The sequence below is a fragment of the Halomonas sp. YLB-10 genome (assembly GCF_003856855.1).
Classification (GTDB): Bacteria; Pseudomonadota; Gammaproteobacteria; order Pseudomonadales; family Halomonadaceae; genus Halomonas; species Halomonas litopenaei.
This window is the reverse complement of sequence record NZ_RRCU01000001.1, coordinates 858,023-965,731: the sequence shown is the minus strand read 5'-3', so window position 1 is coordinate 965,731 and position 107,709 is coordinate 858,023. Positions and strand designations below refer to the sequence as shown.

The 107,709-nt window shown below is 64.6% G+C and carries 96 protein-coding genes, 1 tRNA gene and 1 pseudogene (1 of these 98 running past the window's edge); 46 read left to right on the top strand and 52 right to left on the bottom strand.

Annotated features, from left to right (window positions below):
* Positions 1–124 precede the first annotated feature (124 nt).
* On the top strand, positions 125–1,729 hold the full coding sequence (locus tag EBB56_RS04055; RefSeq protein WP_124802909.1) for a TRAP transporter fused permease subunit: 1,605 nt from the start codon (positions 125–127) through the stop codon (positions 1,727–1,729).
* A 72-nt stretch (positions 1,730–1,801) separates the two neighbouring features.
* Positions 1,802–1,918, top strand: coding sequence for a DUF4113 domain-containing protein (locus EBB56_RS22300; RefSeq protein WP_185696372.1), 117 nt, complete (start codon positions 1,802–1,804; stop codon positions 1,916–1,918).
* Between the two features lie 110 nt (positions 1,919–2,028).
* Here the strand turns inward: EBB56_RS22300 and EBB56_RS04045 are convergent, their stop codons facing one another.
* From EBB56_RS04045 to EBB56_RS04025, 5 genes and pseudogenes are all read right to left on the bottom strand, one after another.
* Positions 2,029–2,472 (bottom strand): hypothetical protein, encoded by a 444-nt coding sequence (locus EBB56_RS04045; protein WP_124802907.1) that lies wholly within the window; start codon positions 2,470–2,472, stop codon positions 2,029–2,031.
* A gap of 365 nt (positions 2,473–2,837) precedes the next feature.
* Positions 2,838–4,000, bottom strand: a protein-coding gene (locus EBB56_RS04040) for an IS3 family transposase (protein ID WP_124802905.1) whose coding sequence is annotated in 2 segments (ribosomal slippage) — positions 2,838–3,742 and positions 3,742–4,000 — 1,164 coding nt in all. Because the reading frame shifts where the segments join, the coding sequence is not laid out codon by codon here.
* 58 nt (positions 4,001–4,058) lie between these two features.
* Positions 4,059–4,340 (bottom strand): annotated as a pseudogene (locus tag EBB56_RS04035) ((2Fe-2S)-binding protein); the annotation flags it as partial.
* Positions 4,341–4,431: 91 nt separating this feature from the next.
* The gene (locus EBB56_RS04030) at positions 4,432–5,217 is read right to left on the bottom strand and encodes a carboxymuconolactone decarboxylase family protein (protein WP_124802903.1); all 786 of its coding nucleotides are present in this window, start codon (positions 5,215–5,217) and stop codon (positions 4,432–4,434) included.
* 138 nt (positions 5,218–5,355) lie between these two features.
* Positions 5,356–6,249: a LysR family transcriptional regulator gene (locus EBB56_RS04025; protein ID WP_124802901.1), complete on the bottom strand. Its 894-nt coding sequence runs from the start codon at positions 6,247–6,249 to the stop codon at positions 5,356–5,358.
* A 97-nt stretch (positions 6,250–6,346) separates the two neighbouring features.
* On the opposite strand from EBB56_RS04025, the gene EBB56_RS04020 reads away from it, so the two are divergent.
* The 8 genes from EBB56_RS04020 (at position 6,347) to EBB56_RS03985 (ending at position 12,308) form a co-directional block, all read left to right on the top strand.
* Entirely contained in the window at positions 6,347–7,000 is a 654-nt protein-coding gene (locus tag EBB56_RS04020) for an NADPH-dependent F420 reductase (RefSeq protein ID WP_124802899.1), read from the top strand.
* Positions 7,001–7,202: 202 nt separating this feature from the next.
* Positions 7,203–7,598, top strand: a complete 396-nt coding sequence (locus EBB56_RS04015; protein ID WP_124802897.1) for a cupin domain-containing protein — start codon at positions 7,203–7,205, stop codon at positions 7,596–7,598.
* A 15-nt stretch (positions 7,599–7,613) separates the two neighbouring features.
* Positions 7,614–8,336 carry a dihydrofolate reductase family protein gene (locus EBB56_RS04010; RefSeq protein WP_124802895.1) on the top strand — a complete coding sequence of 241 codons (723 nt, stop codon included), beginning with the start codon at positions 7,614–7,616 and terminating at the stop codon, positions 8,334–8,336.
* A 92-nt stretch (positions 8,337–8,428) separates the two neighbouring features.
* A complete protein-coding gene (locus EBB56_RS04005) occupies positions 8,429–8,899 on the top strand; it encodes a cupin domain-containing protein (RefSeq protein WP_185696371.1) in 471 nt (156 codons plus the stop codon).
* Between the two features lie 129 nt (positions 8,900–9,028).
* Positions 9,029–9,790 carry an SDR family NAD(P)-dependent oxidoreductase gene (locus EBB56_RS04000; protein ID WP_124802893.1) on the top strand — a complete coding sequence of 254 codons (762 nt, stop codon included), beginning with the start codon at positions 9,029–9,031 and terminating at the stop codon, positions 9,788–9,790.
* 100 nt (positions 9,791–9,890) lie between these two features.
* Complete coding sequence (locus tag EBB56_RS03995; protein WP_124802891.1) at positions 9,891–10,250, top strand: cyclophilin-like fold protein; 360 nt, start codon at positions 9,891–9,893, stop codon at positions 10,248–10,250.
* 72 nt (positions 10,251–10,322) lie between these two features.
* The gene (locus tag EBB56_RS03990; RefSeq protein ID WP_124802889.1) at positions 10,323–11,069 is read left to right on the top strand and encodes an SDR family oxidoreductase; all 747 of its coding nucleotides are present in this window, start codon (positions 10,323–10,325) and stop codon (positions 11,067–11,069) included.
* A 123-nt stretch (positions 11,070–11,192) separates the two neighbouring features.
* Entirely contained in the window at positions 11,193–12,308 is a 1,116-nt protein-coding gene (locus EBB56_RS03985; protein ID WP_124802887.1) for an MBL fold metallo-hydrolase, read from the top strand.
* Between the two features lie 149 nt (positions 12,309–12,457).
* On the opposite strand, the gene EBB56_RS03980 is transcribed toward EBB56_RS03985, so the two are convergent.
* The 3 genes from EBB56_RS03980 to EBB56_RS03970 form a co-directional block, all read right to left on the bottom strand.
* On the bottom strand, positions 12,458–13,408 hold the full coding sequence (locus tag EBB56_RS03980; protein WP_124802885.1) for an IS481 family transposase: 951 nt from the start codon (positions 13,406–13,408) through the stop codon (positions 12,458–12,460).
* Positions 13,409–13,492: 84 nt separating this feature from the next.
* Positions 13,493–13,996: a hypothetical protein gene (locus EBB56_RS03975; protein WP_124802883.1), complete on the bottom strand. Its 504-nt coding sequence runs from the start codon at positions 13,994–13,996 to the stop codon at positions 13,493–13,495.
* A gap of 36 nt (positions 13,997–14,032) precedes the next feature.
* Positions 14,033–14,635 carry a hypothetical protein gene (locus EBB56_RS03970; protein ID WP_124802881.1) on the bottom strand — a complete coding sequence of 201 codons (603 nt, stop codon included), beginning with the start codon at positions 14,633–14,635 and terminating at the stop codon, positions 14,033–14,035.
* 651 nt (positions 14,636–15,286) lie between these two features.
* Between EBB56_RS03970 and EBB56_RS03965 the strand changes: the two genes are divergently transcribed.
* Positions 15,287–15,380 (top strand) — tRNA-OTHER (locus EBB56_RS03965).
* Positions 15,381–15,921: 541 nt separating this feature from the next.
* Complete coding sequence (locus tag EBB56_RS03960) at positions 15,922–17,583, top strand: amidohydrolase (protein ID WP_124802879.1); 1,662 nt, start codon at positions 15,922–15,924, stop codon at positions 17,581–17,583.
* 78 nt (positions 17,584–17,661) lie between these two features.
* On the opposite strand, the gene EBB56_RS03955 is transcribed toward EBB56_RS03960, so the two are convergent.
* Positions 17,662–18,267 carry a hypothetical protein gene (locus EBB56_RS03955; RefSeq protein ID WP_124802877.1) on the bottom strand — a complete coding sequence of 202 codons (606 nt, stop codon included), beginning with the start codon at positions 18,265–18,267 and terminating at the stop codon, positions 17,662–17,664.
* Positions 18,268–18,636: 369 nt separating this feature from the next.
* On the opposite strand from EBB56_RS03955, the gene EBB56_RS03950 reads away from it, so the two are divergent.
* A complete protein-coding gene (locus EBB56_RS03950) occupies positions 18,637–20,340 on the top strand; it encodes a dihydroxyacetone kinase family protein (protein ID WP_124802875.1) in 1,704 nt (567 codons plus the stop codon).
* A 293-nt stretch (positions 20,341–20,633) separates the two neighbouring features.
* On the opposite strand, the gene EBB56_RS03945 is transcribed toward EBB56_RS03950, so the two are convergent.
* Positions 20,634–21,239 carry an exopolysaccharide biosynthesis protein gene (locus tag EBB56_RS03945; protein ID WP_124802873.1) on the bottom strand — a complete coding sequence of 202 codons (606 nt, stop codon included), beginning with the start codon at positions 21,237–21,239 and terminating at the stop codon, positions 20,634–20,636.
* Positions 21,240–21,605: 366 nt separating this feature from the next.
* On the opposite strand from EBB56_RS03945, the gene EBB56_RS03940 reads away from it, so the two are divergent.
* Entirely contained in the window at positions 21,606–22,010 is a 405-nt protein-coding gene (locus EBB56_RS03940) for a GreA/GreB family elongation factor (RefSeq protein WP_045992777.1), read from the top strand.
* Between the two features lie 303 nt (positions 22,011–22,313).
* A complete protein-coding gene (locus EBB56_RS03935; protein WP_124802871.1) occupies positions 22,314–22,583 on the top strand; it encodes a hypothetical protein in 270 nt (89 codons plus the stop codon).
* 30 nt (positions 22,584–22,613) lie between these two features.
* Here EBB56_RS03935 and EBB56_RS03930 read toward each other — a convergent pair whose 3' ends face one another.
* Positions 22,614–23,336, bottom strand: coding sequence for a response regulator transcription factor (locus EBB56_RS03930; protein ID WP_108131263.1), 723 nt, complete (start codon positions 23,334–23,336; stop codon positions 22,614–22,616).
* Between the two features lie 248 nt (positions 23,337–23,584).
* On the opposite strand from EBB56_RS03930, the gene EBB56_RS03925 reads away from it, so the two are divergent.
* Positions 23,585–24,193: a LysE family translocator gene (locus EBB56_RS03925; RefSeq protein ID WP_124802869.1), complete on the top strand. Its 609-nt coding sequence runs from the start codon at positions 23,585–23,587 to the stop codon at positions 24,191–24,193.
* Between the two features lie 52 nt (positions 24,194–24,245).
* On the opposite strand, the gene EBB56_RS03920 is transcribed toward EBB56_RS03925, so the two are convergent.
* Positions 24,246–25,892, bottom strand: coding sequence for an acyl-CoA dehydrogenase family protein (locus tag EBB56_RS03920; protein ID WP_124802867.1), 1,647 nt, complete (start codon positions 25,890–25,892; stop codon positions 24,246–24,248).
* 171 nt (positions 25,893–26,063) lie between these two features.
* Here EBB56_RS03920 and EBB56_RS03915 point away from each other — a divergent pair, with 171 nt between their 5' ends.
* Both EBB56_RS03915 and EBB56_RS03910 read left to right on the top strand, forming a co-directional pair.
* Positions 26,064–26,615, top strand: coding sequence for an NUDIX hydrolase (locus EBB56_RS03915; protein WP_260425279.1), 552 nt, complete (start codon positions 26,064–26,066; stop codon positions 26,613–26,615).
* Between the two features lie 84 nt (positions 26,616–26,699).
* Positions 26,700–27,185: a glutathione peroxidase gene (locus EBB56_RS03910; RefSeq protein WP_045990894.1), complete on the top strand. Its 486-nt coding sequence runs from the start codon at positions 26,700–26,702 to the stop codon at positions 27,183–27,185.
* 12 nt (positions 27,186–27,197) lie between these two features.
* Here EBB56_RS03910 and EBB56_RS03905 read toward each other — a convergent pair whose 3' ends face one another.
* Positions 27,198–27,587: a hypothetical protein gene (locus EBB56_RS03905; protein ID WP_108131267.1), complete on the bottom strand. Its 390-nt coding sequence runs from the start codon at positions 27,585–27,587 to the stop codon at positions 27,198–27,200.
* A gap of 256 nt (positions 27,588–27,843) precedes the next feature.
* Here EBB56_RS03905 and fabV point away from each other — a divergent pair, with 256 nt between their 5' ends.
* The 6 genes from fabV (at position 27,844) to EBB56_RS03875 (ending at position 34,090) form a co-directional block, all read left to right on the top strand.
* Positions 27,844–29,040: an enoyl-ACP reductase FabV gene (gene fabV, locus EBB56_RS03900; protein ID WP_045990896.1), complete on the top strand. Its 1,197-nt coding sequence runs from the start codon at positions 27,844–27,846 to the stop codon at positions 29,038–29,040.
* Between the two features lie 181 nt (positions 29,041–29,221).
* Complete coding sequence (locus tag EBB56_RS03895) at positions 29,222–30,199, top strand: GlxA family transcriptional regulator (RefSeq protein ID WP_181248576.1); 978 nt, start codon at positions 29,222–29,224, stop codon at positions 30,197–30,199.
* Positions 30,200–30,975: 776 nt separating this feature from the next.
* Positions 30,976–31,488, top strand: coding sequence for a DUF417 family protein (locus tag EBB56_RS03890; RefSeq protein ID WP_045990897.1), 513 nt, complete (start codon positions 30,976–30,978; stop codon positions 31,486–31,488).
* A gap of 442 nt (positions 31,489–31,930) precedes the next feature.
* Positions 31,931–32,152: a hypothetical protein gene (locus tag EBB56_RS03885; RefSeq protein WP_124802863.1), complete on the top strand. Its 222-nt coding sequence runs from the start codon at positions 31,931–31,933 to the stop codon at positions 32,150–32,152.
* 722 nt (positions 32,153–32,874) lie between these two features.
* Complete coding sequence (locus EBB56_RS03880) at positions 32,875–33,099, top strand: hypothetical protein (protein ID WP_124802861.1); 225 nt, start codon at positions 32,875–32,877, stop codon at positions 33,097–33,099.
* A 496-nt stretch (positions 33,100–33,595) separates the two neighbouring features.
* Complete coding sequence (locus tag EBB56_RS03875; protein WP_124802859.1) at positions 33,596–34,090, top strand: cysteine hydrolase family protein; 495 nt, start codon at positions 33,596–33,598, stop codon at positions 34,088–34,090.
* Between the two features lie 91 nt (positions 34,091–34,181).
* Here the strand turns inward: EBB56_RS03875 and EBB56_RS03870 are convergent, their stop codons facing one another.
* Positions 34,182–34,868 carry a class I SAM-dependent methyltransferase gene (locus EBB56_RS03870; RefSeq protein ID WP_124802857.1) on the bottom strand — a complete coding sequence of 229 codons (687 nt, stop codon included), beginning with the start codon at positions 34,866–34,868 and terminating at the stop codon, positions 34,182–34,184.
* A 266-nt stretch (positions 34,869–35,134) separates the two neighbouring features.
* Here EBB56_RS03870 and EBB56_RS03865 point away from each other — a divergent pair, with 266 nt between their 5' ends.
* Genes EBB56_RS03865 through astB form a run of 5 tightly spaced genes read left to right on the top strand, consistent with a single transcriptional unit; the run spans position 35,135 to position 41,331 of the window.
* Positions 35,135–36,349 (top strand): aspartate aminotransferase family protein, encoded by a 1,215-nt coding sequence (locus EBB56_RS03865; protein ID WP_108448006.1) that lies wholly within the window; start codon positions 35,135–35,137, stop codon positions 36,347–36,349.
* Between the two features lie 38 nt (positions 36,350–36,387).
* Positions 36,388–37,458: an arginine N-succinyltransferase gene (locus EBB56_RS03860; protein ID WP_108131271.1), complete on the top strand. Its 1,071-nt coding sequence runs from the start codon at positions 36,388–36,390 to the stop codon at positions 37,456–37,458.
* Positions 37,458–38,501, top strand: a complete 1,044-nt coding sequence (gene astA, locus EBB56_RS03855) for an arginine N-succinyltransferase (RefSeq protein WP_045990904.1) — start codon at positions 37,458–37,460, stop codon at positions 38,499–38,501. Before EBB56_RS03860 ends, astA begins: the two co-directional genes overlap by 1 nt.
* Positions 38,501–39,970, top strand: coding sequence for a succinylglutamate-semialdehyde dehydrogenase (gene astD / locus EBB56_RS03850; RefSeq protein WP_124802855.1), 1,470 nt, complete (start codon positions 38,501–38,503; stop codon positions 39,968–39,970). Before astA ends, astD begins: the two co-directional genes overlap by 1 nt.
* Before the next feature lie 5 nt (positions 39,971–39,975).
* The gene (gene astB / locus EBB56_RS03845) at positions 39,976–41,331 is read left to right on the top strand and encodes an N-succinylarginine dihydrolase (protein ID WP_108131607.1); all 1,356 of its coding nucleotides are present in this window, start codon (positions 39,976–39,978) and stop codon (positions 41,329–41,331) included.
* 77 nt (positions 41,332–41,408) lie between these two features.
* Here the strand turns inward: astB and EBB56_RS03840 are convergent, their stop codons facing one another.
* The 5 genes from EBB56_RS03840 to EBB56_RS03820 form a co-directional block, all read right to left on the bottom strand.
* A complete protein-coding gene (locus tag EBB56_RS03840) occupies positions 41,409–42,332 on the bottom strand; it encodes a DUF4434 domain-containing protein (protein WP_221621133.1) in 924 nt (307 codons plus the stop codon).
* Positions 42,333–42,376: 44 nt separating this feature from the next.
* Positions 42,377–45,526, bottom strand: coding sequence for an NfrA family protein (locus EBB56_RS03835; protein ID WP_124802853.1), 3,150 nt, complete (start codon positions 45,524–45,526; stop codon positions 42,377–42,379).
* On the bottom strand, positions 45,523–47,715 hold the full coding sequence (locus EBB56_RS03830; RefSeq protein WP_221621132.1) for a glycosyl transferase family protein: 2,193 nt from the start codon (positions 47,713–47,715) through the stop codon (positions 45,523–45,525). Before EBB56_RS03830 ends, EBB56_RS03835 begins: the two co-directional genes overlap by 4 nt.
* Positions 47,708–48,853, bottom strand: coding sequence for a non-hydrolyzing UDP-N-acetylglucosamine 2-epimerase (wecB, locus tag EBB56_RS03825; RefSeq protein WP_311767523.1), 1,146 nt, complete (start codon positions 48,851–48,853; stop codon positions 47,708–47,710). The genes EBB56_RS03830 and wecB overlap by 8 nt, the downstream gene beginning before the upstream one ends.
* Before the next feature lie 247 nt (positions 48,854–49,100).
* Positions 49,101–49,475, bottom strand: coding sequence for a hypothetical protein (locus tag EBB56_RS03820; RefSeq protein ID WP_260425278.1), 375 nt, complete (start codon positions 49,473–49,475; stop codon positions 49,101–49,103).
* Between the two features lie 95 nt (positions 49,476–49,570).
* Between EBB56_RS03820 and EBB56_RS03815 the strand changes: the two genes are divergently transcribed.
* On the top strand, positions 49,571–50,500 hold the full coding sequence (locus EBB56_RS03815; protein WP_108131280.1) for a DUF808 domain-containing protein: 930 nt from the start codon (positions 49,571–49,573) through the stop codon (positions 50,498–50,500).
* Between the two features lie 139 nt (positions 50,501–50,639).
* Here EBB56_RS03815 and EBB56_RS03810 read toward each other — a convergent pair whose 3' ends face one another.
* Complete coding sequence (locus EBB56_RS03810; protein ID WP_124802849.1) at positions 50,640–52,013, bottom strand: PepSY domain-containing protein; 1,374 nt, start codon at positions 52,011–52,013, stop codon at positions 50,640–50,642.
* Positions 52,014–52,086: 73 nt separating this feature from the next.
* The gene (locus EBB56_RS03805) at positions 52,087–52,626 is read right to left on the bottom strand and encodes a DUF2946 family protein (protein WP_124802847.1); all 540 of its coding nucleotides are present in this window, start codon (positions 52,624–52,626) and stop codon (positions 52,087–52,089) included.
* A gap of 153 nt (positions 52,627–52,779) precedes the next feature.
* Between EBB56_RS03805 and zapE the strand changes: the two genes are divergently transcribed.
* From zapE to EBB56_RS03790, 3 genes are all read left to right on the top strand, one after another.
* Positions 52,780–54,114: a cell division protein ZapE gene (gene zapE / locus EBB56_RS03800; protein ID WP_124802845.1), complete on the top strand. Its 1,335-nt coding sequence runs from the start codon at positions 52,780–52,782 to the stop codon at positions 54,112–54,114.
* A 110-nt stretch (positions 54,115–54,224) separates the two neighbouring features.
* Positions 54,225–54,719 (top strand): GNAT family N-acetyltransferase, encoded by a 495-nt coding sequence (locus EBB56_RS03795; RefSeq protein WP_253028913.1) that lies wholly within the window; start codon positions 54,225–54,227, stop codon positions 54,717–54,719.
* A gap of 187 nt (positions 54,720–54,906) precedes the next feature.
* On the top strand, positions 54,907–55,110 hold the full coding sequence (locus EBB56_RS03790) for a CsbD family protein (protein WP_045990910.1): 204 nt from the start codon (positions 54,907–54,909) through the stop codon (positions 55,108–55,110).
* Between the two features lie 106 nt (positions 55,111–55,216).
* On the opposite strand, the gene EBB56_RS03785 is transcribed toward EBB56_RS03790, so the two are convergent.
* Complete coding sequence (locus EBB56_RS03785) at positions 55,217–56,248, bottom strand: LacI family DNA-binding transcriptional regulator (RefSeq protein WP_045990911.1); 1,032 nt, start codon at positions 56,246–56,248, stop codon at positions 55,217–55,219.
* Positions 56,249–56,741: 493 nt separating this feature from the next.
* Between EBB56_RS03785 and ltnD the strand changes: the two genes are divergently transcribed.
* The 5 genes from ltnD to denD all read left to right on the top strand — a co-directional run bounded on the left by ltnD (position 56,742) and on the right by denD (position 61,675).
* Entirely contained in the window at positions 56,742–57,683 is a 942-nt protein-coding gene (gene ltnD, locus EBB56_RS03780) for an L-threonate dehydrogenase (RefSeq protein WP_124802843.1), read from the top strand.
* A 57-nt stretch (positions 57,684–57,740) separates the two neighbouring features.
* Positions 57,741–59,033, top strand: coding sequence for a 3-oxo-tetronate kinase (otnK, locus tag EBB56_RS03775; RefSeq protein ID WP_124802841.1), 1,293 nt, complete (start codon positions 57,741–57,743; stop codon positions 59,031–59,033).
* Positions 59,030–59,677, top strand: a complete 648-nt coding sequence (otnC, locus tag EBB56_RS03770) for a 3-oxo-tetronate 4-phosphate decarboxylase (RefSeq protein ID WP_045990915.1) — start codon at positions 59,030–59,032, stop codon at positions 59,675–59,677. Before otnK ends, otnC begins: the two co-directional genes overlap by 4 nt.
* 92 nt (positions 59,678–59,769) lie before the next feature.
* Entirely contained in the window at positions 59,770–60,567 is a 798-nt protein-coding gene (gene otnI / locus EBB56_RS03765; protein WP_124802839.1) for a 2-oxo-tetronate isomerase, read from the top strand.
* A 136-nt stretch (positions 60,568–60,703) separates the two neighbouring features.
* Complete coding sequence (gene denD, locus EBB56_RS03760; RefSeq protein WP_124802837.1) at positions 60,704–61,675, top strand: D-erythronate dehydrogenase; 972 nt, start codon at positions 60,704–60,706, stop codon at positions 61,673–61,675.
* A 102-nt stretch (positions 61,676–61,777) separates the two neighbouring features.
* Here denD and EBB56_RS03755 read toward each other — a convergent pair whose 3' ends face one another.
* The 13 genes from EBB56_RS03755 to EBB56_RS03695 all read right to left on the bottom strand — a co-directional run bounded on the left by EBB56_RS03755 (position 61,778) and on the right by EBB56_RS03695 (position 77,220).
* Entirely contained in the window at positions 61,778–62,443 is a 666-nt protein-coding gene (locus EBB56_RS03755; RefSeq protein ID WP_124802835.1) for an NTP transferase domain-containing protein, read from the bottom strand.
* Positions 62,433–63,437: an XdhC family protein gene (locus EBB56_RS03750; RefSeq protein ID WP_124802833.1), complete on the bottom strand. Its 1,005-nt coding sequence runs from the start codon at positions 63,435–63,437 to the stop codon at positions 62,433–62,435. Before EBB56_RS03750 ends, EBB56_RS03755 begins: the two co-directional genes overlap by 11 nt.
* Positions 63,438–63,497: 60 nt before the next feature.
* Positions 63,498–65,873 (bottom strand): molybdopterin cofactor-binding domain-containing protein, encoded by a 2,376-nt coding sequence (locus EBB56_RS03745; protein ID WP_124802831.1) that lies wholly within the window; start codon positions 65,871–65,873, stop codon positions 63,498–63,500.
* Positions 65,860–66,405, bottom strand: coding sequence for a (2Fe-2S)-binding protein (locus EBB56_RS03740; protein ID WP_124802829.1), 546 nt, complete (start codon positions 66,403–66,405; stop codon positions 65,860–65,862). The genes EBB56_RS03745 and EBB56_RS03740 overlap by 14 nt, the downstream gene beginning before the upstream one ends.
* A 316-nt stretch (positions 66,406–66,721) precedes the next feature.
* Positions 66,722–67,933 (bottom strand): mandelate racemase/muconate lactonizing enzyme family protein, encoded by a 1,212-nt coding sequence (locus EBB56_RS03735; RefSeq protein ID WP_124802827.1) that lies wholly within the window; start codon positions 67,931–67,933, stop codon positions 66,722–66,724.
* Positions 67,934–68,109: 176 nt separating this feature from the next.
* Entirely contained in the window at positions 68,110–69,006 is an 897-nt protein-coding gene (locus tag EBB56_RS03730; RefSeq protein ID WP_045991769.1) for an NAD(P)-dependent oxidoreductase, read from the bottom strand.
* 120 nt (positions 69,007–69,126) lie between these two features.
* Entirely contained in the window at positions 69,127–70,587 is a 1,461-nt protein-coding gene (locus tag EBB56_RS03725; protein WP_124802825.1) for an aldehyde dehydrogenase family protein, read from the bottom strand.
* 67 nt (positions 70,588–70,654) lie between these two features.
* Positions 70,655–71,929 (bottom strand): TRAP transporter large permease, encoded by a 1,275-nt coding sequence (locus EBB56_RS03720; RefSeq protein ID WP_124802823.1) that lies wholly within the window; start codon positions 71,927–71,929, stop codon positions 70,655–70,657.
* Positions 71,926–72,513: a TRAP transporter small permease gene (locus EBB56_RS03715; protein ID WP_124802821.1), complete on the bottom strand. Its 588-nt coding sequence runs from the start codon at positions 72,511–72,513 to the stop codon at positions 71,926–71,928. The genes EBB56_RS03720 and EBB56_RS03715 overlap by 4 nt, the downstream gene beginning before the upstream one ends.
* A gap of 118 nt (positions 72,514–72,631) precedes the next feature.
* Positions 72,632–73,648, bottom strand: coding sequence for a TRAP transporter substrate-binding protein (locus EBB56_RS03710; protein ID WP_045991765.1), 1,017 nt, complete (start codon positions 73,646–73,648; stop codon positions 72,632–72,634).
* A 60-nt stretch (positions 73,649–73,708) separates the two neighbouring features.
* Positions 73,709–75,067 carry a four-carbon acid sugar kinase family protein gene (locus tag EBB56_RS03705; RefSeq protein WP_124802819.1) on the bottom strand — a complete coding sequence of 453 codons (1,359 nt, stop codon included), beginning with the start codon at positions 75,065–75,067 and terminating at the stop codon, positions 73,709–73,711.
* Positions 75,064–76,329, bottom strand: coding sequence for a ribulose-bisphosphate carboxylase large subunit family protein (locus EBB56_RS03700; RefSeq protein WP_124802817.1), 1,266 nt, complete (start codon positions 76,327–76,329; stop codon positions 75,064–75,066). Before EBB56_RS03700 ends, EBB56_RS03705 begins: the two co-directional genes overlap by 4 nt.
* Positions 76,330–76,389: 60 nt before the next feature.
* A complete protein-coding gene (locus EBB56_RS03695) occupies positions 76,390–77,220 on the bottom strand; it encodes a phosphogluconate dehydrogenase C-terminal domain-containing protein (protein WP_124802815.1) in 831 nt (276 codons plus the stop codon).
* 165 nt (positions 77,221–77,385) lie between these two features.
* On the opposite strand from EBB56_RS03695, the gene nanR reads away from it, so the two are divergent.
* The 5 genes from nanR (at position 77,386) to EBB56_RS03670 (ending at position 80,919) form a co-directional block, all read left to right on the top strand.
* Complete coding sequence (gene nanR / locus EBB56_RS03690) at positions 77,386–78,093, top strand: transcriptional regulator NanR (RefSeq protein ID WP_045991761.1); 708 nt, start codon at positions 77,386–77,388, stop codon at positions 78,091–78,093.
* Between the two features lie 68 nt (positions 78,094–78,161).
* On the top strand, positions 78,162–79,004 hold the full coding sequence (locus EBB56_RS03685; RefSeq protein WP_409360199.1) for a trimeric intracellular cation channel family protein: 843 nt from the start codon (positions 78,162–78,164) through the stop codon (positions 79,002–79,004).
* Positions 79,005–79,135: 131 nt separating this feature from the next.
* Positions 79,136–79,378, top strand: a complete 243-nt coding sequence (locus tag EBB56_RS03680; RefSeq protein ID WP_124802813.1) for a DUF4160 domain-containing protein — start codon at positions 79,136–79,138, stop codon at positions 79,376–79,378.
* Complete coding sequence (locus tag EBB56_RS03675; RefSeq protein WP_124802811.1) at positions 79,359–79,634, top strand: DUF2442 domain-containing protein; 276 nt, start codon at positions 79,359–79,361, stop codon at positions 79,632–79,634. The genes EBB56_RS03680 and EBB56_RS03675 overlap by 20 nt, the downstream gene beginning before the upstream one ends.
* A gap of 55 nt (positions 79,635–79,689) precedes the next feature.
* Positions 79,690–80,919 carry a DUF3541 domain-containing protein gene (locus EBB56_RS03670; RefSeq protein ID WP_185696369.1) on the top strand — a complete coding sequence of 410 codons (1,230 nt, stop codon included), beginning with the start codon at positions 79,690–79,692 and terminating at the stop codon, positions 80,917–80,919.
* 68 nt (positions 80,920–80,987) lie between these two features.
* On the opposite strand, the gene EBB56_RS03665 is transcribed toward EBB56_RS03670, so the two are convergent.
* The 5 genes from EBB56_RS03665 to nhaD all read right to left on the bottom strand — a co-directional run bounded on the left by EBB56_RS03665 (position 80,988) and on the right by nhaD (position 88,203).
* Entirely contained in the window at positions 80,988–81,797 is an 810-nt protein-coding gene (locus EBB56_RS03665) for a PEP-CTERM/exosortase system-associated acyltransferase (protein WP_052704270.1), read from the bottom strand.
* Between the two features lie 105 nt (positions 81,798–81,902).
* On the bottom strand, positions 81,903–84,764 hold the full coding sequence (locus EBB56_RS03660) for an EAL domain-containing protein (protein WP_124802807.1): 2,862 nt from the start codon (positions 84,762–84,764) through the stop codon (positions 81,903–81,905).
* Complete coding sequence (locus EBB56_RS03655; RefSeq protein WP_231498440.1) at positions 84,764–85,984, bottom strand: hypothetical protein; 1,221 nt, start codon at positions 85,982–85,984, stop codon at positions 84,764–84,766. The genes EBB56_RS03660 and EBB56_RS03655 overlap by 1 nt, the downstream gene beginning before the upstream one ends.
* Positions 85,953–86,465, bottom strand: a complete 513-nt coding sequence (locus EBB56_RS03650) for a substrate-binding domain-containing protein (RefSeq protein ID WP_231498441.1) — start codon at positions 86,463–86,465, stop codon at positions 85,953–85,955. The genes EBB56_RS03655 and EBB56_RS03650 overlap by 32 nt, the downstream gene beginning before the upstream one ends.
* Positions 86,466–86,724: 259 nt before the next feature.
* Entirely contained in the window at positions 86,725–88,203 is a 1,479-nt protein-coding gene (gene nhaD / locus EBB56_RS03645; RefSeq protein ID WP_045991758.1) for a sodium:proton antiporter NhaD, read from the bottom strand.
* Positions 88,204–88,461: 258 nt separating this feature from the next.
* Here nhaD and EBB56_RS03640 point away from each other — a divergent pair, with 258 nt between their 5' ends.
* A complete protein-coding gene (locus EBB56_RS03640) occupies positions 88,462–89,178 on the top strand; it encodes a DUF3581 family protein (RefSeq protein WP_045991757.1) in 717 nt (238 codons plus the stop codon).
* A gap of 256 nt (positions 89,179–89,434) precedes the next feature.
* Here the strand turns inward: EBB56_RS03640 and chrA are convergent, their stop codons facing one another.
* Positions 89,435–90,655 carry a chromate efflux transporter gene (gene chrA, locus EBB56_RS03635; protein ID WP_124802805.1) on the bottom strand — a complete coding sequence of 407 codons (1,221 nt, stop codon included), beginning with the start codon at positions 90,653–90,655 and terminating at the stop codon, positions 89,435–89,437.
* Positions 90,656–90,940: 285 nt separating this feature from the next.
* The gene (locus tag EBB56_RS21825; RefSeq protein ID WP_052704305.1) at positions 90,941–91,666 is read right to left on the bottom strand and encodes a hypothetical protein; all 726 of its coding nucleotides are present in this window, start codon (positions 91,664–91,666) and stop codon (positions 90,941–90,943) included.
* A gap of 408 nt (positions 91,667–92,074) precedes the next feature.
* Between EBB56_RS21825 and EBB56_RS03625 the strand changes: the two genes are divergently transcribed.
* Positions 92,075–92,431 (top strand): DUF427 domain-containing protein, encoded by a 357-nt coding sequence (locus EBB56_RS03625; RefSeq protein WP_045992174.1) that lies wholly within the window; start codon positions 92,075–92,077, stop codon positions 92,429–92,431.
* 195 nt (positions 92,432–92,626) lie between these two features.
* On the opposite strand, the gene EBB56_RS03620 is transcribed toward EBB56_RS03625, so the two are convergent.
* Both EBB56_RS03620 and EBB56_RS03615 read right to left on the bottom strand, forming a co-directional pair.
* On the bottom strand, positions 92,627–93,160 hold the full coding sequence (locus EBB56_RS03620) for a methylated-DNA--[protein]-cysteine S-methyltransferase (RefSeq protein ID WP_124802803.1): 534 nt from the start codon (positions 93,158–93,160) through the stop codon (positions 92,627–92,629).
* Positions 93,144–94,655, bottom strand: coding sequence for a DNA-3-methyladenine glycosylase 2 family protein (locus tag EBB56_RS03615; protein ID WP_260425277.1), 1,512 nt, complete (start codon positions 94,653–94,655; stop codon positions 93,144–93,146). The genes EBB56_RS03620 and EBB56_RS03615 overlap by 17 nt, the downstream gene beginning before the upstream one ends.
* A gap of 113 nt (positions 94,656–94,768) precedes the next feature.
* Here EBB56_RS03615 and EBB56_RS03610 point away from each other — a divergent pair, with 113 nt between their 5' ends.
* Positions 94,769–96,079 carry a DUF2252 domain-containing protein gene (locus EBB56_RS03610; protein ID WP_045992173.1) on the top strand — a complete coding sequence of 437 codons (1,311 nt, stop codon included), beginning with the start codon at positions 94,769–94,771 and terminating at the stop codon, positions 96,077–96,079.
* Positions 96,080–96,092: 13 nt separating this feature from the next.
* Here the strand turns inward: EBB56_RS03610 and EBB56_RS03605 are convergent, their stop codons facing one another.
* From EBB56_RS03605 to EBB56_RS03570, 8 genes are all read right to left on the bottom strand, one after another.
* A complete protein-coding gene (locus EBB56_RS03605) occupies positions 96,093–96,968 on the bottom strand; it encodes an SDR family oxidoreductase (RefSeq protein ID WP_124802801.1) in 876 nt (291 codons plus the stop codon).
* A 95-nt stretch (positions 96,969–97,063) separates the two neighbouring features.
* Complete coding sequence (locus EBB56_RS03600; protein WP_124802799.1) at positions 97,064–99,028, bottom strand: acyl-CoA synthetase; 1,965 nt, start codon at positions 99,026–99,028, stop codon at positions 97,064–97,066.
* A 74-nt stretch (positions 99,029–99,102) separates the two neighbouring features.
* Positions 99,103–100,542, bottom strand: a complete 1,440-nt coding sequence (locus tag EBB56_RS03595) for a coniferyl aldehyde dehydrogenase (protein ID WP_124802797.1) — start codon at positions 100,540–100,542, stop codon at positions 99,103–99,105.
* Entirely contained in the window at positions 100,539–102,353 is a 1,815-nt protein-coding gene (locus EBB56_RS03590) for an FAD-dependent oxidoreductase (RefSeq protein ID WP_108448039.1), read from the bottom strand. Before EBB56_RS03590 ends, EBB56_RS03595 begins: the two co-directional genes overlap by 4 nt.
* Before the next feature lie 81 nt (positions 102,354–102,434).
* Positions 102,435–103,460 carry an AraC family transcriptional regulator gene (locus EBB56_RS03585; protein ID WP_045992169.1) on the bottom strand — a complete coding sequence of 342 codons (1,026 nt, stop codon included), beginning with the start codon at positions 103,458–103,460 and terminating at the stop codon, positions 102,435–102,437.
* A 189-nt stretch (positions 103,461–103,649) separates the two neighbouring features.
* Entirely contained in the window at positions 103,650–105,173 is a 1,524-nt protein-coding gene (locus EBB56_RS03580; RefSeq protein WP_124802795.1) for a malonyl-CoA synthase, read from the bottom strand.
* Entirely contained in the window at positions 105,170–106,525 is a 1,356-nt protein-coding gene (locus EBB56_RS03575) for a malonyl-CoA decarboxylase (RefSeq protein ID WP_124802793.1), read from the bottom strand. Before EBB56_RS03575 ends, EBB56_RS03580 begins: the two co-directional genes overlap by 4 nt.
* 76 nt (positions 106,526–106,601) lie before the next feature.
* Positions 106,602–107,709 carry the 3' portion of a TRAP transporter large permease gene (locus tag EBB56_RS03570; RefSeq protein WP_124802791.1) on the bottom strand. It continues 242 nt past the right edge of the window, so the window shows 1,108 of its 1,350 coding nt (coding positions 243–1,350); its start codon lies beyond the right edge, outside the window; the stop codon is at positions 106,602–106,604.

The window sequence follows — 107,709 nt, the reverse complement described above, 5'->3', positions numbered from 1 at the left end:
AAAAACCTGATCGGGTTATAGATCACCCGGCTATCCGGCGACCACATAACGGTGAAGTGGGTCGGTGCTGGCAATCGATGGACTCAAGACCCTCATTCGGCACTCTGATGAATGAGGCGGGTTTATGCCTGGCTGGCTCATCGTGTTGAGTGGTGTTGTGTTCGCAGCGATGATGCTTAACCTCCCCAAATCTGCAGGGGTGGGGATTATGGCAGTAGTATTGCTATTTATGGGCTATGGATTGTTCGGTCATCTCGTCCCTGGAGAATTGCAAAGCCGTCCGACATCACTGTCAGAGCTTTTAGTGTATCTTGCTATTGATGCCAACGGCATGCTCGGTACCGCCCTCAAAGTGGCAGTAGTTGTGGTCGTTCCCTATATGTTGTTTGGAAAACTCTTGGCTCGCTGCGGGGCTGCCGATTTCTTCAATGATGTTGCTCTTGCCGGTATGGGCCGCTTTCGTGGTGGTCCCGCAAAGGTGGCTATCACCGCATCTGGACTTTTTGGTTCCATATCAGGGAGTGCGGTCGGTAACGTTGTGGGAACCGGAGTCGTGACCATCCCTATGATGAAGCGAGCCGGTTTTCCGTCTACCTATGCCGGTGCCGTCGAGGCGGTTGCCTCGACGGGTGGGCAATTGGTTCCACCCGTAATGGGCGCCGCAGCCTTTATAATGGCGGATCTCATCGGAATCGACTACTCCGATGTCATGCTTGCGGCATTGCCTTCAGCTTTTCTCTACTATCTTGCCATCTTCATCAACGTCGACTTGCAGGCTGCCAAGCACGGCATTCGTTCCATTGAACGAGCGGAGATTCCATCTGGATGGCAATCTCTACGTCAAGGTTGGCACTTTCTTCTCCCTTTTGTAGTGCTATTCTATACGTTATTTACGCTCAACATGCGTCCCGAGAGGGCTGCCGTCCTTTCCATCCTGACATTGCTGGTCGTGAGCCTGGTTTTTGGCTATCGAGGCAAACGCATCAGCTTACGTGACATCATTTTTGTAGTTTCGTCAGCCGGAAGTGCAGCGGCTAACCTTGTTATTGTCTGTGCGGCCGCGGGTATGATCATTGGCGTGCTGAATCTCTCAGGACTGGCCTTCAACCTTACACTACACATCATTAATGCCAGCGGTGGAAATGTCGTAATCTTGGCTTTTATCACGGCCTTGATAAGTGTAATTCTCGGTATGGGGATGCCTACAGTCGGGGTTTACATCTTGCTCGCCACACTAGTCGCTCCTGCGCTTGTTGAATTCGGCATTCCGATTATAGCAGCCCATCTCTTCGTCTTCTATTTCGGCTTGCTATCAATGGTAACGCCGCCAGTGGCGCTGGCCGCATTCGCGGCAGCCAATATCGCAAATACAAAGGCGTGGTCAACTAGCGCGTCTGCCATGCGCCTCGCTTGGCCAGCATATGTGGTGCCATTTCTCTTTCTGTTTGCGCCTTCACTGATTCTTGAAGGAAGTCCAATAGGTGTACTTTGGGCATTGGCTTCGGCAACCCTCGGTATTTATATGGTGACTTCGGGTATCGTTGGTTACATGAGAGGTAGCCGAGGTACTGCATTCCGAGGTGCATTGATCTTGGGTGGTATCTTGGCACTGATTCCTGCCGGCCTCTTCTCGTTTGGGTTTTACTCCGATATCGCCGGGCTAATGATATTTCTCGCTTGCTGGTTCTCGGCAAGAATGTCAAAGTTACATGAGGGCGTGCTGCCATAAGATGCTATTTAGTCGGGGCCGGGCAGAGCAACTGCCCGGTCTATCCGACTGATAACTTTTGGGGGATTTCGATTGGCCCAATCATTCCTATGTGTAAATAGGCCAGGTAATGCCTGGGGGCTACGGTGTGAAAGGATGACACCTAGGTACATGACGCGATGGAACGAGTTGGTCAGTGTGAAATCGTGAAATTCAATGTTCCGTCTGTATACCGTATGGGCGGTCTCAATGACCAAGTGCAAAACGTGAGCCATCAGGTACGATGTTGCACTTGGGAACGTAAACTGGCATATATGGTATTATAAACTGGTCTTACCCTTGATTTGAAAAGCTTCTGCACTGGGGCAGAAAGTTCGCGCTTCTGGGGCCGAGGCTCCTGCTCGCATAGACTTCCAACAGGTACCTACTACCGAACAGTTATTGCATATTTCTTCCAAGGTTTCAAACTCAGGAGAATCTCCGGTTGAAAAGTCACTCTTCGAAACCCCAAACCGGCTCATCATTGCTGGCATCAGAGTATTGGCCGGTATCAACCCCCCGTAGTTTCCATTATTCATACGCCTAGCTACTTCACTCTCGAATTTATCTTCAAGTGAGAAATTTACATCCTGGATTATCTTCTGGTAAGCTTCGGGAGATTCATCCTGTATGTCGAGAAGCAGTTTCGAAAGGTGGTTCTTGTAGAAAAATTCCGAAACCTTGTGCATGCTTCTCACCAAATTCTTTTCAATACGGATATTCATTATCTCATCCTCGAAGTAGGTCAATCCACGTTAAGGTTAGGTGCATACTGAAATATGATTCTATATCTAAGTATCTTAGGGGGGTATGGGATATTTTCATTGACCCAGATCATTTTTATCCTACAAAATTCGTCTGCTAGATGCTGAGTGTGTTACCAGATCAGTGCCCTCAAGCTTGAGAACTGGCCGCGTAATCTGCTGATTCTATTGTTTTTTCTTTCAGTGCTTGTGCTCCCCTTATGGCATCTTTGTAGTTACACCTGCCAGAGCTGTAATGACCCCCTGGTTTCTGCACACCCTACGCCGCTAATGCTGGGTTGATCTTGCCCAGCAACTGATCTTACCCAGCATTGGTGGACACCAGTCTAAGCGATCTTTCGGGCCTCAAAGGCCTCTGGGCTGATCATCCCGATTGCACTGTGCCGCCGCTGCCGGTTGTAGTCCAATTCAATGTACTCGAACACCTGTCGTCGCATCGCCTCACGGGTCTCGAATCGCTCGCCGTGGATGGCTTCGACCTTGAGACTGTGGAAGAAGCTCTCAGCGCAGGCATTGTCGTAACAGTTGCCTTTGGCGCTCATGCTGCACTGGAGGTCGTGACGCGTCAGCAGCGACTGGTACAGCGTCGAGCAATACTGGCTCCCACGATCCGAGTTGACGATCACGCCCTTGGGCATCTTCCGGCTCCACAGGGCCATTTTCAGTGCATCGCCGACCAGGTCAGCGGTCATGCGCTCGCTCATCGCCCAGCCGATCACCTTGCGTGAGTACAGGTCGACCAGCACGGCCAGGTAGAGCCAGCCTTCACCGGTCGCCAGGTAGGTGATGTCGCCGACCCATTTCTGATTCGGTGCCGTAGCGGTGAAGTCCTGCTCCAGCAGGTTTGGTGCGACTGGCAGGCCATGCCGTGAATTCGTGGTGGCTTTGAACTTGCGAGCGGCTTTTGCGCGCAGGTTCTGCCGACGGAGGCTGGCGGCCACGGTATTGCGGCAGATTGCTACGCCAGCATTGTTCAGGTCATGGGTCAGCCTGGGGGCGCCTGAGCGCCCCTTCCCCTTCTCGAAGGCCTGAGCCACACGCTGATCGGTGATCGCTTGTCGGCAGCGGCGGGGAGACGGCCCACCACCACGTTGTCGCCAAGCGTAGTAGCCGCTGCGGGCAACGCCGAGAAACGCGCACATCCGTTGAACGCTGAATGCCTGACGATGCTGCTGGATGAAGGCGTACTTCACTTCAGGCTCTTCGCGAAGTACACCGCGGCTTTTTTTGCGATTTCAAGCTCTTCCGACTGCTCAGCCAGCTGACGCTTGAGGCGCGCGTTCTCTTCAGCCAAGGCCTGCTCGCGGGCCGAAGCACTTTGCTGCTGCTGGGCCTTGGCTCGCCACTGGTAGAACTGGCTGGGCTGAAGCCCCAGCTCACGAGCGGCGGCACTGGTACCAACACGATCAGCAAGTGCCAGGGCCTCATCCTTGTAGGCCTGGGTGTAACGGGTACGGGTCTTCTTCATCGATGCTGCTTGCCTTGCCATAGGGTCACCTCGTTCAGTGTACTGCCTTAACGGGGTGTCCACTGTTCGTGGGCAAGATCATGATCTGACCACCCTGGCAGTAGCCGCACTGCGCCACGTCCAGGTCCAGCCAGGCCTGCTGGACCCGCCGGCCGGTGGCGTCCTCGGCCAGCGCCTCGATGGTGGTGATCTCGCGCCCCTGGGCGGCGGAGATCGGGGTGATGCAGGAACGCGTGGCCTGGCCGTCCAGGTGCACCGTGCAGGCGCCGCACAGGCCCTGGCCGCAGCCGAACTTGGTGCCGGGCAGGTTGACCACGTCGCGCAGCGCCCAGAGCAGCGGCATCCGCTCCGGTACGTCCACGTCATGCTGTTAGCCGTTGATCGTCAGGGTGGGCATCACTCTCTCCTGGAGCTTTTTTTCGGTTCGGGGGGCACGACCGGCGGATCGGGCGTCACTCGGCGCGTGACTCGAAGATCTCCTTGGCGACCGGCAGGGTCGAGAATACGTTGGGCCAGCCGGCATAGAACGCCAGCTGGGTCAGCAGCTCCGAGGCCTCGCCGCGGGTCAGGCCATTGTCCATGGCGCGATTGAGATGGAAGCCGACCTGCTCGATCTTGCCGGCGGCGATCAGGGCGCTGACCGTGACCAGGCTGCGGTCGCGCGGGCTCAAGGCCGGGCGCAGCCAGAGGTCGCGGAAGAGCACGTCGGTGGTGTACTGGAGCACGCCGTCGGAGGAGCCGCCGTAGGTGGCCTCGACGCTCGCCTCGCGGGCCTGCTCGGCCTCCTCGTCGAGCGGCAGCAGCTCGGGGTCGGCGTCGGGTAGCTGATCTTCGCCGATCCCGCGCTCGGCGAAGACGTCCTGGACGATGGCGACCGCCGACATGGCATTGCCCCAGCCGGTGTAGAAGGCCAAATGGGTGATGGTCTCGGAGATCACCGCCGGGTCGACGCCGTTGTCGAGGGCCCGCTCGACCTGGGCCCGCATCTCGACGCGGTGGTTGCGCGCGATCACGGCCGCCAGGGTGGCGACGCTGCGGTCCCGGGGCGAGAGTCCCTCGCGAGCCCAGACCTCACCCAGCACCAGGTCCTCCTGGTAGGCGGCAAGCGCCGGAGAGACGGCGGCAATCTCCTCGGTGCCGGGCACGTCCGAGGAGGGGGCGGGGTCGTCAGCCAGGGCAGGCAGGGCCGCTGCCGTCGACATGGCGAGTGTCAGCAATGAAGCGGATGCGAGTTTCATCGTCGTCTCCTGGTCATGAGGGGGCTCGGTCCTCGAGGCAATACGTGCCGAACCGCCGTTCACGGTGGCAACGGGTGAGCTAGGGAACAAGCCTGCCGAACAGGATGCTGTTATGAAGGAGGTTCATGAATGACGGCGTCAGGAGCGATGTTTCAAGGCGTCCACGATGACCCCGAAGGCCAGGGACGACTGCCGGCGATGGGGGTAGTAGAGGAAGTAGCCGGGAAACGGCGGGCTCCAGTCCTCCAGTACCGCCACCAGCTCGCCGCTATCGAGGTGGGGGCGCACCAGGTCCTCCGGCACGTAACCGAGACCGTACCCGGCGAGGGCGGCCCGCACCACCGGATAGATGGTGTTGAAGGTGAACTGGCCGTCCACCCGCACCTTCAGCTCGCGCTCCGCCTTCTCGAACTCCCAGGCGTAGAGGCCGCCATGGGTGGAGAGGCGCAGGTTGATGCAGTCGTGGTCGGTCAGGTCCTGGGGGACCCGCGGCCTCTCCCGCCCCTCGAAGTAGGCGGGCGAGCCGACCACCAGCATGCGAAAGTCCGGGCCGACCCGCACGGCGATCATGCCCTCGGAGACCTGCTCGCCCAGCCGCACGCCGGCATCGAACTTCTCGGCCACGATATCGGTGAGGCTGTAGTCGGTGACGACCTCCACCTTGAGCTCGGGGTAAGCCTTCAATACCGGCGCCAGCTTCGGCCAGATCACGGCGTCGGCGGCATGATCGGTGGCGGTGATGCGGATCGTCCCGGCCGGCCGGTCGCGCATCTCGACCAGCGCCTCTAGCTCCTCCTCGATCTGCGAGAAGTGGGGCGCGATCCGCTCGAGGACGCGCTCCCCTTCCGCCGTCGGCGTTACCTTGCGCGTGGTGCGCGTCAGCAGGCGAACGCCGAGTCGGCTCTCGAGCCCGCGCACGGCGTGACTCAACGCCGACTGCGAGACGCCGATCTGCGCCGCGGCGCGGGTAAAGCTGCCGACCCGGGCGACGACGACGAAGGACATCAGGTCGGTGACGTTCTCCCTCAGCATTGATGAGCCTCTCTCATAATTGTTTTTCGATTGTAGCAACTTATCAGCCGCGAGCAGGGTGCTACCGTCTGATGAAGCATCTTGATGGGAGACCTTCATGAAGATCGGGATACTCGGCGCCGGCCTGATGGGCGCCAAGCTCGGCACCCTCTGGGCCTGGGCCGGCCACGACGTGACGTTCAGCTACTCGCGCCGCCCGGAGAGGCTGGAACGCCTCGCTCGGGACGCGGGGGCACGAGCGGGCACGCCCGCCGAGGCCATCGACGGGGCCGACGCCGTGCTGCTGGCCGTGCACTGGTCGAGGATCGACGATGTGCTGGGGCAGGCCGGCGACCTGGCCGACCGGGTGGTCGTCAACTGCTGCGTGCCCCTCGATCTCGACAACCGGGACCTGGTGCTGGGCACCACCACCTCGGGAGCGGAGGCGCTGGCGCGGCGGCTGCCCCGGGCGCGATTCGTCTCGGCCTTCAATACCTGTCCCAGCGAAGCCCTGTTTGAGGTCTTCGCCGCGCGGGAAGCCGTCTCGCTGCGCCCCCAGCTGCTCTATTACGGCGACGATGCCGGGGCCAAGTCGGTGGCCCGCCGGCTGATCCGTGACGTCGGCTATGAGCCCCTTGACGCCGGTCCGTTGCACACGGCTCGTTTCGTCGAGCCCTTCGCCATGGTGACCGCCGAACTCGCCTACGCGCAGCCCGGTGGACCGGCCCTCGTCTATCGCTTCGAACGGCTCGGAGGAGAGGCAGACTCATGAACCAATTTCATAACTTCTAGTCGCCCACCCCCGTTTATCGATAAGCGGGTGCCCACTATCTTGATAGGCACACCATCTTTTCTGGTATCCGCTCTGTTCCGCTGCTCTTTCCACCACCCCGGCCTCCCCGGTCCCCTGGCAGGTTGCGCGTCGCGAGAGCAGGTATCACGGAGCCGGTATCGCATTGCGAGAGGAGTTCACCATGAAGATCACCCGCGCAGGCAGCCAAGCGTCCCAACCAGGGCCGGAGGCGTACTTCACCGGCACCGTGCGAATCGATCCGCTGTTTTCGGCCGAGGCGCCCGGGACCGCCTCCGGCGCCGCCGTGACCTTCGAGCCGGGGGCGCGCACCGCCTGGCACACGCATCCCGCCGGTCAGACCCTGATCGTGACCCAGGGGGTGGGGCGCGTGCAGCGCGAAGGCGGCCTGGTCGAGGAGATTCGCCCCGGGGACGTTATTTGGTTCGCGGCCAACGAGAGGCACTGGCACGGGGCGGCACCGGAGGTCGCCATGACGCACATCGCCATCCAGGAAGCCGTCGACGGCTCGGTGGTGACCTGGCAGGAGAAGGTCAGCGACCGGGACTATGCCGGCTGACCCGGGAGAGACGCCATGCGCCCCAGCATCACCTGCCACATGATCACCTCCCTCGACGGCCGTCTGCATCCACAGCGCTGGGGCGACCCGGCGGACGGCCGGATCGATGAGCTCGTGGCGCGCCACTACGAGGCGGCGGCGAGCCGGCTGAAGGCCGAAGGCTGGATCGTCGGGCGCCGGACCATGGCGGAATTCGTCACCGAGCACGCCGAGGCGGAACGGCTCGAGGCGCCGCGCTCGCGCCCCCCGCACCTGGCGGCGCGCGCCGGCCGTGATCTCTGCGTGGCGATCGATCCCGCTGGCCGACTGCGCTTTGAGGCCGATCACGTCGAGGGCGACCACGTGGTGGTGATCCTCTCGGAGCGGGTCGCGGAGCGACGGCTCACCCGGCTGCGCGAGGCCGGCGTGACCTATCTCTTCGCCGGGCCGGACGGCGACGACCTCGCCCCGGCGCTGGCCACGCTCGGCGAGGCCTTCGGCGTCGAGCACCTGCTGCTCGAAGGCGGCGGGGTCACAAACGGCGCCTTCCTGGCGGCGGGGCTCATCGATGCGCTGAGCATCCTGGTCTGCCCGGCCCTGGATGGCCTCGCCGGCGAGCCCTCCATCTTCGACCACACGGGTCCGCCGGGCAGCCGCCCCGCGGCGGGACAGCGCCTTCACCTGCGCGCCTGCGAGACCCTGCCCGGCGGCGTGGTCTGGCTGCGCCATGACATCGAACGAGAGGCCCCCTCGGCGTAGCCCCTACCGGGCTTTTGCCGCGCCTCGGCTATCCCCCCACCGATTCCGGCAGCCCCGAGGCTTGCCGCTTACCCCACTCGAGGAGAGTTCGCATGATCCGATTCAGCGCTATCGCCTTGACCGCTGCCTTGGTGTCGACCGGCGCCGTCGCCCAGAGCATGGAGGTCATCAAGAATGGCACCCGTGAGGGCTTCATGGGCCCCGACGACAAGTTCACCGGCACCGCCTATATCGAGCCAGTCTTTTCCAACGAGGCGCCGTTCGTCGTCAACGGCGGCAAGGTGACCTTCCTGCCGGGGGCGCGCTCCAACTGGCACACCCATCCCGCCGGGCAGGTGCTGGTGGTGACCGACGGCGCCGGTTGGGTGCAAGAAGAGGGCGAGGAGAAGCGGCTCATGGAGCCGGGCGACGTGGTGTGGTGCCCGCCGGAGGTCAAGCACTGGCACGGCGCCACCGCGACCACCGCGGTCACCCACATGGCGATCCAGCAGTTCAAGGACGGCGAAAACGTCGTCTGGATGGAACCGGTCACCGACGAGCAGTACGCCGGCGACGCGCCGTGATCGCGCTGGCCGTGGCCATCGCTCGTGATTGATGAGCCGTAATCATGAGTGCTTGCAAATTGTCCGGGCTAATCGTGCTGGCGAGCCCGGCGTACCATCCTCTCCATCACTTACTTCGGGAGAGCACGCATGAGTCATGATTTCACGAGCAAGGTCGCACTGGTCACCGGCGCCGCGTCCGGCATGGGGCTGGCCACGGCCAGGGCCTTCGCCGAGGCCGGCGCGATGGTGGCGCTCGCCGACGTGAATGGCGATGCCGTTCGGGCCGCCGCCGACGAGCTGGCCACCAACGGCGCCCAGACCCTGGCCATCACCTGCGACGTGACCGATGAGGCCTCGGTGAAGGCCATGGTCGAGCAGACGGTCGAGGCCTTCGGCGCGCTGGATGCCGCCTTCAACAACGCCGGCGTGCAGTCGATCGCCACCGAGACCGCGGACCTCGAGAGCGAGGAGTTCGATCGCGTCAACGGCATCAACCTGCGCGGCGTGTGGCTGTGCATGAAGTACGAGCTGCGCCAGATGCGCGAGCAGTGCAGCGGCGCCATCGTCAACTGCTCCTCGCTCGGCGGCTTCGTCGGCGTGCCGGGCCGCGGCGCCTACCATGCCGCCAAGCATGGCGTGCACGGCCTGACCAAGACCGCGGCGCTCGAGTATGCCGCCCAGGGCATCCGCATCAACGCCGTCTGCCCCGGCATCATCGATACGCCGATGGTCGCCGGCATGAAGGAGCAGGAGACCGAGGCCATGGATATCCTGATGGAGCAGGTCCCGGCCCGTCGCCTGGGGACCGCCGAGGAGATCGCCGACCCGGTGCTGTGGCTGTGCGGCCCCGGCTCGACCTTTGTGATGGGCCACGCCCTGGCCGTCGACGGCGGCTACACGGTGCGCTGATCCCATGCGGCGCCAGGCCCTCAAGGCCGCCATGGCCGTCGTCACCCTCGCCTGCGTGGCGAAAGCCTTAGCCGACGGCGCCCCGTCAACGGAGATTCTCATGAAGATACAGATCGTCCTGGAAGGCCAGACGCTCGCGGCGACCCTCGAGGACACCCCGGCCGCCCGGGCCTTTGCGGACATGCTGCCGCTGGAACTGAGCCTCGAGGACTTTCACGCCATTGAGAAGGTTGCGGACCTTCCCGGCCCGCTACCGACGGAGAGTGAGCCCGAGGGCATCGACCCCGAGGTCGGCGATATCACCCTCTACGCCCCTTGGGGAAACCTGGCGATCTTCTATCGCGACTTCGGCTACGCGCGGGGCCTGGTTCGCCTGGGGAGGATCGACGGCAGCACGGCGGCGCTGGAAGCCAAGGGCCCGCTGCCGGCCCGGATCGAACGCATGGACGCCGCGCAGTGACCCCGACGAGCGTCGGGTGACCCTTCAACACTGAACAAGCAACATTCAACAGAACACACAGAGGCAAATGACATGATCGACAACGTCAAAGGCAAGGTAATCGTCATCACGGGCGCCAGCAGCGGCAACGGCGAGGCGGCGGCGCGCCACCTCGCCGAGCGGGGCGCCGTCGTCGTCCTAGGCGCGCGCCGCCAGGAGCGCATCGATGCGCTGGCTAAGGAACTCACCGAGGCAGGCCACCAGGCCCTGGCGGTGGCCACCGACGTCACCGACAAGGCGCAGGTCACCCGGCTGATCGATGCCGCAGTCGAGAACTTCGGCAAGGTGGATGTGCTGCTGAACAATGCCGGCCTGATGCCGCTCGCTCCCCTCGAACAGCTCAAGATCGACGAGTGGGAGCAGATGATCGATGTCAACTTGAAGGGCACGCTGTATGGCATCGCGGCGGCGCTTCCCCACATGAAGCAGCAGCAGTCCGGGCACATCATCAACGTGTCGTCTGTCTACGGTCACAAGATGGGGCCCGACGCGACCGTCTACTGCGCGACCAAGTTCGGTGTTCGCGCCCTCTCCGAAGGGCTTCGCCAGGAAGTGAAGCCCTACAACATCCGCACCACCGTCATCTCGCCCGGCGCGGTGGCAACGGAGCTTCTGGATCATATCAGCGATCAGGAGATCCAGACGCAGACCAAGGACTTCGTCAGCCAAATCGCGATTCCGGCGGACAGCTTCGCGCGCATGGTCGCCTTCGCGATCAACGAGCCCGAGGATGTCGACGTCAACGAGATCCTGTTTCGCCCCACCGCTCAGCCGATCTGATCCCGCCTCGAGCCGTTCGAACGGTGAACGCCTGTTAACCGACCGTCAGGGCTGCGGGACATCCCCGCAGCCCTGATTGCATCCGCTGTTTCGTCGGAGCGTTGCCCATCAGGAAATGTCGAAATGAAAAAGAAGTTTAGGAAGATGGTAACGGTGATCGGCACTCTCGCCGGTGTACTGCTGCTGGGAGGGTGGGCTTATCTTCAGCACCCCAAGTTCGGCGAGCTGCCCGAGGGTAACGCTCTCGCCACGATCAAGCGCTCTCCCAACTACGTGGACGGTGCCTTCCGCAACCTGGTGGATACCCCGATGTTCACCCAGAACCGCAGCTTCCTGTCAGTACTCGTCGAGAACCTCCGTGCGAGCAATGAGGGGCTGACGCCGGAGGACGCCATTCCTTCAGTAAAGACGGACTTGCAGGCGCTGAATGTTGACCAGGATCTGGTGATCTGGCTGGGGCATTCCTCCTATTACGTGCAGCTGGGTGGCAAGCGGATCCTGATCGACCCGGTTTTCAGCGAGGATGCCGCGCCCGTCCCCTTCGCCAATCGTGCCTTTGCCGGCACCAACCCCTACAGCGCCGAGGATATACCGTCCATCGACTACCTGTTGATCACCCATGATCACTGGGATCACCTGGACTATCCCAGCATCACGGCGTTGAAATCCAAGGTCGGTAACGTGGTGACGGGTCTGGGAGTAGGCGCCTATTTCGAGCAGTGGGGGTATGACCCCGAGAACGTCCACCAGCACGACTGGAACGACACCCTGGAACTGGACGACGAGCTGACGTTGCATGTCTTGGCCGCGCGGCATTACTCAGGGCGCATGCTGCAGCGCAATCAGACCCTGTGGGTCGGTTTCGCTCTGGAAACCCCCGAGCGACGGCTCCTATTTAGTGGTGATAGCGGCTATGGGCCCCACTTTGCCGAGATCGGGCAACGCTTCGACGGCTTCGATCTGGTGGCATTGGACCATGGCCAGTACGATTCGCGCTGGGCCTATATCCACATGACGCCCGAGGAGGCCGCGCAAGCGGCGGAAGAGCTCAGGGCCGCGGCACTGCTGCCCGCCCATGTTGGCAAGTTCGCGCTCGCCCGGCACACCTGGCAGGAACCCTTCGAGCGCATTGCGGCGGCCAGCCAAGGACGTGAGTATCGACTGGTCACTCCGCTCATCGGCGAGCCGCTGCAGCTGGCGGGCGATGCCTTGCCGGTTGTTTCCCATTGGTGGGAATAGCCACTGAGGCGGCTGTGTGTAACCGCGCGCCGAACTTGGCACAGCCTAGCGCTCGCTTTAGCATCAGCCGGCAATGGCTATCAATCACACACCACCGCCTAGCGGAAACTTTGGCATAAGCTCGCGCTGGATAAATGCACCACGGAGAGCTAGGTGTGTAAACCCACCAGGTTGTTCACGGAAAGGCCCAGCCGGCTAACCGGAGGGTGGTAATCCAGACTGGCATGCGGCCGATGCCAGTTGTACTGATGGAGCCAGGCGGGCAGGTGCCTGCCACGCTCTGCCGAACTGGCGTATGACCGGGCGTAGGCCCACTCACGTAGCGCCGTCTGGATGAATCGTTCCGCCTTGCCGTTGGTGCGCGGGCTATATGGCTTGGTCCGGCGGTGTTTCAGCCTCAGCCGCCGGCACAGGCGCTGGAAGCGCCGGGACCGGTAGCAGGCGCCATTGTCGGTGAGCACCCGGATGAAGCGGATGCCCAGGCTGGCGTAGTAGCGCATGGCCTGAAGCAGGGCCAGGCAGGCGCTCCAACTCGTCTCGTCCGGGTGAACGCTGCTGAAGGCCAATCGCGTGTGGTCGTCGATGGCGACATGAACGTACTCCCACCCCGCGCCACGCGTGTTCTGCTGGCGATCGCCGGTCACGCGATGTCCCGGTCGCTCGAAGCGTCCCAGCTTTTTGATGTCCAGATGCAGGAGATCCCCGGGGGCGTCGTGTTCGTAGCGGTTGTCGGGCCTGGCCGGTGACAGGACAGCCAACCGGTTCAGCCCCTTGCGCTTGAGAATGCGCGCCACCGTGCTGTGGCCGATGCCCAGTGTCTCGGCGATCTGACGATAGGTCTGGCGCTGCTGACGACGTTCGATGATCTGCTCCACAGTAGCCGCGCCTGTCGCGAAGGGGCTTCGGGCAGGGCGTGACGTACGGTCCTTGAGACCGGCGCGACCCTCCTCGCGGAAACGACGCACCCACTTGTAAACCGTTCTCACACTGACGCCCTGGGCTTGCGCTACTTCTCTGGGCCGAAGCCCTTCATCGATCACGCGAGCGGCCAGCAGGGCTCGACCATGCGGAGTGAGACGGGCATTCTTATGGGTGTTCATCCGGGCCTCCTGGAGCGATTGGTTGGTTCGCATCTCCAGTCTTCCGGGTAGGCTCCGGATGAACAACCTACCGAGAGATCACAGCTAGGTCTGAGACTTTGCAGAATCCGTTTCACGGGCCTTCCTCTCCAGAGATACCCGTACAACCTTGGGGCGATCGCTGAAGACGTGGTAAACCCCCACATACAAATGGTCAGCGTGCTCGAGCGATTCTCGAAGGTGTTCTTCCTTCACCATCCCGGTCCAGAGCTCGCCTGGCGCTAGCTTGCTAGGCAAGCGACCTGGGTCGGGATGAGGGAAGAGCGTGGTGGTGACGGACTTTCTTCTAAGCAGTCTATCTAACCGCCCTTGATAGCTGTGGCTAAACAGGTGGGTGATCGTGGTGGGCAGAGAGCCAGCATTCGCAATGCTGACCAGCGCCCAAGGTTCCTCCTCCAATTCAGCATCTGGACCAACTACTTGCATGCCCGGAGAGACCTTGATGCGTAGGATCGGCCCTTCCTTGAGGTACTTGAAAACCTGCCAGCCGAACGACGCCACGCCCGTAATGGCGCCAACTATCGCTATTGCGCTTGTCCCTGCTGCCATATCGCTCTCCTGAATGCTCCGCAGTGCCTGCCCATCCTACCGAACGGACCACCCGTTAACGGCTGATAACGCCCCCATGCGGCGTCGCTGCTGGTCGGCTGCATGGTCAGCGATCAGCCGGTCGGCGAGGTCCAGGGCGCGCTTCAGGAAGGCGAGGTCCTGTTGGAAGGTCTCCTTTCCGCCTTCACCGGTATAGAGGATCCCGCCGGGGATCACATCTTGGATGACACTTTCAACGAGCTGGTAGAGCTGGACAATGCGAGATGCCTCCTCGGGCTCCAGCAGGCCGAGCTTGTCGACGTTGGCGTTGAAGACCTTGAAGTAGTCGCTGGGCACTTTCACTGACAGGTCCGGAAGCCCTCCTTCCGCGCCCGCTTGAAGGTCCTCCAGGTATCCGCGTGATCGCATGAGTTCGCTCATGGCGGATATCTCGGCGATCAGAGAGGCACGAAGGGTCCTGTATTGGCGGATCTCCCTGCGGCGCTCCAGCAGCGCGGCGGGGATGAACGCTGCGAGAAAGCCTACAGTGCCGGTGATGATCGCAGGCAGTGCCACTACCCACAGCGAGCCGCTGTCCTCCACGGTGGCCTTCAGCTCGGTCATCTTGGTGAGTAGTTGAGTCGCAAGATCCTGTTCCACCTGGTGCCCCCCTTGCTCATTGCATGACGGCCCCATCCTAACGAAAACGGCCGGGGGTTAACCGGCCGGAATGGGCAGGTTGAGAGACGCCACCCCCTCCGACCACTCCACAGCTTCGAGCTCCGTTCGGTCCTCGGCGGCCAGAGCAGTCTGGGCGTTGAGCTCGCCTTCGCAGGCGATCAGCTCGCTGCGGCGGTTGGCGATGTCGAGCAGCGCCTGGCGGACGTCGGCGACGGGGTGGTCGGCGTGGAACTGGCTATCGCTGTCCTTCCAGCGTGCGAATGCGGTCTGGCCGGTGGTGGCGGCGAGGTTCAGGGCTCCATCAGCGCTTGCCGGTTGCTGGGATCGCCGGCGTAGGTGATGCCCGCCTACCCCGACGCCTTGCGCCCGGACTCGAGGGCATCGCGCTTGCGGGCGGCGAGTTGCTCCAGAAGCTCCAGCGGTTTGCTGAAGGCCTGGCCGTTCTGATGATCCCTTGGTTGTAGATCCACTGTGAAAATGGCCGGCGACACCGCCGTCACTTTTGCAGCGGACGCTCGTCCGCTGCAGTGGTATTGCGCAATGTGGTCGCAGTTTGGTCGCAGATTGAGGCGAATCAACGTGTTGTGTGTAACTAATGTAAGAGTGCAAGTGGTTGATTTATCGACAAGTGCCTGTTGCAAGCGCGGCCTGGAGTTGTCGAAAAACGGATTCAAAATCCGCCGCTGGAAACAGTGTGTCGGTTCGAGTCCGACCACCGGCACCATTCCCAATGCAGTTCGTGTATTCCCTCCTTACGCTCGTTTTCCCCTATCTGCAGTTCCCTAGGCGCTAGCGACTCGAGATAGGCCAGAGCAGTACCTTCGATGGGCAACCAGAGAGACCGTTCAAGCTCGGGTCAGCAGATCATGAGGGTCGGTGTTGTCACGACCCGACCATCGTCCACGCAAAAGGTAGCGAGCCTGGAAACAAGCTCAGTACCCATTCTGGCGCTTGTCTCGCCTGATCCATGTTTTGTCAGCCGGTTCGATAAATCGACCGCCTAATCCGCTCAAGACCTTCAGGACGCTCAAGCCTGACTCTAAGGCATGCACCGAACGCATCTCGGTAGGCAGCGGTGACAATGCGTGCCGATGTTGTATGCCAGATTAATGGTCCTGTCTTAGTCTATTTGCCTTCTTTTTCCTCGGTGTTTGTAAGTAATAGTCCTTCCTTGTATCTCCCATGCTCGTAGGGTGCCGCCGAACAATACGGCTAGGCTGAAAGTTGATTCAGGCCTTATGACAACAAGATGAAAGGGTGGGCCCATGCTCAATAAAACGTTGCTTGCGTTGTCGGTTGCCGGCGCCAGTCTTGGTGTTTGTGCCAATACCACCGTGATTCATGATGCCAACGGCTACGGTTTCGATGCCTATCGCCAGTTGGTGAGCTTTGCCACCCTTGTCGTAGAGGATGGCAAGGTGGTGGCACGAGGCGATGAGCAACTGCTATCGCAGTACCCTGAACCACAGGCAACGATCGATGCGGGAGGCCGCACGCTGTTGCCTGGCCTGATCGACGCCCACGGGCATCTGATGGGGCTCGGCTATGGCCTGCTCGAGGTCGAGTTGCGTGGCCTGGCGTCGGCCGAGCAGAGCGCCCGGGAAGTCGCCGACTTCGCCGCGGCAAATCCCGATCTGGAATGGATACGTGGCAGGGGATGGAATCAGGTGCTGTGGGACGGCAAGGCATTTCCTACCGCGCAAGTGCTCGATGAAGTGATTGCCGATCGTCCCGTGGTGCTGAGTCGAGTGGATGGGCATGCGATCTGGGTCAACAGCAAGGCCATGGAAATGGCAGGCGTGGATGGCGAGACGCAGGCACCTGAAGGGGGCGAGATCATTCGTGATGATGCCGGCACACCGACCGGCGTTTTCATCGACAATGCAGAGCTGCTCATCACCGACAAGATTCCCCCGCGCAGTGCACAGGAAATGGCCAAGGCCTTCGATACCGCCGTGGCACATCTGCAGGAGCTTGGCATCACCGGAATGCACGATGCCGGCGCCAGCGCCGCTGAGCTTGAGATGTACCACTCCAGGGCCGATGCAGGTGAGTTGGGGGTGCGTATCTACCCGATGGTGTCTTCAAGCGACCCGAAGCTTGACGAGATACTCGCGCAGGGCATCCACGACGACCCCGACGACTGGCTGGATATTCGCAGCGTCAAGATCTATGCAGATGGCGCCCTCGGCAGCAGAGGAGCGGCGCTGCTGGCACCCTACAGTGATAGACCCGATTCCAGCGGACTGATGATCCAGAATCAGGATGCCCTGCAGGCGCTGGTCGATCAGGTCAGCAGCCAGGGATTCCAGGCCAATATGCACGCGATAGGCGACCGGGCCAATCGTGTCGCTCTGGACGTCTATGCGCGTAGCCTGGAGCAGGATCCCCAGCGGCGTGAGCTTCGCCATCGCATCGAGCATGCGCAGGTGGTGAGCGTTGATGATATACCGCGATTTACGGAACTTGGCGTCATTCCCTCGATGCAGCCCACCCATGCGACCAGTGACAAGAACATGGCCGGCGACCGGCTAGGCCAGGAGCGTCTTGCCGGTGCCTACGCCTGGCGCTTTTTCATGGACAGTGGTAGCCGTATCGCCGCGGGTTCCGACTTTCCGGTCGAGCCAGCCAACCCCTTTTACGGCCTGCACGCCGCCGTGACTCGGGAAGACCGCGACGACCAGCCCGAAGGAGGCTGGCTACCCGGGCAGAAGCTCACCGTGGCCGAAGCCCTGCGCGGCTTTACCGTCGATGCGGCCTACGCGGCGCACCAGGAGGGTAGCCTGGGTGGCTTGATGCCGGGGCAGTGGGCGGATTTCGTACTGGTGGATACCGATATCCTGCGTGCCGATCCGGCTGAGCTCTGGCAAACCCGGGTGAGTGAAACCTGGATTGCCGGAGAGCGAGTATTTGTGCGGGACCAATAGGCCGAAAGGCGCCCCGCAAGGCATGGAGCAAGGCCGATATGCTTTGTTTGCGGCGAAGGGGGGCGCCGGTTTACTCGTTCACGATGGCTCGATTTCAGCCTGACTCAGGGCGGTGATGGCGGTCTCGGCCAGGCCTGCCAGCGATGAAATGTCCAACAGCGAAGAGTGGTGATACTCGGCTAGGCCAGGCTGGGTCCGCCAGTAGCGGGAGTCCTGTCCATCGATCTCCCACCCTGGCGGAATGTCGTGAATATCCCGCGGTTCGATGCTGAACGCGGCCACCAGCCCTTCGCCCTGATGCCAGCTCAGCAAGGTGGTCAGTGGCAGGCCGTTGTCGCGGTTGATGAAGCACCGAAACAACCCTTGGGTCCAGACGTTCTGGGGGCTCGGTTGCTGTTCTGGGGGGAGTTCTCCGATGGAGAGCTCGCGCCAGATGGTGCCCTTGATCAATGGCTTCCAGATGCGCTTCGACGCCTTCAGCAGGACTTCTAGATAATCGTTGCGGATCTGATGCGCCAGAATCAGCGTATTGCAGTGGTTGATGAGTTCGTCCCACTGCATGCCGACCGCCAGGTGCTCCAGCTCATGGGCGAGCAGGGCGTCCACGGCGTGTCGTGTGGAAGGGTGCTGCAGGTAGTCGTGAAGCGGGTCGGACAGTTTCAGGTCATGGCGAGAGGTTTTCATATCGGTCCCTGCTGGGAAGAGGGACGGAATGCCGCCTCTTGCCCCCGAAAGGCGAGGCGACGGCGTCCATGCCGTCGGTGACTTGTCACTCGACCAATCCTTGGTCGGCAGGATCAGAATAGCCCCCTTGGACGGCTGTGCCTTTGACCAGGATCAGGTGGCCATGAGCATGGTTGTGCGATAGCGCTACTTTGCTGTTTTTTGGGCACAACTGGCCCAGTGTGGCGGAAAAACCTGTGGCCAGCTCTTCGCTTCAGCGCACCCTGGCCGTGCGTGAAGCGCGGGGCGAGTCTTGTGCGCCGGCTTTACAAGGGGTCGAGGCTCATCCATGTTGCCATTCTGAATCCACCGTCGGGCAGGAGGCTCATCATGAAGAAGCTGATCAATGATCCCAGAGGCAGCGTTCGCGAGATGCTGGAAGGCATGGTGGCCCTTCATCCCGGGCTTGCGCTGATGGATGAAGAAAACGTGGTCATCGACGCTAGCTTGCCTGAAGACCCTGAGCGTCGGCCGGTGGCGGTGATATCCGGCGGCGGCAGCGGACACGAGCCGGCCCACGCTGGCTACGTCGGGCGCGGCATGTTGACGGCCGCCGTGGCGGGAGACGTTTTTACCTCACCGAGCGTCGATGCCGTGCTGGCGGCGATCCTTGCCTGCGCCGGCCCACGTGGGGCCCTGCTGGTGGTAAAGAACTATACCGGGGATCGTCTCAACTTCCGCCTTGCCGCTGAACTGGCAAGGGTCCGGGGGCTTCCAGTAGAGGTGGTGATGGTCGCCGATGACGTGGCGCTGCGCGATTCACTACCCCGGGAGCAGAGTCGTGGTGTGGCCGGGACGGTACTGGTGCACAAGATCGCCGGTGCCGCTGTGGCCCGTGGTCTACCCCTCGAGGAGGTCGCCGCGCTGGCTCGGGGAGCGGCCGAATCGGTGGCGACCATGGGTATTTCCTTGGGTGCCTGCACGGTGCCGGCGGTCGGCCGGCCGGGGTTCGAACTCGGTGATGACGAGATCGAATTCGGATTGGGCATCCATGGCGAGAAAGGGGTTCGCAAGTCGGCTATGCTGCCGGCGGATACCATCGTCGATAGCATGCTGGAATCTCTGAGCCAGGCGTTGTCGGTGAAGGGGTGTCGTCTGGGTGTGCTGGTCAATGGTCTCGGCGGCACACCGCCGATGGAGCTTGCCATCGTGGCGCGACGGGCCTTGACCAGGCTGCGTGAGCTGGGGGCCGAGCCGGTGCTGGGGTGGTGCGGCAACTTCATGACGGCGTTGGAAATGCCGGGGTGCTCGCTGTCGTTGATGGTGCTCGACGAAGCCCGCGAGGACTTGCTCACGTCGCCGACCGAGGTACGCATCTGGCCAGGCAGTGCCGAAGTGGCAGCGGAGGTGAAGAGTGTGACTGCCAGCGTGCTTGATGAGCCGCTGCCGGGCGCCGACGAGGCTGGACCACCCTGCGAGCGACTTCAGCGAGCGGTGGCGGCGGTGGCGAGCGCCATGGTGGCCAGCGAGGAGCGCTTGACCGAGCTCGACAGTGCCGCCGGCGACGGCGACCTGGGGGCCAGCATGGTGCGCGCGGCCCAGGCGCTGCGCAAGCTGCCGGACAGCGCTTTTGGTGCGCCTGCCGACTGCCTGGCCAGAGCCGGGGAGGCCCTGAGGCGAGCGATCGGAGGAAGCTCAGGTCCCTTCTACGCCTTTGCCCTGCTGCGTGCGTCGCAGGCATTGCCGAGCGAAGGGGAGGTCGCGGCGCAGGATTGGGCAAGAGCGCTCAAGGCCGCCGGCGACGCTATCGCCGAGATCGGAGGTGCTGCTCCTGGGGATCGCACCATGCTGGATGCTCTGGTGCCGGCCAGCCAGGCCTTCGAGGCCGCGCTGGCAGAGGGATTGGACGGATCTCAGGCCTTTGCTCGGGCGGTCGAGGCGGCCTGGCGCGGCGTCGAGGCTTCGGCCTGCATGCATCCACGCTTTGGTCGCGCGGCCTACCTCGGCGATCGGGTGATGGGCGTGCCCGACGGTGGCGCCGAGGCGGTGGCAAAATGGCTCGAGGCCATCGACCGCTCCTGCGGCCAGCGCTAGAGCGCCACCAGCACCACCCAGGCGGTGGATAGGGTGAAGAGGTAGCCCAGCAGCGCCATCAGGCCGTCTCGTGCCAGCAGGGCCAGGCCGAACAGTGATCAGAGAGAGTGGGCTGCGCCGGCTTTGCTCTAAAGAAGGGGGGGCTTCGTGCTAGGCGCTGTCCGAAAAGTCGACGAGCGAAGGTTAGACAAGGCAAAAATCGGTGAGAAAGCGCAGTTTACGGGGTGTAAATGAGCATTTTGATCCGATTTTTAACGCCGTATTACCGAGCGCAGGCACTTTTCAGACAAGCCCTAGAGCGCCACCAGCACCACCCAGGCGGTCGATAGGGTGAAGAGATAGCCCAGCAGCGCCATCAGGCCGTCTCGTGCCAGCAGGGCCAGGCCGAACATGGACTGTGCCGCGCCGGCGAGCGTGGCGCTGAATGGAATCAGCTCCATCGGTGGCGTGGCGAGCGCAATGGCCAGACAGGCCAGGCCGATGGGGTAACGGGCGATCTGACCGGTGAATACAGTCAGCCTCGGTTTCAACAACCGATCGATCCAGGCGGCCGGCTTGCGCAGCCAGCCGATGGTTCGCTCGACCTTGTCGGTCTCCACCTCTCGCCTGGCCAGCCAGGCCGGCAGCCAGACGCTCTTTTTTCCGGCCAGCAATTGTGCTGCAGCAAGCACGACTAGCAGCGCCATCATGGTGGGCACACCGGGGATATCACCGATCAGCGGAGTGAGCGTGACCAGGCCTGCGACCAGCAGGATGGGGGCAAAGCTGCGCCTGCCGACGGCGTTGATGACCTCAGCCAGACTCAGGCAGCGCTTGTCCTGGCTGGCAGCCTGTAGCTGGTCGAGCAGTTCGGTCAAGGATTCTGGAGAGGACTCTGAAGCGGTGGAACTCGTCGGCATGGGGCCTCGGGCGTGGGTAAAGCGACGTAGTATGGGGGCTGGAAAAGCAGCCTGTCCATGCCGTGAACCCAGCGCGCTTGACGCCTCCGGAGGCAGGCGGCGGTGTAGAGGCAGGCTTGCCAGGCCTGTCACATCGATCGTCAACTGCGTCCGCGCTTGTCGATGCGACGGCGACAGAACGGTGTCCAGGCAAGGGGCGAGGCGGGTGCGAGTTTAATATAAGTAGTTTCTTATTTTTAGAAGTTGTCGTATGCTGAAACTGATACGAGTCCTTCCCTATATCGGGGAGGGCTTTTTTTGTTGCCAGGCCTGATTCTCGATCCCTGTCTTCGACGCAGGCCGACGTATAGCAGTGAGGTGCCAAGGATGTCGTTGAGACTTGCCAACCGTCTTGATGCGGAGCGTTTACAGCGCCTGATCGATGAAGCCTGCGGAACCGAACGGGCTGCCGCCGACCTGCTGGAAGAGCGACTGGAGCGTGCCGAGATTCGCGACCCGGACGAGATGCCCGATGACGTGGTCAGCATGAACAGCAAGGTTGTGCTCAGGGACGTCGACACGGACCGACTTCTGACGCGCACGCTGGTCTATCCTCATGCGCTGGCGACGACCGAAGATGGTCTATCGGTGATGGCGCCGCTGGGCGCCGAGCTGTTGACCCGTCGGGTCGGGGAAGAGTGGACGACCCAGGTGGCATTGGGCAAGCCAGGGCGCTGGCGGGTGGAAGAGATACTGTGGCAGCCGGAGCGAGAGCGTCAGTTTCATCGCTAGGTTTGTCTGAAAAGTGCCTGCGCTCGGTAATACGGCGTTAAAAATCGTCTGGTACGCCAGCCCGGTCAAAATACTCATTTACACCCCGTAAACTGCGCTTTCTCACCGATTTTTGCCTTGTCTAACCTTCGCTCGTCGACTTTTCGCTCATCGACTTCTCGCTCAAGGCCCAGTGAGCAGCGCAGCCGAAGCCTTTGGCATCGCCTGGATGAGCAAAGGAGGAGGGAGATGGGCCGATTCACTCACCGGTTCTCAGGGTGTGTCCTCGGGCTGGGGCTTTTCCTCGCGGGTACAGGCGTTGCCGTGGCCGATATTGTCGTGCGGTTCTCCGGGACTCAGGGCATTCCCTTCACCGCTCAGTGGGAGTGGACGGGCCCGGGGCAGGAGCACAGGAGCGGGACCTGGGCGGGACGGGCGCCTCGGGTAGAGCGCCTGCCCGACGGAAGGTTCAGCATGACCGTCATCCAGCAGGCGTCCGGGGGCCGGCTGGAGGTGCTGGTCACCGGGCGCGGCAATCGTTCTTCCTCGTCCAGCAGTGGTGCCGGGGCGATGATGTTGTTCTCGTTGCAGTGAGCCTGGCCGCAAGGCCATGTCGTGATCGGTTCAGCGAGGCTCGAGCTCCCGGGGCAGACGGCTGCGATGTGAATTCTTGGTCATGGGGGGCGGGATGCCCAGGTGCTTGCGCGCCCAGTGTGCGGCCTCGGCGCGGTGATGCACCTTGATCTTCTTGAAGATGTTGTACAGGTGAGACTTGACCGTATGCTCACTCAGGAACAGTTGGGTGGCGATATCCTGGTTGGACGCGCCGTTGCCGATGAAGCCGAGAATTTCCAGCTCCCGCTGGGTCAGACCGGCGACGGGACGGTAGGTGTTGAACTGCTGTCGTCGGAAATATTCGAACATCTGCTGTAGCAGCGGACGCGACATCCACAGGGCGCCATCGAGGAGTTGGATGATTCCCTTGCAGATATTGTCCAGTTCGTCGCGGCGATAGAAGATGCCCTGAAGGTGCAATGACGCCAACAATTCAGCGGCTTGTTCCTGGTTGGCCAGGTTGAACGCCGCCAGCAGAATGTCGGGAAACTGTGCCTTGAGCTCGTGGCAGCGATGCATGTCGCTGTGCGATAGCTGATCGGCGTCCAGTAGCCACAGTTGCACACCAGGAGGTGAGTTCGACAGTTCCGCTTCCAGGCCGGACACCGCCTCCGGGGCAAGAGGACTGACCTGGCAGTCGAGTACCTGGCTCAGGTGATGGGTGAACAACTGCGACTGCACGTTGGGGTGCGTGATCAGCCGGACGATCGGACCTTCCTGAAGGGCAGACATCGTCCCCTCCCTGTTCCCATGCGATGATTGATCGTTATCGTTTTTTGGTGATGCCGATTTAGTATCGTTATCGATACTAATATGCTTGTAAATGACCATTGGGCGTGAACTTTGTCATTTCCGAAGAATGGTTTTTTTGATTCAGGCCGCAAAGGATGGCCGCTGAGCGCCGTGGGTCGTAGGTGTCAGCACGCTGAACTGTGCGCCATTCGTCGTCTAGTCCATCGGAATTCTCACGAGGGAGTGTGATGCCGCTGTCATTGTGGATGTCTCTGGCCGCCATCTGTGCCATGGGGGCCATGTCTCCTGGTCCAAGTCTGGCCCTGGTGCTTCGTCATACGCTGGGAGGGGGGCGCAGCTCCGGGGTGGTGGCGGCGATCGCCCATGCGCTGGGCGTCGGCCTCTACGCCTTGCTGACCGTCTGGGGACTGGGGGAGGTGATCGAACGCCATCCATCCGCCTTTCGCGTGATCACGATCGGTGGGGCACTGTATCTGGCCTGGCTTGGCATAAAGGCGCTGAGGGCCGGGCGTGGCGGAGCGCTGGGCGCCCGACCCACCGCCGCCAGTCACCGCATCGCTGCGAGAGAAGGGCTGTTGGTTGCCCTGGGTAATCCCAAGCTGATCCTGTTCTTCGTCGCCCTGCTCAGTCAGTTTGTCAGTCCCGAAATGTCCTCGATCGAGCGTGCCATCATTGTGCTGACGGCGATGCTGATCGACGGTGGCTGGTACGTCATCGTGGCGTTGGGGCTGTCGCACTCCCGCGTGCTGCCCTGGCTCCAGGCTCGCGCCCACTGGATCAATCGCATCAGCGGGGTGCTGCTGCTGGGGCTGGCGCTGAGGGTACTGGCGGGATAAGGCCGCCGTCGGCTGCGAGCATTTCGTGGCCGAGGCTGCTGGCGATGTCGGTTCATGCTGGCGCCGAGCGATGGAGGATGGCGTCCAGCGGACTTGCCGTCGGCAACACGCCATAGGCCGGGCTCGGGTGCTGGCCCAGGCGGGTGCGGCAGAAGGTATCCGCCACCTCGTGGGGCGCGTGCTGGACCAGCAGCGCTGCCTGGGTGCACTGGGCCAGCCACTGGGTCAGCCAGCGGGCCCTGGGCACCAGGTCTTCGCTGGTCTGTGGCTGAGGCAGCAGGGCCAAGGCGCGATCCAGATCCGGATGTCCACCTCGGGCATGCTCGAACAGCTGATACAGGGCCGCCATGGCCTCGGGGTGTCGCGCCATGACCCGCAGCACGTCGAGGCAGATCACGTTGCCGGACCCTTCCCAGATGGAATTGACCGGCGCTTCGCGGTAGAGCCGCGCCAGCGGTGCTTCCTCGACGTAGCCGATGCCACCGAGGCACTCCATGGCCTCTGCCATGAAGCTGGGGGCGCGCTTGTTGTGCCAGTACTTGGCCAGGCTCGGCAGCAGTCGGGCCAGGGCGCGCTCCTGCTCCTCCCCGCGGCTGGCGCCGTCGAAGGCCTGAGCGGTGCGCAGCATCAGCGCTACGCCGGCCTCCACCTCCAGCGCCAGATCCGCCAGTACCGCCCGCATCACCGGCTGCTCGGCCAAGGGCGCCCCGAAGGCATGACGCTGACAGGTATGCTGCCAGGCCTCGCGCCAGGCCTGGCGCATCATGCCCACCGGGGCGCTGGCGGCGTCGAGACGGGTCTGCTGAACCATTTCCAGGATGGTGGCGATGCCGCGTCCAGGGTCGCCGAGCGGGTGGGCCCAGGCCCCCCGATATTCGATCTCGGCGGAGCCATTGGCGCGATTGCCGCACTTGTCCTTCAGTCGCTGAATCTCGATGGCGTTGCGCTCGCCATCAGGGGCGAAGCGAGGCACCAGGAAGCAGCTGAGGCCTTCGTCTCGCTGAGCCAGGGTCAGGAAGGCGTCGGACATGGGGACGCTCATGAACCACTTGTGTCCGTACAGGCGCCAGCCGTCCTCGCCAAGTTCGGCTCGGGTGGTGTTGGTGCGCACATCGCTGCCACCCTGCTTCTCGGTCATCGCCATGCCGAAGGTCAGGGCGTGCTTGTCGCTCGCCGGTAGGGCCCTGGAATCGTAGTCCTCGACGAGCAGCCCAGAGGCCCACCAATCCGGCAGCGAGCGTTCTCGACGCAGCACCGGGTAGGCGGCGTGGGTCATGGTCACCGGGCAGCAGATGCCAGTTTCGGCCTGGGTCAGCAGATAGAGTCCCGCCACGTGCGCCTGATGACCGCCGCGCCCCTCCTCCGTCCAGGCCATGGCGTGGACGCCACGGGTGGTAGCCAGGCGCATCAGAGCGTGGTAGGCCGGGTGGTAATCGACGGCGTCGAGTCGGCGACCGTGACGATCGAAAAGTCGCAATGAGGGTGGGTGGCGGTTGGCCTCGTCACCCAGTCGCTGGGTCTCCGCACGACCGACATCCTGGCCCAGCAGGGACAGTCGGCAACTCACCCAGGCCGGCGCCAGATGGGCCAGCCAGAACTGAAGCACGGCGTCGTCGGCGAAGGCGTCGAAGGGAAGAGAATACGGCTGATTGTCGACCCGGTGGCTCGCCAGGCACTCTCGCGGAGCTTGGTCATGCATGGCCCTGTCCTGATGACGAAAGACCTGATATTCAGCATGGTGTGCTGTGCCCCTCGGGTCAAACGAGAGGGATGACGCAACGGGACGGGATGGGTAGTCTTGGGGCTTTCTCGGTGGAGCCCTTCGATGTGCCCTGTTTCCTCTTTCGACTCGGCTCCCACGGCCTCTGGCGTGACGAATGCTGGCGAGGCGTCCCCTGACAGCCAGCGTGAGGCGCCCGCAGCGGTGATCGCCCGGGAGCGTGTGCAGGTGGTGGATGCCCGCAATCGTCCCTGTGGCAGCGCCTGGCGCGCAGAAATGCGCCGCTATCGGTTCTGGCACCGCGCCACCTACATCGTGGTACGCAATCGCCGTGGTGAACTATGTGTGCAGCATCGAACGCTGACCAAGGAAGCCTTTCCCGGCGGACTGGACCTGGCGGCGGGAGGCGTGGTCGGCGCCGGGGAGGCGGTCCACGTCTCGGCACGTCGTGAGCTGGCCGAGGAGCTCGGTATCCGCGCAGTAGCGCTGCGCCATTGCCTGGAGTTTCGCTACGATGAGGACGGGTATCGCATCTTTGGCAGCGTCTACTGCGTAGAGTGGGACGGCCCCTTGTCGCTGCAGGCCGAGGAGGTCACCAGTGTGGCCTGGATGTCACCGCGTCGAGCCCTCGAGCTCGCCGGCGTGACGCCGGATACGCGGCTGGCCCTCGAGTTGCTGCTCGAGCGCGAGGGGGACAATTGAATGCCGCTTTGCCGCCAGGGCGTTGCGACTGGCGCAATGACGTCTGGCATGTCATCGTGAAGACAGTAAGCGCGAGTTCATCCCATGACCCTGCATGATGTCGAGTGCCGCACCCATAGCGGCGAGCCCTTCAACCTCCGCGCCCTGCGTGGCCAGGTGCTGCTCGTGGTGAACGTGGCGAGCAAGTGCGGCTTCACCCCTCAGCTGGCGGAGCTGGAGGCGCTCTATCGTGAACACCGCGAGCGCGGCTTCACCGTGCTCGGGTTCCCCTGCAACCAGTTCGCACGGCAGTCGCCGGAGTCCGCCGAGCAGTTCTGCGCTTTCGGTGAGCGTGAGTTCGGTGTCACCTTTCCCTTGATGGAAAAGGTCGAGGTCAATGGCGCCAAGGCCCATCCGCTGTTCAAACGCCTGAAGGCCGAAGCCCCAGGATGGATGGGGACGCGCGCCATCAAGTGGAACTTCACCAAGTTTCTGGTCGCCCGAGATGGCCGTGTGCTCAAGCGCTATGGGCCTCGCGATGGGGGCGACGCCATGATGCTGGACCTCGAGCGGGCACTGGACGAATCCTGACCTCTCTCCCGCTCAGCGTATGTCTCCTCCGCGCGCCACCACCAGCCGTTCCACCAGTTCGTTGTAGCGATGGCGCACCATCATGGTGGTCAGGCCCGAGAACAGCGCCCAGAACTTGCGTCGCCAGCCCTTGAGGCGAAGGTTGTGGGCGACTAGACGGCGCATCAATTGGTGGTCATCGAACTTGCGCCACTCACCGGCGACCGACATCTGCTGACGCGACAATACCGGCGCCAGCTCGATCCGAAAGACCCATTCCAGGTCCTTGAGGGCGATGCCGTCGCGCTCGATCACCTCGACCATCCGCGCATAGTCGGACTCTCTGGGCTCGCGTTCGAGCCACATGGGCGCCAGGGCAAGCCACAGCTCGCCGCGTTCATCGACCAGGGTCTGTGCATCCATCGGGCGGTCTCCTCAAGCGGTGGGCAGCATCCTGCCCGACCCCGTGCCGGTGGGCAAGAGAGCGACGCGATCGCCAGCAGAGCCGGACAGGGCCCTGGTGTGTTCAGGCGCAATGCGCGGCAAGGAAAAGCGCGGGAAGTCAGGGGCATGTGCACAAAGGCGGACAGGGCGGCGCTGTGCCGCTAGAATATCGCGACCACGCTCTACACATTGGATGGCTCTCCCTCGGGAGCCGCGAGTAACGAAGAGGTCTGTCGTGATCATCAAGCCCAAGGTACGCGGATTCATCTGCACCACCACCCATCCCGTCGGTTGCGAGAAGAACGTCCTCGAGCAGATCGAGGCGACCCGTGCGCGCGGCCTCGATGCATCCAAAGGGCCCAAGAAGGTGCTGGTCATCGGCGCCTCCAGTGGCTACGGTCTGGCCGCGCGCGTCACCGCGGCCTTCGGCTACGGCGCCGATACCCTGGGGGTGTTCTTCGAGAAGCCGGGCAGCGAGAAGAAGCCGGGCACGGCGGGCTGGTACAACTCTGCCGCCTTCGACAAGTTCGCCAAGCAAGAAGGGCTCTACAGCAAGTCCATCAATGGCGATGCCTTCTCCCACGAGGCGCGTGACAAGGCGATCGAGCTGATCAAGGCCGACATGGGCCAGATCGATCTGGTGGTCTACTCGCTGGCTTCCCCGGTGCGCAAGCTGCCCGATTCCGGCGAGCTCAAGCGCTCTTGCCTGAAGCCCATCGGCGAGACCTATCGTGCTACCGCCATCGATACCAACAAGGACACCATCATCGAAGCCCAGGTGGAGCCGGCGACCGAGCAGGAGATCGCCGACACCATCGACGTCATGGGTGGTCAGGATTGGGAACTGTGGATGGAGGCGCTGTCCGAGGCCGGCGTGCTGGCACCCGGCGCTCGCAGTGTGGCGTTCAGCTACATCGGTACCGAGATCACCTGGCCGATCTACTGGCACGGCGCCCTTGGCAAGGCCAAGGAAGACCTGGACCGGGCAGCCTCCGCCATCGATGACTCGCTCAAGCAGAGCGGTGGCGGCGCCAACGTGGCGGTGCTGAAGTCCGTGGTGACCCAGGCCAGTGCGGCGATTCCGGTCATGCCGCTGTACATCGCCATGGTGTACCGCGTGATGAAGGAGCAGGGTCTGCACGAAGGCACCATCGATCAGCTCAATCGTCTGTTCGGCGAGCGCCTCTACGGCGGCGAGGCGACCACCGATGACGTCGGGCGCCTGCGCCTGGACGACTGGGAGTTGCGTGACGATGTCCAGCAGGCGTGCAAGGACCTGTGGCCCCAGGTGACCAGCGACAACCTGTTCGACATCACCGACTACGCCGGCTACAAGCACGAATTCCTGAAGCTGTTTGGCTTTGAGCGCGATGACGTCGACTACGACGCCGACGTCGATCCTGTCGCCGAGTTCGACGTGGTGCAGCTGTAAACCAGAGGACTGCCGTTCGGCGATGAAGGAGGCCGCGACCGAGAGGTCGCGGCCTCCTTCGATGTGAAGCCAGCTGCCGTGGGTGTCGACCTGGTGTAGCCCATGCGCAACGGACATGGGCGCTGAATCTCGCAGATCAGTGGCGTAATATATGCCTCGCGCACACTCCTCGAGACCCCCCATGCCACACACCGTCAGCACAACACGTTCGCCGGATTTGCTTCGACAGGTCGGGGTCGTGGTCATGCCGGGGTTTTCGCTGCTGGCGCACGCCTGTGCCACCGAACCGCTGCACGTGGCCAACTTGCTGCACGGGCGAACCCTGTATCGATTGACCAGCTACGCCAGTGGCGGCGACGCGGTTACCAGCGCCTCCCAGCAGACGGTGTTGCCACGCGCCGCGCTGGGGGAGGCGGAGTCGCAACCCGACATGGTGCTGGTGTGTGGTCCGGCCAAGCTGCCGGGGGGCATTCCTGATGACCTGGCCGCCTGGCTCAGGCGTTTGGCGGCGTCCGGGGTGGTGCTTGGCGGTATCGGCGGTGGCACCGAAGCCCTGGCCCGGCTGGGCCTGCTGGATGGCTACCAGGCAACGCTACCCTGGCAGCGTTTCGAGGCCTTCGCGGCGGCCCATCCCAGGGTGCGCCTGTCACAGCAGCTGTTCGAGATCGACCGCGACCGGATCACCTGCGGTGGGGGGACCGCCGCCATGGACATGATGATCACCCTGGTGGAAAGCCACCACGGCTCAGGCCTTGCCACTCGTATCTCCGAGTATTTCGTGATGGAGCGCATCCGCATGGGGGACGAGCCCCAGCAGATCCCCCTGCGTTCTCGCCTGGCCCATGCGCCGGACAGCCTGGTCGAGGCGGTCCAGCTGATGGAAGCCAACATCGAGGAGCCGCTGTCCACCCATGAACTCGCCGAGCATCTGGGAATCTCTCGCCGTCAGCTGGAGCGGCTGTTCAAGAAGTACCTGAAGTCGGTGCCGAGCCGCTATTATCTGGACCTGCGCCTGCAGAAGGCCCGTCGAATGTTGCGCGACACCGACCAGCCCGCGGGCGAGATCGCCCTGCAGACCGGCTTTTCTTCTGCCGCCCACTTTTCCACGGCCTATCGCAACCACTTCGGCATGACCCCGAGAGAAGAGCGACTGGGCTGACGCTCGAGGCTTTCTGTATCCGGTACGTCTTCAGGCCTTGATGAGCGACGCTTGTCGGAATGGTCTGGTCCTGAGGGTAACGGCTGCTGTCTTCACCGTGCTTCTCCCCTCCGTCGCGTTTCAGCTTCTCGCTCCGACCCTCTCGCTTCGCCCCTGCTCACTCCCGCATTTCTAGCCTCGCCTCCACTCGTTCCGTCTGCACGCGCTCCACTCGCCTCTGCGCTCTACATCATCTCCAGCACGACTCCTCTCGCTCATCTTTCGCTCCTTTCTCGCTCCTTTCTCCCCGGCTTCTGTCGTCCTATCGTTTCGCCTCTTGCTATCTCTACCGTTCACTGCCCGATGTGCCTACCCGCTAACAATTGGCGTATTTCCTTCTTTTGCGTCGCCGAGTGCATAGACCGGCACAGCATTGGCACGTAAGGAATCTCCAATAAATGCTACATAGATACCGTAACTCCTGGAGCCGTTACGGCTTGTCCGCTGGCTGAGGTCAGGCAACGGCCAAGCAAATGGCTCTGCTTTCGTCCCGGGAATGTCGATGGGCGTGTCGATAGCGGCCCGGGACGAAAAAAAATGAAGAAGGCGTGTAAGAAAGTCGCAGGTAACACCTACCAACCACCATGAACAACAGACGAGTTGCTCGGAAGCCTGCCGCTATTGAGGTCGGAATTCTGTGCATATTCGAACGAAGCGTGAATGAAACGGTAGCAGAAAAGTGGAAGCGTCAAGATGCCATCCACGCAAACTAAAAAAGTGAAGACGGAGAGTTAGACATGAACCACACCACCATTTCTCGACTGGGTTTCTATGTGGCCCTGTATGGCGTCGTCGCCATTCTTTTCTGGATCGGCTTTTTCAAGTATCACCCCGATGAAGCTGCAGCGATCCAGGGCATTGTGGCCAGTTCGCCACTGATGGCCTGGCTCTATGATGTCGCCAGTGTCAATCAGGTATCGGCCGCGATCGGAACCGCCGAGATTATCGTCGGCCTGCTGGTAGCCGCCTATCCCATCTCGAAAAAAGCCGGCCTGGTGGGTGGCGCCTTGGCAAGCGTGATTTTTCTGACAACGACCAGCTTCCTGTTGACCACGCCGGGTGTGCTGCACGTCAGCAGCCTGTCCGGTGACACGCTGGCGTTCCCGTCCCTGTTCGGAGGCTTCCTGGCCAAGGATCTGGTACTGCTCGGCGCATCGCTGGTGATCACCGGCTCAGCCTGGCAGGCGGTGAGTGCAGAGCGCAGTGCACAGCATGCTCAGGACGACGCTCTGGTTGCTGATGCTGCATAGAAATGAAAGGGCTTTTCGGTCTCGGGAATGTGGCTTTCCCGGGCTGGAAAGCCCGCTCCGCGCCTGGTCCCTTTGTGAAGGGGCGCTGGTGGAGGACATGGCTACCAAGGTGTGTGGGCGCAAGAGTCCGTGTCGGCGCACCTTTCCAATCAAGAAGTTTGGGTGAATTAAATCAGCAGCTTAAACGAATATTGTGCCTGAATGATTAGATGGACATATTTGCAATTGCCAATATGAGGGATGCCGATTAGATTTGATGTTGCCGGGTAACAAAACGTTACGACGAGAGTCGGAAAGACGGAAAGTGGTTAGACCGAAGGTAGAAGTAGAGGGCAGAGTGTCGGCGCGTCCAGGAAGATGATCCCAAGGGATGCTCGATAACGCACAAAATATCAGAACGATTCAACGTCGAAACACTATCGACGACTCCAAGGAGAGTGACATGAAAACCAAAATGATCTTTGCCGCAGTAATGGCCTCCATGTTTGCCGCTGGCAGTGTCTATGCCATGGACTCCGACACCCTGCAAAAGCGCATGCAGGAAATCGAAGAGCGCAGCACCGAAGTCTCTGAAGAGCAGAAGGTCGAGGCCCTGGAGCAGGAAGTGGCTGAGCTCAAGGACCTGCTGCAAATGACCGTAGAGAGCCTGGAAGAGTCCCAGTAACACAAGCTGGAGAAAGACACGCTAGAACGCTGACGTAAAGGGTGCTCGCGCTGCAACTCGAGAGGATCGCCCTGGCAGCGCATGAACCAGCCAAAAGGACATGCAAGCGTGAAGGGAAACGTCGGTAAGGCGATAGAAAAGGTGTGCTCATCTTGATGACTCCCTTATCTATAGCGGCAGGGACGCCGTCTTGCCTTGCGGGTTTGAAGCACTCTTTGGGTTGGTTGTGACAAGACGGTGGGCATCAATACGCTGGCGGTTTCCGCTGGGTAGATGCCGCCAGCCAAAAGCGCTAGTGGTCAAACCAATGTTCGGACTGTGCAAGTCTGGTCATGCAGAGCAAGCGTCGGTTGCGTGCTGAAATGGTGCCCTTTAGATTGATCTTGTCGATTTGTGAACAGTGTTTTTCGAACGGATATCGATGCCTGTTCGCCGACAGGTGGACGTTCATGGACCGAGCGCCTCAAGGACTTGAGTCGAAGGATTGGCTCACTGGCCGCAGGGACGCGGTCTTGCAGAGCGATTGAAGCGTGACATTGGATGTCCGGCGGAAGAGCTCGGGAGTGGTCGTCGAAGCGCCTACCTGTCGGTGGCCGTGACGCACCTTGGCTTTCACTAACGTTGGTTGATTCCCGCTTCCTGCCACCACCCGGCAGTGCCATCCAGGGGCGGCGGTCAGGACAGGTGGTCGAAGGATGTTCGACGAAAACGAGGAGAGAGACATGAAAACCAAGATGTTGGCAACTGCAGCGCTGGTCTCGATGATGGCCGTCGGCTCAGCCTTCGCGATGGATTCCGATACCTTGCAGAAAAACATGCAGCGGATCCAGGAGAATGCCGAAAGCGCAGAGCGCCAGGCCAAGATTGCAGCCCTCGAGCAGGAGGTTGCAGAGCTGAAGGAACTGTTGCGCGAGACCATCGCGGCGTTCCAGGAAGCGAATATGTAAGTCGTCAGCAAAGACGGCAGCAGTGTTGTCGCGTCTCGCGACCGCTACGTGAAAGGCTCACTCAGGTGAGCCTTTTTAGCGCTTGAAGGATGCTGCGTTCGAATGCTCCTGCGTTCATGACACGCTCAACCGTGGCTACGCTGCTGCGGTCTGCTGGTATCCAGCGCTCGTCCATTGATGGGGGAAAGGTCAGGGCAGGGCAGCGGATACCGATTCCTATGCTGATGCCGATAGACGGAATCCTCGACAGTCACGTCATGTCCGAATCTGCCCCCTTCAGGGCCGGCCCTGTACTGCGCATCGCTGCTGCGGGGCACTAGGCGCTGTCCGAAAAGTCGACGAGCGAAGGTTAGACAAGGCAAAAATCGGTGAGAAAGCGCAGTTTACGGGGTGTAAATGAGCATGTTGATCCGATTTTTAACGCCGTATTACCGAGCGCAGGCACTTTTCAGACAAGCCCTAGTCTGCAATCTCCCCCCTTTGCTGGAGATTGGCCATGACCAAAGCACTTCTCGTCATCGATGTTCAGGCCTCGTTTCTCGCGCGCCCCTACTGGGATGCCACTCGACTCGGTGATTGGCCGGAAGCTCAGCGCTCCTTGATCGACCTGGCACGCGAGGCAGGCATGTTGATGGTGCGAATCATCCATACGGAGCCGGGAAGCCAGGGCGCCTTTGATCCCGACAATGGATTGACCCGAGCCATGGAGGGCTTCGAAGACCCCGCTGATGTGACCTTTTACAAGACCGCCCACAACGCCTTCACCGATACAGGGCTGGACCGCTGGCTACGCGGTCGAGGGGTGTCTCGGCTATGGATCAGCGGTATTCGCACCGAGCAGTGCTGCGAGACCACCACCAGGGTGGCCTCCGATCTGGGATACGCCGTGGACTTCGTCAGTGAAGCGACCCTGACCTTTGCCATGCAGCGGGGAGCGCGAACCTTCAGCGCCAGCGACATCCGCGAGACATCGCCGAGCGGGTGGGGGTGAGCGACGAACGCCAGTTGCGCCGGCTGTGGAAGCGCTTTGAAGCCGACACGCCTGCCCGGTGGCGCCGCCAGCATCGCCAGTGGACGCAGGCTCAGCCGGACTGATGTTCAGTAGGCCCAGGTTCTGCTGGTCGCGGTTTCGCTGGTCGAGGCTCGGCGTGGTCGGCCTTGGCGGCGATCAACGCACGAAACAACGAGCCCATCATCACCGGAGTGTCCTGTTCGATGATGAAGCCTGCCTGGTCCAGCAATGGCCGGGCCTGGCGAGTGATATCGGTGGCGATGGCGGATGTCAGCAGATTGAGTCCCCTGCGCGCCAGTCCCGAGGGCCGCTCGTCGCTCTGGAACTTGTCCATCACGCATAGCTGGCCGTCGCCTTTGAGGACGCGATGGGCCTCGGCGAGCCCCTTTGCCGGATCCGGCATCACCGCCAGGATCAGGTGCATCACCACCACATCGAAGCTGTTGTCGGCGTAGTCCAGCCGCTCGGCGTCCATGGTTCTGGCCTCGACGTCGATGCCAAGCCGACAGGCGCGATCCTTGAGACGCTTGACCATCGCCGGGCACAGGTCGCTGGCGTGGATCTCCAGGTCTCGCGGTAGCCACGGCAGGTCAAGGCCGGTGCCGGCCCCCACCAGCAGTACCTTCATCCCCGACTGCCAGCACACCTGATTCAGAGCGCGCCGCCGCGCCCTGGCAAAGGTACGCTGGGCCACCGTGTCGTAGACGGGGGCATAAAGCGAATAGCGCCAGCGGTTCCAGACGGTGGTGTTGAGCATGGCGGAGCCCCTGGAGGTGGTAGTGATCGGGTCAGGTCCTGCGGGAGTCTTCAGCCTAGACGAAGCCTGGGTAGGCGTCATGACGATGGTGCAAGGGCAGGGCGCAAGGACAGAGCTTTGTGAAAAAGCGGGTCCCATTGCTGAAAGCCGTGGAGCGAGGGCGTCCCTATACTCGAAGCATCGATCCATTTCATGCTTTGCAGTAGCGCGCAAACTGCGCGCTCCCGTCCGACGACGGGCAACGCCAACCACAGCGGAGATCCCCGATGAGCCATACCCCGAGCCGTGCCGACTTCGACCAGTACATGGTGCCCAACTACGCTCCTCAGAAGGTCATCCCGGTGCGCGGCGAAGGCAGCCGTCTGTGGGATCAGGAAGGCCGCGAGTACATCGACTTCGCCGGCGGCATCGCGGTGAACTCGCTGGGTCACTGCCACCCGGTGCTGGTCGAGGCCCTCAAGGCCCAGGCCGACAAGCTGTGGCACCTGTCCAACGTCTACACCAACGAGCCGGCACTGGAGCTGGCCCGGGAGCTGACCGAGCGTACCTTCGCCGACAAGGTCTATCTGTGCTCTTCCGGTGGCGAGGCCAACGAGGCCGCACTGAAGCTGGCGCGTCGCTGGGCCCATGACAAGCACGGGGCCCACAAGGACAAGATCATTTCCTTCCGTCAGTCCTTCCATGGTCGCACCCTGTTCACCGTCAGCGTGGGTGGCCAGCCCAAGTACTCCCAGGGCTTCGGGCCGGTGCCCGGAGGCGTGCTCCACGCCGAGTTCAACAACCTGGACAGCGTGCGCGAACTGGTCGGCGACGACACCTGCGCCATCATGGTCGAGCCGATGCAGGGCGAGGGCGGCATCGTGCCGGCCACGCCCGAGTTCCTCCAGGGCCTGCGTGACCTGTGCGACGAGCACGACGCCCTGCTGGTGTTCGACGAGGTGCAGACCGGCGTGGGCCGCTCCGGCTCGCTGTACGCCTACATGGACTACGGCATCACCCCGGACATCCTGACCAGTGCCAAGAGCCTGGGCGGTGGTTTCCCGGTGGGCGCCATGTTGACCACCGATCGCGTCGCCCCGGTGCTGGTGCTGGGCACCCACGGCTCTACCTACGGCGGCAACGCCCTGGCCTCGGCGGTGGCATTGGCGGCGATTCGTCATATCGACACGCCGGAAGTGCTCGGTGGCGTCGCCAAGCGTCACGACCTGTTCCGCGAGCACCTGGAAGCGATCAACCGCAAGCACGGCGTGTTCAAGGAAATTCGTGGCATGGGACTGCTGATCGGTGCCGAGATGGCCCCCGAGTATGAAGGTCGCGCCAAGGACATCCTGCCGCTGGCCATCGAGGAAGGTCTGATGGCGCTGATCGCCGGCCCCAACGTGCTGCGCATGGCGCCGTCGCTGGTGATTCCCGAGGCCGACATCGTCGAGGGACTCGAGCGTCTCGAACGCGCCATCGCACGGATGGTCAGCGCGTCGTGAAAGGTGCCGATCAACATGAGCTGACGGGAGGGCATCCGATGCTGGCCGTTCGCCCTGTGCGGCTAGGTGACCTGCCGGCGCTGGAGCGCCTGGCGGGTTCCGCCCAGCCACGTTTGACCAACCTGCCGGCCCACCGTGATCGCCTGGAAGAGCGCATCGCGCGCTCCCAGCGGGCGTTTGCCAGTGAGGCCGAGGTGCCCGGCGACGAGCACTACACCTTCGTGCTCGAGGATCGCGAGCGGGGTGAGGTGGTCGGTACGGCGACCATCCGCGCCCTGGCCGGGGCCAACGAGGCGTATTACACCTATCGCCAGGAAACCCTGATCCACGCCTCGCAGCAGCTCAATGTTCGCCGTGAGGTGCCGACCCTGGCGCTGTCCCATGAGGTCTCGGACGCCAGCCTGCTGTGCGCGCTGTCGCTGGATCCGCGGTACAAGGGCACCAGCGCCGAGAGCCTGCTGCGCCGCGCCCGGCTGATGTTCATCGCCCAGTACCCCGAGCGCTTCGCCGAGGTGCTGGCGATGGCCTTCCCGGGGTATCTGGACGACGACGGCGAGTCGCCGTTCTGGAACAGTGTCGGTCGCCACTTCTTCGTGCGCGACTACCACGAGATCAACTACATCGCAGGCGTGCGCTCGAAGAGCTTCATTGCCGAGGTGATGCCGCAGTTTCCGCTGTACCTGGCGCTGCTGACGCCCAAGGCGCGCGCGGCCATCGGGCGCGAGCACCCGGCCCACGAGGCGGCGCTGGAAGAGATGCTGGCCGAGGGCTTCCTGCGCTCGCGCCACGTCGACCTGTTCGACGCAGGCCCGGTGATCAAGGGCGATCGCATGCGGCTTGAGTCCTTCCGTCGCGCCGCCTGGCACCCGGTACGCATCCGCCCCGAGCACGCTCTACCCGACGCCGAGCCTGCGATGGTCGCCAACCAGCGCCTGGACGGCTTCTGCTGCACGGTGGCGCGCTACGCGCTGTCGCCCACCGGCCAGCTGATGCTGTCGCCGGCCCACGCCGAACTGCTGGGCGTGGAAGAAGGGCGTGCGGTGCTGGCGGCGCCGCTGGGGTTGAGCGATGACGGGCTCGACCCGGGCTACGACGAGGGAGAGCTGTAATGCGCATGCGACCGATCATGGAAGGGGACCTGGACGAACTCCAGGCGCTGGCCCGGGAGACCGGCGTCGGCTTCACCTCCCTTCCCGACAACCGCGAGTTTCTGGCGGACAAGATCGCCTCCGCCACGAGCGCGTTCAACGAGCAGACCCCGGTGGACCAGCGTCTCTACTTCTTCGTGCTGGAGGACGAGGAGAGCGGGCATCTGGCCGGCTGCTGCGCCATCGAAGGGCAGGTCGGGCGTGAAGTTCCGTTCTATCACTACCGCGTGGGCACCCTGGCGCACTCGTCCAAGCAGCTCGACCTGCATCGCACCGTCGATACGCTGTTTCTGAGCTCGGATCACACCGGCGACGCCGAGGTCGCCTCGCTGTTCCTGCGCCCGGAGTTCCGGGGTGCCGATCGCCGCCATCAGCGCAACGGCGCGCTGCTGTCGATGATGCGTTGGCTGTTCATGGCCGAGTTTCGCGATCGTTTTCCCGAGAAGGTGCTGGCCGAGATGCGCGGACGCTTCGACGAGAACGGACGCAGCGCCTTCTGGGACTGCCTGGGGGCCAACTTCTTCCCCATGGACTTCAACGAGGCGGATCGGCTGACCGGCCTTGGCCAGAAGAGCTTTATCGGCGAGCTGATGCCCAAGTTCCCGATCTATACGCCGTTTCTCTCGGAGCAGGCGCGTGCCTGCATCGGTCAGGTCCACGAGCACACCCGCCCGGCCCTGGCCATGCTCAAGAAGCAGGGGCTGCGCTGGGAAGGCTATATCGACATCTTCGACGGCGGTCCCACGGTCGAGGCCTACATCGACGACGTCAAGGGCGTGCGCTTGTCGCGACACGTGCGTGTCGAGGTCGACCCCAACGCCGACAGCGCCGAGCGGCCCCAGTGGCTGGCGGCGACCACCCGCATGGCCGACTTCCGTGCCGCCTGGGTCGGGCGTGGTCCCGACGCCGACGGCGTGCTGGTGCTCAATGACAACGAGGCGCGCAGGCTGGAGGTCGCCTCCGGCGACACCCTGCGCGTGCTGAATTCCGACGAGGAGGCGTGATGCAACCCACACAACAATTGCTTATCGATGGACAGTGGATGTCCGGCGACGCCGAGGCCTTCACCAAGCTCGACCCGATCACCGGCGCCGAGCTGTGGCAGGGCAAGGCCGCCAGAGCCGAGCAGGTCGCCCAGGCCGTTGCCAGCGCACGCAAGGCTTTTCCCGACTGGGCATTGACCTCGCTTGAGCAGCGTGAAGCCCTGGTCGAGCGCTTCCGTGGCGTGCTTGAAAGCCACCGCGAGGACCTGGCGGCCAGCATCGCCCACGAGACCGGCAAGCCGCTGTGGGAAGCACGCACCGAGGTCGGCGCCATGATCGGCAAGGTGGCGCTGTCCATCCGTGCCCGCGAGGAACGTACCGGCGAGCGCGAGCGTGACCTGGGCGACGCCCGAGCGGTACTGCGCCATCGCCCCCATGGCGTGATGGCGGTATTCGGCCCCTACAACTTCCCCGGCCATCTGCCCAACGGGCATATCGTGCCGGCGCTGCTGGCCGGCAATACCGTGGTGTTCAAGCCCAGCGAGCAGACCCCGCTGACCGCCGACCTGACCCTGCAGTGCTGGCTCGAGGCCGGCTTGCCGGCGGGCGTCATCAACCTGGTCCAGGGCGCGGCACAGGTCGGCCAGGCGCTGTCCGCCGATGCCGGTATCGATGGCCTCCTGTTCACCGGCAGCGCCAAGGTCGGTGGCCTTCTGCACAAGCAGTTCGCCGGCCAGATGGGCAAGGTGCTGGCGCTGGAGCTCGGCGGCAACAACCCGCTGGTGGTCAAGGACGTGCCGGACGAGGACGCCGCGGTGCTGACCATCCTGCAGTCGGCCTTTCTGTCCGGGGGCCAGCGTTGCACCTGCGCCCGCCGCCTGATCGTGCCCGAGGGCGAGGCCGGTGATCGCCTGATCGACGCCCTGAGCGGTGCCATCGAGCGCCTGCGCGTGGCCGAGCCCTTTGCCGAGGAGGCGCCGTTCTACGGTGGTCTGGTCAGCGTCGAGGCGGCCGAAGGGCTGCTCGCCGCTCAGGCAGACCTGGAGGCTCGCGGTGGCAAGGTGCTGTCGCGCATGCGCCAGGTCGAGCCGGGCACCAGCCTGCTGACACCGGGACTCGTCGACGTGACCGGGGTCGAGGTGCCGGACGAGGAACACTTCGGGCCGCTGCTCAAGGTCTACCGCTACCAGAGCTGGGACGACGCCATCGCACTCGCCAATGACACCCGCTATGGCCTGTCCGCCGGGCTGATCGGTGGGGAGCGGGCCGATTGGGACGACTTCCTGCTGCGCATCCGCGCCGGTATCGTCAACTGGAACCGCCAGACCACCGGCGCCTCCGGCGACGCGCCCTTCGGCGGCGTCGGCGACAGCGGCAACCATCGCCCCAGTGCGTATTACGCTGCTGACTACTGCGCCTACCCGGTCGCCTCGGTGGAGAGCGAAGCCCTGAATCTGCCTGAAAAGCTGCCGCCGGGGGTGAGCCTGTGAGCGATATGAGCCAGCGGGACGTGGTCGAGGTCAACTTCGACGGCCTGGTGGGGCCGACCCACAACTACTCGGGGCTGGCCCACGGCAACGTGGCGTCGATGTCCCACGGTGGCCTGGTGTCCAACCCCCGCGAGGCGGCGCTGCAGGGCCTGGCCAAGATGAAGGCGCTGAAGGACGCGGGCTACGTGCAGGGCGTGCTGCCGCCGCAGCAGCGCCCTGACCTGGGGGCGCTGCGCTCGCTGGGCTTTGCCGGCGACAACGGTCAGGTGCTGGCCCAGGCCGCCAGCCAGGCGCCGCAACTGCTGCGCGCGGTGTGCTCCGCTTCCAGCATGTGGACGGCCAACGCCGGCACCGTAACGCCGAGCCTGGATGCCGCTGACGGTCGAGTGCACTTCACCCCGGCCAACCTGCAGTCGAGCTTCCACCGCTTTCTGGAGCCGGAGACCACCGGTCGGGTGCTGGCGGCGATCTTCGCCGATCCCGCCCACTTCGCCCATCACCCGGTGCTGCCGGCGACGCCGGCGTTCTCCGATGAAGGCGCGGCCAACCACACCCGGCTGTGCGGCGAGCACGGCGAGCCAGGGGTGCACCTGTTCGTCTACGGGCGTCAGGCCTTCGGTGGTGACGGCGTCGAGCCGCGTCGCTTTCCGGCCCGCCAGACCCTGGAGGCCAGCCAGGCCATCGCCCGTCAGCACGGACTTGGCGAGCATCAGGTGGTCTACGCCCAGCAACATCCCGACGCCATCGATGCCGGGGTCTTCCACAATGACGTCATCGCTGTGGGCAACGGTTCGGTGCTGCTCTACCACGAGCTGGCCTTCCGTGACGAAGAGGCCACCCTCGATGCACTGCGCGAGAAGATGTCGACGCCGCTGATTCCGGTGCGGGTACCGCTTGAGGCGGTCAGCCTCGAGGATGCGGTGGCCTCCTACCTGTTCAACTCCCAGCTTCTGTCCAATGACGACGGCAGCATGACCCTGGTGGTGCCGGGGGAGTGTCAGGAGCGTGAGGCGGTGTGGCGGTGCATCCAGGATCACCTGCTGGCCGGCAACAACCCGATCGGCGAGGTGGTGGTCAAGGACGTCAAGCAGAGCATGCGCAACGGAGGTGGTCCGGCCTGCCTGAGGCTCAGGGTGGTGCTGAGCCAGGCCGAGCGCGAGGCGCTGTCCGGCCGGGTGCTGCTCGACGACGCCCTCTACGCCGACCTGGTCGCCTGGGTCGAGCGTCACTACCGCGAACGTCTGGCACCGGAAGACCTGGCCGATCCCAGGCTCGCCGAGGAGACATTGGCGGCGCTGGACGAGCTGACGTCCCTCCTCGCGCTGGGCCCTGTGTACCCCTTCCAGGGAGCTGGCAACTGAGCCGCGATGGGCTCAAATGATCACGCGTATCCTGGTTGCTGTTTGTCGATTCGACCCCACCCCCCCGGTGGGGTTTTTTATTGAGCGAGAGCGCCAGGTGGGCCTTGGCGTAGCGCCTCTGCCCAGGGCATGTAGCGCAGCGAAAAGACCGCGTCCGGATGGCAGTCGCTGCCGCGCTGACGGGGGCGTGCGGGCATTGCCTGGAAGTCGGATTCGGTCGCGCTGGTGCGGGCGAAGGCTTCGCGGACGACGCCGATGCGACAGCTCAGGGCGTCGCGGTAGCCCTGGCGCATGGGCGGATCCAGGTTGCGGGCGCCTTCGTCGTCCTGCCACCACACCTGCCAGCCGCTTTCGGTGATGTCCTCGGCCCAGGCCGCGTAGACCCCTGGCGTCACGAAGCCTCCGCTGAACATGCTCAGGTGCAGCGGGCCCGTCAGTTGTTGGCTGGCGCTGGCCAACTGGCGCGTCAGTTCCTGGCGTACGCCGGGTTCACGAAACAGCCAGTCATCGAGTTCTTCCGGCAGGTACCAGCCCACCGGCGTCAGTGGCCATTGGCGCTGGATCTGCTGCTGTCGCGCGTGGGCCTTGGCCAACTGCTGGTACCAGTAGTGACGGAAGCGGGCGTTGTCGGGGAGGGTTTCGTAGTACTCGGGGTCCTGATAGAGACCGATAATCAGCTCGAGTCCCTGGCGTTCGGCGTCGACCAGGGCGCTGGACAGCCAGCCATCGGCGCCGCCGAAGGTCTCTTCGCCGTACTGGGTCCACTGCACGATCAAGGTGTCGACGCCGTTCTCACGGGTACGCCGCCACAGCGTCTGCCACTGCTGTCCGCTGAGCGAGGCGTCGCGATTCTGAGGCTGGTAGAACAGGGTTTCGCTACGGTAGGCCTCGGCGGCTCTTGTCAGGAGGCTGTCGTCGGCGGCGGCGACCGTCCCCACGGGCATGGCAAGGACCACCGTCAGGGTCAGTGGCGCGACAATGCCAGCGAATGGGACTGGCACCGCGGTGCCTTTGAGGTGTCCGGCCACAAGAATGCTTGAGTTCATCACAGGCTCAGCTCCAGATGGATCATCCAGCCGTCGCGTTCCTGGTAGAGGTTGCCCCCCAGGGATTGCTGGTACTCGGTGGAGACGCTCAGCTTGCGGCGAAAGGCGTTGTAGTGATCCTCGTCGTACCACAGCTCCCAGCGCAGTCCAGCGGCGAGGCGTACATCCTCGTCCCAGCCGGTGGTGTCGTGGCTGGTGGCCTGGAGACTGGCGTAGGGCATCAGCGTCTGGGCCGAACGGGTCGGCAGCTTGAAGGTGCGGCCCTGACGGTAGCGGCCGAACAGCTGTACATCGCCACGTTGGGTCCACCAGGCGGCGTCGAGATAGAGCGAGCGCTCATTCCACTGCTCCTGGCTCGCGCGCCATTCGCTGCTGTAATCGCCCTGATCCAGAAAGGAGCCGGTGGCCCTCAGCAGCAGATTGTAGTCGGTGTGCTCGTCATCGTTTTTCTGGGACTCGGCGAACATCTCGGCGTACAGGTTCAGGTTGTGACGGGCCAACGGCTTGGCCCGCAGTCCCAGGCCCAGGGAGCGTCCTCGCCCGTAGTCGTCACGATCATCGCCGCCGATGATGGCCCTCATGTAGCCGGCCAGCTCCCGTCCCTGGTGGATCGGGTCGTGGCCAAGCGCGTGGTCCCATTGAACCACCTGGGTGTTGATATCGTGGCCGCTATCTTCGTCGTTATCGTGGTTCGATGGGTCACTGCGTATCCCCGGCGTCGGGCTGGTTGGCGACCAGCTGCTGGTCAGCGTGATCCGGTCGCGCCGCGTCAGAGTCTCGTGGGCCCTTCGCAGCCGGTAGCGGCGCTCGGCCATGGCCTCGAGGCTGTCCTCGCCCACCGCCAGGTCGAAGGGCTGCAGGTCGATGGCGTCCTCGATGCGCGTCATGGAGCGGGCGTTGTCGCCAATGCTGCTGTAGAGGTTCCCCAGGGTGGCGGCGCTGACGTAATCCTCGGGATAGGCCTGGCGGGCGCGCTCGAGCAGCGCAATGGCCTCTGACCGAGCACCTGCTTCCTCCGTTGCAGCGAGCGTCAGTCCCAGCTCCCGGGCAAGCCTTGGCGAGCCCGGCGAGGCCGCCTGGGCCTGGGTCAGCCAGCGGCGTGCGAGGGTCGGGTCTCCGGCCTGGCGGGCCACTTGGCTCGCGCCTTCCAGGATGGCGGCGTCGGTCTTGGGCTTTCCGCCGGCGGCTGCCACTGCGCCTCTGGCCAGTGCCACGGCGCCGGCGTCGTCGTGGCGGGCCAAGGCGATGCGTGCGCCGAGCAGCCTCGCCTCAGGACTATCGCTATCCTCGGGCCACCAGCGCCAGGCGCCCTCGGTGTCGCCACTTGCCAGGGCACTGCGCGCGCCGGCCAGGCGGTCTGTCTGGTCGAGTTTGCCGTCGCTGGCGCCGTCGCGTTCGAACGCTCGCCACTGACGCCAGGCGGCGTCGGGGTCGCCGGCGGCAAACAGCGCGAACGCCAGGCGTTTGCGGGCCTGGATCTCTGGCTGCGTCATTGCAGCCGTCACCGCGCCAGCTTCTGGCTGGCGCGGGGTGAGCTGTGTCAGCGCCCTCTGAAAATAGGCGGCGGCCTGGGCGGGCCTGTCTTGCGAGCAGATCCCGAGGGCCACCCAGGGTGGCGTGCTGGCGTCGGCCACGCTGCGAACGACAGGGCAACGATCGTGGCGCGCAAGCTGCTCGAGCAGGTTGTTGCGCTCGGTATCGGCCAGTCGGAGCTGGCGTGCCAGCGCTTCCAGCGTTGAATCGGTGACGCCGGCATTGTCGTCGGCGTAAAGCTGGGCCAGTCGCGCCAGTGAGGTCGCCGATAGCCGCTCGGGGGCAAGCTTGAAGGCTTGCTCCAGCAGTCGCCGGGCCGCCTGGGGCCGCTGTGATGCCAGATACAGATAGCTTGCCTGCTCAAGCGAGCCGGAATCGCCGGTCAGATGATAGTGCTGCTGCCATAGCTCGGCGGCCTCGGGGCGTCCCAGCCGCTGGGTCACCTCGGCGCGCTCGCGCAGGATCGCCGGCGTCTGTGGCTGACGTGTCAGCAGGCGCAGCGCCTTGTCATCCAGCCCGTCGGCGCGATAGCGATCCAGCAGCACCCGATCGCGTCGCTGGTGCCAGGCCTCCGGCAGTTCCGTGGTTTCCAGCAGTTCGAGGGCATCGAGACGATCGGCGAGTATCAGCCAGCTTTGCGGATCTTCCTTTGCGTCGCACTCGGTGAAGGTGCTCAAGGCCTCGGGGTCGCCATGATCGCTGAGCCAGCTCACCAGCGTCAGGCAATCCATGTCCTGGCGGCTGGCCATCTGGCGGACCCTGTCGGTGTCGCCCACTGCCAGCGAGGTCTGCAGCAGCTTGCGGGTGTCGCTGGCGTCCAGCTGATCCGACTGCTCCAGGGTGGCCAGCCAGCGCTGGGCGATCCCGGAGTAGCCCAGGGCGATGGCGCGATCGGCGCCTGCGCGCAGCACGAAATGTCGGACGTCGCCCTCGGGAAGCCTGGCGATCAAGGCATTGATGCCGCGTGCATCATCGGTCTGAATCATGGCGATCGACAGGCGTCGCCAGTCGTCGTCGTTCAGCGCATCTTCCATGGCGTGGGGCACCAGCGCATCGATCACGCCGTTCCAGTCCTGGATCTGCTCGGCCAGGGCGGCACGGTAGCGGTCCCGTGCCAGGGCGTCCTGCCGGGCGGGCACCGTAGCAAGCCATTCCAGTGCTGCCCGGGCGCCGCGGGTTGCGCGCAAATAGTTGGCCTGGGCGCTCCACAGGGCCTCCCGGGCGCTGCCCGACGTTTCGCTGAGCCATAGCGTCAACTCGCCCTCGCTGGCGTGGCCGTCGGCGATCCAGGCCTGGCGCAGGGCATTGATCTGGACCGCCGCCACGTTGGCGTCCAGCGCCCCCAGCGCCGCCATGGCGCCATCCAGATTGCCCTGCTTCGCCAGTGCCTGGGCCAGCAGGCGATAGGCCTCGACGTTCTCGGGCACCTGGCTGATCAGGTGCTCCATCAGCTGCTGGACTTGCGCCCAGTCGCGCTGTTCTGCTGCCCGGTAGGCCTTGTCGAGATAAGGGTAGCTGTGAAACTCCTCGAACTGGTTCAGCCCCAAGGCCGGTGGCTGAGCCAGCAGCTGAGCCAGCGACACGGCGATCAGCAGCGACATCGCCCTGGCCTTCATACCGCCACATCCTCGAGACTGCGGGCCGCCTGTCGGCGGTGGTCCGCCTGGAGCGCGAGTGCTCGCTCAAGGTCGTTCGATTCGATCATCCCGCGTGCGACAAGGAAGTCGCCCAGACGACCCTGTTCAGGATCGAAGTCGATCATCGCCTGACCGAACAGGGCGGGTGTGATAAGCCCTTGCTCCAGCAACAGTTCTCCGAGCAGGTACTGGTGAGCGCAGTAACCATCGAGGCGTGCGGCGTCGGCGTCTGCATCCAGTTCAAGCAGCCGGTCCCGGTCGACGTCGCCAAGCTCTCCCAGGTACCAGTGGCGCAGGCCAAGGGTGACGCGACCGAGCGGGACCAGACGCTGCTCGACAGGACGCTTGATGCGCCGGCCAATGGCGCCGATGGCGACCGGACTCAAGGCGGTCTCGGTGGCGATGATCAGGCTGTCGCCGCTCTCGCCGATGGGCAGCGTGGCGTAGCGCAGGGCGACATGCCGGGGCAGGGCGTCGATCAGCGCGGGCGACAGCACCAGCGGATGGATCTCGACGCTGGCGATGCCCCGCCGCCTGGCATCCAGCCTGGCCAGCGTCGCCCCGGACACCAGGTCTCGTGCAATCAGCTCTCTGGGTAGCCGACGTGCTCCGACGTCAACACCTATGCGTTCGATATCGCTTGCGGTGACAACGCCATCCTCGATCAACAGGGCTTCGAGAGAGACTTGCACGGCGTCGTCGAGCTGGGGGAAGTCGTGGGTGGTCTTGTCCCAGGCGAAGGTGCGGTGACGCGCCCGGGTGAAGAACAGCTTCCAGGCCCGTACGTTAGCCAGAAAGTTGACCAGATTGCTCCACAGCATGCGTGGAAAGGACAGCAGGCCCTGACGCCAGCCGTAGTAGATCTTGACGAAGTAGAAGCGCTGGAAGGCCCTGTTGACCAGCAACAGGCCATTGATGGTGAGCAGGGTCTCCAGCAGCCAGCCACCGAGGATCGACTGGAAGTGCCAGGCCTGTGGCGACAGCACGGCGTACAGCCAAAGCCCTGCCAATATCAGCATCAGCAGGGTAGCGACCAGCGCCAGGGGGTAGGCCACCAGGCCACGACGGTCGCGCCACAGAAAGTAGTTGAGACGCCAGTTGGTGCGGCTCCAGCCCAGATGCTGATAACCCTGGAAGACGATACCGGTGATCCAGCGGGACTTCTGCCGGACCACCGCGCCCAGCGCCGTGGGGAAGTGCTCGCGCACACAGATCACCTTGCTGTCACGAATCGACAGGCCGTGGGCCTGTTCGCGCCGAGGCGACAGCTCGTCGCGCTCGACGCTGTAGCGCACGAAGACACAGGACAGTCCGCTTTCGTGCAGGCGAAAGCCGATATCGTAGTCTTCGGTCAAACTCCAGATGTCGAAGGTGATGCCGTCATTGAGCTCTCTCAAGTGGGCCAGCGCACGACGACTGAAGCAGGTGCCGACCCCGGCGCTGGGCACCTGGCCGCACATGGCCTCGCGAATCAGCACGTCCTTGCCGTGGTACTCGGAGAACTCGTCGATGTAGTGGCCGCCGGAGAGCTGATACCAGCGTGGTCGGAAGGGGTAGACCGGGACCTGGATCAGGTCCTTGTCCGGCAGCAGATAGTTGTAGAGCCTAAGCTCCATCGGCGAAATGACGTCTTCGGCGTCATGCAGGATGCAGCCGGCAAACTCGATCCCGGCGGCCTTCTCGAAGCGCGCGATGGCCTCGATGATGTTGTTCAGGCAGTCGGCCTTGCTGGTCGGGCCGGGGCGTACCGTGACCACCTTGTGCACGTTGCTGAAGCTCTGGCAGACCGCGTCGACCTCGGCCTGGGTCTCGGGGTCGTTGGGGTAGGTGCCGACGAAGATCTGATAATTCTCGTAGTCCATGGTACTGGCCATCAGCTGGGCCATCTGGCCGACCACGCCGACTTCCTGCCAGGCCGGCACCATGACCGCCAGCGGTTTCTCCCGGGCCTGATAGAGACGCTCCTCGTTGGCCCTGGGGTTATCGCGATAGATCGACCAGTAGCGCCAGCTACGCCGGGTCCAGTAGATCAGGTCGAGAAACAAATCATCGATGCCCATGGCCAGCATCAGCAGGCACAGCGTTATGGCGACGTACTTCAGGGCGTACAGCACATGGATGGTGGCGTCGACCAGCCACAGTGACAGCTCGGGGGATAACTCAGGCATCGCCGGCCTCGAGTGTCTCGACGGCGCGGACAAGCCAATCGTTGAGGTCTTCGATGATTTGCCTGGCGGCGTCGCCGCTACCGTAGGGATTGGGGATCGCGGCCATGCGCCGGCGCGCCTTTTCATCGTCGAGCAGGCGCGCCGAGGCGGCCACGATGGCGTCGCTGTCACTGCCGGTGAGGATGACGGTACCGGCGCTCAGGGCATCGCATCGCTCGGTGTGCTCGCGCATCACCAGCACCGGCACACCGAGGGCGGGAGCCTCCTCCTGGATGCCGCCGGAGTCGGTGAGGATCAGACAGGCGCGGCCCATCAGCCAGACGAAGTCACGGTAGTCCTGGGGGGGCACCAGCAGCACGTTGGGGATGCCCGCCAGGGCGTGTTCGACGACGTCCTTGATCGCCGGGTTGAGATGGACCGGGTAGACCAGGTCGACGTCCGGGTAGCGAGCGGCGAGTGCGGCGATGGCGGTGCAGATGGTACGGATGCCATCGCCGTGGTTTTCCCTGCGGTGGCCGGTGATCAGCACCAGCCTGGCGTCGTCGCGCAGCGCGGCAAGCGGTGAGGGGGCTGCCGGGCGATAGCCTTGGCGGTCGAGGCGTTCTTTCATCCAGGCCAGGGCGTCGATGACGGTATTGCCGGTCACCAGGATGGAATCCGGCGCCACCTGCTCACGCAGCAGATTGTGACGCGCCGACGCGGTGGGGGCGTAGTGGCGCTGGGCGATACGCGCCACCATGCTGCGGTACGCCTCCTCCGGCCAGGGCGACGCGATATTGCCGGTGCGTAGCCCGGCTTCCACGTGAGCCACCGGGACCCGCCGGTGGAAGGCCGCGAGGCTCGCGGCAAAGCAGGTAGCGGTATCACCATGGACCATCACCAGGTCGGGGGCCACCCGTGACATGTCCTGGTCGAGTGCCTGGATCATGGCCTGCATCAGACCGTTGAGGGTCTGCGCTGGTCTCATCACCGCCAGATTGCTGTCCGGCGTGAGGTCGAACAGCGACAGTGCCTGGAACAGCATCTCGTCGTGCTGGCCGCTGGCACACAGATGCAGTGACAGTGCCGGGCATGCCTGTATGGCCTGGGCGACCGGGGCCATCTTGATCGCCTCGGGACGGGTTCCAACAACGAGCATGACGACAGGCATGAGACGTCCCATGGGAGCGGAGTAAAGTATTCTTTGATTATCTCAGCATACTTCGGTGCGAACTGGGCGCCATCGCAGTGATCTAGGTCAACAAAAGGATATTTTTTGCCGAAAGCGGCGAGAGGGCGACACCTCGTAAGGGAGAGGCGGAGCGACTCTTGGGAGAGAGGGCGGCGGCGAGCCTGGAGAGAGAGCGGCGGCGGGAATCGAATCCCGGGACGACCCAGCCAGCCAGTCAGCCGGTTTTGCAATGCACAAGGAAGTCGAGCACCTTGTGCTCGCTCATCTCGCAGGGCTTCAGCTGCCACCCACGAGCGGTCAGGTAGCCATTGAGACTGACCATATCGTTGCCGCCCAACTCACGGGCGAACACCTTGAGCGAGCGCCCTCGGTTGAAGGTGCGTCGGGTCATGGCGTAGCGGCGTCCCCGGTAGTGCACCTCGCTGTACCCCTCGGGCACACCTTCGAGCAAGAGCGCCAGGTCGTCGGGCGTCAGCTTGTCGGCTGTCAGGTCGTCAGCAGCGGGATCTGAAGCCGGCTGCGGCCTGGCATCGGGCAAGTCTGGATGGGCCTTTGATGCTGCCGGCTTTCCAGTGGATGCTTGCGACATGGCATAGACCTCCGGGGCAATTGCTGCGGCGGCGAAGGGGCCGAGCGGTTATGCTGAGTCTATCCAAGTTTTCCCAGGCCAAGGAGGGATGCCCTGTGGCTGGAAGTAGTCTGTTAACCCTGATCGACGACATCGCCACCCTGCTCGACGATGTCTCGGTGATGACCAAGGTGGCGGCCAAGAAGACCGCCGGTGTTCTCGGCGACGATCTGGCGCTCAATGCCCAGCAGGTCACCGGCGTGGCGGCGGATCGCGAGCTGCCGGTGGTGTGGGCGGTGGCCAAGGGGTCGCTGTTCAACAAGTGTTTCCTGATTCCCGGCGCGCTGTTGATCAGCGCCTTCGTGCCCTGGCTGGTGACGGTACTGCTGATGCTTGGCGGGGCCTTTCTGTGCTTCGAGGGCGCGGAAAAGCTGGCCCACAAGTTCCTGCACAAGGAAGACGCCGAGCAGGAGCGCCAGGCGCGACTGGCGGCGCTGGCCGACGGCGAAACCGACATGAAGGCCTTTGAACGCGACAAGATCAAGGGCGCCATCCGTACCGACTTCATTCTCTCGGCGGAGATCATCGTCATCGCGTTGGGCACCGTCAGCGCCGCCCCCCTGAGCCAGCAGATCGCGGTGCTGGTGGCGATCGGCCTGCTGATCACCGTGGGTGTCTACGGCCTGGTGGCGGGACTGGTCAAGCTCGACGACCTGGGGCTCTACCTGACGCAGAAGGACGGCGGCCTGGCACAGGCCCTGGGACGAGGACTGCTCAAGGGCGCACCGCTGTTGATGAAGGGGTTGTCGATCTTCGGCACATTGGCGATGTTCCTGGTCGGCGGCGGCATTCTTGCCCACGGCATCCCGGTGGTCGGGCACTGGATCGAGGGGCTGGCCGAGACCGAGGTAGCCCTTCCCGGCCTCGACGCCATCATGCACGGGCTGGTGCCAATGCTGGGTAACGGCCTTTTCGGCCTGGCCGTGGGTGCTGCCCTGGTGGCCGTCTGGACCGGCGTCCAGCGGCTTCGGGGCAAGGGCCACTGATCGCGGATAGGTAGACAGGGGCGGAGCGTGCTCCTGGCATCAAGCAAGAAGGGCGACCCGTGGGTCGCCCTTCTTGTGTGGTGGATGGCCTTTTCCTGGCTTTGCCGATGGCCCTTTCCTGTCTTTGCTGATGTGGGGCCTAGCCGGTAGCGCGTCGGCGGGCCGCGACCAGGGCACGCAGGGCGTCCACCGTCAGGAATATCACCAGGCTTACCCCCATTACCGGCATCGCCAGTCCCAGCAGCAGCGCCACCAGCGAAATGAGCGCCAGCACCGACAGCGGCAATTCCAGCAGGGCCCGCCACAGCGTCTGGCTGTCGCGGGTCAGGGCACGGCGGCGCCACCACATGGCGTAGCCCCAGCCGACCATGGTCATGATGCCGATGCCGAGGGCGGCCAGCAGCAGTTGGTTGGGCAGGCCGAAGAGGATGCCCATATGGCCGTCGATGCCCCAGCGGGTGAGCTTGGCCGCAGGCGGGTAGTCGTTGAAGCTCACCTGATCCAGCACCTGGAAGCTTTGCGGATGGATCGCCACCTCGTCCACCTGGGACGGCCAGCTACGGTCGATCTCGCGCACCTTCCAGGCCTGATTGTCGCCGGGCACCAGCAACTCGATCTTGCCGGCGTCGAGGCCTGCCTCACGGGCCTGGCGTTCGACCGCGTCGAAGGCCTCAAGCGACCCCGATACGGTCGGGTGAGCGCCGGGCATGGCGTGGTCGGCGTGTGCGTCGTAGGCGACGTCGTGGGCCTGAAGCGACTGGGACACCCGAGGCGTCCCCCAGCCTGCGGCCTTGAGCATGGTGAAGAAGTTGTCGCCGGCGTACTTCGACCAGGTCATGCCGGTGGCCGACAGGGCCAGCAGGCCGACCAGCAGGAACAGCCCCAACAGACTGTGGCGTCGGCGGGTGCGCAAGCGACGGGCGGTGCGGGTCTGCTTGCCGGGCTGCACTCGGGGCGAGGGGGTGACCGCCCAGATGGCCAGTCCGCCGAGGGCGGCGAGCCACATCCAGGAAGCGGCCAACTCGCTGTAGAGGCGGCCGGGATCGCCCTGCATCAGGCTGCGGTGGATCTGGTCGATGATCCGGCGTAGCGGCAGTACCCCACTGGTACCGTAGACAGTCATGTCGCCACGGATTTCGAGGCTTTGCGGGTCGACAAAGATGGCCCGGTGTTCGCCGGCATCAAGGCTTGGGTCTGCGAACATCACCCGGGTGGTGGCGCCGGGTTCGGGGGCCGGGCGCACGGCGCTGGGCAGGGCGGAATCATCGAGATAGTCCTGGGCCGCTGCAATCTGGCGTGACAATGGCCGGGCCAAGGTCGCGGAAGCGCTGTCCGAGCCGGTGGTCAGCGCGTCCCGGTACAGTGCCTGCTCCAGTGCCGGGGTCAGCGCATAGAGCGTGCCGGTGAGGGCGGCGAAGAAGATGAAGGGGCCGACCAGCAGGCCGATATAGAAGTGCAGTCGTATCACCAGCGTCTTCAGCGCCGGCGCAACAGGTTTCGCGTGCGTCGTCATGGTCATTCTCTTGAAGGCGGAGTTGCCGACGGCGATGCCGTTCGGTGGCTCTGGAGGCGGTGGCCTCGATGGATCACGACAATGACGCGGGAGGGGCGCGGGGAGTCGGACGCTGGAAGCGTCCGCTGACAACGGGGGGAATGCCTGCAGCACAACGTGCCGGCGGGGCCCGCGGCGCCAGGCTAACCAATACCAGCAACAGCAGGGCCAGCCACGGCACCTGGGCAAACAGTACGCAGTAGCCACAGGCGGCCAGGTGATGATGCCCGGCGTCACCGATCGTCACCTTTTCGGGAGACTCGGACGTGCTGTGCCCCTCGACCTTGCCGACCGCCCCCTCGGCGGAAGGCTCAAACGTGCCGTGCCCCTCTACTTCCGCGGCGCTCGGCGTGGGATCATGCTGGGCATGGCCTTGTCCGGTGCCTTGAGCCAGGCCTTGGTGGTGACCATGTCCATGGTGGTGTTGTCGACCGGCCTCGTCCTCCATCGCCAGGCGCTGGACCTGGCTGATCAGTGGGCCCACGAAGAGCATCAGCATGGCCAGCACCGCCAGCAGGCAGACCCGGCGCTGACGGCGGGGTCGGGAGCTCAAGAGACGAGCGGCTGAGGGCATGAAAGAGGCAACCTTAGCGATCGGGAATATGCAGACGGGCCACTATAGTGCAGCGCCTGGCGTTTGCCCACGGTGGAGACATGCTCTTCCGAGGGACCTGTGCCGGCGGCAATGGGGGCACACGGGTCGATACCACCAGCCAGGGATCTATCGATGAGTGACGGCTACAAAGAGGGCGAAGGGACCGGTGACAGGATCGGCGGCGGGATCGATGAAGCAAGCGGTGAAGGCCTGCAACCGCATCCTGGGCCGGACCGAGAGGCGCCATCGCTTGGCAGTCAACGGCTGGATCGGCCGCTCCATGGGCCGTTGAACCAGTCTCGATGTCAGCCGTTGTCGCTGCGCTATCAGGCGCTGCTGGAGGAGGGACATCTGGTTGCCGATGCCGCCCAGGCCCGGGCGGTCGAGGCGCTGGACGCCTTGCAGCAGGAGCTCGCTGGCGGCGTGACGAGCCGGGGCCTGTACCTCTGGGGGCCGGTGGGTCGTGGCAAGACCTGGCTGATGGATCTGTTCGTCGAATGCAGTCCGGTGACGGTGCGTCGTTGGCACTTTCATCACTTCATGCGCTGGGTGCACCAGCGTCAGTTTTACTGGCGCGGACAGCCCGACCCGCTGGCAAGGCTCGCTGAGGAGCTTTCCGCCGAGGTCGGGGTGCTGTGTCTCGATGAGGTGTTCGTCGAGGACATCGCCGACGCCATGCTGCTGGGCGGGCTGATGCAGCACCTGTTCGCCAGACGCCTGACGCTGGTGGCTACCTCGAACCAGCCGCCGGCCGAGCTCTATCGCGATGGCTTCAATCGCGAGCGTTTCCTGCCGGCCATCGCCGCCATGCAGGCCCATCTTCAGGTGCTCGAACTGGATGGCGGTCAGGATCATCGCCGCCATCCCGGCGACGTTCACCAGCGCTATTTTGTGCGTAGGGCCGGCGACCCCGGCATTCTGTCCGAGCAGTTTGTTCGGCTGAGCGGCAGGGCGGCGACGCCCCGAACACTGGCGCTTGGTGGCCGCAAGCTGGAGGCCAGAGGCCTCGAAGGCCAGGTACTCTGGTGCGACTTCGCGGCCCTGTGCGAGGCGCCGCTGGCGGCGCTCGACTTTATCGCGCTATGTGATCGCTTCGATACGCTGTTGCTGGGGGAGGTGCCGTGCCTGGCTTCCAGGCCTGATGAGGATGACAGCGACGGCAGAGCCGCGCCGGATCGGCAACCGGGCGCCCCGCGTCCCATCGCTCGTGGCACAGAAGACGCCAGTGAGCGGGTGGCCGCCGGTGATCGCGTACTGCCGCCGCTGGGGGCCAGGGACGACAGCGTGCGTCGCTTTATTGCCCTGGTCGACGAATGCTACGACCGCCGGGTACCGCTGGTGATCGAGGCGTCGGTGGCGATGGAGGAGCTTTATCCCGATGGCTATCTGGCGTTTGCCTTCCGGCGCACTCTGAGCCGGCTTGGCGAAATGCAGCTGGCGCGCTTCGGGCAGCGCCGGTTGCCTTGATCCTTGCGGCGTCAGCCTGGGCGAGGCCACGATCGGCAGGCGCCGTCGAAAAGTGTCGGCAGGGACAATAACGCTCACAAGTGAACGGCAATAGACGGAAGTGGACAGCAATGGACGAAAATCGACAGATGAACGGGATCACCATCGAGCGCTTGAGCGCCGCTTCGCAACAGCTTGACCAGGTCGCCGACTGGACCTTTGACGCCTGGGGGCACCTGCATCCGGAGGCCGACATCGACGGCTGGCGCCAGGCGGTGGCTCAGATGTGCGGTCCGGCCGGGGTGCCCTCGGTGTTCGTGGCGATGAAGGAGGGACAGGCCCTGGGCACGGCGAGCCTGTCGCCGGATGACATGAGTATTCGCCGGGAACTGTCACCGTGGCTCGCCTCGGTCTACGTGCCGCCCGAACAACGCGGTCAGGGGCTCGCCTCCGCGCTGGTACGACGGGTGGAGCGGGAGGCCCGCGACCACGGCATCGAGTGGCTTCACCTCTACACGCCGGATCAGCAGTCACTGTATCGCCGGTTGGGATGGGAAGAACTCGAAGAGCTCGACTATCTGGGTGAGCGGGTCACCATCATGCGGCGGCGGCTGATTGATGGGTGAAGTGAAAAGGTCGGTCGGAGGATGGACTGTGCTCAAACAGTCTTTTACGGAAGTTATCTGATTGAATTGTTTATAAAAAACGAAGGTGTGTGGTGGGGTGGGCTAGCCGCTGGGTTTGCCGCAGGCTAGCCTTCGTCAGGAGTATGCCATCTACCTTTATGAGATCGACTGACCCGGAGATCATGCCATGGACAAGCACACCATCGAAGGCAAGTGGAAGGAACTGAGCGGTGCCGCCAAGGAAAAGTGGGGAGAACTCACCGACGACGAGATTCAGCAGGCCGAAGGCAACAAGGAAAAGCTGATCGGCATCATCCAGCAGAAGTTTGGCCTGGCCAGAGAAGAGGTGGAGAAGGAGTTTGACAAGCTCAAGGGTCGGCTCGATCAGTAGCGGCGAGTGCCGCGGGCTCTGTCGCCCGTGCGGGCAGGCAGCGTCTTGTTCCAGCGGGGAGTCATCGTGACTCCCCGTTGTTCGTTGTGGGTCAGGTCTGGTGTCCTCAGGTGCTCTCACCTTCCAGCAGGGCGAAGCCGACGTCGATCTGGCGTTCGGGGTCACGGCCCTCCAGACGGTCGATGATCTGCGAGGCGGCGAGCCGGCCGATGGCCTCGCGGGGGGAGGAGATGGTGGTCAGACGCGGCATCAGCGAGCGGCCGAAGGGCAGCCCGGTAAACCCGGCGATGGCGATGTCGTTGGGCACTCGCAGGCCCTGGCGCTGTGCGCCCAGCAGGGCGCCGCTGGCCATCACATCGTCGACGAAGTGGATCGCCTCGACGCCCGGGTGGTGGCGACGGACCTCGTCCAGCGCCGTGGCGCCAAGGTCGAAGTGGCTGTCCTGGTGCCACTCCATCAGCGGGGCCGCAAGTCCGGCCTTCTCGAGCCTGGTGCGGTGGCCGGCGTAGCGCTGGGCGGCGCGATAGTTGGACTCGAGCCGGGTGCCGGCGAAGACGATATGACGGTAGCCCCGAGCGATCAGATGATCGGCCATGGCGGCGCCTGCCTTTTCGTGGTCCATGCCGACGTTCATGTCCAGCGCCGGGCCCAGTTCCATGATTTCCACCAGCGGTCGAGGAAAACGTTCCAGCAGCGCGCTTAGCCCCGGCTGGTGGCGCAGGCCGGTGGTCACCAGGGCGGTGGGGGACCAGCCGAGAAAGGTGCGGATCAGCTCTTCTTCGCGCTGCATGCTGTAGTCGGTGTTGCCCAGCAGCATCTGGTAGCCGTGCTGGTCGAACTGTGCCTGCAGCCCCTGGATGACCTCGACAAACACCACATTGGACAGCGACGGCACGATCACCGGGATGAAGCGCGAGCTGGCCGAGGCCAGGCTACCAGCCACCATGTTAGGCACGTAGCCAACCTTGGCGATCGCCGCTTCCACCTTGTTGCGGGTGGTCTCGCGTACGCTGTCCGGGCGGTGAATCGCTCGGGACACGGTGATCGAGGAAACTCCAGCCTCACGGGCGACGTCGTCTAGCGTCGGGTTGTCCAGGCCCTTGCGGCGGCGGCGATCACCGCCCTGGGTCTCGTTCATCGGACTCTCCTTGATCGATGGCATCAGAGGGACGCCTGCCTTCCATGGTATGCCGAATGGGGCGCGCTGGCTCGCTCGTTCCCAGGCTGTCCCTGCGTCGCAGGTCAGTGGGGACATGGCCCAGCCCCTCGGCTTCGAGCGGCTGATGCCAGGCGTCGAGCATTGGGCCAGGCGTCGAGCGCCTTGGGGCACCCATGGTCCCGACACCGGGACCCCTGCGGTAGTTAGACATTGGTCGATGTCTATCGCTTTGCTGCTTGTGCAGCAAGGGACTCTGGACTAAAAATGTTAGCGCTAACATTTTACAGGGCAGCAGCGCTGATCTTCACCCATCATCGCCGACCGGATTTCCTGTCGTCCTGTTATCGGTATTGGTCGCTGGCCTTCGATGTGCCGGGGACAGATACCGCCTCCCTGCTCCTTCCGCAGATGAAGTCGAAGCAGGCCATACTCTTGTTTGTCGGCCCTGACGGCCTCGTTACCGGAGAGCAGCATGAGCGAATCATCCACGACATCCGCCGGATCCCCTGTCTGTGGCGTGGTGGGACTTGGCGCCATGGGCATGGGTATCGCCCGAAGCCTTCTGCGTGGCGGCCTTGAGGTGATCGGTTGCGACGTTTCCAGCGCCTCCCGTCAGGCCTTCGAGGAAGCCGGTGGCGAGGCGGTGGCATCGGCCCGCGAGCTGGCGCCGCGCTGTGACGTGGTGCTGCTGGTGGTCGTCAACGCCGATCAGGTCGAGGCGGTGCTGTTTGGAGAAGATGGCCTGGCGGCGACGCTTGCGTCGGGCAGCCTGGTGATCCAGTGCGCCACCGTGGCGCCGAGTTTCGCCGAATCCCTGGGACGCCGACTGGCAGAGGCTGGGCTGATGATGCTCGACGCCCCGATCAGCGGCGGGGCGGCCAAGGCGGCCAGCGGAGAGCTGTCGGTGATGGCCTCCGGGAGTGCCGAGGCCTTCGCCCTGGCCGAGGCACCGCTTGGTGCCATGGCGGCCACGGTCCACCGGCTGGGCGACGTACCGGGGCCTGGCTCCAGCGTCAAGCTGGTCAATCAGCACCTGGCCGGGGTGCATATCGCCGCCGCCGCCGAGGCCATGGCGCTGGGCCTGAAGATGGGCATCGACGGTCGCGCGCTGTACCGGGTGATTACCCAGTCGGCGGGCAATTCGTGGATGTTCGAGAACCGGGTGCCGCACATTCTGGACGGCGACTATCACCCGCTGTCGGCCGTGGACATCTTCGTCAAGGACCTCAACATCGTTCACGACACCGGCCGCGAACTGCGCCTGTCGATGCCAGTGGCGGCCAGCGCCCTGCAGCAGTTTACCGCCGCCAGCGGCATGGGGCTGGGACGCGAAGACGACGCCGCGGTGGTCAAGGTCTACGCCGCCACCGCAGGGATCGCACTGCCCGCGGCCAATGACGACGACGCCGGATAAGGCCGCGTCGCAGCCGTGTTCCTCCCCTTTATTCACCGTATTTGACGAGGACTGACCATGACTCTGGTACTCGGCGCCATCGCCGATGATTTCACCGGCGCCACCGACCTGGCCAACAATCTGGTGCGCTCCGGCATGCGCACCGTGCAGATGCTCGGTGTGCCCACCGGCAAGCCGCTTCCGGAAGGTGTCGACGCCGTGGTCGTCGCGCTCAAGTCGCGTACCTGCCCGGTGGAGGAGGCGCTGGCCGACAGCCTGGCGGCGCTGGACTGGCTGACCGAACAGGGCGCACGGCAGGTCTTCTTCAAGTACTGCTCGACGTTTGATTCCACCGCCGAGGGCAATATCGGCCCGGTGGCCGATGCCCTGCTCGAGCGTCTGGGCGGCGATCAGACGGTGATGGTGCCGGCCTTTCCGACCACCGGACGCACGGTCTATCAGGGTCACCTGTTCGTCGGCGATCGTCTGCTCAACGACAGCGGCATGCAGGATCACCCGCTCAATCCGATGACCGACGCCGATCTGGTGCGGGTGCTGGGCGCGCAGACGTCGCATGCGGTGGGGCTTCTGTCCCACTCGGTGATCCGCCAGGGCGCCGAGGCCTGTGCCAGCCACCTCGAACGCCTGGGAGGTGACAAGGTCCGCCACGTCATCTGTGACACCCTGGATGACGCCGACCTTGAGGTGCTGGCTGCGGCCTGCGTCGAGCTGCCCCTGGTCACCGGCGGCTCGGGCCTTGGCCAGGCGCTGCCCGCCGAGTATCGGCGCAAGGGCTGGCTTGAGGCGGTCGACGACGCGGCTCGGCTGGCCTCGGCCCAGGGGCAGGCCCTGGTGCTTTCCGGTAGCTGCTCGCGGGCGACCCTGGCCCAGGTCGAGCACTTCCTCGAGCGCCATCCGGGGATCGCCCTGGACCCGCTGGCGCTGGCCGAGGGTGACGCGCCCATCGCCGAAGCGCTGGACTTCGTGCGTCGCCACTATCGGGACTCGCCGGATGAACCGGTGCTGGTCTACGCCTCGGCTGCACCCGAGCGGGTCAAGGCCGCCCAGCAGCGCCTGGGTGTGGCCAAGGCGGGCGAGCTGGTCGAGCGGGCCCTGGCGACCCTGGCCGCCACCCTGGTGGACGAAGGTGTCGGCAGGTTGCTGGTGGCCGGCGGCGAGACCTCCGGTGCGGTGGTCTCGGCGCTGTCGCTGGACCAGTTGCATATCGGCGGGCAGATCGATGCCGGGGTGCCCTGGACCCAGGCCCGCGTCGGCGGGTCGACCCTGTCGCTGGCGCTCAAGTCCGGCAACTTCGGCGGCGTCGATATCTTCAGCCGCGGCTTTAAGGTGCTCAAGGAGATGAGCCAATGAGTGCACGTGACGTCAATCGTCTGCGCGAGCAGATCGCGACCTACGGCAAGTCATTGTTCGACCGCGGCCTGACCATGGGCTCCAGCGGTAATATCAGTGTGCGTCTGGACGACGGCGGCTGGTTGATGACCCCGACCAACGCCTGCCTGGGACGACTCGATCCGGCCAGCATCTCGACGTTGTCGGCGACGGGGGAATGGCTCGATGGCGACAAGCCGACCAAGGAAAGTTTCCTTCATATGGCGATGTACGCCGAGCGGCCCCAGTCCGAGGCCATCGTCCATCTGCACTCGACCCACTCGGTGGCGGTATCCTGCCTGCCGGATGTGGACCACCACGACTGCATTCCGCCGCTGACCGCCTACTACGTGATGCGCGTCGGCCGCCTGCCGCTGGTGCCCTATCACGTGCCGGGGGACCCCAGCCTTGGCGACGCGGTACGTGGGCTCGCCGGCAAGCACAGCGCGGTGCTGCTGGCCAACCACGGCCCGGTGGTGGCGGGCAAGTCGCTGGAGGCAGCGGTCTACGCCACCGAAGAGCTCGAGGAGACCGCCAAGCTGTTCCTGCTGCTGCGCGGCCAGAATCCTCGTGGGTTGACCCCAGAACAGGTAGAGGAACTCGAAGCACGCTTCCCCCGCGACTGACCCGGGGCTATTGGCGTCGGGGGTGTCGACACGGCCCCGATACTGGGCCCCCGACGCGAGGCCCGCACGACAATGACAATCAGGAGAGCGAGATGCCCCGCCTGGCCGCCAACCTCAGCATGATGTTCACCGAGCACGCCTTTCTCGACCGCTTTGGCGCCGCCGCCAAGGCGGGCTTTGCCGGCGTCGAGTACCTCTTCCCCTACGACTTCGAGGCGCACGAACTGCGTGAGCGGCTCGACCAACATGGGCTGACGCAGGTGCTGTTCAACCTGCCCCCCGGCGACTGGGAGGCTGGCGAGCGAGGCCTTGCCAGCCTGCCGGGGCGCGAGGGGGAGTTCCGCGAGGGGCTCGAGCGTGCGCTCGACTACGCCGCGGCGCTCGACTGTCCGCGCCTGCATGCCATGGCGGGGCTGCTGCCGCAAGGCGCCAGCGAGGCCACCCGAGAGGCCCATCTGGCCACCTACGTCGACAACCTTTCCCATGCCGCCGAGGCCTGTGGCCGGGCCGGGCGCACCCTGTTGATCGAGCCGATCAACGGTCGCGACATGCCGGGATTCCTGTTGCAGCGCCAGGAGCTTGCCAGGGAGGTGATCCAGCGCGTCGGCTCGCCCCACCTCAGGCTGCAGTTCGACCTGTACCACTGCCAGATCGTCCAGGGCGACCTGATCCGTACCCTGGAAAGCCAGTTCGATGTGGTCGGACACGTGCAGCTCGCCGGGGTCCCGGAGCGCCATGAACCGGACCAGGGTGAGGTGAACTTTGGCTCGGTGCTTGAGCGTCTCGACGCCCTTGGCTATGACGGCTGGGTCGGCTGTGAATACCGCCCCGCAGGTGACACCGTCGATGGCCTGGGCTGGGCGCGCGCCCATGGCGTTGTTGCCAGCTAACTCGTCACTGGATAAAGCGGGCCGTCGTCACAAAATTAAGGAGAGCTTCCATGCATGTCTTGATGACTGGTGCCTCTGGTGTATCGCTGGGGCAGCGCCCGGCGTGGGCCATCGTCACCAACGGAGGAGAGCTTCCATGCATATCTTGATAACCGGTGCAGCCGGCTTCCTTGGCCAACGCCTGGTCCAGGCGCTGCTGGCCAAGGGCGAGGTCAACGGCCAGCCGCTTTCGCGCCTGACCCTGGTCGACCAGAGCACGCCGCCTCACCCACAGGAGGCGGGCCAGGTGGCGGTGACGTCCACCGCTCGGGACCTCACCGAAGAGGGAGCCTGGGACGCCCTGCTGGATGGCGCCCCGGACGTGATCTACCACCTGGCAGCGGTGGTCAGTTCTGCCGCCGAGGCCGATCTGGAGCTTGGGCTAGCGGTCAACTTCGACGCCACCCGGGCGCTGCTCGACGGCTGTCGCCAGCGTGGCCTGGCCGCGACCCGGGTGATCATGGCCAGCTCGGTGGCGGTGTACGGCGGCGAGCTGCCTGAGGTGCTCGACGACATGACCGCGCTGCGGCCCCAGAGCTCCTACGGCAGCCAGAAGGCCATGTGCGAGTTGCTGATCAACGACTACAGCCGGCGCGGCCTGGTCGACGGTCTGGTGCTGCGCCTGCCGACCATCGTCATTCGTCCAGGCCGGCCCAACGCTGCGGCCTCGAGTTTTGCCTCCAGTATCCTGCGCGAGCCCTTGAACGGCGAGGCCGCGGTGTGCCCGGTGCCCACCGAGCTCGAATTGTTCGTGATGTCGCCTGGCAAGGTGGTTCAGGCGCTGGTCCACGGCGCCGAAGTCGCCGCCGATGCCCTGGGTGACTTCCGCGCCTTCATGCTGCCGGGTATCAGCGTAAGCGTGGCGGCCATGCTCGACGCGCTGGAGCGTCAGGGTGGCGCTCCAGCGCGGGAGCTGGTGAGTTTCGAGCCGGATGAGCGTATCCGCGCCATCGTCGAGAGCTGGCCTGGGCGCTTTCGTACCGACAAGGCCGAGGCCCTTGGCTTTGTCGGTGACAGCGACTTCGATGCCATCGTCGAGGCCTTTGTCGAGGATCAGGCGACGGGCTAGCGGTGGGGAATCGGGGCTGAAGGCGGTTGCCCAGGGTCTGGCGCGGGTGCCTAGCGCGGGGGCTTGGCGAGAGTTCTTGGCGAGAGCCCTTAGCGAGGGTGCTTAGCGTGGATCTTCGGGGGTATCCAGGTCGCGCACCACGCCGGGATCATCGACGTCGATCTCGAGCAGTGCCTGGCGGTGGCGGTGCAGTAACGCTCGGGCGCCGTCCTGGGCGTGAAGCTGCGTCATCTCGGACCAGAAGTCGCAGCCAACGATCACCGGGTGGCCGGGTTGGCCGTGAAAGCGCGGCCTGACCAGTCGGTCGGCCCTGGCGCTGGCGGCAAGCCGGCGGCAAGTCGGTGCCGAGATCCAGGCCATGTCGCCGAGCCATACCGCCGCTGCGGTGAGCTCAGTACGTTGCTGCTGGCGTTGCTGAAGCAGCCAGCGAAAGGCCGCCGACAGGCTGTCGCCGAGGGCGTCGCTGGGACGTTCAAGCGACAGCAGCTCGAGGTTGGCAGACGGTGCAAGGTCCCAGTCGGCGAGGCTCTCGCCCGGCCCCAGCACCACCAGCCGCCGAGGGGTCAGCTCGGCCGCCGCCGCAAGGCTTGCCGCCAGCAGCCGACGACCATCCTTGAGGCGTGCATGGCGCTTGTCCGCGGCGCCGAAGCGCCGTGAACGACCCGCCGCCGCTACTACACAAATCAGTGGGGTGACGTGGGACGGATGGCGGCTTTCCTCACAAGAGGGGGTTGAAGCGGGAGTGCCCGACTGGCCGCTAGAGCGCATGGCGGTCCTTGCCCCGGCGTACCCGAACGATATCGGCCATCACCGCCAGGGCGATCTCCGCCGGGGTCTTGCTGCCCAGGTTCAAGCCGATCGGCATATGGATACGCGCGATCTCGTCATCGCTCAGACCACCGCTGCGGGATAGCCGCTCTGCCCGTGCCCGGGACGTCTGCAGCGATCCCATCACTCCGATATAGAACGCCTCGGAGCGTACCGCCTCGATCATCGCCAGATCATCGATGCGCGGGTCGTGGGTCAGTGCCACCACCGCCGTGGCAGCATGGCAGCCGCCTTCGGCGATAAAGCGGGACGGTAGGGTCGCCACCTTCTCGATGTTGCCGGAGGCGCCCCCGAGTTCATCGATAAAGGACTCCAGCATGCCTTCCCGAGGGTCGCAGACGATCACCTCGAAGCCGAGCCCCACGGCGAACTGGGCGCAGGCGACGGCCACCGGCGAGACCCCGGCAAGCAGCAGTCGGGCGGCTGGGCCGACGCGCAGTTGCGCACTGGCCTCACCATTCCCATCGACCAGAACGACGCGATCACCCAGGCCATCGTCTTGAACGAGTGAACGCGCGCCGCTGTCCAGATCGACGCGGCGAATCAGCGGCTTGCGTCCTTCCAGCGCCGCCTCCAGGGCGGAGAAGTGCGCCAGTGCCGCCTGGTCGGGGGCGAAGCGTTCGACCAGGACGTCGAGCACGCCGCCGCAGGGAAGGCTGGGCGCCGGGTAGTCGACGTCGTCGCCGGCGCCGTAGCGCACCCGCCTGACCGGCGTATCGAAATCACCCTGCCCAAGGCGCTCAAGAAAGTCCTCCTCGACGCAGCCGCCGGACAGCGAGCCAACGTGATCGCCGTCACGGGTGGCAGCCAGCCAGGCGCCGGGTTCGCGTGGCGAGGAGCCATAGGTGGACAGCACCGTGGCCAGCCACAGGGTGCGCCCGTCGCGCAGCCAGGCGAGGGCACGTCGCACCACCCTAAGATCCAGATGTTGCATGGTCAGCGTGTCCTGTGTGTGACGAGCGCCACGCGATCAGCGTGGCGCTCGGGTGGCGGGTCAGGCCCCCAGTGCGGCCTTGAGCGCCTCCGGCCGCATCGGCAGGTCGCGCAGGCGCACGCCGGTGGCGTGAGCGATGGCGTTGGCGATGGCCGGCGCTACAACGCAGGTGCCAGGTTCGCCTAAGCCGACCGGGGTGTGGTCGTTGTCGACGAATTCAAGGTCCAGCTCCGGCACCTGATGCATGCGCAGCGGCGTATAGCTGTTCAGGTTGAGGTCCGCAGGCTGGCCTTCGGCGTACTCGGTGCCTTCGTGCAGGGCCATCGACAGGCCCCATAGCAGCGAGCCCTCCAACTGGGCCATGGCACCGTCGGGATGGGCCAGGGTGCCGGCATCCACCACCGAGGTCAGCTTCTCGACCGTCACCTCGCCGCTGGCACGATCCACCTTGACGCGGGCGACACAGGCCACCCAGGTCGGCATATGGCGTTCCTGGCCGAAGCTCAGCGCCACACCGAGACCGGTGTCCTCGGGCAGGGCGTCTCGCTCGTTCCAGCCGGCCTTGTCGAGGGTGCGTTCGAGCACTGTCTTGAGGCGCTCGGCGCCGCCGACGCTGTTGGGCGCCTCGCCGGCGTTGCGTCCTTCGGCCTTGAGCAGGTTCCGGCGGAACTCGGCAGGGTCCTGGTCGGCGGCCAGTGCCAGTTCGTCGATATGGCTCTCCACCGCCCAGGTGGTCCAGCCTGGCCCCACCGCACGCAGATAGCCGGGAACGAAGGCCTCGTGGGCCTTGTGGTTCTGCTGGGCCCACACCCGCTGGGCGCCCAGTGCGTACCAGTGGTCGGCACCACTGATGGCGAAGGAATCGATCTTGCCGCCACCCTCGACGAATTCGCCGAGAAAGCCGGGTGCGATATCGGCGGTGGGCCAGCCGGCGGCGGCGGCGTGTTCGCTGGCCTGGATAGCGCCGTCGGCTGCCAGGGCCGAGCGCAGCCGCTGCACCGAGGGTGAGCGCACGCAATCCATGCGACTGTCATCGGGGCGGGTAAAGACCATCTTGACCGGGGCGCCCACGGCCTTGGCGGCCAGCGCAGCAGGCACAGCATAGTCGCCATAGAGACGGCGTCCGAAGCCGCCGCCCAGATAGTACTGATGGAAGGTCACCTGGCTCTCGTCGACTTCCAGCGCCTTGGCCACCAGGGGCACCGCCACGGACTGCTGCTGGTTGCCGCAGTGGACGTGCCAGTGGCCGTCGCGCTCGACCACGGTGGCGTTGACCGGCTCGAGCTGGAAGTGCAGCACGCTGGACGTGGTGTAGGTGGCATCGATCAGCGACACGTCCTCGGCGGACGCGGCCTGCTCGAGGGTGGACGTCACCTCGCCGATATCGACGAACAGGGCGCTGTTGTCACGGCTCGGTGACTGGGTCAGACGGCGGCCTTCATCGAGAATGTCGGCCTCGGTGATCGAGATGCCGGAGCCGTTTTCCCATTCAATCTTCAGCGCATCGGTGGCACGCATGGCGGCGGAAAAGTTGTCGGCGATCACCGCCAGCCAGCCCTGGCACAGGCCCGAGGGGTCTTCCAGACGGATGGTCTGGCGATAGCCGGCGATGGACTGGGCCGCGCTGTCATCGATGGAGGTGGCGCGGGAGCCGAAACGGGTAGGCGGCAGCACCGGGCGGGCATAGAGCATCCCTTCGACCTTGGCGTCGATGCCGAAGACGGCCTCACCGGTGGTCTTGGCGGGGATGTCCTGGGCCCGGCCGGAGGTGCCCAGCACGCGGCGCTCGGAGGCCGGCTTGAGCTCGATGGCTTCAAGCTCTTCGGCGCTGTAGCTGCGCGACAGGGTGCCGCTGGCAACGATCTCGCCGTAGCCGATGCGCTTGTCGCCGCTGATGACCTGACCGTCACGGGCCTGGCAGTCGGCGGCGTCGACCTCGAGCAGGCGCGCACCTGCTTCGATCAGCGCCTGGCGTCCGGCGGCGCCGGCACGGGACAGCGGCAGGAAGCTGTGGTTCACCGACCAGCTGCCCCCGGTGATCATGTAACCCCACTTGGGGTCGCTGTCGACGTATTCGATGGCGATCGTCGCCGGGTCGACCTCAAGCTCCTCGGCCACCAGGCGGGCCAGGCTGGTGCCCACGTGCTGGCCCATCTCGGCCTTTGTGCAGTGCAGGGTGACGTGACCCTGGGCGTCGATGGCGTACCACAGGGTCGGCTCGAAGCGACCCTTGGCCAGGGCCTCGCTGGCCGCGTCGGCGGCGCCGAAGGCCATGCCGGGCAGGCCAAAGGCGAGCACTGCGCTGGCGCCCAGGGTGCCGATCAGAAAGCCGCGGCGGCTAAGACCGGGGCCAGCTTGGCGATCGGCTGGGGACGTATCGCTGCGGACTGCGGAAGCGCCCCGATGGGCCGCCAGGGTGTCATCAAACCGGCTCATGGCGGGGCTCCTCGGCGCTGGTACGGGTTTCGCTGCGGGCAGCAGTAGAGGAGGCGGGGTCGAAGGTCTCGACGCCGCCCTGCTGAAGCGAGGAGGCGCGTTTCACCGCGCGATGGATGCGCACGTAGGCCATGCAGCGGCACAGGTTGCCGCTCATGCCCTGGGTGATCTCGTCATCGCTGGGGGAAGGCTTGCGCTTGAGCAGATCGGCCGCCTGCATGATCTGGCCGGATTGGCAGTAACCGCACTGGGGCACCTGCTCTTCTCGCCAGGCCTGTTGCAGCGGGTGGTTGCCGTCGGCGTCGAGGCCTTCGATGGTGGTGATCTCGGCACCTTCGGCGGCGGCCAGCGGCAGCACGCAGCTACGCGTGGCGGAGCCGTTGAAGTGGATGGTGCAGGCGCCGCACTGGGCGATGCCGCAGCCGAACTTGGTGCCGGTCAGGCCCAGGGTATCGCGCAGTACCCACAGCAGTGGGGTCTGGGGATCCACCTCGACGCTCACCGCTTCGCCGTTCAGGGTGAAGCTGGTCATGGGGGCTGGTTCCTCGCTGGTTTCATTGCGTAGCTTCAGGGTCCGTTGGTGCTTCTGATTTTTCTTGTCTGCGTCCCTTTTACCCGTTCTTGAGGCAACAGGGGACGCGAGGACGGTCGGGATGCCGTAACTGGCACACCATCTGCCTCTTAATAAGCGATGTCGCGATACTATAGACCAGTCGACTAGTGGGCAACGTTGAATGCGGGAACGGGCGAAATGCGTGGATGGCGGTTACCGCAAAGGCGCCGGGGGCGTCTGGCGCCTCTCGTGGTGAGGGCTGCTTCTCGACATGGAGTTCAGGGCGTCAGTGAATCTAGCTCTCGCTGAGACGTCGATGGAGTGCGTCGCCCTTGAGCATTTCGGGATTCAGGCGAATGCCCAGCCCGGGCTCGCCACTGACGCGGATCATGCCGTCCTCGATCGGCGGCAGGCCCTCGACGCAGTCGGCGTACCAGCCGTAGTAGAAGGCCCGGGTGAATTCCTGCTCGGCGACGTTGGCAAGCGCCATGGCCAGGTGGGTGGAGACCGCCAGCGTCACCGGGCCGGAGCAGTCATGGAAGGCGATCGGGCGGCCCTCGGCTTCGGCCAGGGCGGCGGCCTTGCGGGCGAAGCTGACGCCGCCGCCCCAGGTCACATCGATGATCGGGGTGTGGATACGTCCGCGATGCAGCAGGTCGCGAATCTGCCCCAGGCCGCCGAGGGTCTCGCCGCCGGCCAGGGGGACGCAGGTGTCGGCCAGCTCGCCGAGCTGGTCGAAGCGATCCATCCACAGTGGGTCCTCGATCCAGTCCGGATCGATGGGCGCCAGCGCCTGGCAGATGGTGCGCGCCGCCGGCAGACTCCAGAGCCCGTGCAGTTCCGCCTTCAGGCGCATGCGATCGCCGTGGACACGACGGATCTCCTCGAACGGCCACAGCGCACGATTGAGATCGGCGGGCGAGATGGACATGCCGTGGTGGGCGCCTTCGGCGAAGTCGAAGGGCCAGATCTTCATGGCGGATATGCCCATCTCGAGGAGCTCTGCGGCGAGCTCTGCCGGACGCTCGAGAAAGGCGTCCAGGTCCTCGTAGCGGGGAGACGCCCCGTCATCCCCCGAGCCACTCTTGATGCCGAAGTTGTCCGGGCGTACCTCGGCGGACTTGGACACATAGTCGGGGCCGGCGCAGGTGTTGTAGAGCGGCACCCGCGCTCGGGTGGCGCCACCGAGCAGGTCATGCAGAGGCAGGCCGGCACGCTGACCAGCCAGGTCCCACAGGGCCACGTCGATGGAGGACAGCGCGCGGGTCTCGGCACTGGTGCCGCCAAAGCCCACGTAGGGTTGCATCTTGCGGTGCAGCGCCTCGATGCGGGAGGCATCCTCGCCCAGCAGCAGGGGAGCGAGGCGGCCATGAACATCGGCGTCGATGGCGTCGGTGCCGAACCAGCTCTCGCCCAGGCCCACCAGGCCGTCCTCGGTGTGGACGCGCACCCAGATCAGCGACGGACGAGCCGCAGGACGCAGGGTTTCGATACGCTGGATCTTCATGCTGGTCTCCGCAAGGTTCAGTGTTTCGCTACCGTTGATCGGCCCCGTTCGTCATCGCCGCGTACCGCCACCGTTCATCGCTGCTGTGCATCTTCAATGGCCACCCTTGCTGGCGTCGCTTGATCCGCTCAGGCAGCTTGCGAGTGGCCGCCGTCAAATGACGTGTGACGCAAGCATCATGGCTGCTTTGACTGTGATTCGCCGAGCAGACTGACCAATTCCGGGACCAGTCTTTCACCGTGGCCGGCATCGACGATGTCCTGGTAGAGCCGGGTGATCGCTTGACTGAGCTGGCGCGAGGCGCCGAGGTCCTCGGACATGCTTTGATAGTAGCCCACGTCCTTGAGCGAGTTGGACAGGCTGAAGCGGAAGCCTGCAGGGTCGGCGTCGGTCAGGAAGGGACGCAGGCGTTCGAGCACCACGCCGCCGCCGCCACCGTTGCCCAGCACCTCGAGCAGCACGGCGTCGTCGATGCCGGCGCGTCGAGAGGCGGCGCTGGCCTCGGCCAGTACGGCGGTGAAGCCCAGCGAGACGAAATTGTGCAATAGCTTCAGGGTGTGGCCGGCGCCCACCGGGCCGCCGTGGGTGATGTGCTCGGCGAAGGCGCCAAACAGCGGCTTGAGCTCGTCAAACAGCGCCTGATCGGCACCGACGATCAGGTTGAGGCGGCCCTCGGCGGCCTCCTTCGGGGTGCGGGTCATGGCGGCGTCGACGAAACGGCCACCGGCCTCGCGCACCCTGGCGTCGATGGCCTGGGTGGAGCTGGGGATGGCGGTGGAGCAGTCAACCACGATCTGGCCTGGCTTGAGCCCCTCCAGCACGCCGCCTTCGTCGAACAGCACGCTTTCCACCTGGGGAGTGCCGGTGACGCACAGGATCACCAGATCGGCGGTCTCGGCGACCTCGCGGGCGCTGGTCAGAGCGCTTGCCCCTTTGTCGATCAGGTCGTCGCTGGGCTGATTGCCGGGGTGATCGAGAAAGCTCAGGCGATGGTCCGCGCGCAGCAGGCTGGTGGCGATCCCGTGGCCCATCAGGCCGACGCCGATCAGGCCGACGTGAAGCGAGGTGGTCATGTCCCTTTCCTTGTGGTGGTGGTAGTGGTGATGATGGTGGTTGGTGCTTGATAGTCCTGGGTGACGGCCTAGAGGAGGGCCGGCACCTTTCGTGCCAGGCCCAGACGTTTCCAGCGACGTCTAGCCGTGATGAATCGCAATGGTCTTGATGCGGGTATAGCTCCTGAGCCCTTCAAAGCCCTTTTCGCGGCCGTGGCCGGAGCGGCCGACGCCGCCGAATGGGAGCTCGATACCACCGGCGGCGCCGTAGTTGTTGACGAACACCTGGCCCGAACGGATCGCCTTGGCCAGACGCAGTTGGCGGCCGCCGTCGGCGGTCCAGATGCCCGCACACAGGCCGAAGTCGGTGGCGTTGGCCAGGCGTGCGGCCTCGGCCTCGTCGGCGAAGGCCTGGACCACCAGTACCGGCCCGAACAGCTCCTCGCGGCTGACGCCGTGGCCTTGCGGCACCTGGGTCAACAGGTGGGGGACCACGAAGTGGCCGTCCCGGGGGGCGTCGTCGGCCAGGCGTCCACGGGCGGCGATGTGGATACCGTCATCCTGTGCCGCCTGGATCAGCGTCATCACCTTGTCGCGCTGGCGTTCATTGATCAGCGGTCCGCAGTCCGGGTCGTTCTCGCCGACGTCACAGGTCAACCGCGCGAAACGCTCGCTCAGTGCCGCCACCACCTCATCGTGGATGCTCTGCTCCACCAACAGACGGCTGCCGGCGGAACAGGTCTGGCCGGCGTTCTGGATGATCCCGCGTACCACGGCGTCCAGGGCGCGTTCACGGTCGGCGTCGGCGAACATCAGCTGGGGCGACTTGCCGCCGAGTTCCATGGTCACCGGCACGTGGTGCACCGCCGCCGCCTGAGTCACCAGGGTGCCGGTCTCCGGCGAGCCGGTGAACGACAGATGGTCGATGCCGGGGTGGGCGGCCAGGGCGGCGCCGGCTTCACGGCCGAGGCCAGGCACCAGGTTGAGCGCGCCTTTCGGTAGGCCGCAGTCGACGGCCAGCTGGGCCAGGCGCAGCACGCTCAGACAGGCGTCCTCGGCGGGCTTGAGCACGCAGGTGTTGCCGGCGGCCAGCGCCGCCGCCACGCAGCGTCCGAAGATCTGGGCCGGGTAGTTCCAGGGGATGATCTGGGCGCACACGCCCCAGGGTTCACGCAGCGTCATCACCGCATAGTCGGAATCGAAGGGGATGGTCTCGCCGTGGAGCTTGTCAGCGGCGCCGGCGTAGAAACGGAAGTAGCGCGCGCAGGCGGCGATATCGCCCCGGGCCTGGCTGATCGGCTTGCCGGTGTCGGCACACTCGAGGGCGGCCAGGGTGTCCCTGTCGGCGTCGATGGCCTGGCTGAAGGCGTACAGCAATTCACTGCGCGCCCGCGCCGAGAACGTCGACCACTGGCCAAGCTCGCCTGTGAAGGCTGCCCGGGCGGAGGCCACCGCAGCATCGACGTCGGCTGCGCTGGACGCGGCGATACGGGCGATGACCTCGCCACTGGCCGGTCGCAGCACCTCGAGGGTGTCGGCGGTATCGACCCAGTGACCGCCGATCAGGGCGCCGGTGGGTGGAGTGAGGGGGAGGGCGTGCATTCTGTCGACTCCTGAGAAGGGGCGGAAGATAGGATGGGCCCCGGCGCGGCCGGGGCAGTGATCGGTATCAGTACAAAAGATCGACCAGGCCCAGCGAGATCCAGGGCATGTAGGTGATGGCCATCAGGCAGACCAGCACCACCAGCACGAAGCGCGCAAGCCAGGGGATCAGCTCGTCGATGGACAGCTTGGCCACCGCGCAGGCGGCGAACAGATTGACCCCTAGCGGAGGGGTGAACATGCCGAGCGCCAGGTTGACCACCACGATCAGGCCGAAGTGCACCGGGTCGATGCCGTACTGCACGGCGATGGGGGTGAAGATCGGGGCCAGCACCAGGATCGCCGCCGAGGTCTCGACGAACATGCCGATCACCAGCAGCATCACGTTCACCGCCAGCAGGAAGCTGACCGGGCTCTCGAACACCTGGGTGACCCAGGCGGCAACCTCGCCGGGCAGCCCCGAGCGGCTGATCAGGAAGCTGAACAGCGCCGCCGCCGAGATGATCAGCATCACCGTGGCGGTGGAAATCACGCTCTGGCGCAGGATCGGTACCAGCTCCGACAGCGGCAGCTCGCGGTAGACCAGGCCGCCGACGATCAGGGCGTAGAACACCGCCACCGCCGAGGCCTCGGTGGGGGTGAAGACCCCGCCATAGATGCCGCCGATCACCACCACCGGCATCAGCAGAGCGGCCCAGGCACGACGCATTGAGGTGGTGAAGGCGGCGCGATCCTCGCGGTCGCGCAGGCCGTAGCCGCGCAGCTTGCAGAAGATGTACAGAAACAGCAGCAGCGCCGAGCCGATCAACAACCCCGGACCGATACCGGCAATGAACAGGCGCCCGATCGAGGTGTCGGTGCTGACGCCGTAGAGGATCAAGGGGATGGAGGGCGGGATCAGTACGCCGAGCTCCGCCGAGGAGGCCTGGATCGAGGCCGCCAGGGGACGCGGGTAGTCGTGGGCCACCATCGCCGGAATCAGGATGGAGCCGATGGCGAAGGTGGTGGCCACGCTCGAGCCGGAAACCGCGGCGAACATCATGCAGGTCAGCACGCAGGTCATGGCGAGCCCGCCCTGGAGCCCGCCGACGATGGACTTGGCCAGGTCCACCAGGCGCTGGGAGATGCCGCCGGCGGCCATCAGGTTGCCGGCCAGGATAAAGAAGGGGATCGCCATCAGCGGGAAGTTGTCGATGCCGACGAACATCTGCTGGGGCACCATCAGCAGCGGAAAACGGGTGAAGAACTCGATACCGATCACCGACGCCAGCAGGATCGACACGGCGATCGGCACGCCCAGGGCGAACAGGATGATCAGCGATAGTCCGATAGCGGCGTTCATGGCTGCTTCCTCCCTTCGGTACCGGACGAGGTGCCTGTGTCAGGACCAGGTCTGGATTCGGGTTCAGGCACGTGTGCGGGGGCCTCGGCATCGACCACGCCGATGGTCTCGCGTCCGGTCAGCTGGGCGATCAGTCGAGTGATCACCGACAGCAGCGAAAAGGCGGCGCCGATCGGAATGGCGGCGTAGATCCAGGCGATCGAGATGCCGACGCCGGAGAGCATCTGGTTCTGCACGCGCAGCGTCATCTGATAGCCGTAGATCACCAGGATCGCCAGAACGATCATGCAGCAGGTGGCGATCAGTATCTCCAGCGCCTTGAGGGCGGAGGTCGGCACCAGCTTGTAGATCACTTCGACGGCCATCATGTAGCCGCCGCGAAAGGTCGCTGCGGCGCCCAGAAAGACGCACCAGATCATGGTGGAGCGGGCCATCACCTCCGACCAGGTGGAGGGGGCGTCGAACACGAACCGGGTCAGCACCTGGTAGAAGCCAAGGCTTACCGAGGCGATCAACATCAGCACCGCTGCGTAGAGGGCGACCTGGGAGATGGCCCGCTCGAGACGGAAGAACAGATCCAGCATGGGGCTTTCCTCATCGCGGGTAAGGCCCGAGGACGGGTCAGGCTTGACCGCCCAAGCGCTCGCCAACGGCAGGCAGCGAGCGCTCGGGCGGGAAGGTCAGTCGAGGATCAGTGGACGATCAGCTGCCGCAGTCGCTGGAGCGAATGCGATCGAGCATCTCCGAGCCGTACTCGTCGGTGTAGACCGAGTAGGAGGGCTCGACGGCGGCCTGGAACTGGGACTTGTCGATGTCATCGACCACGGTCATGCCCTTGGCCTTGAGTTCCTCGACGCCTTCGGTCTCGAGTCTCGACACCATCGCTCGGGTGGCCTCGGCGCCGGCCTGGGCGGCCTCCATGAACCAGCCCTTCTGCTCATCGGACAGGCCGTCCCAGAGGATCGGCGAGGCCAGCATGATGGCCGGAGAATAGACGTGGCCGGTCAGCGACAGGCGATCCTGGACCTCCCACAGATTGCCGGTGAGGATCACCGAGATGGGGTTTTCCTGGCCGTCCACGGTGCCCTGCTGCAGCGCGGTAAACAGCTCCGGGAAGGCCATCGGTGTCGGATGCACGCCCATTTCGTTGAACGCCGCCATGTGCATCTCGTTTTCCATGGTGCGGATCTTGAGACCCTGGGCGTCTTCGGGGGTCTCGATGTCACGCTGGCTGTTGGTCATGTGGCGGAAGCCGTTCTCGGTCCAGGCAAGACCCACCAGATCGTGCTCGCCGATCTTGTCGAGCAGGTCCTGGCCGACCTCGCCATCCAGCACGCAGCGGGCGTGGTCGTAGTCCTTGAACAGAAATGGCAGGTCGAGCACGTAGGTCTCAGGGACGAAGTTGCCCAGCGGCCCGGTTGAGGTGACAACGGCGTCGATGGTGCCGATCTGCAGGCCTTCGATCATGGCGCGCTCGCCGCCCAGCGCACCGGAGGGCTGCTCGTTGACCGTGAATTCGCCGTCGGACAGCTCCTCCAGGGTCGCCTTGAAGGCATCGATACCCTCGGAGTAGTGAGAGCTGTCCGAGGTGGTGTGGCCGACGGTGATGGTCTGGGCGGCAGCCGCTGGCAGGGCAAACCCGGCCAGTGCCACGGCCAGCAGGCAGGGCTTGAGGTGAAAGGCGGGGCGGCGTGTTGCGTGGCGTACAGTCGTCGTCATTGTTGTTTCCTCTTTGCGGGATGACGCTTGGGTGTGGCCGTGCCCGGTGGCACGGCCGGATCAGTGCTCGTGGTCGGCCAGGGCTCGTCCTCGCCTTAGCCGCTCGAAGTAGTCGTCGCCACCGATCTGACCGCCCTTGAAGGCGATCTCCAGATCCTGGTAGCGCGGGTCGTCGCTGTGGGCCTGGCACAGCGGCGAACCCGGGGTGTCCGGCAGCGGCATCTTGACCGTCAGGGCATGGATGTTCAGGGCGGCGATGGCATGGCTCGAGGTGTCGCCGCCGGCGACACACACCCGGGTCAGCCCCTGATCGTCCACCAGCGCCTTGAGCATCTCGCCGAGGGCCTTGCCCAGACTGTGGCGGCTGGATTCGGTGGCCAGGCTGTCGTCGTGGCTGTCGGGTCCCATGGCGGTGTGCAGGATGACGCTGCGGCCACTGCTCAGGGCATCCAGCGCCTTGAGGATGGCGATAGCCATGGCCTCGTTGCGATGGGCGGGGATGGCCAGGCTGCGAGCGTCGAGCTCGATGCGCTGAAAACCGGCGTGTTCGACCGCCCAGTGAATCTGGCGTGCGGTGGTACTGGAGACGCTGCCGGAGACCACCGCGATGCGCTCGACCGAACGGGGCGGAGTGAATTCCTCGCCACCTTCCACCAGCCCCAGGCGTTGCCATTCGGCGAGCAGGGCGTACTCGACGCCGGACGAGCCGACCACGAAGCCGCCCGTGCCGCCTTGTTGCTGCGGGCGAGTGCGCCAGAGTTGATGACCCACCGCCTGTTGATGGGCGGGTTCGAGCACGTCGAACAGCACCGCCGGATGCTCGGCGAGGGCGTGATCCACGCGTTCGTCGATATCCGGCAGGGCCAGGCTGGGCACATCGATCAGGCCCACCGGCAGGGTGGTCTGGGCGGCCAGGTGGCGGCGCAGGTCCGCCTCGTGCATGGGGGTGACCGGGTGGCGCGACATCACCGGGTGTCGATCGATGCGGTAGATCTGATCCTGATAGGCGGCGTAGAGCTCGCCGAAGACGGTGTAGCGGCGCATCTGCGGCACCCCCACCACCAGTGGGATCGGTGTCTCGCCGAAGACGCCGCGAGCCACCTCCATGGCACAACCGATGCTGCCGACCTCGGGGCTGCTGTCGAAGGTCGAGCAGGTCTTGTAGTGGGTCAGCGCTGCGCCCTGTTCGGCCAGCCACTGGAAGGAACGCTTGAGCTCGCGGCGCATCCAGTCATTGGACTCGCTGCGGCTGGTGCCGGCCAGACCCAGGGCACGACAGTGGTCGAAGCGGGCGCGCTGCTCGGCGCTGGGGCGAGCGGTGAACAGCACACTGGGGACGCCCTGGCAGGCCAGGGCCTCGAGCGCGTCGGTGGAGCCGGTCAGGTCGTCGCCGTAGTAGCTCAGCAGCAGGTCGTTCATGGGCAGAAGGTCTCCAGAGCCTGGGCCAATTCGCCATGGTCACGGGCGTGGTCGGACAGCGAGATGCCGCGTGCAGCGGCGTCGTAGGCCTGGCGCAGGCTTCTGACGCCGGCGGCGATACCTCCAGGGTGGGCCATGATGCCGCCGCCTGCGGTGACGATCATGTCGCTGCCGCCCCCCATGGCGCGACAGGTGTCGATTGCCTGGCAGGCGGTCTGGTTGGACGAGAATACCGGCATCACGGTGTGGGCCGGTCCCGGCGGTTCGAACAGCGGCGTCAGGCAGGCCCGGGCGCTGGCGGCGACGCTGTCGTCGGATTCCGAAAACTTGTTGGCCAGACCGTTGACGTGAAGGTGATCGACGCCGGCCAGGCGCCAGAAGGTCTGCCAGGCGGCGAAGTCCATGCCCAGCAGCGGCTCCCGGCTGAACATGCCCCAGCCGGCGCGGTGGCCGTGGATGGGCAGCTCACAGTGGCGCCGCAGATGACTGACGCCGGCCAGACCCACCGCGTTCAGGGCGACCATCACACAGCTACCGCCGGCGGCCAGCACGTGGTCGTGGTGCCGGCGCATCTCGTCGATCTCGCCGGTGATGTTGAAGGCCACCATGACCTTGCGTCCGGTGCGCTGCTCATGTTCAAGCACCAGCGGCATGATCGCGTCGACCCGCTCGGTGAACGGGCAGTGCGGGCCGTTGGCCTGGAGTTCATCGTCCTTGATGAAGTCGATGCCGCCATCCAGCAGTTCCTTCACCACCTCGGCGGTGGCATCGGGTGAGAGCCCGACGCTGGGCTTGATGATGGTGCCGATCAGGGGACCCTGGTCGACGCCGCTGAGGCGGCGGGTGCCGTCGATGCCGAACTGGGGCCCGGGGCAGGCCTCGGCAAAGGCGTGGGGCAGGCTGACGTCGAGCAGCCTGAGCCCGGAGAATTCCTTGAGTTCATACAGATTGCCGGCGAGGGTGGCCATCAGAGTGGTCAACGACGGACCGAGGTTCTCAAGGGGCCAGGACAAACGCACCCGGGCACGCTGGTAGCGGGTGCCGGGCGGCTGGGGCCGGGTCGGCATGGGCAGTGAGGGCGCGTCGACGCTGTCGAGCAATTCGATGGACTCGACCCTGGCCGCATGACGCTTTCGAAAGTCCTCGGTTTCCGCGGCCAGGCGGGTGAAGGTGCCGCAGGATTGCTCCCCTGCCATCACCTGGCAGGCCTGCTCCACCTCGAAGGGGGTCTCGATCAGGTAGCTGGCTTCGATTCGGTTCATGCCTGGCCTCTTGATACTCGCGATGGCGCTGTCGTCAGACTCTGTGGAGAGCGTGGCCCCTCAGGTGATGCGCTGAATGCTGTCGGCGATGGCGTCCGGCTCGAACACCCGCTTCCAGTCATCGCGCATCAGCATCGGCTTGCCGTTCTCGATCGCCTTATTGCAGGCATCCGAGAAAGCGCCGGGCTGTTCATCGAAGATCACCGCACCGAGGATGTTGAGATGGCCAAGCAGAAAGTCCCTGGCGCACTCATGGCTGACGCCTCGATCCACGACTTCGTCCATCGCTTCACGCATCACCGATAACAGTGTGGCACATACTGTTTCCGACAGACCGGGTTCCAGCAGCGCCATCTGTTCAACGCTGACGCGATGACTGCGCCCGACGGGGGCATAGATGGTCCTGGCCACGGCCTCGCCCAGGGCGAAATGGCGCTCGTCCCCCTGCATCAGGGCGCTGACGATATGCTGGGTGGCGTGGCTGCCGCCGAAATAGTCGCGCTTGGCCTCGAGGGTGGTCTCGTCGTTGAAGATCGGCGGGTGACACGGGTGGGTGACGAAGTAGACCAGGTCGTCACGTTCGGGCAGATGGCCGGCGAAGGGGGCGGCGGCGTCCAGGCAGACCACCATGGTGCCGGCTTCGATCGACGGTGACAGCTCGGCGGCAATCTTCTGGATCAGGGTGTCGGGAACGGCCAGGATGACCACATCCGCGCCGGCCACCGCCTGCTCGGCGCTGTCGACGCACTCGATGCCGAGTTCGTCGCGCAGCCGTTGGCGGCCCTGTTCGCTGACCTCGACGTGACGCACGTCGAAGTCCGAAGTCTTGAGATTGCGGGAGAGGCGGGCGCCCATCTTGCCGCCGGCACCGATCAAGGCAATGGTCGTCATGGCCAGGTAACCTGTGTGAAAAAGTGGAAGAGGCAAGCTTTACTACAACTGGTATGATGACAATATAAGTGGCCGAGGCTGTCAAACACGACCTTGGTCGAGTGTCATGTTCCAGGACCGCTGGCATGGGGATGCTGCGGGGCCTGGCGCCGCGAGGTAGAGGCCATGAGCGACTCGTTGAAAATTTCTCGCCGCAAACTGTCCGACGAGGTGTTCGATCGGCTTTATCAGCAACTGCTGAACGGCGACTATGCGCCGGGGGACAGCCTGCCCTCTGAGCGGGAATTGATGGATACCTTCGGGGTCGGCCGGCCGGCCATCCGCGAAGCGATGCAGGCGCTGGAGCGACTGGGGCTGGTGTCGATCCACCACGGGCAGCGGCCCAAGGTGCTGACGCCCAGTGCCGACGGCATGCTGGCCCAGATAGAACTGACCGCGATGCACCTGCTGTCGACCGAACCCGCCTCGCTCGAACACCTCAAGGAGGCGCGGCTATTCTTCGAGGTGGGCATGGTGGCGCGGGCGGCGCGGCAGGTGGGCGCCAAGGATCTGGCGCGCCTCGAGGCGCTGGTGGAGCGCCAGCGGGTGGCGTTGAACAAGGACATCGATGCCTTTATCGCGGCGGACATGGGGTTTCATGTTGCCATCGCCGAGACCACCGGCAACCCTATCTTCATCGCGGTCAGTCGGGCGATGTTCGAGTGGCTGGCCAGGTTCCATACCTCGCTGATCCACTGGAAAGGCAGCGAGCATGTGACGCTGGAGGAGCACGAGCGCATCCTGGCGGCGTTGAAGAACGGCGACGAAGGCGCCGCCATTCGCGAGATGACGCGTCATCTGGAAAGGGCGCGTTCGGTGTACGCTCCCAGTTGAGGGCGCATTGATCCCCGCTTTTGACGCTCGCCCCGGACGGGCGACACTTATCGAGAAGGAACGGGACCTTGGATAGTGATCTGGTCTACGCCCTGGACATGGCGGGGACGGTGGTCTTCGCCCTGTCGGGCATCTTGCTGGCGTGCCGCTCACGCATGGATCCCATCGGCATGCTGGTGCTGGCGGCGGTGACCGCCGTCGGAGGAGGGACCCTGCGTGATCTGGTGCTGGGTGTCGCCCCGGTGTTCTGGATCCGCGATCCGACCTATCTTTGGGTGATCCTGGCCACGGTGCTGTGCGCGCTGGTCGGGTTTCACTATATCCATCGCCTCAATCGGGTGGTGCTGCCGGTGGCCGACGCCTTTGGTCTGGCGCTGTTCGTGATCATTGGCGCCAACAAGGCGATGCTGCTGGGGACCTCGGGGGTCGTGGCGGTGTTGATGGGGCTGTTTACCGGGGTGGCCGGCGGCATGATCCGTGACGTGCTGGCAAGGCGGGTGCCGATGGTGCTGTGTCGTGAGGTCTACGCCACCGCCGCCATCGCCGGCGGTGTGGTCTTCGTGGCATTGGCAAGTCTCGGCGCCCCCAGGCTTGGCATTCTGCTGTCGCTTGTCACCACCCTGGGGCTGCGGCTCGCGGCAATCCGCTGGCAGCTGGCGCTGCCGGTGCTGGCCTGGGTGGTGATCGAGCCATCTCCTGGCCAGTCGGCGTCGAGTCGGACGGCGGATGCCGACGCCGCAGCGGAGCCCGCTGGCCCGGCGTCGATGCCGGCCGATGGCAATGACACACCGCTTACGTCGGCCCGTGAGACGGCATCGTCCGCCGACGTCGCGCGTCCCAAGATGCGGGTGAGGATGGTCTCCCGAAGCAAGGCCGCTCGCCTGTGGCCCGAGGATGAGGACATCGACTGAGCGAGATCTGACGCGTTCACTTGTTCGCGCTGTTCAACCGAGGTGGCAGGTGCCATGCTCTTGTTCAGTGAGCCGATGTATTTGTCCCCTGCATGGTGACAAGGGGGACGCCGCTCCCCCATGAGGGAGTGATGCCGACACTCTTGAGAAAAGGCCCGTACCGGTTTTTCTTCTACAGCGACGAAGGCGATCCACGAGAGCCGCCCCATGTTCACGTGGCGGCGGGCGATCAGGTCGCGAAATTCTGGCTGGATCCGGTCGAGTTGCAATCGAGCAAACGTCTGCGTGCCCATGAAATCACCCAGCTCTGTCGGCTGGTTGAACGGCACCAGGCAGAGTTTCTGGAGGCATGGCATGCGTACTTTACGTCTTGAATCCGAACCCCTGGCTGTTGATGTGGCATTCTCCTCCGATGCATTTTGCGTCACCCTGAATGATGGGCGAGAGCTTTCGATTCCGCTGGCCTGGTTTCCCAGGCTATTGCACGGCTCACGTGAGCAACGTGAGCAGTGGGAGCTGATCGGCGGCGGAGAAGGGCTGCACTGGGAGGCCTTGGACGAAGATGTCTCTGTGGCAGGTCTGTTGGCCGGTCGCGGTGATCAGACGCGCCGCCGCGAAAGCGTCGCTTGACCGGCCGTCTGGCTTGAAAACCACCATGAAGGGCGCTTCGGTGCGTCGAGCGTGCTTGTTCACGCTATTCGGCGCGATGACGCTGCTGCTGAGCGTCGCATCGCCGGCCCTGTTGTCATTACCGAGTGACACTGCCGTCTTTGCCTCGACTCAGGTTTCTGAGCAGGCCTCTCGATCTTCTCCTGTCGGCCAATCTCCAGGTGCGGTTGGCGCAAGTGTTGCTGTTGGCGAAAGCGGTGCTGCTGGCGAGAGTCGTACTATCGCCGAGAGGCGCGCCGCCGCCGAGATCCGTGCCGTCTATGAAACCTCCTTCGACCTTCTTCCCGCCGACAAGCAGCGCCACTACGCCCAGCGGTTGTGGCGGGTGACCGGTGACCCTGCCTACCTATGCGCCAATCATGCCTACGGCCGACGTCTGCTCGATCAGCTCGCGCGTGACGCCTTCACCGTCGCGGACAGTGACCGGCTTCGCCAGCGCAATCGCGAGTTGCTGGCGGCCTACCCCGAGACCAGCCCCAAGCAGCGTCGGCGCAAGGCCATGCTGTCGGAACATGTCGACATGATGCTGCCTCGGGGCATCCTGTTTCGGCTGGCCCAGGCCCGCTACCACGGCTTGCTTGGACAACTTTCCGAGGCTGACCGGCGCTCGCTTGAACAGGCCGTGGGCGCAGTGGATTGGCGGGCCTTTCTGACCGACCCCGAGGTGGTGTCGGTGTATGCCGCCCAGGTGGCCAACCAGGCCGCCTTCCTGGCCCAGCTGGGGATCGTGGATCTGCGTGGCGAACTCGCCCGGGCCTTTCGTGACCGTTATCCACCCGGACGGATCGAGGAGCTGTCACCGGCGGAATATCGCAACTGGGTCTACGGCCTGACCCACTTCATCATCGCCGCGAGCCACTACTACCAGCGGATGCTGTCCGACGGCGAGCTCGATTGGGCGGTGGCGGCGTTGCTCGGCCAGGGAGAGGCGTTGTTGCAGGTCAAGGCCGATATCATCGCCGAGGTGGCGCTGTCGCTGCAGTTGGCAGGGCAGGCCGATCATCCACTGGTGGCGGTGCTGCATGAAGCGCTGCTGGCACGACGGGATCCGCAGTCGGGCATCCTGCCCGCTACCGACGGCGGGTTCGATCTGGGCGAAGGTGAGCATCGCAACGTGCTGGCGATCATGACGCTGGGGTGGGACGGGCGGTTGTATTCAGGGCCGCGGCTGGTCCTCAAGGACATCTCCGAGGAGCGTGACTGCCGACTGCCTGGGCGGTCCCTGGCTACGTCGCCAGAGGACTGAGTTGGAGGCCGGGTCGGAAGTCCGCTCAAGGGTCGGGTCGAGAGGCCAGACACTCGACCGACGCCTCGCTATACCCGGCAGCTCGACGTCGAGCGCCACAGGCTCCCCAGTCCGTCGAGGTGGTCCCGGGTGGCGGGCAACTGGGCCCCCAGTGACTCGTGCAGACGAAGGTAAAGCGGCGTCAGCAGCGGATTGCGTTCGCGCTCGGCGCATTCGTTGTCGATGTAGTAGGCTCGCCGGGTACCGCAGTAGTGGATGGTGTCGCTCACCGGCTGGAAACGAAAGCCGGACAGGGTCAACAGCCGCGCCAGGGGAGGCTCCATCAGGGCGTAGAGGTGTCGCCGTGCGGTCAGGCCGGCAAGGGCGTGGGCGCTCAAGAACAGGCCGGTGACGATCAACGGAAATGCCTGGCGTTCCTCCGGAGGAAACTGTACCGGCAGCGTTTCTTCGCCCTTGCTTGGGGCCCGGAAAAGCCGCGAGATCGCCAGGCGAGAAATTTCGGCGATCTGGCGCCCGTCGTGCTGTCGCGGATGTAGCGAAGGCGCCGTGAAGACGCTGCGGGTGGCGTTCATCACCGGCAGGTCATCCGGACGATCGACGGGGGGAAATACCAGTCGCACGCAGCCCGCCGCGAGACCGCTTGAGCGATGTTCGACCAGGCAGTGGATGGCCTGTTCATCGAAGTCATCATGCTCCTGTTGCTTGTCACTGTCGCCTGGCAGGGCGTATTGAAGCTCACGTAGAAAGACGTCATGGCGCAGCGAATAGACCCGCTCCCTGTCCGCGACCGTCTTTACCAGGATCACCCGGAACTGGTCGGCGAACTGCTCCAGCAGGCGCTGTTGCCGGGATGGCCTCTCGGTGTCTGCTGCTGGCATGGGGGATCACCTCCGTGTTGTTATAGCCGGGCCGTAAAGGCCCGGCGGGCGTCCGGCTCCCTGCTCCGGTACACCCTGTCTATGATAATACCCATTCAATATGCACTAGTTTACCGAATCGATGTCGATCACTGGATCGAAGGCGAAGACCTCTTTGAAGGGCACAGGACGGCCAAGGTGATACCCCTGGCCATAGGTGATGTTGTAGGACGACAGCAGCGGGATCAGCGCCTCCTGGTCGACGAACTCCGCCACGGCCTGTTTGCCGAAGCCGGTGGCGATGTCCGACACCGCCTTGACGATGACGCGGCTGTCGGGATTGGTCGCCAGGCTGCGGATGAAGGAGCCATCGATCTTGATATAGTCCACCGGCAACTGGCCCAGATAGTGGAAACTCGAGAAACCGACGCCGAAGTCGTCCAGCGCGGTCCGACAGCCTAGATCACGTACGCTCTGCAGCACCCCGCGGGCGGTGGAGAAGTCGGTGACGGCGGCGGTCTCGGTAACTTCCAGCACCAGATGATGGGGATCGGCCTGGCTCACCGTGAGCAGGTTGGCCAGGTACTGCTTCAGCCCTTCGTCGTGGAGCGACTGTCCCGACAGGTTGACCGCCAGGCTGATGCCCTCGAGCCTCGCCAGGGCATGCACGCAGTGATGCAGCACCCAGCGATCGATGGCCACGATCTGGCCTGAATGTTCGGCCACCGGGATGAAGCGTGCCGGTGATATCAGGCTGCCATCGTCGTCGCGCATGCGCAGCAGCACCTCGTAGTGGCGGATCGAGCGATCCTCCAGCCGCACGATGGGCTGCACCATCAGCACGAAGTCACCCTCCACCAGGGCTCGGCGAATACGGTCGACCCAGTAGACACGCTCGTTGAGCTCATCCCGGGCGTTTTCCAGAGTGGCCAGCAGGTGCCAGCGTTGCAGGTTGCTGGCCTTGGCCTTGTACATGGCCACGTCGGCGCTGGCCATCAGGTCGGCGGGGGTGGCGCCCTCGGTGGGGAAGGGGACGATACCGATGCTCGCGGTGACCCGGTGGCGACGTCCTTCGGCGACGAACCCGAGGCTCTCGAACAACTGGTTGAGGTGCTGGGCGACGCGGATCGCGTGGTCGTCGTCGACCCCAGGCAGCAGCAGGGCGAACTCGTCGCCGCCGAGGCGCGAGATGACCCCTCGGTGGGCGTACTCCTGCTGCAGCAGGCGGGCCACGGTATGCAGCATGCGATCCCCGGCATGATGGCCGCTGAGCTCGTTGACCTCCTTGAACTGGTCAAGGTCCAGCAGCATGACCACACCCTGCTCGTCACGGGCCAGGGCCTTGCGCAGCGACTCCAGGAAGAAGCGACGATTGTAGAGCTCGGTCAGCGGATCGCGCTCGGCGAGCCAGGTCAGTCTGGCCTCGGCGGCTTTGCGCTCGGTGATATCAAGTCCCACCGATATGCGTGCCAGGGAGGCTTTGGCACCGCTCTTCAGCGGGCTGTGGTACCAGATGATGGTGCGTGGCTCCCCATCGGGAAGGGTCAGGGTGCGTTCTTCCTGATGCAAGGGCTGGCTGGGCTCGCTGTCCCCCGGGCCTGCGCCGAAGATGTCGTCGAAACGACGCCCCAGCAGTTCCTGGGAGGGGCAGCCGAGCTGGTCCTTGAGGTAGTCGTTGACCATGTCGATGCGCCCCTCTTCGTCCAGCGTGAGGATATGCACCTGGGCGGTATCGATCAGATTGCTGACAAAGTCCCGCTCCCTGGCCAATTCATCGATACGACGTGCCAGCTCATCCCCCCGCTGAGCCACCTGGCGCTGCAGGCGCTCGAGCTTGTCGGCCAGGGTCAGGGTGCTGGATTCCAGCACGTCGATCTCGTCCGGCAGGCGACGTGGCGCCAGCGGCAAGGCTTCGCGCGCCTGGGAAAAGCCACCACTGGCCAGCGGCGGCAGCACCGAGGCCACCCGGCGCAGTCGAGCCATGGGACGCAGCAGGATCGCCAGCAGCAGGAGTTCGGCAGACAGCCAGCCAAACAGACTGGCCATCATCTGGGTCCGGGTATCGAGCTGGATGGCATGGATCTGGGTGGTGATGTCCGAGATCAGCACGAAATAGGCGGGTGCACGAGCCCCGGAGGACGAGGTCAGCGGGACGGCGGAAAGCTCGAGATGACGTCCCTGCTGTTCGAGGCGCAGGGGTTCCTGCGCCAATGCCTCGAGGGAACCTTTTCGGCTTGCCTGGTGCAGCAGCGGCAGGCTCTGTGAGGCGTTGGTCACCGCCTGTACCCGTCCCTTCCAGCCGTCCAGTCGACGTGGTTCAAAGGCGGCTTCGGTGGCGCTGGTATCGACGCTGATCAGGGCGACCTCGCTGGTGGATATCTCGCGAGTCTGGCGGGCGACGTCCGCCAACGAGCGAGACAGCAGCAGGGTGCCTGCGCTGCCGCCGCTGGCCAGTATCGGGACCACGGCATACTGGCGGCACTCGGGAGAGCACTCGAGCGGCGACAGGGGGAGCTCCCGGGACATGACGCTTTCCACCCAGCGCCGATAATGAGGCGGCGGCGACTGGCCTGGTTCGAGCCCCAGCGACATGACCGCACGGGTGCGATCATCGTAGACCAGCATCTGTTCGATACCCGCCTCCAGCTGGAGCGAGGGCCACAGTGAGGCCAACGCAGGGGACAGCGCCTCGGGCGGTGACGGCGGGGCCCCCTGCTCCAGCGCAGGGCCCAGGTCGGGCGAGGCCGCGATCAGTCCCGCCAGCTGCTGCAACCCTTTTTCCGAACGGCGGATGGCGAACTCGAGCTCACGCTGCTGGCGCTCGATCTGCTCCTGGCGCGTGGCGGTGAACTGACGTGTCAGGTTGGTGTGAGACAGGTAGGTGAACAGCACTGCCAACGCCACCAGCAAAAGGCTGGTGAGGGTGACCACTCGCCATGTGAGGCCCAGGCGAAGGCGCTCGGGGCGTGACGGGCTGGTAACCGGCATCAGAACCTCAACGAGAGCTGGAAGAGCCACATGTTCCAACGTCGCTCGGTGTCTTCAGGATCTGGATTATCCTGAACCGGCAGCCAGGCGGTCCCGTCCACATAGTGATATTCGCCCGCCAGCATGACCCGTGAATGGGGCTGCCACTGTAGACCGAAGGTCCAGTCATTGGCGTACTGGGAGTGGGCCGGACCACGGCCTTCGCGTTCGTAGTCGGTGCCGTTGCGGTCGTCGCGGTCGTTGACCAGGCTGTCGTAGCGGACCAGCCAGCGCCAGTCGTCGAGGAAGCGCCGGCGATATTGCACGTACCAGCTTTCACCCTGGTTCTCGTTGTCCTCGAAGGCGTCGAAGCCGGTGAGGCTGACGTCGCGCAGCGCGTACTCCGCGGTCAGGCTCCACAGCTCGGCGTTGTATTGAGCAGAGAAGATCCACGGCTGGAAATCGAGCTTGCCGTCTCCGGGAAAGGCACCGGGGGAATCGTAGTCGGCCTTGACCGAAGCCGCGCTGACGGCAAATACCATGCGACCGCCGTCGTGTTCGTAGCGCACCTGGCCTACCGCCGAGGTGTCGGCGTCGAAGGAGCCGGGTAACACATCGAGACCCAGCACCTCTTCCACATCGTCATCCACCTGCGCCTGGCCGACACCCAGCTGGGCATGGATCACGCCGTTGTCGATGCGCTCTTCGTGGTAGAGGCTGACGCCGTCGGCAGACAGCCCCAGGGAACGGGTGCGGTCGAAATAGATCGACTGTGGCAGCAGAATGCTGGGGCGGGTAAAGGCCACGTCCCGGGTCTGGTTGTAGAAGCCGAAGGGATTCTTGAAGCGCCCGACCTGAATGCCGAAGGTGCGATCCCGGTCGGACAGCATCTGCCAGTCGACGATACCGTAGTCGAGTTCCACCGAACCGTTGTCGACCTCGCCGGCGCGCCGGCTCAGGGCCTGGGCGGCCAGCAGCAGGTTCTCGGTGGGTCGGATGGAGGCGTTGATGCCGAGCTCCGTGTAGTCCCAGCTGCCGCCACTATCGCTGCTGTCGCCGAACATGTTGTTGTCGTCGGTGATCACCAGCGCCTGGCTCAGAAAACCGTGCACCTGGAAGGTGTCCAGGGGGGACGCCTGTGCGGTGGACACCAGCAGCAGCGGCACCAGCAGCGAAGGCGCCAGCAGCCCCAGGCGGCAACCCACCGACCTAATCCCTGGCAATGGCTTGGACGCGCTCATCCAGATACTCCCTTTCGATGTAGCCGATGGCTCCGGGGGTGGTGGCCACCGTGTCGATCATGTCTTGCTGACTGCGCACACGATGTGGCGCCTGCCCGGTACCCGAAAAGACGATGCGGTCCCAGGCCAGCTGCAACTGGTGAGGATAGACAGACAGCCATTCCTTGACGAAGGTGGCGTGGACGGGGTCGTCACTGGCCAGGACGTACACCTCCGCGCCTTGCCCGCTGGGCCAGGTGCGCAGGCGCATGGCAAAGATCGCCCGCAAGGTATCGCGGTCGAGCTCGTTCAGGGCAAGGCCAGGATGAGAAATGACCACCACCTCGTCTGCGGTCTTTCCCCACGCAGCCGTGCTGGCCAGCCCTCCGGAGATCAGGACCGTCCAGATGCAGAACAGGAGGCGAAGAGATAACCGACGCATCAACGCAGCCTCTCTGCAGCCTCGATGGAGGACAATCGCCACCTGGAGAGTGGCATCCACTGTGTCATAGTGCTCCGGATTCCCTGCATGGCTTCCTTGCGACGTCGCATTTCTTGGGCTTGGCCGCAGAAAAACGCTCTTTATAGGTAGATAGCCAGATGTCGTTACGCATCAAATGCGCCCAGCTTGTGCATTAACAAGCTTATCCTAAGGTGAGTCACTGTGGGGGAAAAGAGAGGTAGTAAAGAGTTTATGCCACCAACGCAAGGCGATGTGGTGCTTGCGAAGGTGGCATGGCAGAGAGAGGGACGGCCGGGATTCAGCCCTGAATGGCGAAGCTGGCCTGGTTCAACCACAGGTGCGCCGCGACGCTGGCGGCGTAGCCCAGCGCGATCACCGGGGCCCAGCGCAGGTGGCCCATGAAGGTGTAATAGCCGCGTGCCTGGCCCATCAGCGCGACGCCAGCAGCGGAACCGATCGACAGCAGGCTACCACCGACGCCAGCGGTCAGGGTGATCAACAGCCAGTGGCCGTGGGACATCTCTGGCTCCATGGTCAGTACCGCGAACATCACCGGAATGTTGTCGACCACCGCCGAAATGACACCGAGCGCGATATTGGCCCAGGTCGCGTCCCACTGGTTGTACATCACGTCAGACAGCAGTCCGAGATAGCCCATGAAGCCAAGACCGCCAACGCACATGACGACACCATAGAAGAACAGCAGGGTGTCCCACTCAGCCCGGGCGACCCGGTTGAACACATCGAAGGGGACCACGCTGCCGAGTTGCTCGAGCTTCTTCCAGTCGCCCTTCTGGGTATAGACGGTGCGCTTGCGGTCCAGCGACTTGGGCAGGCTCTTGCGCAGATAGAAGCCAAAGAACTGCAGATAGCCCAGTCCGGTCATCATGCCAAGCACCGGCGGCAGGTGCAGCAGGGTGTGGCAGGCAACGGCGGTGGCCACCGTGAGCAGGAACAGGACGATGATGCGGCGTGCCCCACGCTTGAGCTCCACCGTCTCCTCGAGGCTGTCCGGGGTGCGATTGTGGATGAAGAAGCTCATCACCACCGCCGGGACCACAAAGTTGATCAGCGAGGGAATCAGCAGTTCGAAGAACTCCTGAAATTCGATCAGGCCGGCCTGCCAGACCATCAGGGTGGTGATGTCGCCGAAGGGGCTGAAGGCGCCACCTGCGTTGGCCGCGACCACGATGTTGATGCAGCAGAGATTGATGAAGCGCTTGTCCCCTTCGGCCACCTTGGTCACCACCGCACACATCAGCAACGCCGTGGTCAGGTTGTCGGCGATCGGCGAGATGACGAAGGCAAGGCCGCCGGTGAGCCAGAACAGGGTGCGGTAGCTGAAGCCTTTCTGGACCATCCAGGAACGCAGGCCATCGAAGATCCGGCGCTCGTCCATGGCGTTGATGTAGGTCATCGCTACCAGCAGGAACAGCATCAGCTCGGAGAATTCCAGCAGCGTCATATGGAAGGCATGCTCGGCCTCATCCGGCATACCGGATTGCACGTAGGTCCAGCCGATCAGCGCCCAGATAAGGCCTGCCGCCACCAGCACGGGCTTGGACTTGCGCATGTGCAGCTTTTCTTCCGCCATCACCAGGGCGTAGGCCAGCACGAAGATGGCCACCGCCAGAAAGCCGGCGAAGGAGCCGGTGAGGTCGAGTTCTCCGGTCACCGCCTGGCTGGCTCCCGCCAGGGTGAGCCCCATCAACAGCAGAGCGGCGAGGACGAGCCAGCGACCCGGTCGTCGTATCCTCTTGTTGTCATAATTATGCATGACGATGTCATCCTGAAAGTGAATGAGAAAGGGAGAAATCGACGTCGAGACTACCACAGCGTTTTGCACTGCAATATGCTGCCAAAGGCGCGCTGGAATGCACCTTTGGTAGGAGTAGTGAGGCCCTGTCCGGTTGTCGGGGCAAGAATCTGTGCTAGTTGATGCCGGCGGTGCTCATCTCGGCAGGTTCTGTGGCATCATGCTCGCCTGGAGAGCCTCCGGGAGCTCCATCTTGAGTTTCAGCCAGGCGCCTGCTCCATGTTTCTTGATGACTACCACTCCTGCGTCGATGATCGCATCGTGATTTCCGCTGACCAGGCGAGCCGCTTCGCCAAGTGCATAGCCGGCGACTTCAACCCCATTCACACACCGGGCGCACGGCGGTTCTGCGTACCGGGCGACCTGTTGTTCGCTCTGGTGCTGAAGCGTTTCGGACTGTCGCCGCACATGAACTTTCGCTTTCTCGCCATGGTGGGGGCGGATCGGGCGCTCAGTTTTCGCGAGGAAGGCGACCGGGTGATACGGGTGCTGGACGATGACGGCAAGTGCTATCTGGAGGTCGAACGGCGCGGAGAGGTGACCTTCGACGAGAGCGTCGTCGAAGCCTTCACGCGCTGCTACGTGGCGTTTTCGGGAAAGAACTTTCCTCACTACATGAAGCCGCTGATGGAAGACTGCGGTGTCATGTTCAATCCCAAGCGGCCGCTGGTGATCTACGACAGTATGGGCTTTTCGCTGACGCGACTGGATGCGCTGGCGCCAGCGTTACGGCTGCTGGATTCCCGCCTGGAGGTCATCGGCAAGCGCGGTGACGTGCATCTCGAGTTCGCCATTGACGCCGCTGGAGAAAGTATCGGTCATGGTGGCAAGAAGCTGGTGGTCAGTGGCCTGTGTCCCTATGACGCCGAGGCCATGGACGACATCGTCGACCAGTTCTACCAGTTGAAGCGGGATCACGCCGGCACTCCCTGCTGAGTCCGGGCCGGACCTGACGGCCGGCTGCTGGTATCGCCGGCGTCGGGAGCGACACCTTCTTCATGGGCAGGCAGGCACCTTTCGTACCAGCCAAGCCCTAGGCGCTGTCCGAAAAGTCGACGAGCGAAGGTTAGACAAGGCAAAAATCGGTGAGAAAGCGCAGTTTACGGGGTGTAAATGAGCATTTTGACCGGGCTGGCGCACCAGCCGATTTTTAACGCCGTATTACCGAGCGCAGGCACTTTTCAGACAAGCCCTAGCCCAGCAGCCCCCTGACCAGCCCCAACGCCAGAAACGCCAGCACCAGTGCCCACACCGGCAGCCGCTTCAGCAGCACGAATCCTGCCACTACGATCGCCACGTCGAGGGTCGAGACGATGGCGCTTTGCCACACCGGATCGATGAAGGCGGCCCCCAGCAGCCCGACCACGGCGGCGTTGGCACCGCTCATGGCGGCCCTCAGGCGAGGGCGACGGCCGAGCCGTTGCCAGGCCGGCAACAGCCCGATCACCAGCAGGGCCCCGGGAAGGAAGATGGCGACCAGCGCCAGGGCGCCCGCCCACACGCCACCGGCAACGCTGCCCAGATAGGCGGCGAAGGTGAACAGCGGCCCCGGAACAGCCTGAGCGGCGCCGTAGCCAGCCGTAAACTCCTGAGTCGAGACCAGCCCGCGGCCGACCACCTCGGCGTCCAGCAGCGGCAACACCACATGGCCCCCGCCAAACACCAGTGCGCCGGCGCGATAGAAACCGTCGGCCAGCGTCGTCCAGGCGTTGGGCGAGAGCCAGTGCAGCAGGGGCAGCCCTCCCAGCAGCAGCGCGAACAGCACCAGGGCAACGGGACTCGCCCAGGACGCCAGCGATGGTGCCGGCACGCCAGCGTCGTCGGTCGACGTTGACGTCGCGCCTTCCAGCAGCAGGAGACCTGCCAGGGCTCCCAGCACGATGACCGCCACCTGGGCGCCGATGCCGCCGACGACCAGCATGATGGCAAGCGCCACCAGCGCCATCCCGGCACGCGGAAGATCCGGGCAGAGACTGCGGGCCATGCCGGTCAGGGCCTGGGCGACGACCACCACGGCGACCAGCTTGAGCGAGTGGATCAGCGCTTCGCCAAGGGCGCCGTCCATGGCACCGGCACCATAGGCGAAGGCCATCATCGCCAGTGCCGAGGGCAGGGTGAAGGCGAGCCAGGCCAGCAGGGCGCCGACCAGGCCGCCGCGGATCAGTCCGATGGCAAGCCCCACCTGGCTGCTGGCCGGGCCGGGAAGAAATTGGCACAGCGCCACCAGTTCGGCGTAGGCGGATTCGCTCAGCCAGGCTCGGCGCTTGACGAAGACCTGATGGAAGTACCCCAGATGAGCGACCGGACCGCCGAAGGACGTCAGCCCGAGGCCAAGGAAGGTCAGAAAGATATCCAGGTGGCGTCGCGGCTGTTGTCGGAGGGGTTGTTGCGATTGTTGAGGGCTGTGTTCCATGACGTCACCGCGAAAAGTGGCAGTCCAGTCTGGCACCTCGAGGTGACAGTGAAATGAAAGGAGATAACGGAAGGCCGGTGGCATGGACAGGGGGCGTCATGCCCCCTCTCTGTCTGCGCTCTGTCTCCACCCTATCTCAACTCAATCTCCACTCTATCCCCAGTCTGGCCGACTGGCCCTTCGGCCAGGGCCCCATCCCGCCAGTGAGCCAGCGCAGTCACTTTTCAGACAAGCCTCGGGCTTTGACCGAAACGTCGACTAGCGCCAGTACTTTTTAGGCAAGCCTTAGCGCAGGTAGAGGCGGCCCTGTTCGTAAAGACTGCGGCAGTCGCTGGCGTCGTGGAAGCGATCGGCTTCGATATTGCCGCTGGCAACGCCGGGGCCGGCGAAGCGAGGATCATCGCACTCACCGTCGTGGCTCCACTGGCTGCCGTCGTCGCCCCACTCGATCTCGCCACCGACGTAGCTGCTCGATGCGCTGGCAGAGGCGCCGGCCGACGCTGCACTGCTGGTGGACAGCGACTCGGATACCACCAGGGTCGCGGGTGCCAGCTGGCCGCTGCCATCGTAGCTGCCGACCCAGACGTTGTAGTTGCCGCTGGGGGGCGAGGTCAGTACCACCGCCGGATCGGTGCCGTCGGCGTCATCGCTGCAGTGCCAGATGCCGCTGGCGTCGTAGACCACCAGGGTGGTATCGCTGGCCGAGGTGGCGGCGATCTTCAGCGGATAGCTGCCGGCGGTGTAGTTGATGTCCACATCCGGAGCCTCGGCGTTGACGAAGCCGGCGCAGTCGGCGCTGACCACACTGGCCCGGGTATTGCCGCCGGCCATCACGTCGAGGGTCTGGGGATCCGGCTGGAAGCCGGCGCTCAGGGTCAGGGTGGAATAGACCGGAGCGGCGGACCAGTCGAGCTGCTGGGCCACGGCAGGCTTGCTGGTGGACATGCCGGCGCAGGCGGTGGTCAGCAGAGGAAGCGCCAGAATGAGGGAGGTACGTGCGAAGGGGGGCATCGGATGTCCTTGGATGAGCGTTGGATGGCGACGGGGCGAATGAGACACCAGGTCAGTCGAACGAGGGGGCAGTCGAATGGACGGACGACATGACAAGAGCGACGCCCGAATTTCAGCGCACGCCCGGTCCTTAGCATAAAAAACCTGGATATCGGATACCACTTAATAAGCACTCACTAGCTCTGGGCGATAGTGCTGTGCTGAATCGGCGCATCAGGCTGAATCAGCAAAAAGTACGCTGAAAGTGTGTTCTACAGGCGTGGTACTGTGATTCATGGAAATTTGAGAGCAGGCGATGGCGTCGGGGGTCTTCGGAATGGGCCCGCGCAGGGCACCCGGGAATCCGGTTCGGTCTTCGCCAGCACTCGACGAGACCGTCATCTTCCCGACACGCAGAGGATGCTGCCGATGGATACCCCCCGTACGGAGCGAATCTCGATCTACCCCTTGACCACCCGCGTAAGAGTGGACGTCGAAGGCCAGGTCCTGGCCGACACCCTGCACGCGCTGGAACTCACCGAACCGGGCTACCCGCCACGTCTCTACCTGCCTCGCAGCGACGTCGACATGAGCCGTCTGGTGGAAAGCGACACCCGGACCCACTGCCCGTTCAAGGGTGACGCTCGCTACTTCCATGTGGAGGTCAACGGCCGCCGTTACGAAGATTCGGTGTGGAGCTACGAACAACCCCTCGATGGCGTCCAGGCGATCCGCGCCCACCTGGTATTCGATCCCAGGGTGGCGACCGCCAGCGTCGAATCCTGAAGAGGGGCCGCTTGGCGATAGAGAGCCCTGTCAGGCGGTCAGGCTGCCAGAAACTGGTCAGCACAGCTCCAGCGGCACTTCCTGGGCCTCGAAGGCCAGCAGTCATTGCTTGCGCCCCATGCCACCTGACGATAGAGAGCCCTGTCAGGCTGCCAGGCGGTCAGGCGGTCAGGCGGTCAGGCGGTCAGGAACTGGTCAGCACAGCTCCAGCGGCACTTCCTGGGCCTCGAAGGCCAGCAGCCATTGCTTGCGCCCCATGCCACCTGCATAACCCGTAAGGCTGCCATCACTGCCGATGACCCGGTGGCAGGGCACCACGATGGCGATGGGATTGCGTCCGTTGGCCGCGCCCACCGCCCGGTGGGCTCCCTTGCGGCCGAGTCCTTCGGCGATCTGGGCATAGCTTCGGGTCTCGCCGAAGGGGATCTCCGACAGCGCCTTCCACACCTGACGCTGGAAGTCGGTGCCCAGGGGATCCAGCGGCAGCGAGAAGCTCTGGCGTCGCCCCTGAAAGTAGTCATCAAGCTGTTCGCGGCAGGCGCGAGTGTGCTCCGAGGGGCGAGCCGTGATGGTCTCGGCACGACCGATGTCGATAAAGTCGAGTCGGGCGACGCCGCCAGCGGTAGCGGCGATGACGATGGCTCCCAGAGCGTCGACCTCGGGCGGATGGTAGACCTCGAGTCCAGCGAAGGCGTCGAGACAGGCGATGGGATCAAGGGTCGTTGTCATGGTCATGACTCCAGAGTTGCAGCAGCAGATAGCTGCGCCAGGGGCGGGCCTTGTCAATGTCAATGCCGATGTCGCTGTCGCCCCCAGCCAATGAAGGGGGGGACAGGACGCGTCGAATCACGGCGTCACCGGCGAGCCAGACATCGGGATCGCTTTCGCCCCTTAGACGGGCGTAGCCGGCGGTCCAGGGGCCGATGCCGAGAATGTCCTCCCAGTGCGGAGGCTTGCGCTCGTCACCTGCCACCGCCTCGGCCAGGCGTCGAAGCGTCTGGCGTCGGCTGTCGGGCATGCCGAGAAAGGCAAGCGGCGAGCCTGCCAGCGACGCCGCGCTCGGAAAGTGGCAGCCACCGTCCGGGGTCCTCTCGCCGAGGGCATCGACCAGCGTCTGGGTCAGGGCGCGCGCCTGGACGAGGCTGACCTGCTGGCCGAGTACGGCGCGAACGGCAGCCTCGAAGGGTGACCATAGCCCAGGCAGGCGCAGGCCTTCCACCAGTGACAGACCGGGAGCCGCGTCGCGCAGGGTCGCGTCGATCAATGAGGGGGTAGCGTCCAGGTCGAGCATGCGCCGAATATTGGCGATGACGCCGGTCACCTGATTCAGATCGTCGATGACCAGTTCGACACGAAAGCCATGGCGTTCGGGCTGATGGAAGGCGGTGAAGTGCCCACGGGCGCTACGCCAGCGGAAACGTCGGCCGTAGTGATCGTCGCCGACCCACTCGAGACCGCGGATCGCTCGGCGAGCGAAGAAGTCGTGCAGCGTGGCGAAGGCGTAAGGGGGACGATAGCCGAGGGTCAGGCTCAGGCACTGGCCGAGCCCCTGCCCCGTGTCCTTGCGCGTGCTGGTGCTCGACACGCGCCGGCGAATATCACGGGGGCTGAGTCCGATGCGCTCGCGGAACACCTCGTTGAAGCGTCGTACGCTGCCGAAGCCGCTGGCCAGCGCGACCTCGCCGATGGTCAGGCTCGATTCATGCAGCAACTGTTTGGCGAACAGACAGCGACGATGCTGCGCATAGCCTGATGGCGAAATGCCCAGGTGGCGCTGAAACAGCCCTCGCAGATGGCGAGCTCCGATACCGAGCCGTGCGGCCAGGGCCTCGACCGAGTCACCATCCAGCGCGCCCTGGTCGATCAGCGCAAGCGCTCGCTTGAGGGTGGTGTCACTACCTTGCCAGGCAGGCGAGCCCGGGGCGCTGTCGGGACGACAGCGCAGACACGGTCGGTAACCCGCCTGGAGCGCGCCCAGCGCACTTTCGTAGTAGCGCACGTTGTCTTCCCGCGGCAGTCGCGCCGGACAGATGGGCCGACAGAAGATACCGGTGGTCAGCACCGCCACGAAGAAGCGACCGTCGAAGCGTGGGTCCCGACTGAGCCGGGCTCGTCGCAGCGTCGCGAGATCAAGCGTCATGGGGTGGGATGCGCGGGCGCCTGATGCGTGGCCCGGGGCGCCTGGCTGGCGGGTGGCGTTCAGGTTGGTGGACGGCGCAGGCATGTCCCTCTCCCAGACGGTATGCTTGAGGACAAGTCTATCGCGTCCTTGTCCCCACAATGGCGGAAATCGGCACTCACTGGAAGATCGTTGTCCCCCCCGCACAGGAGAACCGCATGTCGCTACCCTTGACTCGCCACAATCGTCCGCGTCAGGTGCTTGACGCCATCGAGGCAGCCAATACCGGTCTCAGGGAAGACGACCGGCAGGCCAAGTTCGACAAGATCGCGGCCTCGCCCTACGCCTTCTTTCGAGGCACCAATCATCTGTACTGGGCCGATGTCTGGCATGACTGGCGCTTTTCGCTCTACGGCGGTCAGGTCGACACCCAGACCTGGTTGCAGGGTGACGCCCACGCCTTCAACTTCGGCGCCTATGGCCACCACGATGACCACGTGCGCTACGGCATGGACGATTTCGACGACTCGCTGATCGGTGACTATCAGTATGATCTCTGGCGCCTGGCCATCAGTCTGGTGCTGGACGCCCACGACAATCAGGGTCTTTCGCCCAAGGCGCTGCGCCGTGGTCTCAAGCACCTGGTGCTTGCCTACCATCGGGAGCTTGCCGACCATCGCCGAGGCGAGACCCCAGGGTACGTCAATGTGGAGAGCGCCAAGGGGCCGCTCAAGCCGTTCATGCAAAAGGTCGAGCGCAAGAAGAGTCGGGCCAAGATGCTCGACAAGTGGACCCGGCTCGACGATGACGGCCGCCGGCTCGAGCGTGAGGGCAAGCTGTCCAACCTGCCTGCCCACCTGGACAGCCAGTTGCGCAAGGCCATCAACGAGGAGTATCGCGATACCCTGAAAGGCGAGCGCAGCGAGTCCGAGGACGAGCACTTTCGCATCAAGGACACCGCGCGGCGTCTGGATGCGGGCACCGGTTCACTGGGACTGGACCGTTTCTACGTGCTGATCGAGGGTGGCAAGGACCACGAGCACGACGATGTCATTCTCGACGTCAAGGAGCAGCCCGGGCCGGCCGGGCTGGTGCTGATGAGCGAGGCCGGCAAGCGCGCCTGGAAGGCGACCTTTCCCCATGAGGGCATTCGCCATGCCGCCGCTTTCCACGCCATCGCCGAACACCCGGATATCTACCTGGGCTGGCTGCACCTGGGCGACAAGGTGTTCTCGGTGCGCGAGCGCTCGCCCTACAAGGAAGACTTTCCTACCCACAAGCTGAAGGGCGGCAAGGACTATCGCCAGCTGGTAAAGCAGTGGGGTGGCATCCTCGCCCGCGAGCACCTGCGCGGCGCCGCTGCGCTGACGCCGGACGATCCGGGCCGTTTTGCCCGGGCGGTCGGCCGGCGGGTCGACGGTCACCTCGATCAGGTGGTCGAGATGGTGACCACCCTGGCGCACAGTTACGCGCGTTGTGTGGCCCAGGACCATCAGACTTTTGTGCAGTCACGCAAGGATCGGCAGTGATGCCTGGCCTGGCTCAGGTCTGCCCGCCCGGCTCCAGCGGCTCGCGGGCAGGGCCTCGATAGACCCGCGCCAGGGTCCGCGTCATCAGCTTGCGTGACAGACCCGGCACCAGGCGCATGCCAAGGGTGGCCAGGCGTGCCTGGCGGGTCGGCACGATCAGGTAGTCACCCTTGTGCAGTCCCGTGAGGGTATCGTCGGCGATGGCGTCCAGGCTGGCCTTGGGGATGGACAGGGTCTGGGCGCGATTTTCCGGCGTCCGGCCCTGTTCCAGGGTGTCGACCATGGGCGAGTCGAACTCGCCTGGGCACACCAGCTGTACACGGATGCCCTGGGGCGCGAGCTCGTAGTAGAGCGACTCGGTCAGCCCCACCAGGGCGTGCTTGCTGGCGCAGTAGGGGGTGTAGCCGAAGACCCCGGTCAATCCCGCCACCGAGGCAATATTGATCAGCCAGGCCGCGGGGGCATTGCCCTTGTGTCCGTGCTGGCGCCCGCCCTGGGCCGCCAGGAACGGCAGCGCCGCCCGAGTGGCGTTGAGCGGGCCGAAGTAGTTGACCTCCATGACCTCGCGAAAGTCCCGCTGGGTCAGTGTCTCGAAGTAACCCTCGCGCATTACCCCGGCGCAGTTGATCAGACCGTCGATGGCGCCGCTTTCGGCGGCGATGGCGGCCATGGCCTCCTGCGTCGCGGTTTCATCGGTGACGTCCGCCACCCGACAGTCGACCACCGCCGCCGGCGACTCGCCTCGCAGCGTCTCGAGCGCGGCAAGCAGGCGCTGTTCGTTGCGGGCCACCAGGGTGACCCGCGCGCCCTCGCGTACCAGCCGCTGTGCCAGCGCCAGGCCCAGACCCGAGGAACCTCCGGTGATGACGAAGTGACGATGTTCGAACATGGTGGCTCTCCAGCCGCCAGCCTGTCATGGCAGTCTGACAAGCGTGGCCTCTTGTGGATGGTGGTGGTCGACGGTGTGCCAAACGCTCTCGGTGATCAGGATGCCTGTCGCCAGCGACAGGGAATCGGGAAGGCCTCGAGGCGGGCCTTGAGAGAGGAAAGATCGACATCGCCCGGCACCCTGATCTCCGCCACCAGGCCGAGGGTCGCATCCTGGCATGCCGTGATTCGAGCCACCCCGGGCCCCAGTTCGGCGTTGGCGATCTCGCCATAGACCCGGGTGACCGCGTCCTGTCGCAGGGCCGGCTTGAACACCTTGCCCACCGCCGTCAGCGGAATGCTGTCGAGGATCCAGATGTTCTTGGGGATGGCGGCCTTCTCGGCCAGGTGGGCCTGACAGTGGCTGAGCAGGTCGTCCTCGTTGACCTGGCGATTGGGCTGCAGGCTGACGTAGGCCACCGGCAGTTCGCCGACCCGCTCGCAGGGCTTGCCCACGGCAGCGGCCATCTGCACCGCGGGGTGGCGGTAGAGCGCGTCTTCGATCATCTGCGGATCGATATTGTGCCCCCCGCGGATGATCAGATCCTTGGCGCGCCCGGTGATCCACAAATAGCCGTCGGCATCCTGGCGGGCCAGGTCGCCGGTGTTGAACCAGCCATCCTCGACCCAGATGTCGCGGTTCTGTTCGGGCCTGGAGTAACCGTCGAAGACGTTGGGGCCGCGGATCAACAGCGTCCCGATCTCGTTGACTGCACAGTCGTGCAGGTAGCGGCCCTGGTCGTCGAGGGCGACCACCCGGGCACCGGTATAGGGCAGCGCCAGGCCCACCGATCCGGTGCGACGCTCGCCTGCGAGCGGGTTGGCCATGCTGCCGCAGGTGCCCTCGGTCATGCCGAAGCCCTCGATCAGCGAGATGCCGGTCAGCTCCTCGAAGTGGCCGTGGACTGCCCGGGGCAGGGGGGCGCCGCCGCTCAATGCACTTTCGAGGCTCGATACCTCGGCGTCACCGAAGGGCACCTCGAGCAGGCGAGAGAAGATCGCCGGCACCGCACTGAAGAAGCTGACCCGGTGGCGCTCCACCAGCGACCAGAAGTTGTCGACCAGGCCGGGGCTGCGGAAGCCGCCCGGGGTGGCCAGCAGAATCTCGGCGCCGATCATCAGCGGCACCAGGCCGGTGATCAGTACGGCGTTGACGTGAAACAGCGGCAGGCCACAGAGGATCACCGCGTCCTCCCGGTGGCGAAACAGCATCTGCATCATCGCCGCGTTGGCCACCTCGTTGGCGTGGCTATGGGGTGCCAGCTTGGGCAACCCGGTGGTGCCCCCGGTGTGGAACAGCGAGGCGCGCTCCTCGGGGTGAATCCTACGTTCATTGATGAGCCGATCGGCGGGGGCCCGATCGAGGCAACGGTCGAAGTCCTCGCACCAGTCGGCGGCGTCGGGCAGCGGCAGACGTTCGCGCAGTGCCCGGGCTTCGTCGTCGCCGAGAAAGCGCGCGGCATCGACGTACAGCACCTTTTCAAGGCTTGGTACCCGGTCCTTGATGGCTTCCACCTTGTCCCAGATGTCGCTGCCCGGAAAGGGCGCCAGCGCCACCAGCACTCGGGTGCCGGCGGCGTTCATGATGCCGGCGATATGCTCAGGCTCCAGCATCGGGTTGATCGGGTTGACCACGCCGGCCGCCTCGCCGCCCCACAGGGTGAAGTGGGTCTGGGGCAGGCTCGGCAGCAGAAAGGACACCACGTCGTCTGCGTCCACGCCGAGGCGGTGAAAGGCGTTGGCAGCCTGCACCACACGGGCAAGAAACTCGGCGTAGGTGTAGCGCTGTCCCTGCTGCTGGGCCGTGGCGTCCATCACGAAGCGCAGCGCGGTGGCGTCGGGTCGGCGCCTGGCGCTGATCTGAATCAGCTCGAGGGTGCTGTCGGGCAGCTCCAGCGAGGTCCACGGGGTCGCCTCGATGACCTCGATGTCGTTGCGATCGCGAATCGCCGGAAAACGGCGAATCCGCTCGAGGTAGGAGGGCAGGGGCGAGGCTGCGGCGGAAGCGGTGTCGATGGTCATCTTGGTTTCTCGAGGCGTCGCGGCGTCAGGACCAGGCGCGACAGCAGCAATCGTAAGTGTTGTTGTCGAACGTGCTAGCGGACCAGCCACTGCATCAGTTTGAGGACCTTGTGGGTGGTGCTGGTGTAGGGCGGTATCAACAGTTTCATGCTGTCGACAGGGCCCTGACGGTAGACCGGGCGCATCTTGGAGAAGGTGATGAAGCCGTCGCGGCCGTGGTAGTGACCCATGCCGCTGTCTCCCACGCCACCGAACGGCAGGTCATGCTGGCCCACGTGCAGAAGGGCATGGTTGACCGAGACGCCGCCCGACTGGATACGCTCGATGTAAAGGTCCACCAGCGCCCTGTCCTGGGAGAACGGATACAGCGCCAGCGGACGAGGACGTGCGTTGATGTAGTCGATGACTTCTTCCGGCTGGCGGTAGGTCTTGACCGGCAGCAGCGGACCAAAGATTTCGCGCTGCATGATCTCCATGTCATCGGTCACGTCCAGCACCAGGTGCGGGGCAAACTTGCGGGTCTCAGGGTCGCTGGGCTGTTGCGACAGGGGAATCACCCGCGCGCCCTTGGCCCTGGCGTCCTCCAGGGTCGCCTCGAGCCGGGCGAAGGAGGCGTCGTCGATGATCGAGGTGTAGTCGGGACTGGCGAGATCCGGATAGCGGTGTCCGACGATGCCCTTGGCGGCGTCGACCAGGGCATCCACGCTACCTTCCGGGAGAAACAGGTAGTCCACCGTGGTACAGATCTGGCCGGCGTTGAGCAGCTTGACGAACAGGATTCGCCGAGCGGCCTCGGCCAGGGAGAAGTCCGGGGCGATGATTGCCGGCGCCTTGCCGCCCAGTTCCAGGGTGACCGGGGTCAGGTTGTCGGCGGCGTTGGCCATGACCTTGCGCCCGGTGGCGGTGGACCCGGTGAACACCAGATGGTCGAAGGGCAGGCGGGTGAAGTGAGGCCCCAGCTCGCCGTCGTCGGCGAAGAACTTGAGCTTTTCCTCGGGGAAGTAGTCGGGGCTGAGGTCGATCAGCAGTTGGGCCAGTCGGGGAGAACGATCCGACATCTTGACCAGCGCCCGGTTGCCGGCGGCGAAGATGCCGATCAAGGGGGCGAGGCTCAGGTTCAGCGGAAAGTTCCAGGGCACCAGTACACCGACGACGCCCAGCGGTTGCGGGATAACGCTGTTGCGTGCACCGAAGTAGAGGCTGTGGTCGACCCGCCGGCGCTGGGGCTTCATCCACGACTTCAGGTGCTTGATGGCGTCCTTGATATCGCCGAGCACCACCACGAACTCGCAGAACAGGGTCTCCTCGCGGGAGCGATTGCCGAAGTCGTCGCTGATCGCCTGGACGAACGCCTCCTGGTGGTCCTTGAGCATGTTGGCCAGGGCCTTGAGGTGGCCGATGCGCTCCCGGTAGCTTGGCACCGGCGCCGCCAGATAGGCGCTTCGCTGCTGGTGGAAGGACTGCTCAAGCTGATCGAGGGTGCGGGGATCGGGTGACATCAGGGGGGCATTCATGCGTCGACTCCAGAGGTCGCGGTGGTCGTTGTGGCGGCGTCGCTGGCAATCAGGCCATGCAGGTCGCCGTGGCCGTCCAGCGCCGAGCAGGAGCCCGGCAGGGGCTTGGAAAAGTGGACGCGCGACACCTCGGCGGCCCGTCCTTCATCGAACACAGGCTCCTCTGCCCAGGCGTACTCCGCCAGGGCGAGGATGGTCAGCGAAGGGTTCACCCCCAGGTTGCCGGGAATCAGCGAGCCATCGATGACCCTCAGATTGTGGTAGCCGAAGGCGCGACCGCGATCATCGACGACGCCATCCTCGGCGCTGGTGCCGATGGCGACGCCGCCCATCAGGTGGGCGGTGCTGGGGGCGCCGGAGAGCACTTCGGTGGCCACGTTGCCGGCCTCGCCGCCACCGGCGGCCTCGACGAAGTGACGCGCCGCCTCGTGGGCGATGGGGAAGTAGTTCGACAGCGCCCGGTCATCCTTGTCCTGGTATACCGACCAGCCGGGCTTGAACATGGTGTACCAGGGGCGCTGGCTCTTCAGGTGGACGTAGGTGTCCCTGGTCTGCATCACCAGAAAGATGATCGAGTGTTTCGACTTGCCCACCGGGTTGAGCATTCGCAAGGTGGTCAGCGGCTGGCGCAGGATATTGATCAGCATGCTGACCGAGCGCGGCACCTGACCATGGGTATCGGTCAGCGGCACGGCGCTCTGCAGCGCGAAGGTGGCGTCGCCGTAGCGGGGGAAGCGGTTGATCTCGATACGGGTCTCGTCGTCGGGATCGAACATCGAGGTGATGGTCGGGCCGTGGCAGATTTCCTGGGGCTGGCCGCTGGCGTCGGCGAACCTGGCGGTGTTGACGATCAGCGTCTCGGAGTTGGTGCGGACCTCTCGCCCCAGGCGCGATGACAGCCGGGGCAGGGTCTGATCCTGGTCCCTGGCCTTGAGCAGCAGGGGGATGGTGCCGAATACGCCGGCGGACAGCACCAGGCCCCGGCAACGCAGCCGGTAGGGCTTCTTGGCGAACCAGGCGGTGGAAGACTGCACCGTGATCTCGTAGCCGGCGCTGCCGTCGCGCTGTCCCTTGGCATCAGGCAGCGCCTCGATGCGCGTGACCTCACTCTCGGCGCGTATTTCCACGCCGTTGCGTTCGGCAAACCACAGGTAGTTCTTGACCAGAGTATTCTTGGCGTTGTGGCGACAGCCCATGGTGCAGCCGCCACAGTATTGACAGCTGTTGCGCTCGGGGCCGTCGCCGTCGAAGTAGGGGTCGCCTCGCTTGGCGCCGCTGGCGTCGTCGGGGTCCTCGGGAAACAGCACCCCGGTATTGACCGTCTGGTAGGTGTGTTCGCGGCCCATGCGCCTTGCGGTTTCCTGCAGCGCTTCGTCGGCGGCGTTCTCGTAGTGGCTCTTGGTGACACCGAGCATGCGCTGGGCCAGGCCGTAGAAGGGCGCCAGGCGTTGCTTCCAGTCGCCATGGACCCGGGTCCAGGACTCGGCGGCAAAGACCTCGTCCTTGGGGATCAGGTGCACATTGGCGTAGACCAGCGAGCCGCCGCCGACGCCGACGCCGTGCAGGGCGGTGATCTTGCGGGTCAGGCTGATCTGCAGATTGCCGGTTAGACCGAGCCTGGGGGCCCACAGGAATTTTTTCAGGTTCCAGGAGTTGTCCGAAAATTCCTCGTCCTTCCAGCGCCGGCCCTTCTCCAGCATCAGCACGCGATGGCCCTTTTCCGAGAGCCTCAGCGCGCTCACCGAGCCACCGAAGCCGGTGCCGATGATGATCTGGTCATAGTCGAAACGGTCGTCTTGGCTGGACGTCATGGACTGGCCCCTCACGCTGTCGTTGTTGTCTACACCGAGCATAGTGAAGGCAGGGCCGGGCGGATTGACCGAAGGCGCGCGCTATTTGACAGATCGCGCAATATCGAGCGTTTCGGTCTTATGCTTTCGTCGCCATTGGGCGGGACTCTCGCCCATGATCCGCTTGAAGCTGCGGGTCAGGGCGCTCAATTGGCTGTAGCCAAGCAGGTCGGCGATCTCGGTCAGGCTCAGTTGGGTGTCGAGCATGTAGACCCGAGCGCTGCGCATGCGCACGCGATCGAGCAACTGCTGGAAGCTCAGGCCGCGCTTGAGCAGGCGGTCCTGGAGGGTACGTGGTGGTACGTCCAAGGCCTGGGCCACGGCCTCCAGGCTGACCTGATCGAGCGGCAGCAGGTTGGTGATGATCCACTCCACCTTGCTTTCGATGTCGTCCCAGCGATGACGGTGCATCAAGGAGTTGATCAGGTGCCGCAGGGCCGGACTGCCTCCGGCGATGGCGTGGTCGAGACAGCTGCGGTCGAACACCAGGGTGTTCTCGGGATGATTGAAGCGCAGCGCCGAGTGCAGCTGCTGGGTGTAGGGTTCGAGGTCTCGTGGCTCCTCGCCGCACAGGTAGACGGCGCGTAGCTTGATCGGCTCGCCGTAGAGGAAGGTGAGGATGTTGTAGGCGCCCATCAAGGTATTGTCGTTGTGCTGGCGCGATGGGGCACTGCGCCCGGGCACACGATAGGTGAAGTGGTAGTAGGCCTGGTCATCGCGCTCCTCGAGACGCACATCGAGCCCTTGCACGTGGCGGCCGATTTCCTCGGCCACGGTGACCATCGCCTCGCGCAGGGTGGCGCACTGCTGGATCAGCAGGCCCACCATGCCCAGCATCGAGATATTCTGGTAGCGCCCCAGCAGCAGGCCGAAGTGGCGACAGCCGCTCATCTGGGCACCCAGTTCGAGCAGGTCGATCTTGGTGGCCACCGGAATCAGGCGGTCCGGCCGGTCGAGGTAGTCCGGCGGCAACGACAGTCGTGCCAGCGCCTGGTCGGCATCGACACCCTGCTCGTCGAGCAGGGTACGGTAGCCGGTCAGGGCCGCGGCACGCACCATGGGCTGCATGGGGGTATCTCCGGGACAGGGTGTGATCAGTATATCGCTCTGTGCGCGGGGCCGCGCTTGGTCAAAAGATATAGATGCCAGGCGTCTAATATGCCGAAGCGGGAGGTGCTGGTATACGCCGGCGGCGCCCCGCAGGGCGCCGCCGATGATAGAGCGAGTGTCGAGCTGCGCCGAAGAGGCGTCCCGGACTCAGCGATAGGTGTCCTTGAAGCGATCGCGCAGCTGATTCTTCTGCACCTTGCCCATGGTATTGCGCGGCAGGCTGTCGACGAAGAATACCCGCTTGGGCTGCTTGTAGCGGGCCAGCTTGTCGCTCAGCGCGGCGATGACGTCGGCCTCCTCTGGCGAGGCGCCTTCGGCGGGCACCACCACCGCGGTCACCCCTTCGCCCAGGTCAGGGTGGGGCAGGCCGATGACCGCGGATTCGGCGACGCCGTCCATCTCGTCGATATGCCCCTCGACCTCCTTGGGGTAGACGTTGTAGCCGCCGGAGATCACCAGATCCTTGTCGCGTCCGACGATCTGCACATAGCCCCGCTCATCGATCTGGGCCAGGTCGCCGGTGATGAAGAAGCCATCTTCCAGCAACTCCTCGGCGGTCTTCTCGGGCATCCGCCAGTAGCCCTGGAACACATTGGGGCCGCGCACCTCGAGCATGCCGATCTCGCCCTGGGGCAGCGGCGTATGGTTGCCACCCTCACGGTCGGTGATGCGCACCTCGACGCCGGGCAGCGGCATGCCCACGGTGCCGGCGATGCGATCACCGTCGTAGGGGTTGGAGGTGTTCATGTTGGTTTCGGTCATGCCGTAGCGCTCGAGGATGGCGTGGCCGGTGGCGGCCTCGAAGGCCTCGTGGGTCTCCGCCGTCAGCGGCGCCGACCCCGAGGTGAACAGGCGCATGCGGGCGGTGGCCTCGCGGGTCAGGCGGGGATCCTTGAGCAGCCGGGTGTAGAAGGTCGGCACCCCCATCATGGTGGTGCCTTCGGCCATTTCCTCGAAGATCACGTCCGGGTCGAACTTCGCCAGGAAGCGCATGCTGGCGCCGGCCATCAGGATCACGTTGCAGGCCACGAACAGCCCATGGGTATGGAAGATCGGCAGGGCATGGATCAGCCGGTCGTGCTCGTCGAAGCGCCAGGCCTCGACCAGCGACTCGGCGTTGGAGCCAAGATTGCGATGGCTCAGCATGGCGCCCTTGGAGCGGCCGGTGGTGCCGGAGGTGTAGAGGATCGCGGCCAGGTCATCCGGCCCGCGCTCGAGCATCTCGGTGACCGGTGTGGCCGCCTCGGCGGCCTCCATCAGGCTACCGTCGGCGGCGGTGCCCAGGGATTCGACTCGGGCGCCACCGCAGGAGGCAGCGACCTCGCGGGCGGCCGTGAGTGAATCCGGGCGGCAGACGAACAGGGCGGGTTCGGCGTCACCGAGGAAGTAGCGAATCTCCTCGCTGGTGTAGCCGGTATTGAGCGGCAGGTAGACCCCGCCGACCTTGAGGCTCGCCAGGTACAGAAGGATCGCCTCGGGGCTCTTGTCGACCTGGACGGCGACCCGGTCACCGGGCCCCACGCCGAGCGCGACCAGTGCCCCGGCGAGCCTGGCCACCGCTTCCAGCGCATCGCTGTAGCGGTAGTCACTGCCTTCGCGGGTGGTGATGAAGGGCGCGTCGCCACGCTCGGTCATGCGCTTTTCAAAGGTGGCAAAGAGGTTGTGATTCATGTGACGGGATCTCCCTTCAAGTGCTTGCGGGCGCGACGACGCTGGTCCCTGACCTGAGACGAGCAGGCCACCTTGCCTTCGGTGGTGTAGCGCTCATGGTTGCCTTCGATGTCGTCGAGCACGTAGAGATAGTTGACCATCAGTGAGCCGAACTGTGACAGCCCCCGGCGAGAGGTATCACCGAGCCAGTTGATGCGGTGCAGTTCGGCGCCATTGCCGAGATGGAAGCGGGCGACGGTATTCAGCGGCAGATTGCGCGCGTTGCGCTCCTTGGTGAGGTAGTGAGCGGCCAGCGGCTTGATCACCTCACCCAGGGCCTTGCTGCGCTCGGAGTCCTCGAGCCAGTCGTCCTGATCGAGCTCGGCCAGCAGGGCGCGGGTGTCGTCGTCGAGGCGACCGCGTTGGTCCTGACGTTCGGCGTCCAGCCAGGCGCGAAAGCCGGGTACCGGTGACAGGGTGACGAAATTCTTCAGCCGCGGCAGTTCCGACTTCAGCTCCTTGACCACCTGTTTGATCAGGAAGTTGCCGAAGGAGATGCCGCGCAGGCCGACCTGGCAGTTGCTGATGCCAAAGAAGGCCGCACTGTCGGCGTCTTCGGCCTCGATGGCCTCGTGGTTGGCGTCCAGGATCGGCTGGATGCGCTCGGGCATGCCCCTGGTCAGGGCCACCTCCACGAAGATCAGCGGCTCGTCGCCGATGGCCGGGTGGAAGAAGGCGAAGCAGCGTCGGTCGCGGGCGTCGAGGCGCCTGCGCAGGTCGTTCCAGTCGCAGATCTCGTGCACCGCCTCGTAGCGGATGATCTTCTCCAGCACCGCCGCCGGGGTGTTCCAGTCGATCCGCTTGAGCACCAGAAAGCCACGATTGAACCAGGACGCGAACAGGTGGGCGAAGTCGGCATCGAGCGCCTCCAGCGCCGGGAAGGCCTTGAGCCGGGGCAGCAGGTCCTCGCGCATGCGCACCAGCTCATAGGTGCCGCCGGCGGTCAGGTTGAGCCGGCGCAACAGCTCCTGGCGCTGCGGTTCGCAGGCCTCGAACAGTCGCTGCAGGTCGACATTGCCGCGACTGTCCCGGTAGCACTCGTAGGCGCCGTCGACGGCCTCGGGATCGGCACTGAACTGCTCGGTCAGGCACTGGAAGAAGCGCGTCTTCTCGTCTTCATCGAGGCAGCTGTAGCCGTCCAGGGCCTGGCCGGCCAGGGCGATGCTGGAGGCCTCGCCATCGCTTTCCAGAAGCTTGCGACAGGCGTCGATCACCTGGGTATGTTCCAGCGGCGGGCCATCGCCCCGGCGTCTGAGCAAGGCGTCACGCTGTGTGATACTGGAGAACAGTTCCTGCAGAAAGCTGAAGTTCATCGGGGACATCTCCTCGGGGCTGGGCCAGGTGGGAGCGGGCCTGGTGGCCCGCTGGTCACACGCGTCGGCGTCGGGATCATCCGGCGCTCTCCATGATCAGGTCCGGCAGCCAGGTGGCGATGCCCGGGAAGAAGCACAGCAGCACGATGCCGAGCACCATGCACAGGGCATAGGGCAGGCTGCCGAGCAGGATGTCCTTGAGCGCGATATCCGGCGCGATCCCCTTGATGATGAACAGGTTAAGGCCCACCGGCGGGGTGATCAGGCCGATCTCCAGGTTGATGGTCAGGACCACCGCGAACCAGTAGGGATCGAAGTTGGCCGCCAGAATGATCGGCAGCAGGATCGGCGCGGTCATCACGATCACCGCCACCGGCGGCAGGAAGAAACCGGCCACCAGCAAGAAGACGTTGATGATCCCCATCAGTACCCAGCGATTGACCTCCAGTGCCGCGATCGCCTCGGCCACCGTCTGGGTGATGAACAGCGACGACAGGGCGTAGGCGAAGATCTCGGCGCAGGCGATGATCAGCATGATCATCACGCTCTCGCGCAGGGCGTCGCGCATGATGGTGGTGAGCGGTTTCACCTGCCACATGCGGTAGACCACGATGGCCAGGGCCAGACACAGGAAGGCCCCGGCGCCGGCCGCCTCCGAGGGCGTGGCGACACCGCCGTAGAGGGCGAACAGGATACCGCTGACCACCACCAGGAAGGGCAGCACCCGCACCAGCGCCTTCATGTTGGTCTCGACGTTCCTGGCGACGGTGTCCTTGAGCTCGCGGGCGGCATCGGCGACGGGGCTGGGGGTGTCATAGCCACCGGCCAGCTTGCACGCGATCAACGTCCAGGCCATGAACAACAGCGCCAGCATGATGCCGGGCAGGGCGCCGGCGATGAACAGCCGTCCGATCGAGGTCTCGGTGGAGATGCCATAGACGATCATGGTGACCGAGGGCGGAATCAGGATGCCCAGGGTGCCGCCGGCGGCGATGCAGCCAGCCGCCACGCCGTCGGGATAGCCGCGCTTGCGCATCTCGGGGATACCCAGCTTGCCGATGGCGGCGCTGGTGGCAGGCGACGAGCCGGACAGGGCGGCGAAGATCGAGCAGGCACCGATATTGGAAATGGCCAGTCCCCCCGGCACCTTGCCGAGCCACAGGTCCAGCGAACGGTAGAGGTCG

Excerpts from the sequence above, each read along its gene's own strand:
- EBB56_RS04055 (WP_124802909.1), top strand. The coding sequence starts at position 125 with ATGCCTGGCTGGCTCATCGTGTTGAGTGGTGTTGTGTTCGCAGCGATG.
- EBB56_RS04045 (WP_124802907.1), bottom strand. The coding sequence starts at position 2,472 with ATGAATATCCGTATTGAAAAGAATTTGGTGAGAAGCATGCACAAGGTT.
- EBB56_RS04030 (WP_124802903.1), bottom strand. The coding sequence starts at position 5,217 with ATGAAACTCGCATCCGCTTCATTGCTGACACTCGCCATGTCGACGGCA.
- EBB56_RS04025 (WP_124802901.1), bottom strand. The coding sequence starts at position 6,249 with ATGCTGAGGGAGAACGTCACCGACCTGATGTCCTTCGTCGTCGTCGCC.
- EBB56_RS04020 (WP_124802899.1), top strand. The coding sequence starts at position 6,347 with ATGAAGATCGGGATACTCGGCGCCGGCCTGATGGGCGCCAAGCTCGGC.
- EBB56_RS04015 (WP_124802897.1), top strand. The coding sequence starts at position 7,203 with ATGAAGATCACCCGCGCAGGCAGCCAAGCGTCCCAACCAGGGCCGGAG.
- EBB56_RS04010 (WP_124802895.1), top strand. The coding sequence starts at position 7,614 with ATGCGCCCCAGCATCACCTGCCACATGATCACCTCCCTCGACGGCCGT.
- EBB56_RS04005 (WP_185696371.1), top strand. The coding sequence starts at position 8,429 with ATGATCCGATTCAGCGCTATCGCCTTGACCGCTGCCTTGGTGTCGACC.
- EBB56_RS04000 (WP_124802893.1), top strand. The coding sequence starts at position 9,029 with ATGAGTCATGATTTCACGAGCAAGGTCGCACTGGTCACCGGCGCCGCG.
- EBB56_RS03995 (WP_124802891.1), top strand. The coding sequence starts at position 9,891 with ATGAAGATACAGATCGTCCTGGAAGGCCAGACGCTCGCGGCGACCCTC.
- EBB56_RS03990 (WP_124802889.1), top strand. The coding sequence starts at position 10,323 with ATGATCGACAACGTCAAAGGCAAGGTAATCGTCATCACGGGCGCCAGC.
- EBB56_RS03985 (WP_124802887.1), top strand. The coding sequence starts at position 11,193 with ATGAAAAAGAAGTTTAGGAAGATGGTAACGGTGATCGGCACTCTCGCC.
- EBB56_RS03980 (WP_124802885.1), bottom strand. The coding sequence starts at position 13,408 with ATGAACACCCATAAGAATGCCCGTCTCACTCCGCATGGTCGAGCCCTG.
- EBB56_RS03975 (WP_124802883.1), bottom strand. The coding sequence starts at position 13,996 with ATGGCAGCAGGGACAAGCGCAATAGCGATAGTTGGCGCCATTACGGGC.
- EBB56_RS03960 (WP_124802879.1), top strand. The coding sequence starts at position 15,922 with ATGCTCAATAAAACGTTGCTTGCGTTGTCGGTTGCCGGCGCCAGTCTT.
- EBB56_RS03955 (WP_124802877.1), bottom strand. The coding sequence starts at position 18,267 with ATGAAAACCTCTCGCCATGACCTGAAACTGTCCGACCCGCTTCACGAC.
- EBB56_RS03950 (WP_124802875.1), top strand. The coding sequence starts at position 18,637 with ATGAAGAAGCTGATCAATGATCCCAGAGGCAGCGTTCGCGAGATGCTG.
- EBB56_RS03945 (WP_124802873.1), bottom strand. The coding sequence starts at position 21,239 with ATGCCGACGAGTTCCACCGCTTCAGAGTCCTCTCCAGAATCCTTGACC.
- EBB56_RS03940 (WP_045992777.1), top strand. The coding sequence starts at position 21,606 with ATGTCGTTGAGACTTGCCAACCGTCTTGATGCGGAGCGTTTACAGCGC.
- EBB56_RS03930 (WP_108131263.1), bottom strand. The coding sequence starts at position 23,336 with ATGTCTGCCCTTCAGGAAGGTCCGATCGTCCGGCTGATCACGCACCCC.
- EBB56_RS03925 (WP_124802869.1), top strand. The coding sequence starts at position 23,585 with ATGCCGCTGTCATTGTGGATGTCTCTGGCCGCCATCTGTGCCATGGGG.
- EBB56_RS03920 (WP_124802867.1), bottom strand. The coding sequence starts at position 25,892 with ATGCATGACCAAGCTCCGCGAGAGTGCCTGGCGAGCCACCGGGTCGAC.
- EBB56_RS03910 (WP_045990894.1), top strand. The coding sequence starts at position 26,700 with ATGACCCTGCATGATGTCGAGTGCCGCACCCATAGCGGCGAGCCCTTC.
- EBB56_RS03905 (WP_108131267.1), bottom strand. The coding sequence starts at position 27,587 with ATGGATGCACAGACCCTGGTCGATGAACGCGGCGAGCTGTGGCTTGCC.
- EBB56_RS03895 (WP_181248576.1), top strand. The coding sequence starts at position 29,222 with ATGCCACACACCGTCAGCACAACACGTTCGCCGGATTTGCTTCGACAG.
- EBB56_RS03890 (WP_045990897.1), top strand. The coding sequence starts at position 30,976 with ATGAACCACACCACCATTTCTCGACTGGGTTTCTATGTGGCCCTGTAT.
- EBB56_RS03885 (WP_124802863.1), top strand. The coding sequence starts at position 31,931 with ATGAAAACCAAAATGATCTTTGCCGCAGTAATGGCCTCCATGTTTGCC.
- EBB56_RS03880 (WP_124802861.1), top strand. The coding sequence starts at position 32,875 with ATGAAAACCAAGATGTTGGCAACTGCAGCGCTGGTCTCGATGATGGCC.
- EBB56_RS03875 (WP_124802859.1), top strand. The coding sequence starts at position 33,596 with ATGACCAAAGCACTTCTCGTCATCGATGTTCAGGCCTCGTTTCTCGCG.
- EBB56_RS03870 (WP_124802857.1), bottom strand. The coding sequence starts at position 34,868 with ATGCTCAACACCACCGTCTGGAACCGCTGGCGCTATTCGCTTTATGCC.
- EBB56_RS03865 (WP_108448006.1), top strand. The coding sequence starts at position 35,135 with ATGAGCCATACCCCGAGCCGTGCCGACTTCGACCAGTACATGGTGCCC.
- EBB56_RS03860 (WP_108131271.1), top strand. The coding sequence starts at position 36,388 with ATGCTGGCCGTTCGCCCTGTGCGGCTAGGTGACCTGCCGGCGCTGGAG.
- astA (WP_045990904.1), top strand. The coding sequence starts at position 37,458 with ATGCGCATGCGACCGATCATGGAAGGGGACCTGGACGAACTCCAGGCG.
- astD (WP_124802855.1), top strand. The coding sequence starts at position 38,501 with ATGCAACCCACACAACAATTGCTTATCGATGGACAGTGGATGTCCGGC.
- astB (WP_108131607.1), top strand. The coding sequence starts at position 39,976 with ATGAGCCAGCGGGACGTGGTCGAGGTCAACTTCGACGGCCTGGTGGGG.
- EBB56_RS03835 (WP_124802853.1), bottom strand. The coding sequence starts at position 45,526 with ATGAAGGCCAGGGCGATGTCGCTGCTGATCGCCGTGTCGCTGGCTCAG.
- EBB56_RS03830 (WP_221621132.1), bottom strand. The coding sequence starts at position 47,715 with ATGCCTGAGTTATCCCCCGAGCTGTCACTGTGGCTGGTCGACGCCACC.
- wecB (WP_311767523.1), bottom strand. The coding sequence starts at position 48,853 with ATGCTCGTTGTTGGAACCCGTCCCGAGGCGATCAAGATGGCCCCGGTC.
- EBB56_RS03820 (WP_260425278.1), bottom strand. The coding sequence starts at position 49,475 with ATGTCGCAAGCATCCACTGGAAAGCCGGCAGCATCAAAGGCCCATCCA.
- EBB56_RS03810 (WP_124802849.1), bottom strand. The coding sequence starts at position 52,013 with ATGACGACGCACGCGAAACCTGTTGCGCCGGCGCTGAAGACGCTGGTG.
- EBB56_RS03805 (WP_124802847.1), bottom strand. The coding sequence starts at position 52,626 with ATGCCCTCAGCCGCTCGTCTCTTGAGCTCCCGACCCCGCCGTCAGCGC.
- zapE (WP_124802845.1), top strand. The coding sequence starts at position 52,780 with ATGAGTGACGGCTACAAAGAGGGCGAAGGGACCGGTGACAGGATCGGC.
- EBB56_RS03795 (WP_253028913.1), top strand. The coding sequence starts at position 54,225 with ATGGACGAAAATCGACAGATGAACGGGATCACCATCGAGCGCTTGAGC.
- EBB56_RS03790 (WP_045990910.1), top strand. The coding sequence starts at position 54,907 with ATGGACAAGCACACCATCGAAGGCAAGTGGAAGGAACTGAGCGGTGCC.
- EBB56_RS03785 (WP_045990911.1), bottom strand. The coding sequence starts at position 56,248 with ATGAACGAGACCCAGGGCGGTGATCGCCGCCGCCGCAAGGGCCTGGAC.
- ltnD (WP_124802843.1), top strand. The coding sequence starts at position 56,742 with ATGAGCGAATCATCCACGACATCCGCCGGATCCCCTGTCTGTGGCGTG.
- otnK (WP_124802841.1), top strand. The coding sequence starts at position 57,741 with ATGACTCTGGTACTCGGCGCCATCGCCGATGATTTCACCGGCGCCACC.
- otnC (WP_045990915.1), top strand. The coding sequence starts at position 59,030 with ATGAGTGCACGTGACGTCAATCGTCTGCGCGAGCAGATCGCGACCTAC.
- otnI (WP_124802839.1), top strand. The coding sequence starts at position 59,770 with ATGCCCCGCCTGGCCGCCAACCTCAGCATGATGTTCACCGAGCACGCC.
- denD (WP_124802837.1), top strand. The coding sequence starts at position 60,704 with ATGCATATCTTGATAACCGGTGCAGCCGGCTTCCTTGGCCAACGCCTG.
- EBB56_RS03755 (WP_124802835.1), bottom strand. The coding sequence starts at position 62,443 with ATGCGCTCTAGCGGCCAGTCGGGCACTCCCGCTTCAACCCCCTCTTGT.
- EBB56_RS03750 (WP_124802833.1), bottom strand. The coding sequence starts at position 63,437 with ATGCAACATCTGGATCTTAGGGTGGTGCGACGTGCCCTCGCCTGGCTG.
- EBB56_RS03745 (WP_124802831.1), bottom strand. The coding sequence starts at position 65,873 with ATGAGCCGGTTTGATGACACCCTGGCGGCCCATCGGGGCGCTTCCGCA.
- EBB56_RS03740 (WP_124802829.1), bottom strand. The coding sequence starts at position 66,405 with ATGACCAGCTTCACCCTGAACGGCGAAGCGGTGAGCGTCGAGGTGGAT.
- EBB56_RS03735 (WP_124802827.1), bottom strand. The coding sequence starts at position 67,933 with ATGAAGATCCAGCGTATCGAAACCCTGCGTCCTGCGGCTCGTCCGTCG.
- EBB56_RS03730 (WP_045991769.1), bottom strand. The coding sequence starts at position 69,006 with ATGACCACCTCGCTTCACGTCGGCCTGATCGGCGTCGGCCTGATGGGC.
- EBB56_RS03725 (WP_124802825.1), bottom strand. The coding sequence starts at position 70,587 with ATGCACGCCCTCCCCCTCACTCCACCCACCGGCGCCCTGATCGGCGGT.
- EBB56_RS03720 (WP_124802823.1), bottom strand. The coding sequence starts at position 71,929 with ATGAACGCCGCTATCGGACTATCGCTGATCATCCTGTTCGCCCTGGGC.
- EBB56_RS03715 (WP_124802821.1), bottom strand. The coding sequence starts at position 72,513 with ATGCTGGATCTGTTCTTCCGTCTCGAGCGGGCCATCTCCCAGGTCGCC.
- EBB56_RS03710 (WP_045991765.1), bottom strand. The coding sequence starts at position 73,648 with ATGACGACGACTGTACGCCACGCAACACGCCGCCCCGCCTTTCACCTC.
- EBB56_RS03705 (WP_124802819.1), bottom strand. The coding sequence starts at position 75,067 with ATGAACGACCTGCTGCTGAGCTACTACGGCGACGACCTGACCGGCTCC.
- EBB56_RS03700 (WP_124802817.1), bottom strand. The coding sequence starts at position 76,329 with ATGAACCGAATCGAAGCCAGCTACCTGATCGAGACCCCCTTCGAGGTG.
- EBB56_RS03695 (WP_124802815.1), bottom strand. The coding sequence starts at position 77,220 with ATGACGACCATTGCCTTGATCGGTGCCGGCGGCAAGATGGGCGCCCGC.
- nanR (WP_045991761.1), top strand. The coding sequence starts at position 77,386 with ATGAGCGACTCGTTGAAAATTTCTCGCCGCAAACTGTCCGACGAGGTG.
- EBB56_RS03680 (WP_124802813.1), top strand. The coding sequence starts at position 79,136 with ATGCCGACACTCTTGAGAAAAGGCCCGTACCGGTTTTTCTTCTACAGC.
- EBB56_RS03675 (WP_124802811.1), top strand. The coding sequence starts at position 79,359 with ATGCGTACTTTACGTCTTGAATCCGAACCCCTGGCTGTTGATGTGGCA.
- EBB56_RS03665 (WP_052704270.1), bottom strand. The coding sequence starts at position 81,797 with ATGCCAGCAGCAGACACCGAGAGGCCATCCCGGCAACAGCGCCTGCTG.
- EBB56_RS03660 (WP_124802807.1), bottom strand. The coding sequence starts at position 84,764 with ATGCCGGTTACCAGCCCGTCACGCCCCGAGCGCCTTCGCCTGGGCCTC.
- EBB56_RS03655 (WP_231498440.1), bottom strand. The coding sequence starts at position 85,984 with ATGAGCGCGTCCAAGCCATTGCCAGGGATTAGGTCGGTGGGTTGCCGC.
- nhaD (WP_045991758.1), bottom strand. The coding sequence starts at position 88,203 with ATGCATAATTATGACAACAAGAGGATACGACGACCGGGTCGCTGGCTC.
- EBB56_RS03640 (WP_045991757.1), top strand. The coding sequence starts at position 88,462 with ATGTTTCTTGATGACTACCACTCCTGCGTCGATGATCGCATCGTGATT.
- chrA (WP_124802805.1), bottom strand. The coding sequence starts at position 90,655 with ATGGAACACAGCCCTCAACAATCGCAACAACCCCTCCGACAACAGCCG.
- EBB56_RS21825 (WP_052704305.1), bottom strand. The coding sequence starts at position 91,666 with ATGCCCCCCTTCGCACGTACCTCCCTCATTCTGGCGCTTCCTCTGCTG.
- EBB56_RS03625 (WP_045992174.1), top strand. The coding sequence starts at position 92,075 with ATGGATACCCCCCGTACGGAGCGAATCTCGATCTACCCCTTGACCACC.
- EBB56_RS03620 (WP_124802803.1), bottom strand. The coding sequence starts at position 93,160 with ATGACAACGACCCTTGATCCCATCGCCTGTCTCGACGCCTTCGCTGGA.
- EBB56_RS03615 (WP_260425277.1), bottom strand. The coding sequence starts at position 94,655 with ATGCCTGCGCCGTCCACCAACCTGAACGCCACCCGCCAGCCAGGCGCC.
- EBB56_RS03610 (WP_045992173.1), top strand. The coding sequence starts at position 94,769 with ATGTCGCTACCCTTGACTCGCCACAATCGTCCGCGTCAGGTGCTTGAC.
- EBB56_RS03605 (WP_124802801.1), bottom strand. The coding sequence starts at position 96,968 with ATGTTCGAACATCGTCACTTCGTCATCACCGGAGGTTCCTCGGGTCTG.
- EBB56_RS03600 (WP_124802799.1), bottom strand. The coding sequence starts at position 99,028 with ATGACCATCGACACCGCTTCCGCCGCAGCCTCGCCCCTGCCCTCCTAC.
- EBB56_RS03595 (WP_124802797.1), bottom strand. The coding sequence starts at position 100,542 with ATGAATGCCCCCCTGATGTCACCCGATCCCCGCACCCTCGATCAGCTT.
- EBB56_RS03590 (WP_108448039.1), bottom strand. The coding sequence starts at position 102,353 with ATGACGTCCAGCCAAGACGACCGTTTCGACTATGACCAGATCATCATC.
- EBB56_RS03585 (WP_045992169.1), bottom strand. The coding sequence starts at position 103,460 with ATGCAGCCCATGGTGCGTGCCGCGGCCCTGACCGGCTACCGTACCCTG.
- EBB56_RS03580 (WP_124802795.1), bottom strand. The coding sequence starts at position 105,173 with ATGAATCACAACCTCTTTGCCACCTTTGAAAAGCGCATGACCGAGCGT.
- EBB56_RS03575 (WP_124802793.1), bottom strand. The coding sequence starts at position 106,525 with ATGAACTTCAGCTTTCTGCAGGAACTGTTCTCCAGTATCACACAGCGT.